The sequence below is a fragment of the Streptococcus cuniculi genome (genome assembly GCF_001921845.1).
Taxonomy (GTDB): domain Bacteria; phylum Bacillota; class Bacilli; order Lactobacillales; family Streptococcaceae; genus Streptococcus; species Streptococcus cuniculi.
Genome location: NZ_MSJM01000007.1, coordinates 1 through 113,162, shown reverse-complemented (window position 1 = coordinate 113,162; position 113,162 = coordinate 1). Strand labels below are relative to the sequence as shown.

Below are 113,162 nucleotides of genomic sequence, written 5' to 3'. Positions count from 1 at the left end.
ACCTTATTCTCTGGGTTGGCATCACCAGCTGCAATCGCGTTATAGGTCGGAAGAGAATGATCCGAGTCATCATCATAATAGGTTTTAGCATCTTGCTTACCTAACGGAACCGAAACTTCTACAGGTTTATAGCTAGATGTATACTCTCCATTTTGGTCTAGCTCCACCTCATGAGTACCAATCAAGGTAAATTTTGTTTCTTTTACCAAGGCTGGGACAGTTACCGCAAAAGAGTTGGCTGTCTGAATGTGATCGCTGGAGAGTACAGGCAGAAGCGATACCTGATAAGAATAAACAACTGTTCCATCAGACGATTCTGTCGCACCAAGAGGAGTCACATCCACAGATCCTTGCGTGCTGTCAACATTTGCTGCCGTCACGGCACCTACACTAGAAGAACTACACAAAAGCAACAAGGCTGCTCCGAGTACAATAAGTTTTTTCATATTTTGCTCCATTCGTAAAACTATGATATAAGAGCGTTAAAAATCGACAGAAAATTAGGGAGACGGACGAAGAAATCGTATTTCTAGGACGGCTCGTCTATTTTCCGAGATTTTAGCTCGCATTCAAATAACATGATATAAGAGCGTTAAAAAATCGACAGAAAATTAGGGAGACGGACGAAGAAATCGTATTTCTAGGACGGCTCGTCTATTTTCCGAGATTTTAGCTCGCATTCAAATAACATGATATAAGAGCGTTAAAAATCGACAGAAAATTAGGGAGACGGACGAAGAAATTGTATTTCTAGGACGGCTCGTCTATTTTCCGAGATTTTAGCTCGCATTCAAATAACATGATATAAGAGCGTTAAAAATCGACAGAAAATTAGGGAGACGGACGAAGAAATTGTATTTCTAGGACGGCTCGTCTATTTTCCGAGATTTTAGCTCGCATTCAAATAACATGATATAAGAGCGTTAAAAATCGACAGAAAATTAGGGAGACGGACGAAGAAATTGTATTTCTAGGACGGCTCGTCTATTTTCCGAGATTTTAGCTCGCATTCAAATAACATGATATAAGAGCGTTAAAAATCGACAGAAAATTAGGGAGACGGACGAAGAAATTGTATTTCTAGGACGGCTCGTCTATTTTCCGAGATTTTAGCTCGCATTCAAATAACATGATATAAGAGCGTTAAAAATCGACAGAAAATTAGGGAGACGGACGAAGAAATTGTATTTCTAGGACGGCTCGTCTATTTTCCGAGATTTTAGCTCGCATTCAAATAACATGATATAAGAGCGTTAAAAATCGACAGAAAATTAGGGAGACGGACGAAGAAATTGTATTTCTAGGACGGCTCGTCTATTTTCCGAGATTTTAGCTCGCATTCAAATAACTATAAAATAAATACGCTTTATTATACCCCACCCCTGTTCGTTTTTCAATGCTTTACCCCAAAACATAGACAATCCATACATTGCCCCGATGGAAACACAGCAAAACTGACCGAGAAGGCTTATTAGGATAGCACCATCTCCTCTATCACCTGTAAGACACCTGAAACATCATTGGACGGAGCCTGAAATTTCGCTGCCTGACAAACACTCTCAGGGCTACCTGCCATGGCGTAGGAATAGCCTGCGTAAGCTAACATCTCTAAATCATTGTCACTATCGCCAAAGGCCATGATTTCAGATGGTTCTATCTGCCAGCGCTTGGCTAGAAAATCCATGGCAACGCCTTTATTGACCGATGGATGCACAATATCGATAAAGTTAAACCCGCTCGACACCGCACGCGCGCTTCCCTTTCCTGTCGCATTGAGTTCCGCCACCAAGGCCTGAATATCTATCTCTGGCACATCCAGCGTCAAAATGGTAAAGCGATCATCTGGTAATTGCGTCAAATCTTCAATTTCCTGCCATTCATAATTGTGCTTGGTGATCAATTGCTTGAAATCTTCTGGCGCATTTCGGGCAAAATACAGGGCTTTCAAACCGCTGATGGAACAACGATGCAAGAGATTTTTTTGCGCCAATAAGGCAATCAAATCCGCCACAACGTCTGGCTCAAAGTGATACTCCGCAATCCGCTCCCCATTTTCCACAATAACCGAGCCCACTTCGGACACAATGGTCATCTGTTCATGAATATCGGGAAAAAAGGATCTGATTTGCTGGTACTGATTGCCAGAAATAGCTGCCACCCGAATCCCGCGTTTTTGCAATTGCTCCCAAATATCCGCAAAACGCTTGCGATCATAGTCATTCTGTGAATTCAAAAAGGTTCCATCCATATCAAATGCAATGAATTTAATCCTCGGCTGCATCATCTTCTCCTTCTACATATTCTTCTATCACCGTAAGAACTCCCTGCTCAACATTCGACGGAGCAAGGTTTTTAGCCACTGCCTTGACACGCTCACCTGCATTGTCCATGGCATAGGAATAGCCTGCATAGGCTAATAATTCCACATCATTGTCACTATCACCAAAGGCAAGCACCCTACTCGCCTCAAGCCCTAGCTGCTTCAAGATTTGGTCCAAGCCCCACGCCTTGTGTACTCCTTTAGGTAAAATGCTCACCGATCCGTAACCACTTGTTACAGCCTGCAATTGCTCTCCAAAGACTTGGTTGCATTCTGCGACAAGTGTATCCACCAATTCCTCTTTGACCCAAAATCCTGCATGGGTAATGGCTACCTCATCAGGCACATGACGCAAGTCCGCAAGGCGGACAATCTTGTCCCAAAAGGCCTGCAACTGCGCTTTTGTAATGGCTAAATCTGTCTCTGCAAAGGGCTGGGGAGCACGCTCATCGATGTAAATGGTCGTATCACTTGATAGCATCAAGCAATAGTCTGCTGCCCTCGTTTGATAATAAGCAAGGAGTTCATCGACCACCTCCCGACCCAAGGTCTTGCGAAAGAGTATCTTTCCCTTATGATAAAACAGACCACCATTTTCCGCTAAGAATAAGACCCTGTCCTCAAAGCCTGCAAAGAGGTCCAACAAACGTTCCAGGCTGTTGCCACTTGCTACAATAAAAGGGATTCCCCTTGCTTCTAACTGCACTAAGACCCGTTCAAACCGCTCGCGATCAAACCCACCACGATTATCCAAAAAAGTCCCGTCCATATCCGTTACGACTGCTTCTATCTTCATCATTGTTTCCTTTGTTTCTAACTGATTCTTGAGAGAGGACGAATGTGCTTTCTTCCAGTCTTCAAGGAATTCCTCACCAATTATAGTCAAATGAATGAACTTTCAGACAAGGAACTGAGACGCGGACAGTACTTGAGTACGACAAGTCGAAAGTGACGATGTATCAAAGTTCATTCAAAAGACTATAAGCCCATAAAGTCCTTCATTTCCCGATAAGCAAGGTCAATCCGCGCCTTGGTCTCCTCATCTAGCTGATGGCGGTGCGGACCGCCCTCAATGAAGTCCTCGAGGACAAAGGTTTGATAGGTAAATAAGTCTGTTCCCTCTTTCGGAACACGACTGACCCAGGTCGGATGCGCGGTAGCCGTCTGAATCCGTGTCTTGCCCTCTTTCTTTTCAACCGTGACATCCATCAAGACCCCACGCTCTGTCCATTGGGAGTTAGGAACTCCCTCCATGGTTTCAATCCGTTGGTTGGACAAGAAATTCCCCATCGAGTAGACAATGAGCTTGCGTTCTCCGTCTTTTTCAATAATTTCTGTTGGCTCCGCCACATGAGGATGACCTCCAAAGATGATATCTGCTCCCCATTCCACCATCTGACGATACAAAGCGACCTGTTCTTCTGTCGGCTCCAGTTGGTATTCAATTCCCATTTGTGGCATGACAATCGTGATGTCGGCTTCTGCTTCCGCACGCTCAATCTCTGACTTCATCCGCTCCAGATTCAAATCAGACAGGTAGTTGTCATATTCTTCCTGAGAGAGAGTTTCTTCCATCCCGTTAAAGCCGTAAGCGTAAGCTAACACCGCTATTTTAATTCCATTGACTTCCTTCACATAAATAGGGGCCGTTGCGCGATTGCCATCGCGGTAAACACCGACCGTGTCCACCCCAACCTGTCGAAAGGCATCAACCGTTGACACCAAACCAGACAAGTGAGAATCCAAGATATGATTGTGGGCCAAATCCACCACATCATACCCGGTCTGCTGAATGGCATTTGCGACCGATGCTGGAGCATTAAACATGGGATAGCCACCCAAGGGATATTCCGCTGAAATAGTCCCTTCAAAATCTGCTATCGCAAGGTCCGCCTGCTCAATCCAAGGCTTGACATAGGTAAAATTCTCCGTAAAATCATACTGACCGTCTGGCTGCTGGGCACTCCAGTAAATAATATCGTGGTAAAGCAAGTCCCCATGCGCCATGATGCGGGCTGTCTGTACTGTTTCTTCCTGCAACACAGGCTCTTTTTCCCCTGCTATATCTGTACTAGATGACGGTCTGGTTGATAATGATACAGATGAAAAGCGAGACCAAAGAACCGTCCCACCATAGACAAGCCCTGCCAATCCAGCCACCACTAGCGGCAATAAAAAGACATAACCAAGCCATTTCTTCCGCTGCTTACGTCTACGTTTGCCAATCCGGTCTCGTCTTCTTCTCATCATACCGTCCTCCTTGCTTCCAGTATACGCTATTCTTGCTGAAAAAGCTAGGCAATGCCTATGAAAAAAAGGTGAACCCCCCTTGATTTCACCTGTTCATTCTATTCTATATAGCGCAATTTCCCACGGAAATCGTCTAAAGTTTCATAGCCTTTTTCTGCCATAATGCTTTGCAATTCTGCTGTGATGCGTTCAAAAGCGGCAACTCCTTCTTTGTGGAGGGTTGTGCCGACCTGCACCATGCTCGCCCCGCAGAGAATATGCTCAAAAGCATCGCGCCCCGTCAAGACGCCACCTGTTCCGATAATCTGAATCTCTGGTTTTAAGCGTTGGTAAAAGGCATGGACATTGGCAAGGGCTGTGGGCTTGATATATTCACCACCGATGCCCCCAAATCCATTTTTAGGACGAATGACCTCTGACTCATCCTCAATGTAAAGGCCATTTCCAATCGAGTTGACACAGTTAACAAAGGCTAGGGGAAACTGATTAAAAATCGCTGCTGCTTGGTCAAAATGCACCATATCAAAATAAGGCGGCAACTTGATTCCTAAAGGCTTAGTAAAATAGCGAAAGACCTCTGTTAAAATCGCTTCTGTCGTTTCAAAGTCATAGGCAATCTGAGGTTTTCCTGGAACATTTGGACAGGACAAGTTCAGCTCGGTCACGCCCTTAAAGCCACTTTCTTCCACCTTTTTCAACAGCCTATGCGTCTCTTCTTGAGACATACCTACGAGTGATAGAAAGAAGGTGCGCTCTGGCTCTTTTTCCTGCAAGTCTAGGAGATAGTCCAGATAGTAGTCCAGACCCTGATTGGGCAAGCCCATGGAGTTGATGGAGCCAAGTGGCACGTCCTGATAGCGTGGCTCTGGATTTCCTGCGCGGGCTTCTAAAGTCGCGGTCTTGGTGACAAAGGTCCCTGCTTGTGAGTTTTTCACTTCCTCTAACTCTGCAATGGTCATGCAGGCAACTCCCGCCGCATTCATCAAACAGTTTTCAAAAGCAAAACCTGCAATCTGTGTCTTGGTTGATGGCATACTGTCCTCCAAAATATGTATTTCGTTCATTTTATCATAAAAAGTTCGGAAACAGTAGCTGAAACTGACCTCTTTTCTGACAAAAATTGTCAGAATCGTTTATTTTCCACTTTACATTTGTATCACTTGGTGCTATAATAGCAAACGGAAATATTAAATTGTCTGAAAATTTAATTTTTAGACCTATTCTATTAGAAAAGGTGACATTATCTTATGACAACTGCAAAAGACTATATCCAGCAATCATTTGAAGCTGTAAAAGCGCGCAATCCGCATGAAACAGAATTTCTGCAAGCTGTTGAAGAATTGTTCAACACGCTCGAACCTGTTATCGAAGCACATCCAGAGTACATCACTGAAAACATCTTGGCCCGCATCGTTGAGCCTGAACGGATTATTAGCTTCCGTGTTCCATGGACAGATAAGGACGGAAAGGTTCAAGTCAACCGTGGCTACCGCGTTCAATTCAACTCAGCAGTCGGCCCTTACAAAGGTGGACTTCGCTTCCACCCAACCGTTAACCAGTCTATCTTGAAATTCCTTGGTTTTGAGCAAATCTTCAAAAATGTCTTAACTGGTCTGCCAATCGGTGGCGGTAAAGGTGGTTCTGACTTTGATCCAAAAGGCAAGACAGACGCTGAAATCATGCGTTTCTGCCAAAGTTTCATGACCGAACTGCAAAAACACATCGGTCCATCGCTTGACGTACCAGCGGGCGACATCGGGGTCGGCGGTCGCGAGATTGGCTACATGTACGGTCAGTACAAACGTCTCCGTCAGTTTGATGCTGGTGTCTTGACTGGGAAACCTCTTGGCTTTGGTGGGAGCTTGATTCGCCCAGAAGCGACTGGTTACGGACTTGTCTACTTCACAGACAACATGCTTCAAGCAAACGGTAAATCCTTTAAAGACCAAACGGTTCTCATTTCTGGTTCTGGAAATGTGGCGCAATTCGCCGTTCAAAAAGCAACTGAACTCGGCGCGAAGGTCATTTCTGTGTCTGATTCAAATGGGTATATCATCGATGAGACTGGAATCGACTTTGACCTTCTTTGCGACATCAAAAATAACCGCCGCGCTCGTTTGACTGAATATGCTGCTGAAAAAGCAACCGCAACCTACCACGAAGGATCTGTTTGGACCTACGAAGGAAAAGCAGATATCGCCCTTCCATGTGCCACTCAAAATGAGATTGATGGTGCCGCTGCTGCTCGCCTCGTGAAAAACGGTGTTTACTGTGTCGCTGAAGGAGCAAATATGCCATCTAACTTGGATGCTATCCATACTTACCAAGAAAATGGTGTCTTGTACGGACTTGCAAAAGCAGCCAATGCTGGAGGAGTTGCCGTATCTGCCCTTGAAATGAGCCAAAACAGCCTCCGCCTTTCATGGACTGCTGAAGAAGTGGACAACCGTCTGAAAGACATTATGGCCAACATCTTCAACACCGCAAAAGAAACAGCCGAGAAATACAACCTCGGCAAGGACTACCTGGCAGGTGCCAACATCGCTGCCTTTGAACAAATCGCAGATGCCATGATTGCACAAGGCTTGGTATAATCCCTTTTCAGATAAAAAACTCCTTGGGAGTGGAAAAAACTCAAATTGTTCAAAACGAGTGCATTTTCCTACTCCCTTTTCTGTTGCCTCCAAAAACGAATTTGTGAAAATTGCACAATTCCTGTATAATAGAAGTATAAAGTATCATAAAGGAGGAATATTTATTGCAAAAAACGATTGAACAACAGTCACTAACGGTTAATTTTATCATTACCTTTATCGTATCGGTCGCTGGAATTATCGTCTACTTCATCACGGACATACAAGCGCTTCTGTTAGACGGTTTTTTCTCATTAATCAGCTTTTTATCCGCCATTATCGGCATTTACATCTCCCGTATCAGCCACAAAAAGACCATACGCTACCCACATGGTCTTCATTTTTTAGAGCCCCTCTATGCTATTTTCAAATCTATTTTGATCATACTACTGCTGATTCTCGCTTTTATCAATGCTTCTGAAACAGCCTTGCATTACTTTATCGCAGGAGAGGGAGACCCCCTCATCATCGGGCCCATCTTGCCCTACACTCTTTTTGTAGTCCTGCTCTGCTTGGCTCTCAGCTTTTACAACCACTATCAGAATAAAAAGATCAACTTTCTCAGTACCATTTTAAAGGCCGAAACCAAGGGCAGTCTCATCGACGGTCTCCAGTCTCTCGGAGCAGGGCTTGCCTTTTGTCTCCTCTATATTGTTGACATCAATGGTCCGTTCGGTTTCTTGCACTATACAGCAGATTTCTTTATTACCAGTATTTCAGTCATCTGCCTCCTACCAGAGCCAGCTAAAATGCTCCATGGAGCCTTTATCGAACTGTCTCAAGGTTTGACAACAGATCAAGAGATTACAGACCCGATTGATGATTTGATTTTACAACATTTTCATGTCGTTCTGCCCTATATCAATTACCAAATTATCAAAATCGGTATGGCCTTGCGGGTCAAAATTTATGTAGAAGACCATGATAAACAACTGCTTTCAAGTGTCCTAGCGCTGCATCCTGATTTTCTCGAAGCACTGCAGCAGCTTTACCCTCATGCAAAAGCAGCGATTATCTACCTCTAAGTGAAAGAAACGAGGCTGGACATGCGCCAGCCTCGTTTTCCTACTTTCTGATAAGGGATTACAATTTCTCTGCCTGTTGAAAATTCCACATATTTTCTTCGTAAATCAGGCGATAGTTAGGGGAATCATCCACCCCATAGAATAGGGTGTAGGTGACGGCTTCTTCTGGAGCGACCTTCTTTTTCAAGTTCGCATCATAGGTCAGATCGTCAAGCGGGTAGACACTATCAATCTCCTCGCTGTCACTATCTTGTGTCCCCAACACAATGCTACTTCGTTCGTCAAAATACAGGACTCGCTTGGTCGGATTTTTCACCTGAATTTTTACAACCAAGGCTGTATCATAGTAAGAATTAACCAATTCAGCCTTCTCGTCCAAGTCTATTGATTGCACCGTTAACTTCAAGCCATTTTCCAAGCTCACCTCTTGATCGATTTCTTTTTCGCTAAAGACATCTGATGTCCTATTATCATAACTTTCATCTACATAGCTGGAAAAATCCGAGGAACTCGCTATCCCTAGAATCGTTAAAAACAGTAAGACCCCCAAGATAAGGGACACAACTCCTCCTGCAATCGTTGTCCAAAACAGGGGTTGTTTGTAGAGTGGTTTTTTCCGATAGTAGACGTGACCGTCTTCCACGATAAATTCTTTTGGAAACATGCTTTCTCCTTTTCTTTTTCCTTAGGTGAGGTCAATGCCCGCTTCAAGCAAAGCCTCTTGATAGAGGGTATAAAACTGCTGATAGATACTCCCTTGCTGACCGCTGGTCACAAAAAATTGAACCCGAAAGACAAACTGACCATTTTCAAGCGTCTGTGGCCCCACCACTTTTGCACCCTTAATAGCAGTTAATCGGCTGAGTTCTTTCTGATTGACTGCTTCAATGACTTGTGCGACCTTGGCCAAATCAGCTCTTAGGCTCAGCGGAAGATCCACCTGAACGCGGATATCACCCCGCGACTGATTGCTGACGACAAGGATATTCCGATTGGGAATAAAATGGAGCGTGCCATCCGCATCGCGAACTTGCGTCGTCCGAATGCCCACGCTGACAACTGTTCCTTTGATTTTAATCGATCCGTTGGTCAAGCCGACCACATCGCCGACATCAAACTGCCGTTCCAAGAGGATGAAAAAGCCATTGACCAAGTCAGACAAGAAGCCTTGCGCACCCATTCCGATTGCGACCCCCGCAATTCCTGCTCCAGCTAAGAGACTAGAGACTGGCAAGCCTAAAATCGTCAAGACCGAGTAGAGCAAAAGAAAGTACAAGACGTAATTCAAGCCACTTTCCAAGAGGCGGGCAATCGTCTTTTGCCGCCCAATGTCCTGCGTTGATACCCGAATAGAGGGCAAGAAAATCTTCCGAATCGAAACAGCAACAATCTTTTTAATCGCATAAAAAACAAGGAATAAGAGAATAAGCGATAGAACCTTGCTCAACAAGTCCATCCCAATCGCTTCTATATCAAATCGAGCCATAAATTTTTCTAAAAATCGCACTGTAGCCCTCCTTTCCTAGTAGCACTATTATACCATAAGCAGGCTGATTTCATAAAAAGCAAGAGCCAGTCAGAATGTAGCCAAATCCAAAATCTATTTAAACAAGTGAAAAGCTCTGCTAACTGAACATCAATTGTTCGATTTTCGCGAGCGGAGCGAGCCTCATCAGATACTTTTCGCTGTGGTAAAAGTAGGGAGTGGGGCAAAAGCCCCTTACCTCTACGTTTCATAGACTTAACAGATTGACGCAGTGGTTGATTGATATCTTTGTTCGCTTTCAAGCTCCAAAGATAATCTAATCAACTGTGCGGGGTATTGACAGTCAGAGGAGTGACTGTCAATACCCGAGCCTAGAAATTAGAAAGCGAGGACTACAAAATCGAACTCTTACGAGTTATCGATTTCTGTCCCACTCCCTATTTGTCCTTAAAGTAACGTCTTGTTTCACGAATAATGATTGGGGAGAGGGCGAGGAGGGCAATCAGATTCGGTAGCGCCATCAGCCCATTGACAATATCGGCAATGACCCAGATGACATCCAGGTGCAGAAAACCTCCCAGAGCTACCATGGCAATAAATACCAAGCGATAGAGAAGGATAAAGCGTGTCCCAAAGAGAAATTCAAAACACCGCTCTCCGTAGTAGCTCCACCCCAAAATAGTCGTAAAGGCAAAGAGAACGAGGCTGAAAGTCAAGGCGAGAGCGCCTGGAGTACCAAACAAGCTCGCAAAGGCTGCCTGAGTCAGAGGTGCACCTTGTAGCCCCTCAACCGTCCATTGACCAGTCACCAAGATAGACAGACCTGTCAGACTACAGATGATAATGGTGTCGATAAAAGTGCCAATCATGGAAATCAAGCCCTGCTCAACAGGCTGGTTTGACTTGGCTGCCGCTGCCGCAATCGGTGCAGAACCAAGCCCCGATTCATTGGAGAAAACTCCACGCGCAATCCCGTTTTGAATAGCCGCACGGACGCTCGCACCTGCAAATCCCCCAAGAGCCGCAGTCGGAGTAAAGGCACTTTTCACCACTAAAACAAGGGTGGGCACCAGTTGCTCCACGTTTACAGCTAGTAAAGCAAGCGTAGCTGCAATATAAAGGAGCGCCATAAAAGGCACCACCTTGGTTGATACCTTTGAAATGGACTCAATTCCTCCAAAGATAATCAGCGCGACAATCACCGCTAAAATCATACTCACTATCTGCGGTGAAAATGCAAAGCTATTTTCCAAAGACGAAGTAATCGAGTTGACCTGCGCAAAGGTTCCAATTCCTAGAAAGGCGACCAAGACCCCTGAAATGGCAAAGAAGACGGCTAAAGGTTTCCATTTTTCGCCCATCCCCAGCGTGATATAGTGCATAGGACCTCCTGCTACCTGACCATTTGCATCCTTGGTACGGTATTTAATGGCTAAAAAACCTTCGGCATACTTGGTTGCCATACCAAAAAAGGCTGCGACCCACATCCAAAAGAGGGCGCCTGGTCCACCAGTCTTAATCGCTGTCGCCACCCCGACAATATTTCCCGTACCGACCGTTGCCGCAAGGGCCGTACAAAGGGCTGCAAAACTAGATACATCACCCTGACCGCTCGCATCATCTGACAAGACTAAGCGAAAAGCCCGCGGCAATTTTCTGACTTGAAATAGTCCCATACGAAATGTGAAATACACCCCTGTTCCCACCAAGAGCATCAGCAAGGGCGGTCCCCAAACCAGACTATTCACACGCTGCAACAGTTCTAACATTCCATCTCCTCCACATTCTACTGTCTCATGAAAACGAAAGAGCTTGACTGCGACCGTCAAACTCTGCTTTTACGTATAACCATAATGAGATAGGAGGTGGATAGTCTTCCACTAGCCTAGGGGAAATTCATGTCCAAATTCCTATGCTCTGTCCTTTTGCCTGAGAGTTTGAGTGATAGCCTTGCCTCACCTTGCCCCTTCGGCGCCATTACGGTCTCTCCAGAGTTCCGTCTTTCCCACAGTTGGACCTAAGTCCTCCTATGAGACGTCAACCGGTATTTCGTTACTTACTAGTATAGCGAAAAAATGAAAAAAGGCAAGAACATTTTTTGAAAAGTTTCATGAACGAAGTAAGTGGATTTTTCCAAAAACAGTTGGCTTAGATTCCTTCGCAAATGCTAGACAGCTAGCATTACCACTAGGAATGAACATCGTACCTTATCAAATGGTGAACTGAAGCGCCTCGAAATCGCACGTGCTCTCCTCTACCAAAAAGAAATCCTCTTCATTGATGAAGTGTTGTCTGGTTTGGATCAGACGAATGCAAATCATATCCTCCACTTGATTGCCAACTATCCCGGTACCGTGATTGACATTGAACATCATTTGCCGAGCCATATGGACGCATTTTATCATCAAAAAATACAATTATAGTTTTTTGAATGAACGTTGATACATCGTCACTTTCGACTTGCCGTACTCATACTCAATAAAAATCAAAGTCGTCGAACTCTTCCGTTCAACGACTTCTTCTTTCTTAGGGGATCTGGATGATTGTCGAAAACAGGCTTGATTTTCACAAAAATTCTGATATAATTGAATTATCTGAAAATTTAGACAAGGAGATTGAAGGTATGACGAAACATATCCATTGGGATGGACAACTATCGCAAGAAGGACTTAACATCATCAAAGGAGAGGGGGGCGTAATTGTCTGCCCTACCAAGGTTGGCTATATTATCATGACCGCTGACAAGGCTGGTTTGGAGCGGAAATTTGATGCTAAAGAGCGCAAGCGCAACAAGCCTGGGGTCGTGCTATGCGGTAGCATGGAAGAACTTCGGGAATTGGCGCAAATGACCCCAGAGATTGACGCCTTCTACCAAAAACATTGGGACGAAGATATTTTGCTCGGCTGTATTCTTCCATGGCGTGAGGAAGCCTATGCCAAGCTCAAAGCCTATGGCGATGGTCGTGAAGAATTGATGACGGACGTCCGTGGGACTTCTTGCTTTGTCATCAAGTTTGGCGTTGCTGGGGAGCAAATTGCCAAGGAAATGTGGGAAAAAGAGGGCCGTATGGTCTATGCTTCTTCTGCCAATCCGTCTGGAAAAGGAAACCGTGGTAAGGTTGAAGGGATTGGAGAGCGTATCGAATCAAAAGTGGACCTCGTCATCGAGGCAGACGATTATGTGGCATCTATCCAGCCTGATAAGACGGCCGAAACTCGCTACGAGCAAGGGGTCATGGTCTCTATGGTGGACGCTGACGGCAAACTCATTCCAGAGCAAGGCAAGGACAGCCGCTCTATCTCCCCATGCCCTGTTGTAATTCGTAAAGGTCTTGACATTGATAAAATCATGATGCACCTGTCAGACCACTTCAACTCATGGGACTACCGCCAAGGGGAATATTACTAATCTTTTGGATGAAAACAAACCAACCCAGCTCTAGAAATGAGCTGGGTTTTATTCTCTTATGGCAAGGTGATACTCATTATTGACCTCAATCGCAAGGACCTCTTCAGCAGAACGCCCTTTTACTGTATAAATGGAGCCATAGGTCCACAAATCCCGCTTCTCCTTTGAGTCTTGCCCCGTCCAATCCATCGCTCCCCAACGGCTTGACGGAATTCTTTGACCTGTGTCAGAAATAAATAAAACCTCCTCTGCTAATACTGTCACAAATTCATCTAGCTCTTCCTCGGACACTAGCGTATTTGTCACACGATAATGATGTCCGCCTCCATCAATCATGCGGGCATCTCGATGATTGACACGAAATGTCTCTCCAATCATCATTCCATCTTCACCAGAAACAGCTGGCTTCCAGCGCTCATCGCTTGCGACCAGTTCATCACTAGGTTTGACACGATAATAGTTATCCTGTATACCAATACACAAACCACCGTCACGGATTCGATAGAGATTTTGAACACTCAGGCTCGTCCCTTTATGGTGATTGTCCCCACCAATCACTTCCAAGTGTAAAAAGCGTAGCTCAAGTCGACCCAATTCACTAGCATCAACCTTCTGATTCAAAATAGTATAGTTTCGTTGTTGATAAGAAAAGGTTGTGAAGTTTTCCCGATTAAATACAATAGCTCTCTGACCTTGTTGACAGGCAATCAAGCAGGTAACACCCAGCAAAACCATCAGAAACAGAAACTTTTTCCATTTCATGAGACACCTCCTAAACTCGGTAACGTTTTACATGCATCAAACAGAGTGCTACACAAGTCATCCCTACTATCCAGCACCATAAGGTTAGCAAATAAGAACGATCCAAGGTCATGATAAAATTAGCGGGCAGAACAATAGGACACCAATAATGACCCAGAAATGTCCGATTACTTGCAAAAAGCACCAACAAACATTCAACAAACGCAACCGCAAAATTGACACCCTTTGCTAGAAATAAACTGAGCAAAAGATGAACATGATACACAAAAATCGTAAAACCCCAACTAGCAAGACCAATGACCAGATAAGGTATATCCTTGTAGACAAAGGTCGCAATAAACCACCATAACATCACGGTTGGCAAAAGGGACAAACCATCTACCAATACGAACTTTGCCCCCCACAAGCACCAGCTATGTGCTTCACTCCGAATGTATTGAAAATGATTCGCTTGACTTTCCTGCTCAACCAATAAGATAGAGATAATGGTATATACTAGACAATTTGCCAACATGGGAAAATAGATAGCAACTTCTAGCGCATATGAACTAGGAACAAAGGCTAGGTAAGCGGGTATCGTGACATATTCTAGTAAACTAAAGCCGACTAAAAACAAAACTGCATACGAATGACGAATCTTGAGCCATTCACTGTGTAAGATGGCCATCAGTCTGCTCCTTTCTCATCCAGATAACCGCTCCTAAGCTAGCAAGAGCCAGAGATAAAAGAATGGCCATCAGCAAAGACAGTATATCTATTGATGCTGCTGGTGCCATGGTATCTCCCGACGGTTTTATATGTAGTAAAATTGCCATCACCTTATAATGATAGGTGTAGGGAAACAGGTACCACCAATTCGTTTGGGCGATGAAAGGCGCCACTAAAAAACAAAGAAAACTATTGACCACTAAAACAAGGTAGGCATTAAAGCGCTCAAAACAGCTATACAAAAAAGGAATATTCCACAAGACTGTCAGTAGTACAAGAAACAAGGTCATCACATTGGTAAGCCAATGGAGGAGCATGGTCGGAAACAACAGCGAGACAAGATAGAGAAACAACAGAACAAAACCGCTCGCAATGACTAGCTGGTAAACCACAAGTAGCCACTTCACGAAATAGATGTTTGCAGTCAAAGTCCCTACTAGCACATTCTGAAACCGACCAGCCTGCTTTTCCGCCTGATGATCGTACAGACAAAGCAAACCAATCAGCACAAAGAGAAACAAAGCCTCCCACCAGTACATCGTAAAACTTTCCAAAATATCGGGACTGCCAATCAGAAAGGCAATGGCTAACGTTAAAAAAGGCAGTAACAGAGCAAGTTTTTTCTGTCCCGCTCCTTTCAACTTTAGGTACTCTGATTGAAGGATTGCTTTCATCTCACACCTCCATGTACAATACTAAAAAAGAGTTGCTCCAAATCATCCTCATGGCAATTTTGCTCATTATAGCAAATCTGCCCCTGATGTAGAATTAAAATCTGATCCGCTATTTGACTGACCTCATGTAATTGGTGACTAGAAACAAGGATTGTCATCTGCTGTTCTTTTAAAGACCGAATCAACTGAAGTAAATCCTTGATACCATCCGGGTCTAAGCCATTGGTCGGCTCATCCAAAATCAGAAATCGGGGCTCTGTTAGCATCGCCATTCCAATTCCTAGACGTTGCTTCATCCCTAGTGAAAATGCCTTGACTCGCTTCTTGCCAGTATCTGATAAACCAACCAGCCTAAGCACTTCCCAAATCCGCTCGTCTGAAATACCATATAGCAAGGCCCTCGTCTTTAGATTGTCAAAGGCAGATAAATTCTGATAAATAGCAGGACTTTCAATGAGGGCTCCTAATGTTCGACTTCTATCTCTATCGTTCTGTGAGCGTCCATCCATCAAAATCTGCCCCTTATCTGCTTTCTCAAGTCCAAACAAGATTTTCATGAGAGTTGATTTCCCTGCACCATTCACTCCTAAAAGACCACAAACAGTACCTGACTCAATCTCAAAAGAAAGATCCTGCAGAACCACCTTATCCTTAAATTCTTTCTGAAGATGCTCCACTTGAAGATGCATATGATTGTCCTCCTCTTGCTTTTATTGACCATATAGTGCATTGAATAAAGGTTAGGACATCGTTCAGTTGCTTTGATGAGCCAGTTCTATCTGCAGCTCCTTGCCTTGTCCTACTCCTTTCTCAACCCACTATAAGTATACACTCACTTGTTCAGAATTTGTTCAGACTCTTCCAACAAGAAAAAACTAGGAGTATCATTCTCCTAGTTTACAATTTCTTTATCCTCAATAGCGAATAGGACTTCTGCACCACTAGTTGGCGGATTATGCAATTGCAAGTAACCCTGATGCAGCTTGGCAACTCCTTGTGCAAAGGTCAGTCCAATCCCATAATGTTCACCACTTCTTCCACCATCTTCGGTAAAAAACAAGCTGGTTCCCTGCAGGAGCGCATCTGCTGAAAAAGGCGCACCATCATTCCACGTTTTAAATAAGAGGTAGGAATCGTAACGGCAAATGGTCAAATCAATCCGACCGCCATCTCTCCCATACTGGATAGCATTGACCAAGATATTCATCAAAGCACGGTGTAACAAAAGGGCATTTCCCCAAAAGACGACCGACCCCGCTTCATTTATCAGATGAAAATCGATACTCTTTCGATCCAGCATATCCTTCGTCTCGCTCCATACATCGTCCAAAAGCTCCTCTAAGACAATGCGTTCTCGGTAACTGTTATCCTCATATAAGAGGCGCGCGTAAGATAGCATAGACTGAAAATACGTTTCAAAGGTCGCAATGCTACGCTCCATAGAGCCGACAAAACTAACCTGTTGATTCGTCAATGCAGTCATACCCAGTAGTTCTAAGTTCCCTTTCAAGACCGTTAAAGGAGTCTTGACATCATGAGACAAGGCCGCCACTTGAAAGGATAGGTCCTTCTTTTCCTTTCGTTCTGCCTCCAGCAACTGTGCTAATTCTTGACTTTTTTCCTCGAGCGTTCCTAAAATTTCTTCAAATTCTAGTAGCCTTGATGGAACCAATCGTTTCGGTACATGTGGCTTGCCCATGCTCAAAGAAATACTTCGTACTGCTTGAAAATTCTGGGCAAATTCCTTCACCAATCGCAGAATAGACCAAGTAATCACCAGACATGCTCCTACGAAAAAAAGGATATAACTAAACAAATTCCACGAAATGAAGCGCAGAGCAGGATTGGTAAATTCGGGTATCAGAGGTTGGCGTACCACAAGGGAGAACCGGTGATTGGAGTAGGGAACATAGGCTGTCGCTCCATGCACATTTTCCCTTTGCCTCTCAAAAGCAGCTTGATAGTGCTTCCGTTCCATCTCCTGATAACGTCCTACAAGAAGCTCTCCCTTTGATTGGTCAAACAAAGCATAGTCATAAGGCAAGAGGTTCATCTGGTCGGTAAAGTCCTCAACTGTAGCACTCTCATCAATCGAAACAGATAACTGACCATTCGTAACTGCTACCTGCTGCGTTGTAATGAGTAAGTAAGATAGGGCAAGTATTCCGAATAACAGAGCAATTGTTCCAAGTGCAATTTCTCCTACACTACGCAAAACTCGTTGTTTAATGGAGTATTGTGTCATCTGCATATTGATACCCTATCCCTCTGATGGTTTTAATTGGATTGACACCATGTGGCGCACATTTTGTCCGAATCTGATAGATATATTCTGAAATCGAATGAAAAAGGACATCTGCCTCCTCATCATAGACATGTTCATATATTTCTTCTCTCGTAAAGACTTTTTGTGGGTAGCGGGAAAGCAACTCTAAAATAGCATACTCTCGGTGTGTTAAAGGTAAGGTCTGACCTCGGATGCTGACTTTTTTCCCCTCCAAGAAAAAACTGACTGGACCTAGCTCACGAACAACCTGTTCATACCTCTCTTGAGCCTGACGAGTCCGCACCTCTCTCCTAAGATGGGCTTCCACCTTGGCGCTCAGTTGCTTGACCCCAAAAGGCTTTATGATATAATCGTCCCCACCCAATTGCAGGCCTTTTACAATGTCTTCCTCACTATCTCTAGCGCTGACAAAAACAATCGGTGTCTGTATCTCTTGCCGAATCGCTCTACAAATTGTAAGCCCGTCTGTATGTGGTAGCATAACATCCAACAGAATCAAGTCAAATCCCTTAAACTCTTGCGGATCAATAGGAAATGTCACCTCCTGACGAGTTGTGACAGAAATATTTTTCATTTCTAAAATCGTACGAATCAATTTCAAAATTTCCTCGTCATCATCTACTACAAGAACCTGATACATCTGTCTCCCTCCCTTTTCTCTATTTATAGTCTTTTGACTATAGTTTACTATAGCACACTTTTTTCAGAATTCCTTCATACTAACGCAAAACTTCCTCAAATATGCTACAATAGAGTCAAACAAACAAGGAGGTACACGATGTCTGACACACTCCACTTAAAAGCCTTTACAGAAGCTGATCTCCAGCAGATTTGGGAAATCGGCTATAGAGAAGAGTGGCCCGAATGGAAAAACTATTCTGCGCCTTATTTTGATGATTACCAAGCCTTCGATAGCTTTGAAGCCTTTAAAGAATGCGATGACTATCATTTTCTACGGTTACCGAGCGTACAGGGGATTTTTATCGGCGAAAAACCGATTGGCATGGTCTCCTACTATTGGGAAAATGAAAAAACTAGATGGCTGGAAATGGGCATTATCATCTATGATGCTGCTTACTGGGGTGGCGGCTACGGCACTCAAGCCCTCACTCTTTGGACAGAGCATATCTTTGCTACGATACCAGAACTGGAACATATCGGTCTCACCACTTGGAGTGGCAATCAGCGCATGATGAAAGCTGCTGAAAAACTCGGCATGACCAAAGAAGCCCAAATCCGCAAAGTCCGCTACTGGCAAGGCGTCTATTACGATTCCGTTAAGTACGGTATCCTCCGAGAGGAATGGAAAGAACGGTGATTGTAAAAGGCTCGAACATATTCTATGTGTTCAAGCCTTTCATAGTCTCCCAAGAGTCAACTTTTCCGATATTCTTGTTGCCCCCTAAAGAGGAAGAAAATCCCAACCAAAAGAAAGAGCGCAGCTATCGGTTGCGTCAGTACATAATATGTGATTACAGTACCAAAACGTTCTATACTTGCAACCATTGGATTAGGAACATCTGTACGAACAACTACTAGGGGAGTAACTCGTACAAATCAGCATAGTAGCACTAATGAAAAATGTTGAAAATTTAATCAAGGATTGATACATAACTTCCCCTCCTTATCTATGGTATGCTTTCAAAAATAGTATACAACACTTTTAAAGAAAGCGCTACCTTTTTGTGGATTGATATATCTGTAGAGCACAAAACCAACCCTCGAGATGGAGGGTTGGTTTCTTGATTTTTAAGCAAGTGCTGCTTGAACCTGCTCTACAATTTTTTCTGCGGTCAGACCGTAGACATCCATGAGGTAGGCTTGTTGGCCCACTTGACCAAAGGATTCGTCCACACCAACACGATAGACTGGTGTGTTGGAACTTGTGCTGACTAGTTCGCAAATAGCGCTGCCTAGACCACCCACACGATTGTGGTTTTCTGCGGTAATAACTGGCTTGCCTGCTAGTAAATCTAGCACATCTTCATGAATCGGCTTGATTCTAAAGAGGTCAATGACTTGCACCGCAATTCCTGCTTCAGCCAAGCTATCTGCTGCTTTTAAGGCTTGCTCTACCATGATGCCGCTTGCGACAATGGTGGCATCTTCTCCTTCACGCAAGACACAATAGCCCTTGCTAAAGTCTTCATCGCCTTGGTAAATAGCTGTCGGCGCTTTGCGAATGGTGCGAATGTATTTCAATCCATCTTCTGCCAGAGTTTCCTCCAAGACGGCTCTAAACTGCACATCATCGCTGACTTCATAGATACGCGCCTTTGGAATCAAGCGCATCAAGCCAAGGTCTTCAAACGGCATATGGGTTCCACCGTTCATTTCAGCAGACACTCCAGCATCTGAACCAATCACGGTCGCATTCAACTGGGCATAACCCAAGGAGAGAAAGACCTGGTCAAAGACACGGCGGCTGGCAAATGGTCCAAAGGTGTGAAGATAGGGTTTGTAGCCCAAGATGGACAAGCCTGCTGCCACCCCAACCATTTCCTGCTCCATAATTCCTACGTTCACATAGCGCCCGCCAAGGATACTTGGCAATTTGCTCGTTGACATGGAACTGGATAAATCAGCTTCCAAAGCGGCAATTTCTTGGTTGACCTTGCCCATTTCAGCGAGGAAGTCGCTGTATACCAAACGCATCTCTTTTGTTTGTCTCATTCTGTGACCTCCAATTCTCTTGCTAGTGCTTGAGCTGTCGCTTCCAAATCATCGACCAATTGACCTGACAAGCGCAAATGGTGATTGCTTTCCATGGTCTCAAGGAAATCTACTCCCTGACCTTTCACCGTATCAAGCACGATACATTTCGGACGGGAAGAATCGCTGTCTTTCATGGCTTGAATGGCTGCTAGAATAGCTTCAATGCTAGAGCCATCTACACGAACCGCTTCCCAGCCAAAGGAGGCGAATTTTTCCACAAAGTCAAAAGTTTGGCAAATATCTGCGGTCCGTCCGTCCAATTGTTTTTTGTTATCATCGACAAAAAGGATGAGGTGAGACAACTGCTGGTGAGCCGCAAATTGAGCCGCTTCCCAACATTGCCCTTCGTTTAACTCCCCATCCCCAACTAGAGTGTAGGTGTAGTAAGGAGAGTTCGTAATCTGCTTCCCGTAGGCAATCCCTGTTGCCACACTCATTCCTTGTCCGAGCGAGCCAGTCGTCATGTCCACGCCTGGTGTCAAATTCCGGTCGGGGTGAGATGGCAAGCGAGTGCCATTACGATTGAGGGACCAGAGAAACTCTTTATCAAAGAACCCTTTCAAGTGCAAGGTGCTATACAAGGCTGGCCCTGCATGCCCTTTTGAGAGTACAAAGTGATCGCGCTCCTTAGAAGCGAAATTCTGGACGTTGACATCCAGAACCTCACCATATAGAGCGGCTAATACTTCAACAATTGACAAACTTCCACCGTAGTGACCAAACCCGAGCTGATTCAACGTCGTCAGGGTATGATAGCGAATTTCTTTCGCAAAGTGTGTCAATTCTTCTAGCCGTTTTGTCATAGTTTATCCTTCTTTCTGATCTTTCTTGATCACTGATAGACCAATCATCAATGCCAAGATTGCAAAGATACCGATTGAAACTGTCGTCACTCCACCGTGATCTGCTAGGAGTCCAAGGAAAATTCCTGACAAGCCAAAGTCCGCATCAGAGAATGTTGACCCTGCAAATCCAAGATTTCCTAAAACTGGAAGCAAGAAGACTGGGAGGAAGCTGATTAAGATACCGTGTACGAATGAACCAATCACCGCACCGCGAACACCACCTGAGGCATTTCCCATTACCCCTGCAGTCGCACCACAGAAGAAATGAGGCACCACACCTGGCAAGATGACAACGCCACCTGTCGCAATCAAGATGAACATGCTCACGATACCACCGATAAAGCTAGAGATAAAACCAATCAAGACCGCATTTGGAGCGTATGGGTAGACAATCGGACAATCCAAGGCTGGTTTTGAATTTGGTACCAATTTTTCTGAAATTCCTTTGAAAGCTGGAACAATTTCCGCCAAGATGAGACGAACACCTGATAGGATGACAAATACACCTGCCGCAAAGGTTCCGCCAAGAGTGAGGGCATACACCATGCTGTTTGTACCGCCGCTCAGATTTTCCTTGATGTAGTCACCGCCTGCAAAGAAGGCAACAATCATGTAAATCACAGACATAGAGATGGCGATACTTACGGTACTATCACGCAAGAAAGCCAATCCTTTAGGGAATTTGATGTCTTCTGTTGAGGTAGATTTATCGCCAACAAGACCGCCGATGAAACCGCTGAGCCAGTAACCAAGTGAACCGAAGTGACCGAGTGCCACTTTATCATTTCCAGTCAACTGTACCATGTATTTTTGAACAAAGGCTGGTGACAGGGTCATAATCAAGGCAAGGGCCAATCCACCCATGACAATCAAGCCAGCAGAAGTAAATCCTGCCACAGATAGAATCACCGCAATCATACAAGCCATGTAAAGGGTATGGTGACCTGTCAAGAAGATGTATTTAAAGCGCGTGAAGCGTGCAATCGCGATGTTGAAGACCATACCGAGCAACATGATCAAAGACGTTGCCGTTCCGTATTCTGTCAGTGCAACCGCTACGACCGCTTCGTTATTTGGAACAACCCCAGTCAAATGAAAGGCTTGTTCAAACATTTTACTAAATGGCTCTAGCGAGCTAATGATAATGTTGGCACCACCACCAACGACAATAAAGCCAACAAAGGTTTTCAAACCACCTTTAATCAAGTCAGCTGCTGGCTTCTTTTGCAAAGCCAACCCTAAAATCGCAATCAGAGCCACCAAAATCGCAGGTGTCTTTGCGATATCAATTAAAAAATCCAAAAACATATAAATACTCCTTATTCAAGATACGAGAGCTTTTAGCTCAAGTTCAATTAGAAAGATACGAGAGCCATTAAATCAAGCCTTTTTCCTGACAGATGGCTGTGACGAGTTCTTTTAGTTCATCCATATCAATGATACTGTTCAAGACACGGACATCTCCCAAATGAGTAGCAGAATCTGCCAAGTCACGAGCGACAATCCACACATCTGCTTCGCTTGGATTTGCACCACCCAAGTCATAGTGCTCAACGTTTACATCTGAAACGCCTAAGTCTTTCAAGACGGACTCAATATTCATTTGTACCATGAAACTTGACCCCAATCCTGAACCACATGCAGTACCGATTCGTAACATATTAGTTAACCTCCTTTATTAAGTCTGCGATATCATCAAAACAGTTTGCCTTGATGAGTTGTTGAATATGTTCTTCCTTTCGTAAAATGGTTGTTAAACCTGAAAGTGCCTTTAAGTGAGTCTGGTTATCAATTGCAGCAATGCAGATAAACAGACGAATTTCATGCGCCGGATCATCCAAAAGATAGACTGGATGTTCCAAGGCGAGCATGGACATGCCGATATGATTGACCCCATCTTCTGGACGCGCGTGCGGAATGGCTACGCCTTTTCCCAAATCAATAAAGGGACCAAATTCTGTCACCTTGCCAATCATGGCATCAATATACCCTTCTTCCACCGAACCGTTTGCGACTAGCGGCTGGGCTGCTAGGGCAATCGCTTCTTTCCAATCCAAGCTCTCGTTCGAGCGCTGGAAGGTCTCTTTCGTAATAAGTTCGCCTAACATAGGACTTCGTCTCCTTCGTTCATAGGATTGCTGGTTCATAAATTGCACCAACTCATATTTCAAGGACTGTTCACGATGAATCGTTGCATACTTGCTAATCACCGACAGTAACTGTTCAATTTCAATCGGGAAATACCCTGCATTGGGAAATTGCGCACTGACCAGCTGGAACAAATCTTTCTTTTGACTACTCGTCATCAACTGAGGCACCAAGAAGAAAGGCAAGGCTGTGTCTAGTTTAATCGTCGCAAATACCATGTCATACTCTTCGCTCGGACTCTCTTCAAATTCTTTCAGCGAATGCGTATCCGCAAAGGAAATATTTGGAAACAGTTGGCGCAGATTTTCTTTGACAATCAAGGATGAGCTGACCCCGTTAGGACAGACCACCAAGGCACGGTAGCGAAAAGAATGCTCTTTTTTGGCCTCAATGTAGCCACCAAAATGAATCACAAAGTAGGATACTTCGCTATCTGGAATGGCAAATCCGAGATGGGCTTCTAAAGGCGCTAAAGCCTTTTGCACCAACTGGAACAAGTCCTTGTGTTCTTCTTTAATCACATCCGTGTACGAGTTGACATTGACCAATTGCGAGGTCAAGCGATAGTAAGCAGGAATCAAGTGGCGCTGCAAGCCCTCAATCATCTCCAAACGATTGTCAAATTCAATCAGCGACAAGCGCTCCATCTCCTCAACAATCTCGACCGTCAACCGATAAAAGAGGCTATCTTTCTGCTCAAGGTTGCCCTCTAAACACCCCTGTAACAGCTGCGCCAGGTAAGCCTTCCAAGCGTCTGACAAGGGGTAACTCAACCCTTTCTTGGTCTGTAGGACACCCCATAGCTGCCCGACAAATTCTTCAATAAAAGCAAAGGTTGTCTCCGTCTCCCAGTTCATCTCAATCTGAACCCGTTCTGTCCGAACCGCCAGAAATTGTAAAAAGTAGAGATACTCGTCCAAACGATCTTCCAAGGCTGAAACTTGGTAGAATTGGCAAGCCTGCTGACTGGTCTTTTTCAAAAGATCAATCGCATTGTCTTCCTGCCAAGACCGAAGAACATAATCCAAGGCCCAAAGCCCAATTGAGGTCTGCAAGCAATCACTAATGGCATATAGAGCCAGACGATGCTTGTCTTTTTCAGACCCATTTAAGTGATACCCACGCGCCCGCGTATAATCAAAGGATACCCCGAACTGCAAGCACATCTCTTTCACATTTTTTATATCCGAAAGCGTCGTATTTCGACTGACACTCAAGAGTTCTTGATAATGAACATTGGAAATAAAATCCTTCCGAATAAAGGTGTAGAGATAGATGAGGACAAGCCGCTCTTGTTGGGACAGGTAGATTTGCTTATTGCGAAACAATTCAAAAATCTGATAACTTTCCTCCAGCAGAGCTTCTGGTACTTGGTAGACACCATCTCGCTCTTCAATCATCGCAAAAGCGTGTGCTTCCAATACCAGATTGACTTGATGCAAACTCGCCAACAACTGTTCTTTTTCAATTCCTGTCTGAATACTTAATTCATACAGGCTCATCTGTTGATTGGCAAACAATTCCATCAAGATTGCAATGGTTCGGTTATCAATCATGTCGTCCTCCTTGGTTTTATTGTAACCCTTTTCATTTTAAAATTCTAGCTTCTTTGAGCCCAATTTCAACCACCTCCCAAGCACTTGCCATTGGGCTGTTCTATTCACAAAAGAAAAAAAGTCTGAGACTGTTTGCGTCCCAAACTCTTTATCGTCCAAATAATCGTGCGAAGAAGCCCTTGGTTTTTTCTTGTGCATGCGCCTTTGCTTCTTCCAATTCCAACTTCAACACATCCTTGTCTGCCATGGCTTTCAAGGTCAGTTGTTGCTGCTGATCCAATTGCTTGTCTTTTTCAGAAATCTGAATATCCTTGACCCGCAACTGCTCATCTTTTTCAGCGATTTGCTTGTCTTTGACCTCAAGCTGCTTATACAAACGGCTGATTTCATCGTTTTTTTCATCCACCAAGATTTCCATCAGCTCGCGTTGCTTGACTTCTTCACTAATCGGCTCATCTTCAAAAATAGTTGTCTTGTAAATCTCTTCTAGCTTGACCAAGCCAGCCCGATTGACAACCGTCACGCCCTTTTCATTTTTTTCAACGAACTCTTCTGGAAGAGACTTGACGCGGTTGTTCATCGCTTGGCGACTAACTCCTAAAATCTCCGCTAATTCGCTGACTGTTTTTTCAATTCCCATAATATCCTCAGTTGCTTGATGTTTTCTTGTTTGTATCATTAAAATATTACCACAACCACCTATTCCTGTCAAATTTTCCTACCATTTCAGACTGGCTTTGCCCCCTTTTATGATACAATAAAAATAAACACGAACAATCCAGCACGATTTGAAAAAGGATACCTTATGACACATTTTGATACCATTATTATTGGGGCAGGACCTGCCGGCATGATGGCTGCCATCGCAGCGAGTTTCTACGGTCAATCAACCCTCCTCCTTGAAAAAAACAGACGCCTCGGCAAAAAATTAGCCGGCACAGGCGGTGGGCGTTGCAACGTGACCAACAACGGCACGCTGGAAGATTTGCTGGCAGGCATTCCCGGCAACGGACGTTTCCTATACAGTGTCTTTTCCCAGTTTGACAACCACGACATCATTCATTTCTTTGAAGACAATGGGGTCAAGCTAAAAGTCGAAGACCACGGACGGGTCTTTCCAACGACCGACCGTTCCCAGACCATCATCAAGGCGCTGGAGATGAAGATGCTAGACTTGGGTGTAGACATTCGCACAGGTACAGAGGTCCTTTCTGTCAAAAAAATCGACCAGACCTTTCAGATTAAGACAGCAGAGCAGACCTTTACCAGCCACAAGGTCATTGTCACCACAGGTGGTAAGGCCTATCCCTCAACTGGTTCAACAGGATTTGGACACGATATTGCCCGCCATTTCAAGCTCGCCGTGACGGATATTGAAGCTGCTGAAAGTCCGCTTCTGACCGACTTTCCCCACAAGGCTCTTCAAGGAATTTCCCTCGATGATGTGACCCTACACTACGACAAACACGTCATCACCCACGACCTCTTGTTCACGCATTTTGGACTCTCTGGCCCTGCCGCCCTTCGCCTGTCTAGCTTTGTCAAGGGTGGAGAAACGGCCTATCTCGATGTTCTACCGCAAGTGAGCCAAGAAGACCTCGCCATGCTCCTTGAAAAAGAGCGGGAAAAATCCCTCAAAAATGTCTTGAAAACTCTCGTTCCCGAACGCCTAGCAGAGTTTTTCGCAGACGGTTATCCGCTCAAGGTCAAACAGCTATCACCAAAAGAAAGCAAGCAGTTAATCGCGACCATCAAAGGGCTACCAATCCCAATCACTGGAAAAATGTCACTTGCTAAATCCTTTGTCACCAAGGGCGGCGTCGACCTCAAGGAAATCAATCCCAAAACCCTAGAAAGCAAGAAAGTTTCAGGACTGCACTTTGCGGGTGAGGTGCTGGACATCAACGCCCACACAGGAGGTTTCAACATCACCTACTGCCTCTGCACAGGCTGGGTTGCAGGCATACAGCCGATACCACTTTCATAAAATTCAAGGCACCCCTTGAATTTTTTTGTATTTTATTGTATGATAGATATAGAACAAAGACACAGAGAGAGGAGAAAATGTATGCGCTACAATCATTTTGGACAAGCAATCGGAGATGCCTTAGAGGGCTTTTACGAGGGAGTGGGACAGAAATCGGTAACTCGCAAGAGTTCGATTTCGTTGTCGCACCCCCGCAAGGTTGACTAGGTTTGTAGAATGTTGATTTATCAACGTTTTACAAACCAGACAACTACTGCGTCAAACTGTTAAAACTATAAAATTTAAGGACGCATGAGACTTTTATCCCAGCTTCATGGCCCTGCAAGCTCTGCTCAACATTGGACCTATTTATCCATCACCCCTTTTACCGAGCGGAACGATTTTCACCAGTACCTGGCAGACATGATGGCCTCTACCGACCCCTACTACCTGACCATTATCGACAAAGCATCTAATCGAGCTGTTGGGACTTTCGCCCTCATGCGCATCGACACCAAAAACCGAGTGATAGAGATGGGCTGGGTCATTTACTCTGACGAGTTGCAACAAACACGCCAAGCAACCGAAGCCCAATATCTCGTGATGAAATATGTCTTTGAAACGCTGAAATATCGCCGTTACGAATGGAAATGCGACCATCTCAACCAGCCTAGCAGACAGGCAGCTAAACGCTTGGGATTTACCTACGAAGGAACCTTTCGTCAAGCTGTCGTCTACAAAGGAAGAAACAGAGATACGGACTGGTTCTCTCTTCTAGATAAAGAATGGCCAGACAAAAAGCAGGCTCTCGAACAATGGCTTGCAGATAGCAATTTCGACGCTGACGGGCAGCAATTGACCCGCTTATCTCAACTTCATACCAATGCCAACCCCCTCTAACACTCTATCCTAAAAGGAGATCTTTCATGATGAAACTAACTCTCAATTCCATTTCAAAACAATTTGACCAAAAGGTCATCCTACAAGATGCCTCTTTCACCTTTGAACAAGGAAAGATTTATGGACTTCTCGGCAGAAATGGGGCAGGAAAAACCACCCTCTTTAACTGCATCGCCCGCAACCTCGTCCTTGAACAAGGCAGCATTCAGTTTGAAGAAGAGGGTCAACGACACGATTATGACTCGACCGATATCGGCTTTACCCAGACCTATCCGCAGCTGCCTGCCTTTATGACAGCTTTTGAATTTGTCCGTTTTTACATGGACATCCACAAGGACAAGCTCCGTCACCATCGCAACCCCGCAGAATGGCTGACACTCGTTGGCATTGACGAAGAAGACCAACACCGCCTGCTCAAGGATTTCTCCCACGGTATGCAAAACAAGGTCCAGCTCCTCCTTTCGCTCATCGTACAGCCACCGGTTCTCTTGCTCGATGAACCGCTCACCTCTTTTGACCCTGTTGCGGCTCATGAGTTCAAGCAGCTTATTCGCGAGGCTAAGAAAGATTCCGTCATCATCTTTTCTACCCATATCCTCCAATTAGCTCAAGACCTCTGCGACGAGATTGTCCTCTTGCACCATCATACATTACAGGCTGTCCCAAGCGAGCGCCTGCACGATGCTGATTTTGAGCAAGAGGTGGTCAACTTACTGGCAGATAAATAGGAGGTGGAACATGAAAGACATTTTACGTTACACCTGGTATCAGGAAAACTTCAACCTCAGCAAGCAGGTCAATGGTTTGCTCTACTACCTTCGAAAAATCCCCTTGGTAGGCTCATCCATTCCAGAAACAGTCTATCGCTCCTACTCATTCAAAAAAATTCTCTTTTACATTCTCACTCTTCTAGACATCCCTTTGCGGTTTTTGGCTAAGTTTATCTGGCTGACAATCTATGTGATCATTGCTAATGGTGCTATCAATATAGCCATGGGCGCTGACCCCGTACCTTTTCCACTTCGCCCAGAAGGCTACTTGCTTGGATTTGCCATCTGGTTTGGCATAACAGGACTGATGTATCGCTTCTCGCAAGGTTTTGAACCATTCATTTCCAAGGAAAATCGAGCATTTATGGTGAATTTCAAACTCTCCCAAAGACTCTTTTTACAAAGTCAATTGTTGGTGGAGCCTATTCTTCATAGTCTGGCCTATATTCCTGCCTTGATAGTCTTGAGCGGTCTAGCACATCAGTGGCTGATTCTCCCAGTTGGTATCTTCACTCTTCCTACTGCCCAATTAGCCGGCTTTGCTTGTAATTTCTGGTTCTTTAAACGCCATAGCTTAGTGAAACGTTCGTCTTGGAAAAGTTGGGCGCTTGTCATCCCAGGCTTTGCCTTTGCACTTCTTGCCTTTTTCAAACGAGATGCACTCAATGCCTACTGGCTACTAGCTTTACTGCTTGTCCAAATTCCCCTGCTCATCATCAGCTTGCGCTCTATTCTCGCCTTTGACAAGATAGCTGAATTCCTCAACTTCCGCATGGAAGAATCCCTTGCGCTAGATAAGCAAATCTTCCAGATGACCCAAGGCAATGAGTATACCCGTCAGGGGCTCAAAATGCAGGAAAAATTGAGCTTGGACAAGCAAAAAGATCTGTCTCATCTGACAGGTATGACCTACCTCAATGCCCTTTTGTTCCAGCGCTATCATCGTATTCTTACAAAAGGATTGAAAAAACGGCTAGCTTTCTTACTCATCATTCCTACTCTATTTGCCACGATTACATTCTTTGCACACGAACCTATCCAACTACCGGAGGAGGGATTGATAGCACTCTTGCCATTTACGCTCATGATCATGTATGCAGGCTCTCTCGGTAAGACAATCACCCAAATGGTCTTTGTCAACTGCGACATCTCCATGCTCCATTATCCATTTTATCGGGAGACTAAAACGATTTTGGCTGGCTTTAACTATCGCTTTATCCAAACACTCAAATTCAATAGCATCTTTGCTGCAGCTCTCTTTCTCATCATCATGCTCATAGGGCATTTCCAGTATTCGTGGCAACTGACTCTTCTGACCGCCTACCTCATGCTCAGTATCACCTTCCTCTTTTCCTTCCACGACCTCTTTATCTACTACATTCTCCAGCCTTTCACCAAGGATATGGACATTGTCAACCCTCTCTATCGCATTCTCAGCGGAGCCTTATACTGGCTCGCCTATCTCAATACCCAACTAAAAATCGAAAGTCCACTCTATATTCTGGGCCTTTCCATCGGGATTAGCCTTTATGTCGGCATCGGCTATCTGATCCTCCTCAAAAAAGCACCCAAGACCTTCCGTTTGAAATAACATAAAAGTTCGAGATGTTTCCCTCGAACTTTTTCGTATGTTAGAACCCTGAAAGGAAGCGTAAACCCGCTGTAACTGCTACCCCAACTACCACAGCAAGCAAGATATTCTTTGTTTTTAAAACGACAAAGAAAGTAGGGAATAAGGCGAGGGTTTCAATCGGCAGAAACCTTGGAAAGTTCCCCACCCGCTCATCAACGACGCTGGATAAGGTCAGCGCAAAGATGATGGAAAGCGGCAGAAAACGTAAGAATTTAAGAGCAAGGGGTGGCAGGGATTTTCCTTTGGTCAAGACGAAGGGCAAGACCCTAGGCACCCAGGTTACGACTAGCGCAATGAGAATAGCCAAGAACACGTACCTATCAATCATCTACCATCACCCCCACAAAACAGCCGACCAAGGTTGCAATAAGAACCGCAATGTAGCTTGATACCACCATTCCTAGCCCCATATAGGCCACAAATACACTCAACAAAATCAAGCCAATCTTCTTCAAAGGCAGTTGCCTAGCCATGGCTTCCAGTTGTCCAGCAAAAATCCCTGCAAACATGGCAACCAAAGCAAAATCAAGCCCCAACTGTTCAGGATTCGGAATCAGACTGCCCACGAGATTTCCCAAAACGGTAAACATCACCCATGAAGCATAACTTGCCAGATTGTTGCCATACATCCAGTCGGGAGACACCTTCGGATGCTCCAAATGCTTGCGCAACAAGACGCCATAGGATTCATCTGTCAAAAAAGACCCGATAAAAAGGTTAGAACCCAAGGAATTCTCCTGAAACATGGTGGCTGTATGCAGGCTCAATAGAAAGTGACGCAGATTAACAAAAAAGATGGTCACCGCAATCGACATCAAAGGCGCACCCGCTAAAATCATGGCACACATGACAAATTGCGCACTTCCTGCATAGACCAACAGGCTCATCAAGCCCATTTCCAAGGGCGAAATGCCTGAATTGACCGAGACAATCCCACAAGCGAGCCCTATACTCGCATAGCCCAAAACCGTTGGAATCGCATCGATCGCTCCTTCTTTCACCAATGATGTTTGCATCGCTTTCTCCTTTCTCAACTCCTGTATCTATTTTTCTAGTATAAGCTAGAAAAGCCCTATCGTCAACCTTTTCAAGATAGTTTCAGAAAATCATGATTTCTATATATAGTCGAATGAACTTTGACCCTTCATTAAGCGATGAAGAAAAGAGCCTGTCGGCTCTCCGATTGAAAAAAAGTATCTGATGAGGCTCGCTCCGCTCGCGAAAATCGAAAAATCGAATGTTGAGTTAGCAGAGCTTTTTAACCTATTTGAATAGAAATTTGGGTTTGTCTACGTTCTGAGAGCCTGTCGGCTCTATAGTCTCTCCAATCAATCCTCCAGCATTTCAAATGCCAGACTCGGTTTGGCGTTTAAGTCTAGGGAGGCCAAATTCTCCTTGTTCCACTCACTCACAGCCGCTAGGGCAATCATGCCCGCATTATCGCCACAGAGGCGTAAAGGCGGAATCAGAACCTCCACATCACTGATTTCTTGCGCCAAGCGCTCACGCAAGCCTTGATTGGCAGCCACACCGCCTGCGACCACCAAGGTCTTAACAGGATATTTTTCAAGGGCCTTTTTGGTTTTGGCGAGTAAAATATCCAAGACACAGGCCTGAAAAGAAGCGGACAGATCCTCATTGGACAGATGTTCTCCTCGCTGCTCGGCATTGTGATAGAGATTGATAAAGGCTGATTTTAAACCTGAGAAAGAAAACTCCAGATTATCCTCTTTCATCATGGCACGCGGAAAATCATAGATATCTTCTCCCTTGTGCGCCAATTCATCAATGACACGACCAGCTGGATAAGGCAGCCCCATGACACGACCGACCTTATCATAGGCCTCTCCCACCGCATCATCTCGTGTTTCTCCGACAATTTTATACTCGCCAGGCGCTGGCACATAGACCAGCTCTGTGTGACCACCAGAGACTAGTAAGGCTAGCAAGGGGTATTCTAATTCCTTGATACTGCGCGCCGCCATCAAATGCCCTGCCATGTGGTTGACAGGAATCAACGGCAAATCATTTGCCCACGCAAAGGCTTTTGCCGCGGATAAGCCGACTAGAAGCGCTCCGACCAAGCCTGGTCCATAAGTCACCGCAACCGCCGTCAAATCCCTAGCCTTTATCCCAGCCTCCTGCAAGGCTTCTTCAATGCAGACCGTTATCACTTCGACATGGTGACGGCTGGCTACTTCAGGAACCACTCCGCCGAAACGCTTGTGGCTCTCTATTTGACTCGCAATCACATTGGACAACAAGTCCGCATCATTTTTTAATACCGCAACCGAGGTCTCATCACAAGAGGTCTCAATCGCAAGGATATATCTATCGTTCATCTTTCTCTCTTTTCATCACAATGGCATCTTCTACCGGACCATGGTAATAGCCCTTGCGTCTGCCAATTTCTTCAAATCCATAGCGCTCATATAAGCCTTTCGCACGCTGATTGGAAGCCCTGACCTCTAAAAATACCGCACCCGCAAAAGACTCAATACAACCTAGCAAGCGCCCCGCAATTCCCTGACCTTGAGCGTCTTTTTTCACGGCAATCTGCAAGATTTCCAACTCATCTGCCAACTGCTGGACAGCTAGAAAGCCAAGAATGTCACCGTCCTGTTTTGCCAAATAATAGACCGTCTCTGGCTGCACCAAGTCTCTTTCCATCTGCTCGACCGTCCAAGGAGAGGTGGTATAGACATCTGCCAAGATTTCATAGAGGGCTGGTGCTAGTTCTTCCTGACCCCGATATTCTTCAACTTCTATCATACGCGCTGGATATAGCTTTCTTTATTTTGTTCCTCGTGCTCTTTGAGCCAATTTTCCTCTGCTTCGACCCGCTTGAGATAGCGCGGTTCAAAAGACATGACCTCGCTTGTTGGAGCAGCTGCTCCGTCCAAGGCGAGTTGATAGGCAGACGGCAAGGTCGCTTGATAGTGAGCTTGCGGCAAGACTTCTTTTATCTGTTCAATAAAAGCCTCTACTTCGCCTACAAAAGTCACATGTTCATAGCCTTTGACCTCTTCTAGCAAGTCTTCAAAAGAAAGATAGGTATCGGTTTTGACCGACTGATCATCTTTATAAAAACCAGCGTAGACATGATTTCTGCGCGCATCAATGACTGGCACGACTAGACCACCCACACCTTTTGGCACCAAGGCCTGCAAGCTCGAAATCCCCACCAAGTCAATCCCCAAGGTATAGGCCAAGGTTTTAGCTGTCGCAACCCCAATCCGCAATCCCGTGTAAGACCCTGGTCCCTGCGCTACTACAATGCGCTCCACATCAGATGGCTGCCAACCTACGGACTGCATCAAAAAGTCGATTGTCGGCATCAAACTGATACTATGATTTTTCTTGACTGCAAGGGTCATTTCTGTCTGCAAACGTCCATCTTCCACCAAGGCCACCGCCAAGGCTTGATTGGACGTATCAAGCGCTAATACTTTCATTCTTTACTCTCTTTACATGATTTTCGTCCCTTCTATTGTAAGCTATCTTGCCCTTTTTTTCAATTCTGGACAATCTCTCTTCTTGAAAACGTTTTGAAAGACCCTTGATTTTTCATTTTCCTGCCAATTCCTTTTACCAAAAGCCTCTTTTATGATATAATAGTAGAAAAATCACAACTAAAAATGACAACTCTAGAAAATTACATACAAATTGACAAGACTATCTTCGTGGTAGCCTAGTCTGTTCGGACGGCATTAAAAACAGCCTACACCTTACAAAAAAACTCGGAGTTTGAGCAGTTCGCTTACACTCTTACTTTTTTATAGTCCGAACCATTTGCCATAGACTTGTCATCAATGAAAGGAACGATATGATTTATAAAGTATTTTACCAAGAAGCAAAAGATTCTACCCCACGCCGCGAGCAAACACGCGCCCTCTATCTTGATATCGACGCACAAACAGAATTAGAAGGCCGTATCATCGCCCGCCAATTGGTGGAAGAGCATACTGCTTACAACATCGAATTTATCGAATTATTGTCTGAAAACCACCTTGAGTATGAAAAAACTCACGCCGATTTTAGTATTACGGAGTTTTAATCCATGTCAGTTCATCTAAAATCTCAAGAAGTTGGCGTATTCGCCATTGGTGGTTTGGGAGAAATCGGTAAAAATACCTACGGAATCGAGTACCAAGACGAGATTATCATCGTTGATGCAGGGATTAAATTCCCAGAAGACGATTTGCTCGGTATCGATTACGTGATTCCCGACTACTCTTACATCGTCGATAACATTGACCGCGTCAAAGGTCTGGTCATCACCCACGGTCACGAAGACCACATCGGAGGTATTCCATTCCTCCTCAAGCAAGCCAATATCCCAATTTATGCTGGACCACTTGCCCTTGCCCTTATTCGTGGGAAACTGGAAGAACATGGCCTCTTGCGTGATGCCACCCTCCACGAAATCAACCACAACACCGAGTTGACCTTTAAACAGCTCAAAGTCAGCTTCTTCCGTACAACCCACTCGATTCCAGAACCGCTTGGCATCGTCATCGATACCCCTCAAGGGAAAATTGTCTGTACCGGAGACTTCAAGTTTGACTTTACACCTGTAGGGGAGCCTGCCGATTTGCACCGCATGGCTGCTCTTGGAGAAGAAGGAGTCCTCTGCTTACTGTCTGACTCGACCAATGCCGAAGTACCAACCTTTACCAATTCAGAAAAAGTGGTCGGCCAATCCATTATGAAATTGATTGAAGGCATTCATGGACGGATTATTTTCGCGTCTTTCGCCTCAAACATCTTCCGTCTGCAACAAGCTGCTGATGCTGCTGTCAAGACAGGTCGTAAGATTGCCGTATTCGGTCGTTCCATGGAAAAAGCCATCGCAAATGGGATTGAACTAGGCTATATCAAGGTTCCGAAAAATACCTTTATCGAGCCAAATGAAATTAAAGAATATCCTGCTAGCGAGATTATGATTCTCTGTACGGGAAGTCAAGGAGAGCCAATGGCGGCCCTTTCTCGCATCGCACACGGCACCCACCGCCAAGTTCAATTACAACCTGGCGACACGGTTATCTTCTCATCTAGCCCTATCCCAGGAAACACAACTGGCGTTAACAAGCTCATTAACATCTTAATCGAAGCTGGTGTAGAGGTTATCCACGGTAAGATTAACAATATCCATACTTCTGGACACGGTGGTCAACAGGAGCAAAAACTCATGCTCCGCCTGATTAAGCCAAAATTCTTCATGCCTGTCCACGGTGAATACCGCATGCAAAAAATCCACGCCCAACTCGCTATGGATACCGGTATTCCTAAAGATAACATTTTCATCATGGAAAATGGAGACGTCCTTGCCCTCACAAAAGATAGCGCCCGTCTGGCAGGTCATTTCAATGCTCAAGATATTTATGTTGACGGAAACCGTATCGGAGAAATTGGAGCTGCTGTCCTCAAAGACCGTAGAGACCTATCCGAAGACGGTGTCGTCCTTGCGGTTGCAACCGTTGATTTCCAATCACAGATGATCCTTGCAGGACCAGATATCCTCAGTCGAGGCTTCATCTATATGCGGGAATCAGGCGACCTCATTCGTGAAAGCCAACGTATCTTGTTCAACGCAATCCGCATTGCGCTCAAAAACAAAGATGCCAATATCCAGTCGGTCAACGGAGCCATCGTCAATGCGCTCCGACCATTCCTATATGAAAAGACAGAGCGTGAACCGATTATCATTCCGATGATTCTCACACCTGATAAATAAGATACGCAAACGTATGGAACAATCCATACGTTTTTAGTGTACTCAAAAAGGATACCTTTTGGCATCCTTCCCTTGATTGTATTTGTCAAAAATCAAACGCTAACCTTGTGAACTCACGGTGATGAACTCTAGTTCTATCTGCGATTTCGTTGCCTCGTTAAATCTTTATAGAGTATTAATACAAGTCTAGGTAGTGTTCAATCTCCCACTGCGAAACGTAAGTCGCATAGCTTGCCCACTCGATTTTCTTAGCCTCGACAAAGTTGGTAAAAATGTGGTCTCCCAAGGCAGCTTTCACAACATCATCTTTTTGCAAGGCCTTAATCGCATTGTGAAGCGTAGATGGTAAATCTACGATACCTGCCCGCTGGCGTTCTGACTCTGTCATAGCATAGATATTGGATTCTACTGGTGCTGGCGCTTCAATTTTATTTTCCACACCGTCAAGACCAGATTCTAATAGCACCGCCATCGCCAAATAAGGATTGGCAGTCGGATCCACCGAACGCAACTCCAAGCGAGTTCCCATGCCACGAGATGCAGGGACGCGAATCAATGGCGAACGATTTTGTCCAGCCCAGGCAATATACACAGGCGCTTCAAAGCCTGGTACCAAACGCTTGTATGAATTTACCGTTGGGTTCATAATCGCAGTATAGCTATAAGCATGCTTCATCAAACCACCCAAGAAGTGATAGGCAGTTTCTGACAGTTGCATACCACGAGGGTCTGCTGGATCATAAAAGGCATTGTTTCCTTGACCGTCAAAGAGCGACATATTGCAGTGCATCCCTGAACCCGCAATCCCAAATTTTGGTTTGGCCATAAAGGTCGCATATAAACCGTGCTTACGAGCAATGGTCTTGACCACTAGTTTAAAAATCTGAATATTGTCACAGGCCTTCAAGACATCAGCGTATTTGAAGTCGATTTCGTGCTGCCCTACCGCCACCTCATGGTGGCTAGCCTCCACTTCAAAGCCCATTTGCGTCAAGACATTGACAATCTCACGGCGGGTATTATCCGCCAAATCCGTTGGCGCAAGGTCAAAATAACCACCCTTGTCATTGACTTCAAGCGTTGGATTGCCATTTTCATCCATCTTAAAGAGGAAAAATTCTGGCTCTGGCCCCAAGTTAAAGGACGTGAATCCCATTCTTTCCATGTGGCGCAGTGCTTTTTTCAAGTTCCCACGAGGATCTCCTGAAAACGGCTCCCCTTCTGTCGTATAAATGTCGCAAATCAACCCTGCAACACGACCGTTTTCATCCCCCCAAGGGAAAATAGTCCAGGTGTTCAAATCTGGATACAGATACATATCCGATTCATTGATGCGGACAAATCCTTCAATCGAAGAACCATCAAACATGGCCTTATTCGATAGCACCTTATCTACTTGTTCATCAGTGGCTGGAATCTCAACATTTTTCATAATTCCTAAGATATCTGTAAACATCAAGCGAATGAAGGTCACGTTCTTCTCTTGAATATCCCGTTTGATATCCGCTACTGTAATTGACATAAATGGTCTCCTTTAATTCCTCAAATTAAGATTCCTATCCATACTGGACGGCTAACGAAAGATACTGGTAGGGTTAGAAAAGCGCCCTTGGTTGCGGAGTTCATCACGGAGAATACGACGTACATCTTCATCCGTCAAGGTTTCCGGCTCTTTCTGAGGCTTGGCCTGACGATTGGCATACTCTTTCTTAATCGCCGCGATATTGAGCCCCTCATTGAGAAAATCCTTGATTTCCAATAATTGGTCCATATCATTGAGCGAATAGAGTCTACGATTGCCTTCATTGCGGTATGGATGAAGCAAGCCCTGCTCTTCATAATAGCGAATCTGACGAGCGGTTAAATCGGTCAATTTCATCACACTACCAATCGGAAAAACCGCTAAGGATCTACGAAATTCTTTCTCTCTCATGATAAGCTCCTTTCTGCCTACCATTATAGGAGAAATTCGCCCATTCGTCAATATTTTATGTCACATTTTCTAACATCATTCGTTTTGTAATCGCTTTTTTATTTTATCAATATCGGAATTTACTAAAATCGCCACAAAGACACCTACAAATGTCTCAAAGACACGAACAAAGACATACTGAATGGCATTCCCAGATGGAATGGATAAGGTGATAATTAGCAGAGCTGCTACCCCTCCGATAATCCCTGGCTTATTATTCATGGCTACATTTGTCATAATCGTTAACATGACACAAATCGGAACGACAAGCAGCGTGACCAAAGGATGCTCATGGAAGAATTGGTCTAAGATGAAAAAGAGCAGGGCATAGAAGCCGCCGATTGAATTTCCAAGGATACGCGATGCTCCAAAATGAATACTCTTATCAAAATCCTCCCGCAGGCTAAACACAGCTGTCAAGGCCGCAATCTGAGCCCCCTGACGACTAAAAAAGCCAAAGAGCAAAATCACTAAAAAAACAGCCACTCCTGACTTCAAGGTCCGCATGCCTAACTTAAAATCCTTGAGATTAAACCGATATTTTTGAAACATATTTCAACTTCCTCTCCTCATCTAACATCCACTTACCTACTATTATACCACTAATCTTCCAGCCTGCCTCCCTCAAATCGATTTCGATAACACAACATTCTAATGCCCCACTAGGTTCCACTATCCTCATCATCAAAAAAGGGCGGACTAAGCCACCCTTTTGCTATTATTTCGATTTCATTCCTTTTTATGTTTAGCAGAAACGAACGGAGGAATCGATTATTTTTCAGTCAATGCTGCGAGCCCTGGCAATACTTTATACCTTACTAGATTTTCTAGTTCGCTAAGCCTCACAGAAACTCTACGCGATGCACAGAAAAGGTGCCTATCGACACCTTTTCTAGCCTTCAATCATGAGAAGATTATTTTTCAGTCAGAGCTGCGAGCCCTGGCAATACCTTACCTTCTAGGAGTTCCATTGATGCTCCACCACCTGTAGAGATCCATGAGAATTTATCTGCACGGCCAAGGTTGATGGCTGCTGCTGCTGAATCACCACCACCGATGATCGATTTCACTTCTGGTTGTTTCACAATCGCATCCATCACACCGATTGTACCTGCTTGGAAGTCAGGGTTTTCAAAGACACCCATAGGACCGTTCCAAACAACTGTTTTTGCTCCTGTAAGAGCTTCGTCAAATTTCGCAATTGATTTTGGACCGATATCAAGACCAAGGAATCCTGGGTCAACAGCTTCGCCTTCAGTATCTTTTACTTCTGTGTAGTCTGCAAAAGCATTCGCTTCTTTTGAGTCCACTGGCAAGATCAATTTACCATTTGCTTTTTCAAGAAGGGCTTTGGCTACATCGAGTTTGTCTTCTTCCACAAGTGAGTTTCCGATTTCGATGCCTTGTGCTTTGTAGAAAGTGTAAGTCATTCCACCACCGATAAGGACTTTATCCGCTTTTTCAAGAAGGTTTTCGATGACACCAATCTTATCAGAAACTTTTGAACCACCAAGGATTGCAACAAATGGACGAACTGGATTTTCAACTGCTTCTTGGATATAAGCAATCTCATTTTCAAGAAGGAAACCAGCAACAGCTTTTTCAACATTTGCTGAAATTCCTACGTTTGAAGCGTGCGCACGGTGAGCTGTACCAAAGGCATCATTGACAAAGATACCGTCTCCAAGAGATGCCCAGTATTGACCAAGCTCTGCATCGTTTTTAGATTCTTTCTTGCCGTCCACATCTTCAAAACGAGTGTTTTCAACCAAAAGAACTTGTCCGTCTTCAAGCGCATTGATTGCTGCTTCAAGTTCAGCTCCACGAGTTGCCCCTGGAATGAAGACAACATCTTGACCTAATTTTTCTGCCAAGTTAGCAGCAACTGGTGCAAGTGATTTTCCTTCTTTGTCAGCTTCTTCTTTGACACGACCAAGGTGAGAGAAGAGTACCGCACGTCCACCTTGCTCAAGGATGTACTTGATGGTAGGAAGGGCAGCTGAAATACGGTTATCATTGGTAATCACGCCATCTTTCAAAGGAACGTTAAAGTCAACACGAACAAGGACTTTCTTGCCTTTCAAGTCAACGTCTTTTACAGTAAGTTTTGCCATTTTACAAAAACTCCTATTCTTTATTTTATACTCCCTCATTATACCATATTTTGGAAATTATGGGAAAGATTTCACAAAAATTCTCAACAGAACACGAACGTTTCCACACCAAAAAAGAGAAGTCAAACGACCTCTCCTTTTAATGAATTATTTTGCGATTTTTGCAAAGTACTCAAGAGTACGAACAAGTTGTGAAGTGTAAGACATTTCGTTGTCATACCAAGAAACAACTTTCACCAATTGTTTGCCGTCAACGTCAAGAACTTTTGTTTGAGTTGCGTCGAACAATGAACCAAATGAGATACCTACGATGTCTGAAGAAACGATTGCATCTTCAGTGTAGCCGTAAGACTCGTTTGAAGCAGCTTTCATTGCAGCATTTACTTCATCAGCAGTAACGTTCTTATCAAGAACTGCTACCAATTCAGTAACTGATCCAGTTGGAACAGGAACACGTTGTGCAGCTCCGTCCAATTTACCGTTCAATTCTGGAATTACAAGACCGATTGCTTTAGCAGCACCAGTTGAGTTAGGAACGATGTTTGCTGCAGCAGCACGAGCACGACGAAGGTCACCACCACGGTGTGGTCCGTCAAGAACCATTTGGTCACCAGTGTAACCGTGGATAGTTGTCATCAAACCTTCAACGATACCGAAGTTGTCGTGAAGAGCTTTTGCCATTGGAGCCAAACAGTTTGTAGTACATGAAGCACCAGAGATAACTGTTTCAGTACCATCAAGAATATCGTGGTTTGTGTTGAACACGATTGTTTTCACATCGTTTCCACCAGGTGCAGTGATAACAACTTTCTTAGCACCGTTTGCGTGGATGTGTTGTTCAGCTTTTTCTTTAGAAGTGAAGAATCCTGTAGCTTCAAGAACGATTTCTACACCGTCAGCTGCCCAGTCAATGTTTCCTGGTTCGCGTTCTGCAGAAACTTTAACGAATTTACCGTTTACTTCGAATCCACCATCTTTTACTTCAACAGTACCGTCGAAACGACCTTGAGTTGTGTCATATTTCAACAAGTGTGCAAGCATTGCTGGATCTGTAAGGTCGTTGATACGAGTAACTTCAACACCTTCTACATTTTGGATACGACGGAATGCAAGACGTCCGATACGACCGAAACCGTTAATACCAACTTTAACTACCATGAATGATTTCCTCCTTATGAAAATCGAGTTCTTTTATTTTAAAAGGGTATCCTTTTAATCCTTTTGTGAAAATCTTAACTTGCAAATATACAAGTCATCTTTCAACATTTTCATTATATACCTATTTCGCGAAAAATGCAAGGATTTGCTTACCTAGAATCAGAAGAAAAATCCTGATGTCAACGTCTCGCTTGTTCTCGCTCTCCACTTGACAAGATACTCAACCGTCACTCCCTTGCCAGTTGATGAGGCTATCTTTGGCGTTTAGCATATCTTGTGATTAGCTCCTATCAATACCGATAATCTGGATCATAATGAATGAAGACATTCTGTTGACTGTCATGTTCAAACGATAAGCGCCACCTGTTTATCACCCGTAAGGTTTGGTGTTCTGGTATCCAACGTAATATTGCAACCACAGCATAATCTTCCTTATCATTATAAATGATGAACTCCGTTTCATTGTTACCGATAAAGACCGTCAGCGCTGGATGAACATGGATGATATAACCCCTAAAGTGATAGTGATTCACTACTCTACCTCCTCATCGTTATACCAGATATGGACTACTTTGCCACAAATGTCATACACAATGCCCCAGTAAGTGGCGAGTTGAAGATTGCCATCCTGCGACACTGTCACACTGCAACAAATAGACGTATGCTCAGGATAGATAATCAATAACTGATCCTGACCATCATAGACGGGGTGCAAGCGTTGGGAAACATAGATGTCATAGTCTCCTAATTGATACTGTTTCATTCTAACTCCTAATCTTATTGCTGAAAATGCGGTACAGCTTTATGGTCGCAGATAGTAACCATCTTTATTATAAGTCCCTATCCTCCCTCCACTTCTACTGTGTAATTTCCAGTAACTACCTCCGTGCGTCCCACTACCAGAATTGACTGCACGATCTCTGACAATATATGTACCTCCCGGTCCATAGTAGGTACCACTTTTTCCTGAAACTGCCGACCTACCATATTTTATTTGTGTAAGAGGCTAAATTTATATAGGATTGTGGTCCGCCACCGTCACGATTGATATCATGACGTCCTCTCGTTTCAATACGCTGTTCAGCTTGTACAACTGTTAATGCTGGACTTGCTATTGAGAATAGGGGCAGCACAACAACAAAGATACGCGATAATTTTTTCAACATATTCTTTTTCATAAGGAAATACCTCCTTATTTTGATACATTGTATTTTATCAAAATAAGTAAATACTGTCAACAGAATTTTCTGATTTTTCAGATATTTCGGCTATCAAGATTGCTTGAGAATGCATCTACTATTTTATGAATTACTATCCTTTTTAAAGAGAAAAAAGCACCCGAAGGTGCTTTAGCTATTAAGCGTTACCGCCGTTTTTCTTGATAATTTCGTCTTGTACTGACTTCGGTACATCTTCGTAGTGGTCAAATACCATCATGAAGGTACCGCGTCCTTGTGTTGCTGAACGAAGAACAGTTGCGTAACCGAACATTTCAGCAAGTGGTACATAAGCACGAACGATTTGTGTGTTACCACGAGCTTCCATACCGTCTACACGTCCACGACGAGCTGTTACGTGCCCCATAACGTCACCAAGGTTATCTTCTGGTGCAGTAATGGTTACAAGCATCATTGGCTCAAGAATCACTGGTTGTGCAGATTTTGCTGCTTCTTTAAGGGCAAGAGATGCCGCAACTTTAAAGGCAGTTTCAGATGAGTCGACATCGTGGTATGAACCATCATAAAGTTTTGCTTTGACGTCAACGATTGGGTATCCAGCAAGGACACCGTTTGCCATAGACTCAACCAATCCTTTTTCAACCGCTGGGATAAATTCACGTGGAACCACACCACCGACGATTGCATTTTCAAACTCGAATCCTTTTCCTTCTTCATTTGGAGTAAATTCAATCCATACATCACCGAACTGACCTTTACCACCTGATTGACGTTTGAAGAATCCACGAGCTTGAGTTGAAGCACGGAAGGTTTCACGGTAAGATACTTGAGGAGCACCTACGTTTGCTTCAACCTTGAATTCACGACGCATACGGTCAACAAGGACATCCAAGTGAAGCTCACCCATACCGGAGATAACTGTTTCACCAGTTTCAACGTTTGTTTCAACGCGGAATGTTGGATCTTCTTCAGCCAATTTAGAAAGGGCAACACCCATCTTGTCTTGGTCTGCTTTAGATTTTGGCTCAACCATCAATTGGATAACTGGTTCTGGAACATTGATAGACTCAAGGATAACTTTTGCTTTCTCATCCGTCAATGAGTCACCAGTTGTTGTATCTTTCAAACCAACGGCAGCAGCGATATCTCCAGAGTATACTGTTTCGATTTCTTGACGGCTGTTGGCGTGCATTTGAAGAATACGTCCGATACGCTCGCGTTTGCCTTTAGAAGTATTCATCACGTATGAACCTGAGTTAAGGACACCTGAGTACACACGGAAGAAGGTCAAACGACCTACGAATGGGTCTGTCATGATCTTGAAGGCAAGGGCTGCAAATGGCTCTTCATCTGAAGCTGGACGCTCTTCTTCAGCATCTGTATCTGGGTTAATCCCTTTGATTGCTGGAATATCAACTGGGCTTGGAAGGTAGTCGATAACCGCATCAAGCATCAATTGAACACCTTTGTTTTTGAAGGCAGAGCCACACAATACTGGGAAGAATTCAACGTTGATGGTTGCTTTACGGATTGCAGCTTTCAACTCTTCGTTTGTGATTTCTTCACCTTCAAGGTATTTCATCATCAAGTCTTCATCAGTTTCCGCAACTGCTTCTACCAATTTTTCACGGTATTCTTGTGCTTGGTCAAGGTATTCAGCTGGAATATCTTCTTCAAGAATATCTGTACCAAGGTCGTTTGTGTAGATTTCAGCTTTCATCTTGATCAAGTCAATGATTCCACGGAAATCATCTTCTGCACCGATTGGCAATTGGATTGGGTGAGCATTTGCTTGCAAGCGCTCATGAAGTGTGCTTACTGAGTAAAGGAAGTCTGCACCGATTTTGTCCATTTTGTTGGCAAATACGATACGAGGAACCCCGTACTCAGTTGCTTGACGCCAAACTGTTTCTGTCTGTGGCTCAACCCCTGATTGTGAGTCAAGAACAGTTACCGCACCGTCCAATACACGAAGAGAACGTTGTACTTCAATTGTGAAGTCCACGTGTCCTGGTGTGTCGATGATGTTTACGCGGTGGTTGTTCCATTGCGCAGTTGTCGCAGCAGATGTGATGGTGATACCACGTTCTTGCTCTTGCTCCATCCAGTCCATTTGTGAAGCACCTTCGTGTGTTTCACCGATTTTGTGGATTTTACCAGTGTAGTAAAGAATACGCTCAGTTGTTGTTGTTTTACCAGCATCGACGTGGGCCATGATACCGATATTACGAGTTTTTTCTAATGAAAATTCGCGTGCCATTATGTTCTCCTATATTTGTTAAATTTATTTACATCTCATTATAGCATATTTTAGAAAAAAACGGATAGGCAGGACCTACCCGTTATAAGATGTTTTTAGTTTGTAAGCTGGTTAAGAAAGATACTGTTCTCAATGAGATTGAGTGAGGTTAAAAGTTTGGGAAATAGATAATCTTTTTGAACATCTAAGCATTCTACAAAGATTTTCTATTTTGTCCTTGCTCTCTGCGTTTCCGTATCTTAATTGAACTCGGGCTAAACGCTGGGTGAAAAAGATGAAGTTCCTTATGTCCAACAGACATTTCGTCACTTCCCTATTTTCACTGTGCGTTTTTAACGCCCTTAGTATCTTATGTAATCGAGCACGGGTTGTGCACGACCAGTGAAAAAAGATAAATTTACTTATGCGCAAGCGCATATCATAAATTTCCTATTTTTCACTTGTGCCCAAACCCTCTGCATCTTAATTTTACCATCTGAAGTGTGCAAACGCGCGGTTCGCTTCTGCCATACGGTGAGTATCTTCACGTTTCTTAACAGCTGCACCTGTGTTGTTTGCTGCATCCATGATTTCTTTTGCAAGGCGGTCAACCATTGTGTGCTCACCACGGTTACGAGCGATTGTTACCAACCAACGAAGTCCAAGGGTTGTACGACGTTCTGGACGAACTTCAACTGGGACTTGGTAGTTAGAACCACCGACACGGCGTGCACGTACTTCAAGTACAGGCATGATGTTTTCCATTGCTGTTTCAAATACTTCAAGTGCATCGTTTCCAGTAGCTTCTTTGATTTGATCAAAGGCACCGTATACGATAGAAGCCGCTGTACCACGTTTCCCGTCAAGCATAACGCGGTTAATCAAACGTGTTACTAATTTTGAATTGTAAAGCGGATCTGGCAATACTTCGCGCTTAGGCGCTTGGTTTTTACGACTCATTTATCTTTATCCCCTTTCTTACCCTTTTGGACGTTTTGTACCGTATTTAGAACGGCCTTGTTTACGATCAGTTACACCTGCTGTATCAAGCGCACCACGAACGATATGGTAACGTACCCCTGGAAGGTCTTTTACACGTCCACCACGAAGAAGCACCACGCTGTGCTCTTGCAAGTTGTGTCCGATACCTGGGATATAAGCAGTTACTTCGATCAAGTTGCTCAAACGTACACGAGCGAATTTACGAAGGGCAGAGTTAGGTTTTTTAGGTGTCATTGTTCCGACACGAGTTGCAACACCACGTTTTTGTGGTGAAGAAACGTTTGTTTGAACTTTTTTACGGCTGTTGTAACCAACGTTCAAAGCTGGTGATTTAGATTTTTCTACTTTAGACTTACGTGGTTTACGTACCAACTGGTTAATTGTAGGCATCTACATACTCCTGTATCATTTTTTATTTTTGGTTGATAGAGCACTTGGTGACAGCCCCTATCTGTGTGTACTTTGCAACTATTTGTCAGCACGTCTCTGTACACTTTTGAGAGACCAAAAGTAAAAAGTACTGTCTATCATCATACCATAAACGGCACCTTGTGTCAACTATCTTTGCTGAAACTTTTCTTGTTTAACAGCTACTTTCCTTTAGCGGCAAAATAGGCCCGAACCCGTGGTGCAACTTTCTCTCCGTAGAGACGAATGGCTTTCAGCGTATCTTCATGTGGCATAGAGCCTACCGGAAGATGAAGCATGAAACTATCGAGACCTAACTCTTCAATCACCCGAATCATTTTATCCGCTACCGCATCAGGATCTCCGACAAACATTGCCCCGTCGTCACCGATATTTTTTAAGTAAGCATCATAGGTCAATTCTTTCCAGAACGGTCTGTCCTTACTAATCGCATCCACCAACTGCTTGGTCGGATAGAAATAGTCTTTCTCGGCCTGTTCCTTGTCCTCAGCAATCCAGCCCCAAGAATGCGCACCAACGGTCATCTTGGCTTCGTCATGCCCCTTCAAACGTCCTATTTTCCGATACATATCAACTAGACCCTTAAAATAACGAGGATTACCACCAATGATGGCGTAGACAATCGGCAAGCCTAAAGCTGCAATTTTCTGCGTAGATTCAGGACTGCCTCCTGTTGCAATTTTGATGGGAAAATCTTCTTGCACCGCTCTTGGATAAACAGGCCTATTCTCCACACTTTGGGTATGTTGTCCCTGCCAATTCAGATGAATGTTATTTTTGATGGCCAGAAGCATTTCTAACTTTTCATCAAACAAATCTTCGTAGTCCTTCAAATCATAGCCAAATAAAGGAAAGGATTCGATAAAAGAACCACGTCCTGCCATGATTTCTGCTCGGCCATTTGACAAGGCATCAATCGTCGCATATTGTTGATAGACCCGAACAGGGTCGATTGAGGACAAGACCGTCACAGCACTAGACAAACGAATATGCTTGGTGTTAACCGCACCCGCAGCCAGCACAATCTCCGGTGCCGAGACCGCAAAATCCTCCCTGTGGTGTTCACCAATGGCGTACACATCCAGTCCAACTTGATCTGCTAGCTCAATCTCCTCCACCAAGTTCCGAATCCGTTCGGCGTGACTGACTGCCTGTCCTGTCTTTTCAAGCGGAGTTGTCTCTCCAAATGTAGAAATACCTAATTCAACCATCTTGTGTCTCCTTTTCTGTTGTTAAGAAGATTTTATCGCTAATTAGTGAATATTAAAAATAATTTGTTTCTGGTCATCTTTTCGAAATATAGTGGATTGAGAAAGGAACAGGACAAGACAAGGGGCTACAGATAGAACTGACGTTCATCAAAGCGACTGAACGATGCCTAACCTTTATTCAGTTCACTATACCAAGAAGCACTTTAACATATGTAGTCCAATGAATGAACTTTCAGACAAGGAACCGAAAGACGCGGACAGTACTTGATACTCTTCGAAAATCAACAGCAGACCTTGTTGACTTGATTTAATGAACTTCAGTTTTATCTGCATCAGCGTCGCCTAGTCTGCTTTGGATTTTCATTGACTATGAGTACGGCAAGTCGAAAGCGACGATGTATCAAAGTTCATTCAAAAGACTATATAAAAAGAGCTAGGTAAAGTGCGCTTTTAGCAGGTCAAGCGTTGAACATGACATTCAAAAAGACTTAAAACCATTCTTTGTTAAGAGAATGATTTTAAGCCCTTTGCTCGTTCAGAGAATTTTTGCTCGGTCTCTTCTTTTAGCTTTATTACATCATGCCACCCATCATGCTTGGATCCATTGCTGGAGCTGGAGCAGCTGGTTCTGGTTTGTTTGCGACAATGGCTTCTGTTGTCAAGATGAGACTTGCAACGCTGGCTGCGTTTTGTAGGGCAGAGCGGGTGACTTTCACAGGATCAATAATTCCTGCTTCAATCATGTTGACCCACTCGCCTGTTGCAGCGTTAAAGCCTGTTCCAGCTTCTGAATTTTTCAAGCGGTCAATCACGATAGAGCCCTCAAAGCCTGCGTTAAGAGCGATTTGACGAACTGGCTCTTCCAAAGCACGAAGGACAATGTTGCGTCCTGTTGCTTCATCGCCTTCCGCCTCAATGCTTGCAACGGCGTCCATAACATTGACAAAGGCTGTTCCACCACCTGCGACAATACCTTCCTCAACAGCGGCACGAGTGGCATTGAGAGCATCTTCGATGCGGAGCTTCATTTCTTTCAACTCTGTTTCTGTCGCTGCTCCGACCTTAATCACTGCGACACCACCTGACAATTTCGCCAAGCGTTCTTGCAATTTCTCACGATCAAATTCTGATGTTGTTGTTTCAATTTGCGCTTTAATGACACCGATGCGATGAGCAATCGCTGCTACATCACCCGCACCTTCGACAATGACAGTTGTATCCTTATTAACACTAACTTTAGACGCTTGACCAAGTGCTTCAATCGTTGCATCTTTCAATTCAAGACCGAGATCGTCTGTAATCACCGTACCACCTGTCAAGATAGCGATGTCTTCCAGCATCGCTTTACGGCGATCCCCAAATCCTGGTGCTTTGACAGCTACAACGTTGAAAGTTCCACGAATCTTGTTCAAGACAAGGGTTGGAAGTGCTTCACCGTCTACATCATCAGCGATAATCAAGAGCGGACGGTTACTTTGGAGAATGCTTTCTAATAATGGCAAGATTTCTTGGATATTTGAAATCTTTTTATCCGTAATCAAGATGTATGGATTGTCAAGCTCTGCTACCATTTTCTCGTTGTCTGTTACCATGTATTGAGAAAGATAGCCACGGTCAAACTGCATCCCTTCTACGACATCTAACTCAGTCTCCATCCCTTTTGACTCTTCAATTGTAATCACACCATCTTTGCCGACTTTTTCCATGGCTTCACTGATGTATTCACCAACTTTTTCGCTGCGTGAAGATACAGCCGCTACTTGGGCAATAGCTTCTTTATTGGCAACAGGCACAGAATTTGCCTTAAGCGCCTCTACAGCAGCACGAACCGCCGCTTCAATTCCACGACGAATGCCGATTGGATTTGCTCCTGCTGTTACGTTTTTAATTCCTTCACGGACAATAGCTTGAGTCAAAACAGTTGCTGTTGTTGTTCCGTCACCTGCGATGTCATTGGTCTTAGAAGCAACTTCTGACACCAACTTGGCACCCATATTTTCAAAATGGTCTTCCAATTCAATTTCTTTAGCAATCGTCACACCATCATTGGTAATCAAAGGTGATCCAAAAGCTTTTTCAAGCACGACATTACGTCCTTTAGGTCCCAAGGTAACCTTTACTGTATCTGCTAAGATGTCAACTCCTCGCACCATGCTACTACGGGCATCTGATGAAAATTTAATCTCTTTTACCATTTTCTCACTTCCTTTACTCTACAATTGCTAAGATTTCTGATTCACGAACCAGTAATTGTTTTTCGTCACCATCTTTTACTTCAATACCTGCATGGTGTTCAAGTAGAACTTTATCACCAACTTTTACACTAGAAGGCACTAATTCGCCTGTCAATGTGCGGATTCCTTCACCAACAGCAAGCACTTGTGCTGTTTTAGTTGTTTCATGCGCATGTCCAGCAAGAACAAATCCGCCGACTGTCTGTTCTTCTTGTTCTTCTACTTTCACGACCACTCGGTCACTTAATGGCTTTAGCATATTATACCTCCAAAAATACATTCTGTTTTAGCACTCTACATATGCGAGTGCTAATCTCTGTTTTTATTATATCATTTGGTCAAAAATAGTCAAGGGGATTTCCTTACCTTTTCAGAAATCAGACCCGAGACCGATAGGTAAACAAGGAACGGGTATTTTAGCACAATACACCTCTCTAGAACGGTAGCTCTTCTTCATCTTCTAAGGCCAAATCTGCCAAGTTTTCTCCTATGTTATTCTCTCGCATGGCACGTTGGGCACGGCTTTCTAGCAATTGAAAAGACTGACCAAGAACTTCTATCACGTATTGATTTTGACCATTTTTTTCGTATTTCCGCGTACGCAACTCGCCGTCAATGGAAATCAAACTTCCTTTTCCACCATAGGATGCTAAGGTCTCCGCTAATTTTCCCCAAAAGACAGCTGTAATGAAATCAGCTTCACGGTCACCATTTTCAGTTTTAAATCGCCGATTGACGGCTACCGTGATGCGGGTGACATGTTTTCCACTTGTTGTCTGGTTGACTTCCGGTTTGGCCGTCAAACGACCAATTAGAATTATCTTTACTTAATACTGTAATTATCCCTTCTATTAAAAATCGGTTATTATTCTCTGATGTTGTTCGGCCAACACCTCTAAATGTAACATGGATAAACTCAATACATCCGCATACTGACTCTTAAACTCACTAAACTCATAGTAGCCCAATTTGTCGCATGGCAACTCATCTAACCAGCGATAAACAATCTCTAACGCCCCAATGCTAGTGAGCAGGTCAGATGTCAACATTTCATAACTATACAATATATCTTTTTTCATTTTATATCCTCCTACTTCTTTATTCGCAAAAATTTTGTCTATCCCCAATTTTCCCTATTTTTTTCTCGGAACACAAAAGTCCGTTATAACGGCAATTGTCGAAAATGGCTGTTATAACGGCAACAAAAAAAACACCAGTCTTTCGACTGGTGCAAATCAAAATGTATCAAAGTCGTCCGACATCGCAAGCATCACTAAGCGCTCTACCTCCTCGTCCATCGCCGCAGCTATTGCTGCGCGTTCTGCTTCGTCTGTCACTTTAAGTTCATCTGACAGCCCAAAATCAGACGCAAGTCTTTGAGCATCGAAGCGATCCACAAAAGCGCGTTTAAAATCTTCTTCGAAGACTAGGTCAGAGCGTTTTACAGGTTTTCCTAAAGAAAGCATTATTTCGATAGATTTTTCGATAGCCTTATCAGAAAGGTTTCGGCTATCGATTTGACCTCCTACGGCATCTCCATAAACTCCGTAAAAGTGCCCGTTATCATCATCAAGGCCGTAAATATCCATAATGTTGTGTGTCCCTAGATTGCAATACACCTCATTGTTTTCATTTACGATTGCATATCGAACATTGCTATTTTTAATTTCTTCTAATATTTTTTTTGCTTCCATTTTAAGACTTCTTTCGTTTTTCTAACTATGTTAAATCAAACTATTCACAACTTTTTCAAATTCAGGAACAAGGTCCGGCAAAATAGCTTCTTTTAATTTCGGATTGCTATACGCCCAATTCATGATGTTCATCGCAGCTTGTTCTTGCACTTCGTGAATACCCTCGCTATAACCTGCTTCGAGTTCTCGAGTGAATTTGCGGTATTTCATATACATGATAATTACATCCGCAGGAACCACAACCACTTCATCATTAAATTTAATTGTTTTCATTTTGATGTCTCCTTTTTTTGTTTTATTTATCTTACAAGACTATTATATGCCATTTGTCATACAATGTCAAGCGTTTTTACGAACTTTTTGCGATTTTTTCTAATTTCTCTGCATAAGCCGTCAACTTAGCCCCGACAGCTATTGTCAGATTTTCGATTTTCCTTTCTCCACTTTGAAGCCTTGAAATAGTTGATTGTGAAATTTCAGTCTCTTTAGAAATTCGATATTGAGTCTCACTCTCTAATAACTTTTCTATTTTCTCTGTGTCTACTTTCATTTTTGCCTTTCTTTTGATATACTATACATGTGCAGTTATCTTTTCTGCGCATTTATCTTACAATCGAGAGCTGGAATTTTTCTGGCTCTTTTTTATTGTATTATCCAATTTCCATGTGAAGTTTGACAGCTTTGATAGCAGTTGCCCAAACATTCGCGTTCCACATTTCTTTATACATATTTCGAACGTTACGTTCTTTTTCTGCATCAGTCAAGTTTAATGCAACGCCCAACTTTTTCTCGGCCCAGTTCCAAGCCTTCACTTCTTCGTTTTCAGTGTCTGCAATAAATTTAGCTAATTTGCGTTGTTGAGCAGCTTTGATAGCCTCGCGATTCAAGTAGCGTTTATATTGAAACCAAGCGTTTTGCAAACACTCTGAGAATGCAATGTCTTTATTTGCTTTAAAGATTTTCCAAGCGAATTTAAACAACTCTGATTTGTTAGTAACAACGAATTGCATTTTGATGTCTCCTTTTTTTGTTTTATTTATCTTACAAGACTATTATATGCCATTTGTCATACGATGTCAAGCGTTTTTGCAAATATTTTTTAAAATTTTTTAGACAACAAAAAAATCCCCGCTCGATTGAGCGGGGTTGCTTGCTTTATACCGGCTTTTTATTCAACGTATACTTTACACCATTTATAGACACTTCAACGCCATCAAGCGTGACATCTATTTTGTCAGGCTGTAAATTATTTGGGCTGTCAGGTATGAGGTCATACTTAGTCAAACTACCGTTTTCGGATTCGATGGCTTTCAGGCGACTAGAGGCACCTACAATATAATTATCGAATCCACTTGCTGCATAGTCATATTTTGCTCCACCGACTCTAAACATACCCTTGACTGCCTCGCTAAAGGTCTTAGCTCCTGATACCTTATAAGACCCTCCTGCTCGCAAGAGATAGAACCAATCCGTCAAAAAGTCGTCTACAGAGGCATAGTGCATATAGTAGCCACCCTCATTAGATGGACGAGCCAGACCTCGGATGACTGTTATTTCACTTGGTCGAATAATCCGTTCATCATTTGATGTCATAGTCATACCGCCCCAGTTGTTGTCTGTTCGACCAACTGCTGACGTACCCCAAAGGCCTTCAAAATGAAGGATAGTTAGAGCGTAGCTTGGTAAGATGTTGTGCTTTTTGCAGTTGTTTAAAATCTTATCCAGTACCGCTTTTTTTAAGATAGCTCCGTTAAAGGACAAGTCGCCAGCTTCCTTTGTCTGTTTCGGAGCGGGTGACGGTGTAGAACCTTGTAAAATTTCAGTTACACGCCTTTGCACTGCATCATAATCAGAACCGAGGGATTTTTTACGGTCTTCACCGTTGCCATGTTTCCCCTGGATCACTTCTTGAGCCAGTTGCTCAATCGTCTTTTTAGGTGTCGCAGTCTTGCCATTAATAATTGCCATGACAGCCTCATATTGATTGCCAAGAGCCGCTTTACGGACGTCTCCATTTCCGTACTTACCTGCAAGAGTTTCCTGCACAAGGGTATCGAGGCTTTTTCCGCTGGTTGAATTTGTACTGCTACCGCCTAGACGATATACATAACAATGCATCCAGCCGCTAGCTGCTGCTACTGTGTCATAATTATCAACGCTAATCCCTCTTTTGCCCCAATTACAATGGATAATGTTGTCTGCGTCTATAAAGATACCCGTATGGCCTCCAGCACCTGAACTCTGTCCACGTTTGCCCCAAATGAAAATATCACCACGTTGAGAGTTCCAGTCCTGATTTTCCGCAACGAGTTTATACCCATTCTTAATAAGCCAATCATGCTCATATTCAGTGTTAACTGCCCAACCAGCAGAAATAGCCCCTGCCGACATCAAAGCATAGTAGACAGAACTTGAGCAATCATAGCTATTCGGACCATCACGATAGTCCATGGAGTAACTTACTTTGCCCTTTCTAGCCTCAAACCAAGAAATAGCTGTATCAGTATTTATTGCCATCTGATTCCTCCTTATGAAATAATTCTAAAAACGGGCTAAGCAAAAAAGCGACATAGCCCGTTGGCAACAACATCATCATTAACAATAAGCGTTTTATCGCTCTCATGCTCTCTCCCCTACTCTTGATTTTCTTGCTGATAGTTCTTGCTAGAGATACCAAGAACCGTACCTGCGAATGTCGCAAAGAGAGCAATTGTTCCTGTAATAGCTGTTGTGTCAAATTTATACAGCGCACCAAGTCCAGTGATCAACGTGATTCCTGCTGGTACAACAACCGTAACTACTTTTTTCGCGATATCATACTGTTTATTTGTTAATTTCATGTTATTTCTCCTTTATTTCTAGTTCAATGTAACGACTATAGAGCTTGTCAATATAGCCGTTGCCACCGAGCGATTTGTAATTTTGGTACATCCGATTGATAAACTCGAAATCTTTTGGACATGTATAGCCCGCTTTCAGAGCTGTATTGATTTTCTCCTCCAAGCGTCCGTACATCGTGACAAGATGACTTTCGTTGTGATTTGCGATAGTTTGTTTAACATCTGCTAAACTTTGATTATTCGCATCAACACTTGACTTGATGTCTGATAGTTCCGTTTTGATTGTATTGACCTGTTCTTTATTGACGTGCTGGGCTTTTACGCCCAAGTAACCAAAAAACGCAGGCATTCCGTACATGATCAATGGAGGAAAGACTTTCTCAAAATACTCAATCATACGCCCTCCTAATTTTCGATTTCTGTATCATGTTCTTCGTCTTCAATAGTGACGACTGGGCGGTCGCTGAGATAATCTTTCTCCGGGAGCGAAATCTCCTTCTCGCTGACGGAACGTTCGAAAACGCGGTACTTAACATCCAGATTATTTAAAGCTGAATACCAGTTCTTGAATTCTGCGACCTTGACCGCATCTGCTTCCATCAGAAATTCATGCGGACCGCTTTTTGAATCCAAAAAAACCGCGTTTTCTGGATTCGAAAGGGCAACGCAACCAATCTCTGAATCACGTTTAAACTTTTTAATATAATACACACTTCCCATGCACATCTCTCCTCTCATTACATCATAATCAATATTTGACCTTTATAGACAGCCCCTTTGACACTATCCGCCACCCGTAAAGCACCATTTGCTTTGATGATTAAATGGGAATTAGCGCTCGCAGAGTTCGCATATTGCTGTACTAAAAATACATACTCTTGTGGCGGTCTCCACAAATTTGAAGGAATAGTCCCGATATCAATCGTTCCACCTGTCCCTGTGAACTCATAGCGAATGCCAATCAAATCCCCTGTACGCTTATACTGAACACCATTAAAGCCCGCTGACTTCCATCCAGTATTGATAAGATTGACATTACTTGGATCAATCGGCGTAATATCAGTCCATGGATCCCAAACTGTGTTCGCCGGAAAGCTGTTAGCTGCACGGCGAAAGACCTTCCAACCTCCCTGCCAGCTCGTCGCAATCTGTAACATTCCTGTCGCTACGCGAATTGTCTCGACAAAACCATAATTATTTGGGAAAGGTGAATTTCTACATCTTTGATTTATCCAGCGCACCCCTGTTGTGGTATGGTCATTAAGGTCGGTGTCATATCCATATAACACCACTCCGTCCTTTTGTGTAAGTTCATGTAGCTGCGCAGGTTTCTTCACGCTATTACTTGACACAAAACGCACGACTGAAGATGTGCTCGTCTCAATCGTTCCGAGGTTGAACGTATAAATCAGTCCGCCCTGGAATAGGTCCTGTTGTGTCAAGTTTGTCACAAAACGAACTGAAATCTGATTATTTTGAACCTCATAGTTAGATTCCCCAGGTACTCCCGTGGCGGTATTCTCTGCGGACAGGTCAATGTAGAGGACAAGGTAGCCCCGACTGTTCGCAGGGATTTCCACGGTTTCTTGTGATGTGACTTCAATCATGCGTCCGCACACAATCGCTGCGCCAGTATCAACCGTGGCAGACAAGCCGTCGATCGTTACGGACATTTCAGAGCCAATGCCGTCCAGAATAAAATTTTGCTTATTGGCCAGCCAATGGTACAAGATGGAATCATGTAGCGCAGTCACCTTTGCTTTATCAAACTGATAACCTGTAATTGTCATTTCTTCTTTCCTTTCACGATACTTTTTAAAGTTGAGCGGACATTTCCAAATTTCAATGAAATATAATCACTCTTTGACGATAACGAATACCCTGTTAAAATAGACGGATACTGTTGCTTGTCGTAGTAGATAGTACAGTCTATCCCTAAGCGTAAATCAGACAACTGACAGATGTCACTGTCGTAGGGAATATCAAAGCTGATTTCATGCGAATAGCTAGAGGCAGATAGCTCGCTTCTTGCCACATCGTCATACGATGGTTTGTCCTCTTGCTCTGTATCATAGACGTGGACCTTTGTCTGAAAGAGCTTGTGAGAACGCACCGCACTTCTATCTTGAGAGATTGTTCCGTCATCACCCAAAAAATATTGGGCGAGCATAATGGGCTGTTCGCTGTTTCTGGTCTTCTTATCCACAATCAAAAGGTGATTGCTTCCCTCTTCGTTTGCGGGGGTCACATAGACAGACCAGTTCATAAAGTGAGAAACGTTGTTCTTAAATCGCAAACGGCCTTTCGGCTTTTCAATGCGTGTCTCTAGCAACAATCGGCCATCTGAACGCCGTCTCAACTCCTTAACAGTCCATGAAACACCATACTTCTTAAAGATGTTAATAGCGTACTCCATTAGGTTTGTGGGGGTCGGTGGATCGCTAGGCTGGTAGAGATGTGGAATACCCGCACCACTGTCATCGATGGAGATAGGTGGTAGTTGAGAGTTTAAATACTGCATAAGATAGAGACGAATCAACGCATTCAAGTGTCTCTGTACATTGTTTCCGCTCTTGTAAGTAGCTGGAAATTCAACATCACCAAGTAGCTTCAAAATATCGTACGCATTGATTTTTGTTGTCCCTGTCCGCTCCTGTTTACCTTCGGACGAACCTATCACTCCTAAAAATAGCGGTATCATTCGCCCCTTATTATTCCAGCTCGAAAACTCCCCACTTTCAAATTTCGCGAGGATAAAGTCGCCTTCTTTGATGTCAAAATCACCGTTCAGCTCAAAATGTGTCTGACTATTATCGACATAGTCGTGTCGGATTTCCCAAATCACACACCGTTTCGAGAGCTTTGTCTCTAGTGTCAATCTGTCTAAAATCGTAACGTTTACTGTTCGCATTAAATGAGTACCCACTCCTTTCTAATTCGACAAGACACATCCGCACCCATCACATTGTTAAACAGCAGGATAGACTTGCCTATCGGCGCTTTGACAAAGTTTGAGGTTGTCACATCTTGACTTTGATAGACATTGATTTGCGTCCCGTCTGGTGCGTAAAGCACCGTTTTGGGCTTGTGCGGGTCACTAGAAACCACTAACTTACCACCTTGCGGAATCGTGATCAGGTACCTATCATTTTGTAAAATCTTATTCTCTCGCTGAATCTGCCACGACGGATTCTCAATAGCGCCTAGTGTCGCTTCAATGGTGATTTCAAGCGGTGAGTATTCCCCTTGCGACATATACAGCGAATCGTTTTCAATCACAAAGAACTGACTTTCCTTATCAACATCGTCCTGATAGATGAAATCATAGCTATGATGTCCCTCGTTGTTTGCGAGATTGGTATTTTGATAAATCTTCCCTGTGCCTGAAATCAGCTGATTCGGGACTTTACGCCCCTCCTCCCAACGATACCAAGGCGTTAGAAAGTCCAATGTAAAGCCCTCTGTCAGCGCATTAAAACTCCCGATTTCAGACTTGGTCAACTCTGCAACTTGACAATCGCGATAGTAAGTATCCAGCCCTTTGGCGGTGTAGGATAAGGTCAACGGTTGATCATTCAAAAAACGAGCAAACTCAAAGAATTGCTCGTAACTGTCACTCGTTTGGAGCCCAAACAACATCTGAAGTTTCAATTTTCCTTGATTGAGCTTGCGTTCAATAGGGATGTAGTTTGACTGGTTTTCTTCGTAGGTATTTGAAAAGGCAATCCCAAGCCCCTCTGGCCTGTAGCCAAAGTGGGCTTTATCCATCAGGTCCATTACCTGGCCCTTTGAATTGATGAGTTTTAACAATCGAATCATACCATTGCCTCCCGAACCATGAACTGCTCAATCTGACGAGCTAGCTTCTCAACCAGCTCGTCTGGATTATCCACATTGCCATTCACTGTAATGTTAAAGTTGAAGGTATTTCCTGCGTTACCTGCCGCTTCTGCCTGCGCTCGTCCAATAGCACCCAAGGTCTTCTCATTCAGAGGCAAGATTGCTTCTGCGCCAGCCTCGCCACCGACCATGGCGCGGTTCCCGTTGAACCCAAACAGCGTCGGCTTGGTCATGATACCGCCTTTTGCGAACCACGAAATATCAATCCTTGGCAACGAACCTTTACCCATGAATCCCCACGGCGCTTCACCCCCGCTTATGTTAAAGCGCGGTAGTTTAGGACGTGGAATACTCCAACTAAAGTTCATGAACCCCTTAATTGCTCCAATCGCACTTGAAACCGCATTTTTTGCGCTGTTAATGGCATTTGAGATAGTATTGTGGATTCCGTTCCAAACTCCTGAAACAGTTCCAGAAATACCACTCATCACACCACGAATCGTTCCTGCAATTCGATTCCAAACAGAAGATACAGCTCCACTAATTGAACTAAGCGCACCACTTATAATCCCTTTCACACCATTCCAAGTGTTTGAGATAATCCGTGAAATCGCCTGTAGAATAATCGAAAGAGTATTCTTCATCCCATTCCAAATCGCAGCAAAAGCATTCTTGATACTTTGCCAAGCGCCCGACCAGTCGCCTTTAATAATCTGCATTACCGCCTTGATAATATTCAAAACAACTGTCATTACAGTCTGCACATTGTTCTTGATTAAATCCCAAATCGTAGAGATGGCAACTTGGATATTCTGCCAAGCACCTTGCAAGAAGGGCCCCAGTACACTCATGACCGTTTGAACCACTGTCTGAATCGCACCCCAAACCTTCTCCGCAGAACTACGAATCAACTCCTGATTTTGAGTCCACCAGTTCGTCAACGCCCCCCAAAGACTCATCACAAAACTAGATACTTTCTGAACAACCGATACAATTATCGTCTGAACTGCATTCCAAACATTCAAGACACTTTCTCTAAATGCTGCGTTCTTTTCCCACAGTTTCTTGATACCTACGATAAACAAGACGATAGCTGCAATTACTCCAGCTATGATTCCTATCAAGGGCAGAAAAGAAACAGATAGTCCAGCGATTCCTGCCATAAAGAATTGAACCCCCGCAACTATCGATAGTATGATGGGCAGCAGCGTTCCTAGTACAACGACAAACATACCTACAATAGCTATGATTCGTTTTACGCTTGGCGATAAGTTTTTGAACCATTCTGTAACTTTTTTGACAACAGAAGCTAGCTCTTGAAAGACTGGAATTAACATCTCAAGAATCGGCTCACCGATAGCAGCTAAAGCATTCGTACCAGATTGTTTCAGGTTTCCCATGACATTTTCGAGCCCATCTGATTCTCTAGCTGCCTGACCTAATGCTCCCGAAAGTTTGTTACCATCTTCAACCATTTGAAGCAACGTCAACTGTTTCTGCGCCTCGCTCAACTCATTGAACGATTTCCCATACAATTTATTAGCAGCTGCATTTCTTGTGGTCTCAGTTGCAGAAATCCCCAAGGCCGCATCGTTTGCGTAGTTTCCTTTTAGGAATGATTGAAGATTTTCGGTTACGCTTTCAATCGACTTATCATAAAAGGCGGCGCTATCGGCAGCTGCCCTTGTTGCACGGCTAGTCAAATCTAAAGCGTCTGATGTGTCTAATCCAGAGGTTTTAGCGAAGGAAGCCATTTGAGTAAAGGAACCTTGCAAGCGCTCAGGGACTATGTCCATATCGTCACCGATTGCATTCAGAGCTTCTCTAGCTTGTGCCTCCATATCGCCAAATACCGTACTAAACTGTGCATTGCTTGCCTGAACTTGAGCGGCTGCCTCGAGGGAGTCGGTGCCGACATCAATCAACTTGTCCGAGATAGCACTCAGCTTCTCGCTTACTTGTTGTAGGGCTTCAGCTTTCGCAACTTTTGTTACTGTACCTAAACCATCTTGAGCGTTGTCGGCTGACGCCTTCGTCTCGTTCAGCTCATCGTTGAGATGATTCAATGTTATCTTTGCCTGGTTTAACTCAGCTTCCATTTTGTTAGCTTCTGTAGAGTTCTCCCCATACTCTTTTTTTGTCAACTCAAGCTGTTTTTCAAGATTAGAGATTTGTTTTCCTACAATCTCAGATTGAGCGCCTATTTTTTTCTGTGCAAGGGCATTCCGTTCAGCTTCGCTAGCATTTGAATCTAGTGCACTTTCTTGCAATTCAAAAGAGCTAGTGACTTTGCTCATTTCAGAAGCTAGTTGGCTTTGTTCATGCTGCAAGTCATTGATTTGACTAATGTTATTTTCGGTAGCTTGTCCGTTTGTAGCTAAAACCTGATTAACATTCTCAAGTTTCCTCTCGTAGCCTTTTAAGACATTTTCAGTCTGTACGACCTCACGTTGAAACGCTCGGTACTGTTCAGCGCCAATCTCACCACTTTTAAACTGCGCTTCAACTTGTGACTGCGCACCTTTTAAAATCTCGAGTTTTTCTTTGGTTGTCTGAACCTGTTTCCCGAGTAACTCTTGCTTTTGCGTTAACAGAGTGACATTTCCTGTATCAAATTTTAAAGATTTATCAATATCTTTAATCTCGCGACTAGCTTTTGAAGCGGAAGAATCAACAGCTTTTAGAGCCTTTTGAAGCGGCTGCGTATTCCCCTCGATTTCAATCGTAATCCCTTTAATATTCTTTCCTGCCATTTCTCCTCCGTTCATTTAGAATAGAAAAGACGCGTTATCAAAACGCGTCTATATCTGCTTGTGTAGCTCGTCTTGTACTTCCTTCTTCGTCATTCATACGAAGGTTGACATAGTCTGTTTGAAAGTCCAAGGCCATCCCAAGAGTGATATGTTTCAGATCATCAATTGACAAGCCTGTTTCTTTACAGCAGGAAAGATAACTCTCTACTGTAAAGACTTCATCGCTTGCATTTGAGCTGTCATCGACTTTTTTTTAGTCTGCATACCCTCTTTCAGCATATCCATCAAAGGTTTTGCGACAACATCAAGCGGAAATGTCTCCATTGATGAAAATACTTCCTCAAATGTTCCGATTCTTGGATCTGCGGATTTTGCGAAGATATAGAATAAACGGTGGAAGAATGTCATATCGAAATCAGCAATCATCTCGATACTGATATTGCTTTCTTCGAATGTCTCGTTTTCGGCCATCATCAAAATATCCTGCAACTGTCCATGGTTCTTGAACATGCCGATGATTTCTTGAAAGTAATCTTTTCCAAATTCGGCCTTATAGGCGATTGGAGTATAGGCATTATAGCCCAATCTCCAATCCTTCTCATCAATCGTTACTGTACGTTCCATATGTCCTCCTAGTCAGATACTACTTCTGGCTCGTATGGTTTTTCGAACCACTTATCGTACACATCTTTTGGTGTTTCTTCCGTTGTGCGTCGTTTGACGACTTTATCAACTGGCCGTGGTGAAGCGTCAAAACTCAATTCAGGAGTGTTGACATTCCCGCCATCTTTCGTGCCTGAACCAACAGGCGGACGTTGAATCGCAACATTGTACAATACATGGCGGATGGCTTTCACATCTCCTTCAATTTGGAACATCAACGCAATATTCTTCTTAATTGCATTTGATACCTCTGTCATGACTTTCGTAGTCGGGTCCAGTTTCTCACCCAAAACAATCTCACAAAATTCATTTTTCAAATTCGCAATCTTGAGCTTACCGCTGTAGCCGTCATTGCTTTCTGAGATATAGTAATTGATGTTGTCCGCTTTCAGAGGGTTTGAATCCCCTGACGGGTCAATCGTGAGTTCGATTGCTCCTGGAAGCCGTTTAACTTTTGTTGCATATTTCGGCAAGCCGTTCACATCTTCGCTTTCAATCTCTACCCAGTGGACATTTTCAAGTCCAAAAGTAACTTTATTTTCAACCATGGTTTTCTCCTTTTTAATATAAATAGACTAAGTAACTCTTCACGAAGAGCTCCTCTGTTTCAATGTGACTTTCGTCTTCGATTTCATAAAAGAGTTTGTTTTCATCGAACAAACTCTCTAAGATTCGTTCTAAATCTAAATCTTTCAAATCAGTCACTAATTCGACTAATACAGTATCGATTTGATAGTATCGTTCATTGTCACCTCTCACCGTTTCAGGCTTAATCGCCGTATAGACGATATATGGAGGATTGGGGGCATCGCCTTTTTTAAACGAATGATACTGTACCAGCAAATCAGTCTGCGTAAGCAAACTAGCAAACTCGTGAAGTTCCATCAACGAATCACCCTTTCTATGCCTTCTGTCATTGCCTTGATGACCATTTCTTCTACTGGTGCAATGTGAGGTTGCGCCCTGCTGCGCCCGCCATTTCGCAATAGATGACTATTCTCAAGCAAATGTGTAAGTCTATAAGTTTGTGGAGCATTATGGACAACATAATTTCCTTTCTTATTTTTGGTAACCTTCCAGTGCCTTGCGTACTTTGATGTTTTACGCGGACTTGTCGTCTTCAACGTGCTGACTGCTTTGTCTGCTGTCGCTTTCGCAAGCTCATCTGTCGCATTGTCAACCTCTTCTGAATATTCCGCAAGTGCTTTGGCCAGTTCACGAGATAGATCACTTGTACTTACCATCACAGCACCTCTTCAAGCGTCAACTCGATTGTCTCGAAGTCTATGCTATAAGTCTTCAATACTTTGTGTCGTTTGCCGTTGACAAGGGCGATTGGTTGATTGTCATACTCGTATTTGTGCATTTCAATCACAAGGCTCGGACGATTATCAGTCTTTGACGCTTGATAAAATTCCGAGCGGCTAACAGAACGGATATTACATAAAGCAAATGTTTCCCATTCGCTAAAAATAGGCTGTCTCAGCGAATCAAGTCCTGTCTCTATCCGCTCAATAAGAACAACTGCATCATTCCACATGTTCGTCCTCCTTTGCTTCAAGTGCTAGATTGTGCATTCTCCATTGCAAATGACGAGGAATCGACGCACTCTCTCGATTCGTGTAACGATGATACGCATAGTCAACGATGAAATGAGTGTGATCCGTTCTGTTGTTGTCAAGCGTTATTCCCAAAACGTTTTCGATTTCAGACTCAACCGCTGATAACAAACTTTTCAGAAATTTATCACGTAAATCCGTTGAGATTCCAAGTTTTAGTTTTAGAAGCTCTAGTAGCTTGTAATTGTCCATACTACTCACCTACTTCATCTTTTTTCTTGCGACTCCTTGTCTTTTTTTCAATTTTGGGCGTCTCTTGCGCCGCTTCTTGAACGTCGATTGGTGGTTCTTCATCATACGCAATAAAGATAGACCCTGTTGTATTCCTTCCGTTCAACAATGATTGTAAAAAATCTTCACTCGGCTCATAACCGCTACGGGGATATACGTCCCCGACAGAATAAAGAAAGCCGTTTGGATAGTCGGCTCCCTTGTCTGTTCCATCGGCGAATGAGCGAATAACTTTATAGCTCATATATCCACCTCCGATTATTCAGCAACATCAGTATATGTCACAAAGTAACCAGCTTTCTCATCGGTCTTCTGAGTATCGAAGCGAACATAGATTCCTATAAGTTGACCATAAATTTCACTATCAATCCATTTCAAAGTAAGCTGTAAGCGATCAAACAATGTCACAAACTCTTTGACATCGCCAACAAACGCCTTCATATCCCCTTCCTCTCCGAAAACTGTATCTTCTACAGTGTAGATATGACGACCGCCAAATGAATATCCTGTTGGCGAAGTAACATCTGGTTGCAAACTGTACTTGCCGATTTTGTCTTTGACTTTATCCATTGCTGCAAACATGCTATCGGTCACGACAAGACTGACATTGTAAACAGATTTGATGCTATTGATAACATCTTTCAATCCGTCAAATCCTGCGGCAGATTTCGCAGTTGCTGTCTTCAAGATTGTTGCAATCTCGTATTCTTTCGTGTTTTCCGCTTGATCCTGGGCATCTTCGAGGACAAGGTCCATGATGTCGTAGTCAGCATCATCTAGTAACTCTTGGGAAATCGGAATGCTTCCACGGTACGTCTCAATATCGTATGAAACGTTTTTGATTTTTGGTTTTGCAAGCTCGGGATTTTTCGCAAGTTCTGCAACGCTGTTCATCTTCTTGCCAGACTTACTAAGAACTGGATATTTACCTGAACCTGAAGTAACTTTTACAACATTAACTAGGGACAACAAGCTCTTTTCTTTTGCTGGTTCTTTCTGCGGGGCCAAAAGTTCATTGGGAATCAGCGCGCCTCCGTCAACCGTCTTCAAACCTTCTTTTTCGGTTCCTTCCGAACGGATAAATGCGTTCAGTTTGCTACGTACTTCGATGTTTTTGCCCATTTTTCTTTCTCCTTTTTCAGTTTGTTTTGGGGTCTTATCTTTCAACTCTTCAAGTTCCGCTTTAATGCTTGCGATTTCCTCTTCGAGTTTTGCTTTTTCGGATTGCTTTTCATCAAGTTCACTTTGAAGCTCTTCAAGCGTTTTATCCGCTTCATCAAGCTCAACTTCCGTTTGCGCTTCATCAACCGCACGAAGTGCCGCTGCTGTCCGCTCTTGAATATCATCAAGTGCGACTTGTATATCTGCAAGTGATTGCTCGCGTAAGTGAAGTTTAGCGCCTAAAATTACATTTTTATTCATCGTTGATATTTCTCCTTTAGTTCATTTTTCCTGCGATTCAGCAGTTCCATTTTCGAAGCCTCGTAATCTTTATTACGAGCTGCAATTTCCGTTTTAGGGTATGCTGGGAATGTGCATGGACTAACCTCAAGCAATTCCATTTTTAAAATGCGGTCAATCACAGACCCATCTTCTCGCTGTTGAGTATCAATTTTTGTTGGAATAAAGCCAAAACTGCACCCAACCACATCTCCCCGCTTAACGCGAGCGTATGCGCCAATTGCGTCAGGGTCATCTTGATTGATGACAATGTCGCCTCGTAAACCGATTTCATCAACTTCAGGAATAAATGTTCCGTTACCAGTTCGCCCAAGAACAAGTGATGTATCGTGATTGAATAAGGCTCGAATATCTGAATTTTCAAGCACACCATCAAGCGACTGCTTGTCAATCACTTCAAAATATCCCGGAAAAATCTCTGTCTCTTCCTCAAACTTGATAAAGTAGCCAGATAAAACCTTTTCAGCCGTCTCAGAATCTTCCCTTGTTTGAAAATCAGCGCTACGATAACATTCACGCTTCTGATGTTTCATCTATATCATCAACTCCTTTCAATTTCTTTTGATCACCTAATTTTTCAGCAGGCAGGTAGTTTTCAAGTACCAACAACTGCTCCATTTCATCGTCTGGCGGAAGGTCTATCCACCCACGAAGCTCGTTTCGTCTCATTGCATTTCTATCAATCATCTGTACCCCTACACTCACAATCTCCGATAAATTGTAGGCATATAGAGAGCGAGAATTGAACTTGAAATACAAATTTGGACTCACCAGCAAATCCCGCGTTAGTGTCTGTGCAATGTTTTGCGCAAGAGACATAATGCGATTTGTAATAAAGTTGTTGTATTCATCTTTGTCAAACGAACCAACTCCCAAAATAAAAGCAGGAACTCCAAAAATTCCCGCAACAGTCTTTTTATCAATCTCTACAGATTCGTTGATGGCGATGTCTTTTAGCGTGAGCGGTTTGACCTGCTCAATGTCGAACATTTCCTCGGAGACAAGCAGTGGCTCGCCTGCTTTACTCGCTTTAAAATAGCGGTCTAGTAGCTCTTCACGCCCTTCAGCGTTCTGTAGTTTTTCGCTAAAGGCATCTACTTTTATAATCAGATTTGGCAAACTTCTGCTGCGCATGAAGTCACTTTTAGTTTTTGTTGCCTGATTAAGATTGGCAACAATTTCCCTCAATTGTGGGCGATATCCACGCCCCAAGAAATAATTTTCTGGATCAGGATTGATAGCGAAATGTAACACCTCATCTGACTTGTACTCTTGATTATCGTAGAGAATCGTGTACGAATCATTGTTCGTATAACGATACGATACCTGGTTCATCGGAAATGGCGTTAAATTCTTGATATAGCCGTCGCTTGTCATACTCACATGAACAATAGAATTTCCGTCGCCATTCAACAAAAGGTCCTGAACGATTTTAAATATCCAGTTTTTCCGTGTCATATTTTGACATGGTTCAATATCAATCTTACGAGACAGCTCATTGACGACCCGTCTGTCCCCTTTTTCTGTGTTCTCCATCAGATATATTGTCATGTTTGACACTAAATCCGCAATGCGATTCACGCAGATTTGAACATCTGGATTGCGATCAAGAGGAATATACGTATCACTAACCAGCGCCGAAAAATCCCTGTTGTCCACCAGTTTTATCGTTGGCGTTTTATTTCGCCGAAAAATTTTGTCAATCAAATTCATTTTTTACCTCAACTCTTCCAAACATTGACACGCAGCAAATACCGCCGCGTCAAACAAATCAATACGCTGTTTTCCGCCGTCGCCGTCCAATTTTTCATATTGGATCATGTCGTCAGTCTTTTCAATGGCTCTAACATTTGCGACGCAATACTCAAAGGCTTCACTATGACAGTAGTAAAACTCCTTGTTCTTGACTTTCATCTCGATGCGACGAAAACCTTCTGACTTCCTCCAAAAGTATTGAGGCATGTCCACGACCTTGATACCTGCCTTTCGCATTTTCAGGTAAAACTCGCGACCAAATTTACGGTCAAAACCGATTTTAGGAATCGTAAAGCCCATTTTGCGCATCTTCAAAAACCAGTTGACAATGTCGTCATACAAAACCGTCGGCGTATTGCTCATAGTTAACCAGCCATCATCTTTCCAGCCGAACAACGGAATTCCATCATCGTTTGCCTTCTTGTGTGCATTCACGATTGGAAAGAAAGCATGCGTAATACAAATATCAATCTCTCGCCCATCTTTAACATAGCGACCATATAGAGCCGCAGCTGTCAAATCGTGTAACTTTGACAAGTCCGCCCCGCCATACCAACGGATTGGCAACTTGGCCAGTTCTTCAAGAGACCAATCATACTCATCATCGCTTGCGATAAACTCGTCAACGTTAAAGTATGCGTTCATGCTATTTGTGAACACATTCAACGTCTTGTTCAAGAACTCATTGCGTGTCTGAGGGTCGTTCATGGCCTGCATTGCTTCTTCTTTCAAATCCTGAAGCGATACTGTCACACCCCAGGAAGGATTTGCCATCTTTAATACATCTTCATTCGTATAGTCAACGACATCCCCCTCTTTATTTTGATCAGCTTTGCAGATGAACATAAAAAGGGATTCGTCTTCCACGATTCCCTCAAGTACCTTTTTACAATATTTCAGACGATTTGCCAGAAATCCTGTCGGAATATCTCCCGCAGTTGAAATCACGAATAGAATTTTATTCGTATACGCACTTTGCGTTTTTTTCATCAAGCCATATTTTTTCGAATTCTTCATCGTGTGCGCTTCATCAATGATAATCACATTACCATTCAATGAATCAAGGCGACTTTCATCATTCGCAAGAGCATTGATATAAAAAGAGCCCTCGACACCATAATCACCAGCAATCGAATGCTCTGCGTTATTATCCTTGATTTTGATATGGCTATCTTTCCAGCGTTTGACATTGTACTGAATAAAACTGAACGCCTCCATCGCCTGCTTGATACTATTTGCGACTACATAAGCCTTTGAACCACTTAAACGGTCCATCAGCGAGAAAGTTATCGTAAGCGCAGCAGTAAATGCCGTTTTCCCGTTCTTCCGCGCAAGCATAATCAGTGCTTCTTTGAAACGACGGATACCAGTCCCTGCATGATAAAAACCAAACAAATTCAAAACAACGAATTGCTGCCAATCCTGCAAGACTAACGGCTTATCACGAATAGAGATCCCGAACTTATCATCGCCTTGTTGATGAACAATCGCATTTTCGATAAAATCAACCGCAAAATCAACCATATCCAAATCTAATTCGTAAGCTGGATTTTTCAAGTCTTTAAAAAATCGCTTCGCAGCTAAGATAGTTTCCTTGCAGGCTACAATGTCACCGCTGATGACACGTTCAGCATATTTTTTCGCTCTTGTTAGATTATCCATGAGGACCACCTCGTTTTGGTTGTCGTGCAAAGACAGCCTTTAAAGGTGATTCCTTGTCGTCTTTTTCAAACGATTCACCAAGCGCTTTCGGGTTCAGCATTAGCTGATTTGAGTAAGACAAGATGTCTTTTCTTAATGTTTCCATTACTGAAATAATCGGAACTTTCCGCTCGTTCTCAGCTCCTGCGTTATTCACATAGATTTCTGTGACTGGGTAGCCAGCTTCGGCATGTTGCTTTTCGTATTCTTGATACTGAAACAACATACCTGAATAAACTTCGATGACCTGGTCAAATTCCTTGCGATAGGTCCCGAGTTCATTCATTGTTTTTTTGACCTTTGACACGATTGATTTCTTTGTGATAGGTCTAGCCAAAATCTCACCCCTTTCTAAAGAACATGCGAGTTTTTACCCCTTTTCATTTTAAAAAGCCCCCGATTTGGAAAAAGTCCCCTTCCTCGGTACCCCAAATCCATTTTGAAAAAATTTTTAAGTGGGGGGGATAAAATTTTTCTCTTGATAAAATTTCTGAAATTGTCGTTTAAATCGTTTTTGCCAAATTTTTCCGTTGCCGACAATAGAATCATTTTTTCTGTCATGGAACGTGTTGTGCTTCTGATTTGTCAATGAAATACAGTTCCATTTGACGAACTCTAGTTCAGGATACTCGCTAACGGGATAGATATGATGAACCATTTCAGCTTGAACTCTTTCTCCAAATCGCAAACTCTCCTGACAGAGATAGTTATCTCTTTTCAAAATCCTTTCGCGGAACTTACTCCACTTTTTCGATTTCAAAGTCTTTCTGACTTGTTTATATACCATGTTGCATATTTCCTATAAACTATATATACCAATTTTACTGTCGAACTTGTCATATCTTATATTCTGTATATTTCGCCACTTTATCAAACCTATTGATTTAATTGGTTTTTCAAGAGCTTATTTTTTTGAATTTACTCCAACCTCGTTATGTCAAATTGATATGTTGAAAATAAAAAAACTATAGCGAGAACTTCGCCATACTTAAGTCAAGTTGTTCTTGTCGCTTCCCGATATACCGCAATGTAATAGCAGGGCTTGCATGATTGAACATCTCCATCAGCGACGCAACATCTTTGTATTTCTCATAGTAGTGATAGCCAAATGTCTTGCGCATCGTATGTGTACCGACATTCTCTATTCCCAAATCTTCCGCAGCCGTTTTGATAATGAGATATGCAGCCTGTCTTGTGATTGGCTGATTCTTGCCTTTGCGACTTTGGAAGAGGTAGTGATGAAGTGGTTTGCCTTCTGTATATCTCGCCAACTCATTCTTTAAAGGTCTAGGCATTTTCCGTCTGATAATCTTGCCAGTTTTCTGCTCTTTGATTTTGAAGTGCCAGCCCTGAACGTCCTTAACCTTTAGTTTTACAATGTCGCTAATTCTAAATCCTGAATTGATTCCAACCATAAATAGCATATAGTTCCTATCGTTCCATTCTTTCAAATAATCCTTCATTGCCTGAATGTCATCTTTGTCTCGAATAGGTTCTACCAAATTCATCCACTCTACCTCCTTTCTTTTTTGGGAATGCAAAAAGCAGAACAATTCGTCCTGCTTTTTCTTTACTCGATTTTCATAATATCATAATAAATCATTTTTAGTGAGAATACAAGTACCCTAAATTCTCATTTTTTAATTTCCTTTTAGGTCATCATATTTCTCTAATATCCTATCTCGCTTTCTATAAATTGTTGGTATGCTAACATGGATCATTTGTGCAATGTCCTTCCAGCTGTAATCGGCCTTTATCCAGCGTAGTTCAAAAATTTCTCTTTGTTCTTCTGTCAAGTTTTCATACAACTTCTCAACTGTTTCTTTATACAGCTCAAGATTCTTCAGTCGAATATCAGAAGCGAAACGAACTGTTAGCGTTTCTGGAACTTTTGATATATGTCCCGATTTACTACCTCCGATATTCGTATCAGTAGAGTTATTGCTAGATAGCTCCTCGCGTCTGATTCTAATTGCTCTGTCAACATCCTTGTAACCAAAAAGCTCATCATCAAGTGCAGTTAACTGCTTTGAAGTAATAATCTTTCGTCTCAAGCAATCACCTCCTTTTCTTTTGATAACTATACCACGGAAAAATCAGTACAATCTTCCCGCGTTCAGACAACACTTCGCCTACCACCTTTTGCTTCGGTATTGGCTTCGGCTTCAGCTGCTCTCTATCCCACTGCAATCTGCGAGCTTGATTGTAGAGTTGTTCGATTTTGTCAATATACTTATCTCTGACAACTCGACCACGCTTCCACTTTGAAATTGTAGTCTGTTTTACACCGATTTTATCCGCTAGTTGCTGTTGTGTCCAATACGTGACTTGTAAAATATACTCGATTTTCTCAGCTATGGTCATCTTCACCCTCCTTAAATTGTCGCCTATTCATTCTAACCTCCTGCTTTATTAAGCAATTCAAGAATCAGATTCAAATTTGGATACAATAACGGTGATAGGCTGATAAACAAAAGTGATGCAAGATAAAGAGGTATAAATATTTTAGACACTCCAATAGCATGCTTTTTGTATCGCTGTAAGTTGTCTTTGTTAGGATAAACCTTGTCAGCTTCTATGTAGTAGTTTGCGCCTATCAGCAAATAATAGGCAATTCCTATGATTGATAACACAATTGTCACTATTCTAAAATTATCCGCAACTGACTTAATTGCCATTTCGTGAACAAGAGTTTGATACACTTCTTGATAATTTGAACCTACTGAATTGACAGCCTTTTCCAAAGCGTCCGTTCCAACACCCAATAATTTCGATAATTGTTCTAAAACTTTATCCATTTTTATTCTCCTATTCTTTCAATTCTCGTGCTAACCCCCACTCTTACCCTCCCGGATACCTTACATACTTATTCATCTCTTGCAATTGCTGCGTGATGATTTCGTTGCGCTGTCGTATGCCGTCAATCTGGTCTTGTAGCAGGTCGATACTGCGAGCGAGAAATAGCACACTTGCGACTAAAAATGCAATACAGACGATTAAAGACAGTTTGAATTTGTCAGTCATTTGATACCTCCTCATATAAGATATCAAATATGAACGGTTTACAAATTTCGATTCTATCATCTTCGAATACAATAAAATCTCCAAATTCCACATTTTGCTCTTCTTCAAACATATAGTCGTACACAACCAATTGACCATCTCGCATATATAGTTTGTCTTTACAATCAGAAGATAACTCTTTCATTTTTTTGTATGTCTCGGTCGAACCCGTCCACTCAAAAGCATCTAATTTTTCAGGCGTTCTTATTACTTTCATCATTCCACCTCTTCCCAAAACGGAAATAGTAGGTATATTGCCATTTCTTGGTGTGAGAATGTCATTTCTCTTCCGATTCCTTTCTCCCATTCTTCGAACGCCTTTGATTTTGGCAGCCAATCCTTAGTAGCTCCAAAATCATAATGTTCCGGCTTTTCATCGCTAAAGATAAAATCTAAACAACCTAGAAATGTTAGACCATCTTCCATCATTTCTGCGAAATAGTCAGCGCGTTCTTTTACTGCTTTTGGAAATGTATGTGTTGGAGGTACTACTCTGCCATCTTTGACAGACCATCCATATATGCCATTACATTTCTGTTTAAAATTATCAATCATCACTCAACCTCCTCTAACCTTTTATATTTTTTCAAACACTTTTTACAGAAATCCCTATCTTTTCCTGTGTATTTTATTTCTGATGCGTAGTAAGGCTTTTGCCAATATTTTTTGCAATATGACATACCTGTCTCTGAATTAAAAAGATGAGACTTTGCATTTCCGTGTATATATCCTGTGCTGTTTGCCTCTTCAGATGTTAAAGGTAACTCCCATCTATGAGCCATGGTCTACCTCCTCCACTTCAAACATATCATTATCAAACACACCGCCAAAGCCTGCTTGTTCGAGTTCATTTTTGGTGTGGTATCGTGAATCTCTTTGATGCCTCAAACCATCATTAAAATCAGATTTGAAATACCAAACATCTTCCTCAAATGAGTGATGTAAGACTTGTTCATCTTTGTACAAACCAACCATTTTAACTTTGTACAACTTCTCCTGCTCGACCTCATAGCCGTCAAGCCAAGCCCGAACAAGTATTTCCTCATTGTTGTTCATATTTAGCCAATCTATGATAGCCTCATTATTATCACCAAATAGAGCATCAAATAATTTTTTCCCACGCTGTTTTTGTTGTTCTAAATATTCCGCAACAAACTGCGGGATTTTGACTTTCGGGCGCTCGTCGAGTAGTTTCACCAACTCCACTACACTACTTTTATCAACTGCTACCCTATTGCCAATTAGATTTGACGGTAGCTCATCAATTCTATTTAATAGTTCCTGTTTATTCATCTGTTTTCTCCTCGTTTTTATATCGGCAATTCATCACGCTGATTGTAAACATCAATCACCATATTTAGCCATTCTGGATCAATAATTAAAAATTGATTCATGGTCAAATAATAGCGCTGCTGCTCAGACCAATATTTAAAATCATCAACATCATCAATCGATTTATTCGTTGTAACAATCCGCTCAATATAACCCGATTTCAATCTATAGCCGTTTGCGCACACCTTTTCAACTGTAATCTTCATCTTGCACGCCACTTCCTTCCCAGCTTCCGTCTATTCATACTGGACCGCTTAGACTCGCTATATGAATCAATGACAATCTGCGTCAGATAGAGATTGCTACGCTTCAAGCGCTCAATCGTTTCCTCGTCTTTCTTCATGTCAAGATAACAACGACGCTTCTCATCTTCAAGAAAATCATTTTGTTCACGTAATTCCTTGTTTTTATCTTCTAAAAAGCGAATGTAATTCAATGTACTTTCTAACGCTCGTACACCGCTCATATCAATCACCACATCAGCAGAATCTGCTGAACTTGTACGTTTCAATCCTGTAAAAATTCCTTCTGTCATATTTTCCTCCTAAAATGGCAAGTCATCATCTGAAACATCCATTGGCGTTGTCGGTCCAAAGTATGGCGCATGTTGTGCCATCGAAGCCTGATTTGCTGCCTGATTTTCTTTTGCTCTACTTTCTAACAATTGGAAGCTATCCGCGATGACTTCTGTCACATAGACACGTTTCCCTTGCTGATTTTCATAATGTCGTGTCTGAATCCGACCGGTCACGCCAATCAAAGCACCTTTTTTAGCCCAGTTGGCCAAGTTTTCAGCCTGCTGCCGCCAAATGACCACGTTAATAAAATCCGCTTCCCGCTCACCATTCTGATTTTTAAAATTACGGTTCACCGCAAGCGTAAACGTCGCAACTGCTTGATTAGACGGAGTGTATTTCAATTCCGCATCTCTCGTCATGCGACCAACTAATACTACATTGTTAATCATCAGTTTTATCCTTTCTTGCGCTACGCTCACCGACTAAATAACCGAGCATAATCCAAATCAAAGCCATTCCAACTTCTTTTGCAAATTCAATTAACGTGTCCATTTACATACCTACTTTCTTTTATTTCTTTAGTCATTCTATCCAACTCGTCTTTAAATTCTTGATCAGACAAAGACATCAGCCTGACTTTCTCCGACATTCTCAAATGGCAATCGTTGGCCCACGACCACGATTGCATCGCAAACAATCTATCAAGTCTGTTCAAGTTTTTCCTCCTCAATCTCCATATTGCCAATTTTGACAATCCACAACATGCGAGCCACTAGCAATGCTACCGCGTATGATACAAAATGAATTGCCACACGATCAACACCGTACGTTATATCAACACCAGTAGGACCAATCTGCACCGCCCGAATATAGTTCTTGTCAGCCTTATTTATATTTTTGATGAGGTACATATCAATCTTTATCCTTCCAATAATTCATCGCCTCTTTGAAATCCTCCGAAACCGGCACATTTTTTGGCAAATGAGTATTCTCTCGCTCTCTACGCTTAGCTTCAATCAGTTCAACGGTGTTCAGATTGTCATTCTTCCAGTTTCTCAATATCCCTTGAATGTATTTCAAGTTTGGTTTGCCTTTGAAAACAGCTTCTTTCACTGCTTCCATAATCACTTCTGGACTATGCGCATCATCTGACACCCATTTTTGAATTTCTTCGATTTCAAGAGGCGATAATAGCCGCCCAAACTCTTCTTCAAATTTTCGGATGAGTTCTTTATTATTTATACAACTACTACTAGATAATTCTTTCTCTTGCTCTATATCTTTATCTAGCTCTAACTCTATATCTATCTCTTTCTCTATCTCTATTGGACGAGTGTTGGACAACTTTTGGACATTGTCCAATAGAGCCTGTTTATCACGCTGATTTCTCTTATATCTTGCCCAATCAGTTTCTTGAGCAATGAGAGCAGGAACCTGCAACATAGAAATATCATTATCAACTTGAAGTAGACCTGCCTTCTCAAAATAGCTGACAGTCATCGCTACATTTTCCTCGGTCTCTTCTAGCTTTGTAGCTGTTTCTTCTATGATGTTGTTTAACGTTCCTTCGTAATACAAGATGCCATCTGTGCTCAATGAAGCTAACATCATTCTCTGATAGAGCAGAATCATATCTTTCCCGCCGGGGAGCTTCATGGCTTTTTTAATCGCTAGATTTTCAAAGAAATTATTATCGAGTTTGAGCCAAAAATAAACCTTTGTTTTAGCCATCAACTCCTCCTATCCAAAATCAATCTTCTGCAGTTATTGAGCGATTGACGCATTCTTTCTCGCTCATTTGATTGGTAAGCAGCAAGAACAGCTAACGCGTACTCCTCTTTCTCACGCTGCAACCGCAATTCTCGTTTATGCCTCTTTCGTGCTCTCTCCTCTCGTATCATATCTTTGAGAGCTTCTAGCATACAAAGCACCAGAATCAGCGATACAACACAAATTCCGCCTAACAACTCACTTAACATCCGCTCCCGCCTTTCTCATCTCTTCCATCGTTTGAATCATCTTACGCAAACGATGATTTTCACACATCGCTTCATTGTAAAGTTCCTGATACAAGATAGCTTCTTCATACTTCTCTTGCGCAATCCGCTTCCACTCCTTGACATCCGTCAAGACAATATCCGACTGCTCTTCTTCGAATGTATCCAGTTCGAAATACTTTTTTAGTTTCTCAATAAATTTCATGCTGTTTTCTCCGTTTTATTCTTACTTAGCATTATCAACGTTTGATAAACTGAATGTTCTTTAGGTATTACTATATCTGCTGGATTGACCTCGGTCCCGTCAGGTAGAAAGCACCGAACTGTAAGTACCTGTTGTGTTTTTTCTTTTTTCATGATAGAATAACCTCGTAAATATTTTTTATTGAGCCTGATTGCCGTCAGGCTTTTTCTATTTGTTTCCTTGCGTTTCCTAGTGCAAGTATCGTCTCCCACGCTGTCAAACCGACCAAGCTGTCGATAAAGACATTGCTGAGACGATGATATTTCTTTTGCCAGTTATTAACTAGCAAGCGCTGTTTGTGGTCTAGTTCAGCCATAATCACTCCTATTGTTTGTTGTTCTCCTGTGCTATAATGAAATTATCAAGACAGAAAGGAGGCGCCGTATGAAACAATTTATTATTGATTCATTAGATGACGAGACGTGTACAATCACTATTTCCTTTACAAATGGTGATAAAGTGACATTCTTTCAAATCTACGAAAAATATACTGAACACGACAATTTTATGGATTTGGTAGAAATGAACACCGATTATAGACATCTTGTCAATTTGGAACAAGTCGCACATATCCGATTAAATGTGTAGATGTTCTGAACCTAGTCTTTTAGGCTAGGTTTTATTGTTTGATTCAATGAGCGTTTCCGAATATTGTCTCGGATAATTCTTTCTAACGCCCCTATTTCTTTGATATTAGCATGTGTATCCCATACACTTGACAAGGCTTCTTGATAAGTTTTGGAATGAGCTAGAATATCTTCAATTAACTGTTCAAAATGTTTTTCGATAATCTCTGCTATCGCTTTTTGTTTATCTTTCATCTTTTTATCCCCTCCTACACCACTGCCACACCTTGGCTCAAGAACTTATCACTAAAATATATCTGACCCTTACCAGTCATTTTAGTTGTCTTACTGATACGAATGCTGCCGTTAGGCTCATGGTGAACACGTTCCTTGACCTCAAATAGTTTCATGTCCATGCTTCGTTTGGTGGGCATATTGTAGCTTTCGCCCCGCTTCCGAATAAGAAAGCCATTCTCACGCAACCAAGCAAATAGCCGATTTTGTCCAATGTCATATCCCTTTTGTCGTAAGATTTTTGCAAAATCTCCAATCAGAATAGAGGTTGAACTTGCTTCTACTGCTTCAGCAAACAGTACTTTTGGTCTATCTGCTTCAATCTGTGCCTCTAGCTGATGGACTTTTTTATCTGCCATAAGTAAGGCTCTTGCCATGATTTTCTCTGGACTATTGAAATCCTTTTCTACTTGAATGAAATACTGTCGAACCTGCTTACCTTTTTCGGTGCGTTGGATCATGGCGATTTCTTTAGCCATATCTAGTTTGATGATGTGGTCAACGGCTCGCCGACCGCCTGTACTTTCGCTCAAATTTGAGCAAAAGTCCTCAAACTCTGTAAAGCCGTATTCTACCATTCGAGGGAACCAGTCTTTATAGGCTGTTTTCACTCCTAACGCTTGATGCAACTGGCGACCAGATACAACTGGCTCTTGTCGCTCGTTTAAGTTAATGTTTATTAGTTCCTGCATATTGCTCCTTTCTACGACTGTCGCATTTTCGCGACTTTTTTGTTAAAAAAAATAGATAACGCTTCTTCGTCGGATAACCCTAAAGACAAAACAATATCATTAGCTTCTTTAACCGAGAAAGTCCCACCTTGCTTCATTTTACGATAAAATGTGCTCCTATTGATGCCGATTTCATCCGCTAAAACTTCTTGAGTTGTGTTTTTCTCAACAATCTTGCCTTTTAATTTTGAAATATCAACCATGTAGCTCTCCTTTCAAGTCGCATTGTTGCGACTTGTTGATTAAAGTATAAACCATAAAGAATGAAATGTCAACAACAAAATCTCTTTTTTGCGATTTTAATTGTTGCAAATTTGCGACATAGGGTGTATAATCTATTTATAAAACAATAAAGAGGTGTGAGATGAATGTAGGAAAAAGAATAAAAGCCCGTCGAACTGAACTAGGTTTTAACGCAGATTGGCTGGCTAAAAAAATAGGAGTATCTCGCTCTACCATATTTAGGTATGAAAAAGGGGATATTGAAAAAATGCCAACTGAGACTTTAGAAAGGATAGCCTCTGCTCTCAATACTAGTCCTGCTTATTTTATGGGTTGGAGCAAAACTGATACTGAATCCCATACCCCAATCATCTCAATCTACAATAGACTCGAAGAACCACGGCAAGAAAAAGTCCTTGACTTTGCCAAAGAACAATTAGAGGAACAATCTCAAAATAAAGTTGTTTCTATGTTCGATGGCGAAGATGACTTATACGAAGTTCAAGGTGTGACCTATGCAGCAGCCGCAAGTGGTTTTGGTCGTGGATATGAAGCAGATGACTACGATACATACACCGTCTATACTGACGAAGAACCGCCTCACTACGATTACGCAATCGGAGTTCGTGGAGATAGTATGTTGCCAAAGTATGAACCAGGTGACATGCTCTATATTGTAGATAGAGGTATGTCAACTTATAGCGGTCAACTCTGTATTGTGGTCCACAACGGACAGACCTACTTCAAGAAAGTATATACAGAAGACGATGGACTTCGTCTGGTATCACTCAATAAGAAATACAGCGATATTTTTATCGACTACCCGCCGGCAGAAGATACCTATATTAAAATTTATGATGTGATTGGTAGTTTTACGCCGATTGAAATTTAATAAGGAGGATAAATTTTATGTGCAATTACGAAATGGAAGTAATACACCATAATTTAGACTGCAAATGCCACCGCAGAAGAGAGTGGATTGAGGTGAACGGAGAAATGACCCCTATTGAATTTTCGGTTGATGATCCAAGTAAACTTCCGATGTCCGAAGAGGACAAGGCTAGAATAGCAATGGTTCTTGAGCAGCACCTCAAGAATAAAAAGAAATAAAAAAGCCCTACGCTCTCAAAGTTTGGCGACTCCGAGCGTAGAGCGATAATACAAGAAAGATTTTCAAAAGATACTATTTTTGAACTCTTTTCTTGTACCTATTTTATCATTTTTTTATAAATTTTGAAAGAGGTACTACTATGATTGCAACGAATAAAGTAGCTATTTACGTGCGGGTTTCAACCATTTCTCAGGCGGAAGAAGGCTACTCAATAGATGAACAAATCAATAAATTAAAAGCGTACTGCGATATAAAAGATTGGTCTATCTATGATGTTTATAGTGACGGTGGTTTTTCTGGTGCTAGCACGAATAGACCAGCGCTAGAAAGACTGATAAACGATGCAATGAAGAAAGAATTTGATACTGTCATAGTTTACAAGTTAGACCGACTAAGCCGTAGTCAAAAAGATACTCTTTACCTAATTGAGGAAATATTCAATAAGTATGATATAGCATTTTATAGCTTAGCTGAAAACTTCGATACTTCTACAGCTTTTGGAAAGGCAATGGTAGGTATTCTTAGCGTATTCGCTCAACTTGAAAGAGAGCAAATCAAGGAGCGCATGCTACTCGGCAAACTGGGACGAGCTAAGGCAGGTCATTCGATGATGTGGACAAACCCGCCATTCGGCTATCGGATATCAAAAGGAGATAAAGTTGTCAGCATCAACCCTGTACAATCTGTCATTGTAAAACGGATATTTTCTGAATATATAGCTGGAAAACCCATATCAAAAATCTTAACAGATTTGGATACAGAGGGGCATGTCGGACGCTCAAAGCCATGGAGCTTAACGACAATTAAGGATATATTGAAAAATCCTACTTACTGGGGTAAAATCCGCTATCAGGGAGAATTATATGACGGTTTACATGAACCGATTATATCCGAAGAGGAATTTAAACTTGCACAAGTAGAATTGAGGCGGAGACAAGATGAGACTTTCTCTCGAACGAATAATCCACGACCTTTTCAATCTAAATATATGCTATCGGGTTTATTAAAATGCGGATATTGCGGTTCTACTTTGAGAATATATGTTGCACATAAGCGAAAAGACGGAACATATCCTCCATTAAAATATCAATGCGCAAATAGATTTTCTAAAGACACTAAAAAACGCTGTAATTCAAGGCAGTATGATAAATCAGAATTGGAAGCTACAATCATTTCTAAATTGAATCAACTAAGACTTAATAACGATATAGAGGTTGTGACAAAGCCAAATATAAATAAAGATGAGTTAAAACAGGAAATTCAAGCTATAGCAACCAAATTAAATAGATTAACCGATTTATATGTTGACGGAATTATAAACAGAGATGACTTACAAAAAAGAAGGCTCGCATTAGAAAATCAAAAAAGCATACTTGAATCAGAATTAGCGATTGATCATGACGAACTTCTTACTAGAAGGAAACAAACGATATTAGAGGAGTTAGGCAGGCTCAACTTAATAGAGGGTAGCTATGTAGAGCAAACTACAATTGTCCGAAAGGTTGTCAAAGAGATTCTGGTAAAAACCGGCAGCATAGATTTAATGCTAGATATATAGCGGTATTGTATCAAGTTAATCAGAATGACTTTATTATACATTTTTTATCCTCCTACTTCTCTATTCGAAAAAAATATAAAAAAAGCTGGCCGAACCAACTTTTTTCATTTTTTATGATACTTGCCAATGTTTTGCAGGATCAAAAGGTGTTCCAGCCACCTCACTTGAATCCAACTCAATAATACCGCGTTTCTGTGGCGCATTTGGCAGCTGCAACTCACGAGGACTACACATCATACCAAAACTCTTTTCGCCACGTAACTCGCCTGGGAAAATCAAGCTACCGTTTGGCATCATGGCTTCTGGAAGTGCAACAATGGTCTTCAAACCCAAAGCCGCATTTGGCGCACCTGCAACGATTTGAACAATCTTGTCTTCTGCTACTTTAACCTGGCAGATATGCAAGTGGTCACTGTCTGGATGAGCAACTAGCTCGACAATTTCTCCAACGACAAATTTCGGCTCATAATCGTTAACCAAACTTTCTGCAAAGCCTTCTTTTTGCAATTCTTGATTAAGGACTGCCACTTCTTCGTCTCTTAAGAAGACCTGACCGCGTCCTGCAATATCAATCAGGCTAGACACTTGAAAAATATTCCATGCAACGGTTTCTTGATTGTCTAGCTGAAAGACACGGGCTACATTACCCTTGCGCTCAACATCTAGCTTTTTATCCTTGCTATCTGAAACAATCACCATGAGGACATCGCCAACATGTTCCTTATTATATGTAAAAATCATCCTTTATCCTCTCACACTTGCTAAAAAGTCATTGATTTCTTGCTTGGTCTTGCGATCACGATTGACAAAGCGACCGATTTCCTTGCCTTTTTCAAGCACGACTAGACTTGGAATTCCAAATACATTCCACTCCTGAGCCACTTCCAGATACTCATCACGATCTACCAAGACAAATTGAAAATCCTGATTATCCGCTTCAATTTCTGGCAAAAATGGCTTGATAAAACGGCAATCTCCGCACCATTCTGCTGAAAAGAAAAAGACTTGTTTTCCTTCTTGTTCTGCTAAATTGGCTAATTCTTCAAGATTCTTTGGAATAATCATGCTAACTCCTCCTCATACCAAATAACACCAGCTTCATTTTCAAACAAATAGACCCGCTCGTCCTCCATGACAACACCGCCAACGAGACGATCCTTGCTTGATTCCATTTCATTGATAAAGACTGTCGCAATCTCTCCGTATTCCGCAAAAAACGCCCGCACTTGCTGAAGGGCCTTGGCTTTTTTTCGCTCCTCATATACTGTCATCACAAATCGCGCACTAGCTGCGAGGACACCCGCTCCAACTACACCTGCTAGCAAGGCTGCTTTTTTCTTCTTCATAACCAACATTTTACCATAATTCATGTTAAAATAGTAGCTAGGAGGATCAATTATGTCACATTCGAATTTATTTAAAAAAATCAAAGAAGTTACCGAACTACAAGGTATTGCAGGCTTCGAACACGATGTCCGCGACCATATTCGCCGTAAAATCACTCCACATGTGGATCGGATTGAAACCGATGGCCTGGGAGGAATCTTCGGTATCAAGGATACTAGCCAAGAAAATGCACCTCGCATCATGGTTGCTTCCCACATGGATGAAGTCGGCTTTATGATTAGCCAAATTAAGGCAGATGGAACTTTCCGAGTGGTAGGAATCGGGGGCTGGAATCCCCTTGTCGTATCTAGTCAAGCCTTCACACTCCACTTGCAAGACGGTCGTCAAATCCCTGCCATTTCAGGATCTATGCCTCCTCACCTCTCTCGTGGTAGCAATGGAAACGCTGGACTTCCTGCTATCGGTGATGTGATTTTTGATGCTGGATTTGCTTCCAAAGAAGAAGCTGAAGCCTTCGGTGTTCGTCCCGGTGATATCCTCGTTCCGAAAAACGAAACCATCCTGACTGCAAACGGTCAAAATGTGATTTCAAAGGCTTGGGACAATCGCTTTGGAGTTCTCATGGTGACTGAATTACTTGAAAATCTATCAAGTACATCACTACCAAATCAACTGATTGCAGGAGCCAACGTCCAAGAAGAAGTCGGTTTGCGCGGTGCGCACGCTTCTACGACCAAGTTCAATCCAGATATTTTCCTTGCAGTGGATTGCTCACCAGCAGGTGATATCTTCGGAGAACAAGGCAATATCGGAGACGGTACGCTCTTACGCTTTTACGATCCAGGCCATATCATGTTGAAAAATATGAAAGATTTCTTGCTGACAACCGCAGAAGAAGCTGGCATCAAATTCCAATACTACTGCGCAAAAGGCGGAACCGATGCAGGGGCTGCGCACATGAAAAATCATGGTATCCCATCTACTACAATCGGAGTTTGTGCGCGTTACATCCATTCACACCAAACACTCTACAATATGGATGATTTCTTACAAGCACAAGCCTTCTTACAGGCTATTGTGAAAAAGCTGGACCGTTCGACTGTTGACTTGATCAAGCATTATTAGGTCCATATACCAACAAAAAAGCAACAATGGGATGAATTGTTGCTTTTTCTCATTTTTTAATCCCCATTAGCTTACGGATCTCTGGGATTCTATGAAGCTGTGGCAAGAAAATCATTGTCACAACTACTCTAAATGGAATTTCTAGAATTTTAAAAATACGCCCTTGAGCAAAGAATTGAACCGAAATAGGGACATGTTGGTAAATCTGGTTGAGAAGCGGGGTCAAAAAGAAGGTCCCTATTCCCATAATCACTGATGTAGCCGATAATACATACAGCCAGTCTTTTTTACTGTGGATATCTAATTTTTTCCCATAGTAAAAATAACCATATAAAAATCCTTGAACTGCCTCTAGCAGGGTAAACCAAATAATAAACGGATACCCGGAGTTTAAAGCCGTCAACACGTCATTCACCACGAACACAATCATCGCAAGCCATGGTCCTGCCAACATTCCGATAAGCGTATTGGCAATAAACGACAGGCTGACTTTTAGCATCTGAGGAATAATCCAAAATGAAAAGTAGTGCCCCAAGATATAACGAATAGCGATTAACATCGCTAAGACAACCAGTAACTGAACCCCAAGTTTAGGGGATTTCTTTGAAAACATACTATGCTCCTTTTATCAATTGGAGCTGTCGGTTCATCGACAGCGGATGCAATGGTTTACCGCGCTTTCGCTTCGTTGTATGGCAACATCCCATCCATACACACTTAACGCAAACCACCTACTCTGTGCAAATCAACTTTGCTTTTTTATTCTACCACATCTACATGAATTTGACTAGAGCATTTCCAAGCAAATAACCACTATAATTTAGTGGTACATCAGATGTGAGATTCGCGAATAATCTCATTGTTAGAAACTCCGGTCTACTATACTAGAAAAACACGATTTGTATGGAGATGGAGGCAGATTAACTTTTACCTCCATTTAGTTTGTTCGGTTATTAACTTATTACCTAGGATTAAATGGTTATTTAATTGGTAGAGATGATGAGACTTGAAAAAATGGATTCCCAACCAATAGGAACCCACTTTCTTATTTCTAATCTTATTTTTTCAAGCGTTCTACATCACGCGCAATCACAAGCTCTTCGTCAGTTGGAATAACCAGGACTTTGACCTTAGAGTCAGGTGTTGAAATGTCCCCCTCTGCTCCAAAGACATTCTTTTCAGGTTCTAATTCCATACCAAACCAAGACAAGCCTTTCACCACCGCTTCACGGACTGCTACAGAATTTTCACCGATACCAGCTGTAAAGACAAGGGCATCTGCACCATTCAATACCGCAAAGTATTGTCCGATGAATTTTTGAAGGCGATTGATTAACATATCAAAAGCAAGGGTACATTTGGCATCGCCAGCTTCACGACCAGCTTCTACCTCACGCATATCACTTGAGACTTCTGCAATTCCCAAGATACCAGACTGCTTGTTCAAAACATTCACAACATCCGCAGCGTCTTTCAAGTCTGCAACATTTTCGATAAGGTAAGGGATAATCGCAGGATCAATATCTCCAGAACGAGTTCCCATCATTGGACCAGCTAGCGGAGTGAAGCCCATTGAAGTATCAACTGATTTTCCACCATCAACAGCGGTGATAGAAATACCATTTCCGATATGAGCAGTGATTAATTTCAATTCTTCAACTGGTTTCCCTAGGGCTTTTGCTGCCTCACGGGACACATAATAATGAGAAGTACCATGTGCTCCATACTTGCGGACTTGATTTTCTTCGTAATACTTAGTTGCAATTGGATAACGGTACGCTACTTCTGGCATAGTGGTATGGAATGCTGTATCAAAAACCGCCACGCTGGTAATATCTGGCAAGATGTTTTTAAAAGCACGAATACCAGCCGCATTTGCTGGATTATGAAGAGGTGCTAATGCTGACAATTCCTCAATTTTAGCAAGTGCTTCATCGTCAATCAAGACTGAATCTTTGAAAAATTCACCACCAGCTACCACGCGGTGCCCAACACCTGTGATTTCTGAAAAGTCCTCGATAATGTGGTGTGCCAACAAATCATCTAATAAAATTTTTACAGCTTGCACATGATCAGCAATATCGAGTGTCTGGCTGGCAGCTTGACCATCAAATTTAACAGTTGAAATCGAATCTTTTAACCCAATTCGCTCAATCAACCCTTTCGCCAATACTTTTTCTTCTGGCATTTGATAGAGTTGCCATTTCAAACTAGAACTACCTGCGTTAATCGCAATTGTTTTTGACATAAGATTCCCCTTTTTAAGCGTTTTCCTAACTAGTATATCAAATTTTCACTTAAATTGCATTATCTTGTTTCCATTTTTTAAAATTCTCTGTAAAAGCCTGTAATTCCTCAGGACTTTGCAGATTAGTTAAGGGATAAACAAAAGTCTCTACTGGAACATCCGTTTGTTTCTGCAACACAAAAATCGTTTTCGCCATAGACTGGGCTCCAAATAAGGTTGCAGGTAGGGTCATCACCGCTACCACGCTTGCATGTTCTTTCAACCAGTTTTTTAGCAGAGGGCTTTGAGGACTGGTCAACAAATCATTTGGCGCAAGTAAGATAGCATAGCCATCCTGTTTCAAGTATTTCAGGGACTGCTCCATCAACAAATGGTGGGCATAGGTGTGTTCATTTGGACTAGCCACTTGATAGCGTTGAGCAATCCGGTCATCAGGATAATAACCAATTGGCAAATCACCAATAATGACTTGGCTCTCTTTTAAAATTTGCGGGCGAACAGCATCTCCTTGAGCAAAGTGAACGCTACTATCCATCACATCTGCAATGCTGGCCGATAAATCAATCAGCAAATCACCCACTTCAATTCCTAAATAGTCAATCTCTTTCTGACTGTGATTTAAAATCGTTTGTGCCAAATTACCTGTTCCCGAGCCAATCTCTAAGACCGTTACCTGTTCTTCAGTCACGAGTTGCTCCAGTAAAAATGTCAGGATAAATCCGATACTGTCTGGTGTAAATTGGTGATTGTACTGCATCGGTTCTGTCTGATTGGCCTTGATAAAAAGAAATTGGTAGGCACGGCGCCACTCCTCAGCTGTCAGCTGTAATTGCTTCAAGCTAGCAATGTTCGTAGCAACCACTTCATTCTCATGACTTCCCGCCAAATAATCAGCATTTTGCTCAATCAAGGCATCATAAAAGTTCGTTCCTAGAAGGTTCTGGATTGTTTGGACATTTTCTAATAGCAGGTCATAAGCCTGTTCAATCTTTTCAAAATTCATATTCCTATCATATCAAAAAAGACTATTTTTCGCTAGATAAAGGAAATGAATAAGAGAAATCATGGCCAGCTGTCGTCGTAACTGTCACAAGGAGCAGATTGTTCTCTGAGCGATAGCGCGATCGTCCTTTAGAAAAGCGGATATCGCCCTGCACACTCATACTCCTTTTACCTTCTTCATCTTTTACTTCCGTTGCTTTCAGCTCTGACTGCTGTTTGTCATCTCCCTCCACTCCTCTTGCCATCTTTGGAAATTCCTTGGAGTCCACTAAGTCATGCAGCTTTTCCTTTATTTCCTCCCGCGCAATATCAGCTGTCCATTCAGCCATCAAATAGGCCTCGGTACTTTCGTAATTAGCCGAAGTAACTCGTGCTTCTGACAATTGAGCATGTAAATAAAACTGCAGCAATAAACTGAAAATAGCGACCATAAGCAAGGCATATAACATCATTCCTCCCCTACACTTTTTCTTCAAAACGATATACAAAACTTCTCTCCCAACCATTTTCAAAGGTAATATCTATCTGAACCACTGTTTGCTCTTGGTGAATCTTGGCCGACGCAACCTGATATAGCATAGGCTGATAGCCTTGACCCTTGTCACTCGTCTTACGAAAATCATCCGCCTTTGATTTACCAAAAGACAGTTGTTGACCAGATTTGTCGACATACAGATGGTCATTTTCTACTTTAACTAGACGCACGTCGGCTAATTCATATCGCAATTGGTCCGCAAAGACCAGCCACTTCTTTTCCAAGCTGGTATCCTGATAAGTGATTTCATGATGAACGAGCTTGGCCAAGCCATCAAATACGAGTAGACCGCCTGAGATAACTAGCAAGGCTAAAAGGCACTCCAAGAGCGTAAAAGCCGCCACCTTACTCTTTTTCAATATTTAAAACCTCCTCACCTTGATAGTAGACACGAATATAACGACTATTTCGCTGAACTGTTATGATACTGCCATTCAGAGCAAGGCGTTCTTGTCTTGACTGGATAGCCATCTTGGCTAACAACAAGACCTCTTGTTTTTGCCACTGTTTTTCTTGCCACCTTCTGCTATGAAGCACTCCTGTCAGGAGCAGGCTTGTAATCATTGCAAAGACAGCTAATGCGACCAAACTTTCTAATAAAATATAGGCTTTATTTTTCTGTTTTTTTATAGCTCCCACTCCCTAAATATAATTGATAGCTGATTTTCTTCTCTTTTGTTAAAAATTCAATTTTTACTAAAGAGGAGTTTCCGCCATGATGGTCAAGCAGGATTTGTTGTTCCTGCTGAAGCTGCACGGTAGATGGTAATTTCAATCGATCATACTCATTTGAAATCGTAGATACTGTACAATCAAGAACCACTGGCCTATGAGAAAATATAGCTAGCTGTTGGCTCGTCTTATACATCCTTTCAAATTCAAGAAAAAATACTTGCTCTTCTACACCTGTAAATATCCTATGAACCGAGCTAGATAGTAGAATTGTCACAAAACTAATCATAAACAAGGTTAGCAAGCTTTCCAACAAGGTATAGGCTTTAAGGCTTGACTGTACGAGACTGGTTTGTATTTTTCGCATAATATTCATTATAGGCTTGCGCCTGCGCTTCCGTAATTGCTCCCGTCTCCACCAACCGAGACAGACTGGCTTCTCCTTCGTTTTGTAATTCATACAATTCAGCTTGTCCTTCAACAACCTTCACAACTACTGCATTTCCTGTCTGCTTAGCATTTTCTTTTTGCTTGCTTAAATTTGGGACAAACAAGAGCAAAAGAATACTGATGATGAGTAAGACAACGAGCATTTCTATTAATGTAAAACCTTTTACTTTTATCTTCTTCAATTTTTTCATTTTAAACCTCCAGATTTTGATAAATTGGCAATAGCATGGCTACATAAATTAAGACGACGATGACAGCTACAAACAGAAATACCATCGGTTGAATCAACTGCATGGCAGCATTTAGCTTGGCAAAAAACTCCTCCCAACACTCGTTCGCATACAACCGTAGTTCATGCCCCAGCTTGTCTTTTACTTGACCGTATTCAATCATGAGACTCAACTCCTTCTTGAAAAAAGGATAGTGTTTTATATGTTCTTCAAAGGCAACACCCCTTTCTAAAGCCAGACCCAACTCCCTTCCAATCCTGCGAAACAAATCTGACTGCTGATGTTGCATCAAGTCAACAATCTGAGTCATTTCAAGACCTTGACCGATGAGATTACCCCATTCACGCGCATAATAGGCAGTCAGATACAACTGAAGCAATCTCCCTAAGAAGGGCAAACGCACCAATAAACTGACCGTCTTTATCTTCTCAGACCTCCGATACCAATAGCTCAAAAAAACTGCTAAAGCAAGGCCAATAACAGCCGACACTAAAAAGACAAGCGGAAGAAAACCAATCATTGTTGTGGCTCCGTTTCCCTCTTCTAATTGGGGCAAGAGATAACCTTTTAGGCCTAGCATGATTACAAGCAAAAATAGCAGCAAGATAACCGGATAGGTCGCTACCTCCACCAGCTTCTTCCGCACTTTTACAAGATTTCCCAAATAATCTTGAATATGGGTCAAACTCAGCTCCAGATTACCATGCACTTCTGCCAAGGCTATCTGGGTTACGACTGCATCTGAAAATTGTAAGTCTGAAAGAAGAACTGCAAAAGACTTCCCTGCCAACAAGCCCTGATATAAAAGACTAGTATAACTATCTGCCAACAATTGGCTTCTTTTTAGAAAATCAACAATTTCTACTAGATGAAAGCCGCTTGTTAGCAGGTTGGTAAATAATTCAATCATTTTACGTTGACGAACCAAGGACAATTTTTTCGGCCTGCGCCTGACGAGCACTGATATGTCCTGTCGCAAAAAGTTGGTCAATCTGCTCATTCCACCGCGCTGGCGAATAGGTTTGGTATGCTTTCGTTGCCACATCTACAATTCCTCCTCCTCCGATTAAACGTTGATACATAATACCCTGCAAGGCATGATGCAGTTCATCAGGACTCACTCCCAGCTCCAACATGCGGGCATAGACACCTGAAATACTCTTGCCATGAACGGTTGAAAAAATCGTTACCCCTGTCAAGCTAGCGCGAATGACCGCCCGCGCTGTTTCTGTATCCCTGATTTCTCCAATAATCAGCAAGTCTGGCCGATGCCGTAAAGACAGCTTGATTAGATTGTCATAGGTCAAGCCAATGGCTTCATTGAGCTGTAATTGTAGCATTTCATCTCGCTTAATTTCTACTGGATCTTCAATGGTGACAATCTGCTGGTCGGCAAATTTTAGCCCTGCCAAATGATACATCAGAGTGGTCTTGCCAGAACCAACCGGACCCGAAAACAAATACAAACCTCGCCCTTTTATCGCTTCCTGCACATGCTCCAGAGCATCAAACCAGAAATGGAGTTTCTCTTCTTGACCATACAAAAGACGAATCACCAGACTTTCTTTCCCACGGTAATCCCCAACTGTCGACAACCTTAATGACACAGTTCCATCGCTATAGTCATAATCACAGGCTCCTTGCTGGCTACGCCGCTTTTCACCAACGTTCATGCCTGCCACAAATTTAAAATGACTAATCACTGCCGAATAGGTCGCCTCATCCAACTCGCTGACCAGCTTCCTAGCATCTAAGATGCGCTCATAGACTTGGCAAGTGACTTCTTTAGGCAGTAAATAAAGGTCGCTGACCCGCTTTTCTACCGCTTCTCGAATCATTTCTTGTGCTATTTTTTGAACCATATCTCCTCCTCACTTTCTTTATTCGTAAATGATGTTCTTTTTTTCATATTTCTAAAAAATTTTTTGAATAAAGAAAAAAGCTCGACGCACAAACATCGAACTTTCTCTTAAACTTTATTTTTCATTTTGCAAAAACGTGGTCTTTTCCCTGTATCTTTACGCTGTAAACCTGTTGGTAAATTTTCTTTGGCTTCGAACAAGATTAAGGAGTGGTAGTTCTGCAAATATTCATCGCATTCATCGCACCAATATTGATCTTCTGGATCCCAGAAGGCCGTCATCAATCCGTCCCGACTTTTCTTCATCGGAAATCGCTCGGACAAGCAGACCCATTGTCGTTGGTAGGATCGCAGAGCTTCTTCATAATTATCATAGGTTTCATTGCTAATAATATTTTCTTCCCAGCCGTCTAAGAACCACCAGGGTTCAAAATCCCCATACATTCGAATCACTTGATACATCTCTCATACTCCTCTATGTCCATATTATAGCGGATTTTCAAACAGGAGAAAAAGATTTAGCTTGTGAAATTTGTTCGTAAAAAAGCATACCTCTTTTGAGATATGCTTTCTGTTCTTATTCTGTTACCATTTCTTCTGCTAATTCTTCAGCAACGGTATCTTCAATGATTTCAACTTCATTAACAGCTTGTGGTTCAATATTACGGTAACGTGCCATACCAGTACCTGCTGGAATGATTTTACCGATGATAACATTTTCCTTCAAGCCGAGAAGGTTATCACGTTTACCACGAATGGCTGCATCTGTAAGGACACGAGTGGTTTCTTGGAAGGAAGCCGCAGACAAGAAACTGTTGGTTTCAAGAGAGGCTTTGGTAATTCCCATAAGGACTGGACGAGCTGTCGCTGGGATTCCACCTGCAATGACCACATCGGCATTGGCATCTGTAAAGTCTGTAATATCCATGAGGGTACCCATGAGCAAATCAGTATCTCCTGGATCCATGACACGGACTTTACGCAACATTTGACGAACCATTACCTCGATGTGTTTGTCTCCGATTTCTACCCCTTGGCTACGGTATACTTTTTGTACTTCAGAAAGGAGGTAGGTCTCAACAGACAAGACATCGCGGACTTCAAGCAAACGTTTTGGTTGGATTGAACCCTCTGTAAGGGCATCCCCACGCGCCACTTGAGAGCCGACTTCTACACGCATACGGGCAGTAAATGGTACCACGTACTCGCCTTCGCCAGTCTTACCTTTGACAAAGACTTTCTTAGTACGGGTAGCCGCATCTTCATCGATTGCTGTTACCTCACCCTTGATTTCTGTAATGACCGCTTCCCCTTTTGGATTGCGGGCTTCAAAGATTTCTTGGACACGAGGCAAACCTTGCGTGATATCTGAATTAGAGGCTACACCACCCGTGTGGAAGGTACGCATGGTCAACTGTGTACCAGGCTCACCGATAGATTGAGCGGCGATTGTACCAACTGCTTCACCCACTTCAACCGCATCACCTGTTGCCAAGTTGATACCGTAACAGTGACGGCAGACACCATGGCGAGTGTTACATGTAAAGACAGAACGGATAGTGACTTGTTCGACACCAGCATTGACAATTTCACGGGCAATATCTTCGGTAATCAATTCATTTGGACCGATGATTACCGCACCTGTCTCAGGGTGTTTAACCGTTTTCTTGGTGTAACGACCTTGCAAGCGTTCTTCAAGCGGCTCGATCATTTCCTTGCCGTCGGTGATGGAACGGATATCCAAACCACGGTCTGTTCCACAATCGTCCTCACGGATAATCACATCTTGGGCAACGTCAACGAGACGGCGAGTCAAGTAACCTGAATCGGCTGTCTTCAAGGCCGTATCCGTCATACCCTTACGGGCACCGTGAGTTGAGAAGAACATTTCAAGAACCGATAGTCCTTCACGGAAGTTGGACAAGATTGGCAATTCCATGATACGTCCATTCGGTGCTGACATCAATCCACGCATTCCGGCAAGCTGCGAGAAGTTTGAGATGTTACCACGGGCTCCAGAATCCATCATCATAACGATTGGGTTCTTCGGATCCTGTGATTCTGTCAAGCGTTTCTCTAGTTTTTCTTTGGCTGAACGCCATTCATCGGTAACCGCTGCGTAGCGCTCATCGTCGGTAATCATACCACGACGGAATTGTTTCTTGATTTGTTCCACACGTTCGTGCGATTCTTCAATGATTTCTGCCTTGTTGTCAATAACTGGGATATCTGCGATTCCCACTGTCAAACCTGCAAGGGTTGAATGGTAGTAACCGAGGTCTTTCAAGCGGTCAAGTAGGGCAGAAGTTTCCGTTGTGCGGAAGCGTTTAAAGATTTCAGCGATGATATTTCCAAGATTTTTCTTCTTGAATGGAGGATTGATTGGAAGCTCTGCAATCGCAGCTTTGATATCAGATCCTGGTTCCAAGAAATACTTGTCCGGTGTACCTTCTGTCAAGTTGGCATTGGTTGGTTCTTGGAGATACGGCAAGCCTGCTGGCATAATCGCGTTAAACAAAATCTTACCAACAGTCGTCATCATGATCTTGTGTTTTTGTGATTCTGCCCAAGGCTTATCAAGGCTGTCTGTCGCAATACCGACACGGGTATGCAAGTGAACATAGCCATTGCGGTAAGCCATCACCGCTTCATCCATATCTTTGAAGACCATACCTTCGCCTTCACGACCAGCATCTTCCATGGTCAAGTAGTAGTTCCCCAAGACCATATCCTGAGACGGTGTTACAACTGGTTTTCCGTCTTTCGGGTTCAAGATGTGTTCTGCCGCAAGCATAAGGATACGTGCTTCTGCTTGTGCTTCTTCTGACAATGGTACGTGAATCGCCATTTGGTCCCCGTCAAAGTCGGCATTGTAGGCCTCACACACGAGCGGGTGCAAGCGAAGGGCTTTTCCGTCAATCAAGACTGGCTCAAAGGCCTGGATACCAAGTCGGTGAAGGGTCGGTGCACGGTTCAAGAGCACTGGGTGTTCTTTAATAACTTCTTCAAGAATATCCCAAATGCGATCATCTCCGCGTTCAATCAAGCGTTTAGCTGCTTTTACGTTTCCTGCAATTTCACGGGCAACGATTTCGCGCATGACAAACGGCTTGAAGAGCTCAATCGCCATTTCGCGCGGCACACCACATTGGTACATTTTTAAAGTTGGACCAACGGCGATAACAGAACGCCCTGAGAAGTCAACCCGTTTTCCGAGCAAGTTTTGGCGGAAGCGCCCTTGTTTTCCTTTCAGCATGTGGCTGAGAGATTTGAGCGGACGGCTACCTGGTCCTGTAATCGGACGACCACGGCGACCATTGTCAATAAGAGCATCCACCGCTTCTTGGAGCATGCGTTTTTCATTTTGAACGATGATTCCTGGTGCGTTCAGCTCAAGCAGGCGAGCCAAACGATTGTTCCGGTTAATGACACGGCGGTACAATTCGTTCAAGTCAGAAGCCGCAAAGCGTCCACCGTCCAATTGAACCATTGGACGCAAATCTGGTGGAATAACAGGCAAGATGTTTAAAATCATCCATTCTGGCTTGTTTCCAGATTTGTAAAAGGCATCTAGCACATCCAAACGACGAACCGCCTTAATGCGTTTTTGACCAGAAGCGGTTTTTAATTCTTCTTTCAAGGCCGCAATTTCAGTTGGCAAGTCTACTTGTTTGAGCAGGTCTTGAATCGCCTCTGCACCCATTTTCGCTACGAATGAACCGTGTCCATACTCACGCAATTTTTCACGGTACTCGCGCTCTGTCATGATGGATTTATGCTCAAGTGGTGTATCTTTTGGATCAATCACCACATAGGCCGCAAAGTAGATGACTTCTTCAAGCGCACGCGGGCTCATATCAAGGGTCAAGCCCATACGGCTTGGAATGCCTTTAAAATACCAGATGTGAGAAATCGGTGCTTTCAACTCGATGTGTCCCATACGCTCACGGCGTACTTTGGCACGAGTAACCTCTACACCACAACGGTCACAAACGATTCCCTTGTAACGGATGCGCTTGTATTTTCCACAGGAACATTCCCAGTCTTTTGTCGGACCAAAGATGACTTCATCAAAGAGTCCGTCACGCTCTGGTTTGAGCGTACGATAGTTGATTGTTTCAGGTTTTTTAACTTCACCATAAGACCATGAACGGACCTTGTTGGGAGAAGCTAAAGTGATTTGCATACTTTTAAATCGATTTACGTCAACCACTAATAATCCCTTTCTTCATTTCTAACAAGAGGAGTCAGCAGAAACAGGCGCATGCTCTGCTTCTGCTCATCCTTATTCTTCTGATTCGGCTGCAAATGCGGCTGCGGCATCAGCTGCGGCCTTTGCACGTGCTTTTTCTAAATCATCTACGTGGATGATGTCATCATCTTCGCCTTCATCGAGGTCACGAAGTTCGACTTCTTGATCGTCTTCATCAAGGACACGCATGTCAAGACCAAGTGATTGCAATTCTTTGACCAATACGCGGAATGATTCTGGTACACCTGGTTTTGGAATTGGTTTTCCTTTAGTAATTGCTTCATAGGCTTTCAAACGACCATTGACATCATCTGACTTGTAGGTCAAGATTTCTTGAAGAACGTTTGATGCACCGTAGGCTTCCAGTGCCCAAACCTCCATCTCACCAAAACGTTGTCCACCAAACTGAGCCTTACCTCCAAGAGGTTGTTGGGTAACGAGTGAGTATGGTCCTACTGAACGTGCATGAAGTTTATCATCAACCATGTGGTGGAGTTTGATCATGTACATGACCCCAACAGACACACGGTTATCAAATGGCTCACCGGTACGGCCGTCATAAAGAATGGTTTTAGCATCGCTATCCATACCAGCTTCTTTAACCGTTGACCATAGGTCTTCTGAACTTGCCCCGTCAAATACTGGTGTTGCAATGTGAATGCCCAAATTGCGAGCAGCCATTCCAAGGTGAAGCTCCATAACCTGTCCAATATTCATACGAGAAGGTACCCCGAGCGGATTCAACATGATATCAACCGGTGTTCCGTCTGGAAGGTATGGCATATCTTCTACTGGTACGATACGAGAGACAACCCCTTTATTTCCGTGGCGTCCCGCCATCTTATCTCCGACCTTAATCTTCCGTTTTTGAGCGATGTAGACACGCACCAGCATGTTGACACCAGATTGCAATTCATCACCATTTGCACGGGTAAAAATTTTGACATCACGAACGACACCGTCAGCACCGTGAGGCACACGAAGAGAAGTATCACGGACTTCACGAGATTTATCACCAAAGATAGCGTGGAGGAGACGTTCTTCTGCTGACAAGTCTTTCTCACCTTTCGGAGTGACTTTACCAACCAGGATATCGCCTTCTTTTACTTCAGCACCAATGCGGATAATTCCCATTTCGTCCAAGTCTTTCAGCGCATCTTCACCCACGTTTGGAATTTCACGAGTAATTTCTTCAGGTCCTAACTTGGTATCACGGGTTTCTGATTCGTATTCTTCCAAGTGAACAGAGGTATAGACATCGTCTTTTACCAGGCGCTCACTCATGATAACCGCATCCTCGAAGTTGTAGCCTTCCCAGGTCATGTAGGCAACGATTGGGTTTTGTCCAAGCGCCATTTCCCCATTTTCCATAGAAGGTCCATCTGCGATAAAGTCGCCTTTTTCAACGATGTCCCCTACTTTAACGAGTGTCCGTTGGTTGTAGGCTGTACCTGAGTTGGAACGACGGAATTTTTGGATGTGGTAAATATCTAGCGAACCGTCTTCACGGCGTACTTCAACCTTGTCGGCATCTGCATAAGTAACTTTTCCGTCATGCTGGGCAATAACTGCTGCTCCTGAATCGTGGGCAGCTTGATATTCCATACCAGTTCCTACATAAGGAGCTTTTGGATCAATCAACGGAACAGCCTGACGCTGCATGTTGGCACCCATGAGGGCACGGTTGGAGTCGTCATTTTCAAGGAACGGAATACATGCTGTCGCAACGGCAACTACCTGCTTAGGAGACACATCCATGAAATCCGCAGAGTCCGCTGGGAACTCTTGGTTATTCCCTTGGTGACGTCCCATAACAATCTTGTCTACAAAACGGTTGTTTTCATCGAGTGGAGAAGTTGATTGTGCTACGATGTAGGCATCTTCTTCATCGGCCGTCAACCAGACGATTTCATTGGTAACTGTACCTGTTGTACGATCAATCTTGCGGTATGGTGTTTGGATGAAACCGTACTTGTTCAAGTGTCCATAAGAAGACAAGTTGTTGATCAAACCGATGTTTGGTCCCTCAGGCGTTTCAATCGGACACATGCGGCCGTAGTGAGTGTAATGCACGTCACGAACTTCGTAGCCGGCGCGGTCACGTGTCAAACCACCAGGTCCTAAGGCAGACAAACGGCGTTTGTGAGACAACTCTGACAATGGATTGTGTTGGTCCATGAACTGTGACAACTGTGATGAACCAAAGAATTCTTTAATCGCTGCCGTTACAGGACGAATATTGATGATTTGTTGCGGAGTCAAGACTTCATTGTCTTGTACACTCATGCGCTCACGGAGATTGCGTTCCATACGGGTCAATCCAATACGCACTTGGTTGGCAAGCAATTCACCCACGGCACGAATCCGACGATTTCCAAGGTGGTCAATATCATCAACGCGGCCAAGACCTTCTGCAAGGTTGAGGAAGTAGCTCATTTCAGCTAGGATATCCGCTGGAGTAATAGTACGTACATTTTCTGCTGGATTCGCATTTCCGATAACTGTCACGACACGGTCTGGGTCAGTCGGTGCGACAATCTTGAATTTTTGGAGCAAGACTGGATCTACCAAAACTGCTGCATCGTTTGGAATGTATTCCACCAAGTTCAATTCATCGAATTGATTTTCGATTGACTCAAGCACATCACGGTTTAAGACAGTTCCTGCTTCAAGGACGATTTCACCTGTTTCACCATTAATCACGTGTTCAGCCAAGGTTTGGTTGAGCAGGCGAGTACGGAGGCTCAATTTCTTGTTAATCTTGTAACGACCAACAGGCGCCAAGTCGTAACGACGTGGGTCAAAGAAACGTGCTGTCAATAAGCTACGTGAGCTTTCTGCTGTCTTAGGCTCACCTGGACGAAGGCGTTCATAGATTTCTTTGAGAGCTTCGTCGGTACGTGAATCAGCTGGATTTTTATGAATATCTTTTTCAATAGTATTGCGGACCAATTCACTATCACCAAAGATATCAAAGATTTCATCGTCACCAGAGAAACCTAGCGCACGTACAAGGGTTGTAAATGGAATTTTACGAGTACGGTCAATCCGTGTGTAGGCGATATCTTTTGAGTCTGTCTCAAGCTCTAACCAAGCACCACGGTTTGGGATAACGGTTGAACCATAACCAACCTTACCGTTCTTGTCAACCTTATCATTGAAATAAACACCTGGCGAACGCACGAGCTGACTAACGATAATCCGCTCACCACCATTGATGATAAAGGTTCCCATTTCAGTCATGATTGGAAACTCACCAAAGAAGACTTCTTGTGTCTTGATTTCGCCTGTTTCTTTGTTAATCAAGCGGAAGGTCACAAAGATTGGCGCTGAGTAACTCGCATCATGAATACGCGCTTCTTCTAGGGTATACTTTGGTTCTTTCAATTCATAACCAACGAATTCCAATTCCATTGTATCTGTAAAGTTGGATACTGGAAGTACATCTTCAAAAACTTCTTTGAGACCGTGATCCAAGAATTCTTTGAATGAGTCGGTTTGAATTTCAATCAAATTTGGTAAATCAAGAACTTCTTTGATTCTTGAAAAACTACGACGAGTACGGTGCTTGCCGTACTGAACTTCATGTCCTGCCAAGTTTTTAGCTCCTTCTTTTTTCTCTAGGTCTGATTCTCCAGACCACACACTGTCGCTTTGTCAGAATTTTTAGAATCTTTAAGAATTGGTAACAATTCCTAAAAAATACTAAAAATGAGCACAAAAAGAGCAGCTAAATCTTCCTTAACCAAGTGTGATTTAACTGCTGTAAGCCTTGTCTGGACAATATTTCAAACAAGACGCACGACAAATAATATAGAGTTATTATACACTATTTCCCTTGATTTTTCAAGCCTTTTCCCTTCTTTTTCAGTTAGGTCGTCGTTGGTTTTTGAGATAGCACTTGACAAGAAGTCACAGGCAGAATTTGGGTTGGACAACCAAACGACCATAGAAACAAAGAAGCTAGCGACTAGCTAACTCCTTTGTTTCTATTTTAATATTAGTGCTTGGATTCACTGCTTGAAGACGGCTTAGTGTCTGATGACGACGAAGTTTTGCTTGAGGATGATTTTGGTTTTGGTTTAGGTGGCGCAGGAGGAGCAAAGGTACTCCACGCTTTGGCATAGTCGCCATCTGTCCCACCAATCATAAACTTGTAGTCGGTAATTGGGGCACCATTCTTAGCCCAATAGCTGGTTGTCATCGCTCCGCCTGGCGTAATTGGCACACCGTTGACCTGAACGGTAGCTGGTCGCGTTCCAGTAGAAGCTAGGACACTTGATGCAATCACGCTGTCATCCAACTCGAATCGTCCCTCGAATAACTCTGGACTCGCCTCATAGATGGCACTCGTTAGATAAGCCACATAGGCAGAATTATTGTGATAGCCCGCCAAGAACTCCATACCTGTGTTGTCATCATGACCAGCCCATGTCCCCAAAGTAATCCGCGGTGTCGCTAACATGAGCCAGACATCTACTGTATCGTTACTAGTCCCCGTCTTCCCAACCAAATCACTGGCTGAAGCCTGTGGATTAATCCCAGCTAAGCGACTAGAAAATGTAGAGGTTTCTCCTGAGGCCAAGGCAGCTCTCAACAACATCATCATGATACTGGATGTCGCCTTGGAGTAAACTTGGACAGGTTTTGCCTCATGTTGATAGATTACCGTTCCATCATGAGCAGTAATTTTCTCGACAATATAATTCTCATTGTAGACACCACCATTTGCAAGAGCCTGATAGGCATTTGTGTTAGCGGCAACTGTTGTTTCAACTCCACCCCCTAATGGCAGACTTTCAATATCGTACAAATCAATATCATAGTTCATCTTATCCATGTAGGATTTGACATCAACGCCCGCATTTCGCAGCATTTTGTAAGTCCAAAAGGCTGGGATATTGGCTGACACATTCAAGGCATTTTGTAACGTCATCATCCCTGTCCCCCTACTATTTACGTGCATAATAGGCGTTCCATCAGAGAAGGTCGTTGGATAATTGGATAGGACACTAGCTGAACCCATTAGCCCTTGGTCAATCGCCACCCCATACGCTAGAAAAGGCTTAATGGTAGATCCTGGGGAACGCTTGGTATTCAGGGCATGGTTATTCTGGTTTGAGCTGTAATCTCGACCTCCTACAAATCCTAAAATAGCACCTGTTCGATTGTCTAGGAGGACACTTCCTGTCTCCACCAAGCCACCACCGCTATCGAGTACCCCGCCATAGTTAGCTACAACAGACTGCATAGCCCCGTAAATATTTTTATTAACCGTACTCGTCACCGTATAGCCACCTTGGCTCAAGGCTTGTTTTGCTAAATCTTTGTAAGCCTTCACCGTCTCGTCATTCTTCAAATCCTGACTAGATACCTGATCTCTCTTAATCAAGTAACGATACATGATGTCCTCCGCCTCTGACAAGACCGCATAATACAAGTAATCCTTTGTATCTTTTAAAATCGGCGCTGGCGCGATAAAATCCTTCTTAATGTCATAGGCAAGATAGGTCTCGTAATCTTCTTTATTGATATAGCCTGAGCGATACATATTAAACAAAACATCTTTTGAGCGCTCAATCCCATAGGCCATATCCTCTTCGGATTTAAAACCACCGCTAGCAGTATAAGGCGAATACACAATTGGACTCTGTGGTAATCCTGCAATAAAAGCTGCTTGCGGAATAGTTAAGTCTTTAGCAGACTTCCCAAAAATACCACGCGCCGCCTCCTCAATGCCTGCAATGTTGCGTCCTTGATTGTTGCGCCCAAACGGTGAAACATTGAGATAGGTTGTTAAAATTTCTTCCTTACTCATGACACGTTCAAGAGCAAGAGCCGAGATGATTTCATTTGCTTTCCGGCTAAATGTTGGCGCATCTCCCACAATTTGTTGCTTGATTAGCTGTTGGGTCAAGGTTGAACCACCACTTGATGAGCCGACGCCAGCTGATCCGAGCGCCGCGCGCAAAACCGCTTTCGGTACGACACCAGTATGACTTTCAAAAGTTGCATCTTCCGTTGCAATGACCGCGTGTTTGACATTATCAGAAATCGCATCACCATTTACTGGAGCCCGCAACAAATCGGAACTAATTTCTGAAACCAGACTACCATCTGAATAAACAACTTTCGAAATACGGCTGACTTCTGTCACTTGCTGCACTAATTTTGTAGAATCAGGCATCGTTACACTATCAAAAAGACTAGCAACATACCCCAATCCAAGGCCTGCTCCTAGCACTCCCAACAAGAACACTACTATAGCTCCAAAATCTACTAATAGTTTTAAGGTTCTTAAAGCAATACCGGCTATATCACTGATTGTCAAAGGAACGATCTCTTTCGTTTCTTTCTTTTCTTTGGGTAATTTAGTCGTCATACATAACTCCTTATCTTCCCTATTTTACCATATTTTTTATCTTTTGACGAAAATTTCCTACGCGATTTATCTTAAAATATGGTACAATGGAAGCTAATGAAAAAACTTAAAAAGGAGAAGAGACATGCACATTTTTGATGAGCTAAAAGAGCGTGGTTTGGTCTTTCAAACTACAGATGAAGATGCTTTGCGAAAAGCCTTAGAAGAAGGTCAAGTCTCTTATTATTCAGGCTACGATCCGACCGCTGATAGCCTGCACTTAGGACATTTGGTGCCAATCCTAGTCTGCCGTCACTTGCAACTAGCTGGACACAAGCCTTATCCACTCGTGGGAGGCGCAACTGGCTTGATTGGCGATCCGTCATTTAAAGACGCAGAACGTAGCCTACAAACCAAAGACACGGTTGATGGCTGGGTGAAAAGTATTCAGGCCCAATTGGAACGTTTCCTTGATTTTGAAACTGGCGATAACAAGGCCGTTATGACCAACAACTATGATTGGTTCGGCAGCATCAGCTTTATTGATTTCTTGCGCGATGTCGGAAAATACTTCACTGTCAACTACATGATGAGCAAGGAGTCTGTCAAAAAACGGATTGAAACAGGGATTTCCTACACGGAATTTGCCTACCAAATCATGCAAGGATTTGACTTCTACGAGCTCAATCGCTTGCACAACGTGACCCTTCAAATAGGAGGAAGTGACCAATGGGGCAATATGACTGCCGGAACAGAATTGCTCCGTCGCAAGGCAGATAAGACTGGACATGTCATCACCGTCCCTCTCATCACAGATGCAACTGGTAAAAAATTCGGAAAATCAGAAGGCAACGCTGTTTGGCTCAACGCTGACAAGACTTCTCCCTACGAAATGTACCAATTCTGGATGAATGTCATGGACGCAGATGCTGTTCGTTTCTTGAAGATTTTCACCTTCTTACCACTTGATGAAATCGACGAAATCCGCCAACAATTCGAGGCAGCACCACATGAGCGCCTAGCGCAGAAAATCCTTGCCCGTGAAGTCGTGACCTTGGTGCATGGTGAAGCAGCCTACAAAGAAGCGCTGAACATCACCGAGCAACTCTTTGCAGGCAATATCAAAAATCTTTCTGTCAAAGAACTCAAACAAGGACTTCGTGGCGTACCAAATTACACGGTGACAGCAGAAGATAACCTCAATATCGTGGAACTTCTTGTCACAGCAGGCGTGGTGAACTCAAAACGCCAAGCCCGCGAAGATGTCCAAAACGGCGCTATCTACATCAATGGTGACCGCGTACAAGACCTTGATTACATGCTAACAGACGCAGATAAACTGGAAAACGAATTGACCGTTATCCGCCGCGGGAAGAAAAAATACTTCGTCATGACATACTAAAAAGCTGGGACTTGCTCCCAGTTTTTCATATCTAAACATTCAGAAAGGATGATACGCTATGCACTGTATCTTTTGTCACGATATTTTAGAAGAACAGATTATCTATCAGACCGAGCATTTCAAGGTTGTTTGGGATATTGATCCGATTCAGACAGGACATCTACTAATCATCAGTAAGAGGCATTTTACTAGCCTTGCTGAATTACCGCTCCCTGACCTTCACGAACTAGCCGAGCTGGAGCAAAAAATCATACGAATGATGGAAGAAACTCTTCCGATTGACGGTGTGACCCTTGTTCGTAACGACAAGGACTTGATGGATACGGGCACGCATTTTCATTCACATCTCATTCCACGGACCAAAGACGATGGTTTTTGGTCTGGCATTGACCTCATCTCGCCTACTCTCTTCGCACTTTAGAACAATCCATGAGGTCTCTCTAATGTCTTCAAAGTTTTTACGTTTTGCACAAGCTACCAGCCATTTTATCTGCCCACTTTGTCAGGGGCAGTTGAATTTTAAGGAGCAGAGCTTGATGTGCCCCAAAGGGCACTGCTTTGACATCAGCAAATTTGGCTATGTCAATCTCGCTCCCCACATCAGGCAATCAAAAACCTACGATAAGGAAAATTTCCAGCAACGGCAACAGGTCCTAGAAGCAGGCTACTACCAGCATATTCTACAGACCTTGAGCGATTTACTAAAGGACTCACCAGAGCACAGTCACATTCTTGATGTCGGTTGTGGCGAGGGCTATTACACGCGACACCTAAAAGAAACATTTCCTGAAAAAGAGTTCTACGCCTTTGATTTGTCCAAACATTCGGTCCAACTCGCTGCTAAAAGCGAGCAAGGTCAAGCCATCAACTGGTTTGTCGCAGATTTAGCGCAACTGCCAATAAAGGATAGGAGCATGGACATTTTGCTCGATATTTTCTCGCCTGCCCACTATCAAGAGTTCAGACGCGTCCTCACTCCGAAAGGCAGGGTGTTTAAGGCCATTCCGACCTCACATCACCTCAAAGAAATCCGTGAGAAGGTGCAAAAAGCCGATTACAGCAATCACGATATTGTGGCTCATTTTAAGGAACAATTTGAGATAGAAGATTGTATCTCTGCAACGAAGACCTATCACTTGACCGAATCAAGCAAGGCTGCACTCCTTGCCATGACACCGCTCCTCTTTCATGTGGAGAAAGAATCCATCGACTGGTCAGACTTGACAGAGATTACCATATCAGCTGATATTTTAGTTGGAAAAGCAAAGACGAGAGGCTGGGACAAAAGTCCCTTACCTCGTTACGTTTCATAGTTTTAACAGTTTGGCGCAGTAGTTGTCTGGTTTGTAAAACGTTGATAAATCAACATTCTACAAACCTAGTCAACCTTGCGGGGGTGGGACTACAAAATCGATTTCTTCGAAATCACGATTTTTGTCCCACTCCCTCGTTCCATTTTATCGTTTGACAGCGCCTAACTGTTCTACCCAAGCCCTACGACTTCATACACCGTATCAGCCAGGCTGGCTTGGTAATCAGCCAAGGAATGATGAATACTTGTCTCAACGCTTGCTACTTGGTGCTCCAAATCAATCGTCACTTCCTCTACACCCGGCATAGCCTTGAAATGCTCCGTGACGTGTTTGACACAATGTTGACAGGATAGATTTTTTAGTTTAACTTCTTGCATGCTGTTTGCTCCCTTCATGATGGTGACAGGTACATTGACCTGCCAAGCAATGACATTCTAGACTTTCTGGTGCCGTCGGTAGCTGATGCTCTATTTGCTCGCGCAAGTCCTCTAAATCAGCACGCGAAAAACTGCCCATATCAAGCAACTGACCAACCAAGGCTCCATTCTTGGTCGAACACATGGCATCTAGCAAGATTTGCAGTTGTAGCTGCACGTGTTCCTTTTCCTCCACCAGAGGATAATAGTGATACTGACGACCTTCCTTTTTCATTTCCAGATAGGCTTTTTGGCGCAAGCGTCCCAAAAGTGTCTTAATCGTTGTGGCCTGCCAATCAAACCCTTCCTGTAAGGCCGCAATAATCTGGCTAGAGGTAGAAGCTGGATGCGCCCAAATCACCCGCATCACTTGCCACTCCGCAGCCGACATCATCTGTTCCATAGCGACACCTCCTTCATCTAAAGTTTACACTTGTAGTCAAATTTTGTCAACTATTCCTACTCAAAGAAGACTAGAAAAGACTGAACCTTATCGTCCAGTCTTTTTCTCTACTCTTTTAATGTGCCAACATTTCTTGACCAATTTCAAGCCCTGTCATTCCATCAGGATAATAGGTTGGCCAATTATCAAGCTCTTCGAGCAATTTCTCTTGGCTATCTCCACCAAAGAAGATATGGAAATGACCTGTTTTGGTTGGGGCAATGTTATGGTCACTAAATTGCACATACTTGAAACGTCCTGCATCGGCATCTGTTGCTTCAAACAAGAAGCGCACCCCACGATTGCCTTTCTTGTAGGTCAAAATTTGATAACCGACATACTTGTAACTATGCTTTTCAGCTTGTCCCTTGACCACAAATTCCATGGTATCATCGGTAATACGAATCTGCTCCACATCGGTCTTGTAGCCCTTATCATAGTATGTTTTGTATTCTTCTGCCGTCATTTGACCGCTCAACTTCGCCTTGTAATCAAAGACTTGATTTAAGGTGCCATCTAGCAAGTAGGGATAAACAGATTGCCATTCTCCCGCGTAATCAGACAAGGTACGGTCTTTGACAGCACTATCTTCAAAATAGCCAGCATAGATAGTCTTTTCTGTTTCTGCTCCCTCTTCTGGTAAAATCTCAGCTCCAGCCTGGTTCGTTGTCTTTTCCAAGGCTTTCAGATTTTCTTCCATAACAGAAATGTAATCCGCTCCATTTTCCACATCTTCATCTGTCAGACTTTCCAATGGATTTAAAACTGCCAATTCCACACCTGTTTCTTTTGACAGGGTTTCTGCTACTGCCTTTGAAGCATTTTCTTCAAAGTAAATATATTTGATTCCATATTGTTTGATATACTTGGTTAATTCAGCCAAGCGAGATGGGGTCGGCTCTTGATCAGCTGACACACCTGTAATCGATACCTGCTCCAAGCCATAGTCCAAGGCCAAATAAGCAAAGGCAGTATGCTGGGTCACAAAGTATTTCTGCTTAGCAGCCGATAAGCTCTCTTGGTAGCTTGCGTGTAGCGTTTCCAACTTTGCAATGTAGGCCGCCGCATTCTTTTCGAACACTTCTTTTTTCTCTGGATACTTGGCAACCAAGCTGTCTCGGATAGTTGTTACCAAGCGGATGGCCCGCTCTGGAGAGAGCCAGACATGAGGGTCATAATCGTGGTGATGGCCTTCTTCATCATGTTCATGCTCCTCTTCTTCCTCACCACCAGGCAAGAGAAGCATGCCTTCTGTCGCCTTAATGACCTTGACCTTCTGGTCGTCAATCGACTCCAAAACATCTGGCACCCAAGTTTCCATATTTTCATTTTCATAGACAAAGACATCAGCTTCTTGGATTTCTGCGATATTTTTCGCCGAAGGCTCAAAATCATGGGGCTCTGTCCCTGCTTTTACGAGAAGCGAGACATCAGCTTCTTCCCCTACCACTTGCTTGGTAAATTCATAGACTGGATAAAAGGTCGTTACCACCTGAATATCCTTATTTTTTGATGTGCTTTCTGAACCACAAGCCACCAAGAACAAGGCTAATAAGCCCGCAAGACATGCTAAAACTTTTTTCATTTTTTCTCCTATTTTTTAAATTTATTGACCACATTCACCAGCAAAAAGATACTGATAAAAATCAAGGTAATACTTGCACTAGCCGGTGTTTCCGCATAATACGACATGAATAGACCAGAAAGCATGCCGACAAATCCAATCACCATCCCAATAACAATCACCATTTTAAAGCTCTTCCCTAAGCGAAGTGCAATAGAGGCTGGCAAGACCATAATCGTAGACACCAGCAAGGCTCCTGCTGCCGGAATCATCAGCGCAATCGCTACCCCTGTCACCACATTAAAAGCAATGGACATGGCACGAACTGGCAGGCCGTCTACAAAAGCCGTATCCTCATCAAAGGTCAAAATATACATGGGACGTAAAAAGAGCAAGGTCAAAATCAGCACTACCGCTGCAATCGCAAACAGAGCAATCACCTGCTCCTGGCTAATCGTCACAATGGAGCCAAATAAATACTGCTCTAAACTCAGGCTACTCTTACCACCTGAACGGCTCATGACAATCAAGGACACCGCTAAACCCGTGGACATGAGAATCGCCGTCCCAATCTCCATAAAGCTCTTATATAAGGTCCGCAAGTATTCCAAAAAGATGGCCGCTACAATGACCACCAGCATGGTGGAAATCGTCGGTGAAATGCCTAAAACAATTCCAAAAGCCACCCCTGCTAGCGACACGTGACTGAGCGTATCGCTCATCAAACTCTGACGCCGTAAAATGAGAAAAATTCCCAAGATTGGAGAAAACAAACTCATGGCCATAATCGCCAAGAAGGCCCGCTGCATAAATTCATAATGGAAGATTGAAAAATCAAGCACACTAACCATGCGTCACCTCCTCATCCTTGTCATGAACATTGAAACAACGCCAAGGAGACGCTTGATCTCGAACCAGATAAATGTTTCGGTCTGCATAGTCACGCAATTCATCTGCATCATGCGTAATCATTAAAATGGACTTGCCATGCTTTTTCGCACTGTGGTGCATCAATTCATAAAAGGCTGCTTTAGTCCCACTATCCATTCCCGTTGTCGGCTCATCCAAGATAAAAATATCTGGATCTGAAGCAAACATCCGAGCAATCACCGCCCGTTGCTTCTGACCACCGCTCAAGGAACCAAGTCGCTTATCCTTATGCTCCCACATCCCAACAGATTCTAGGCTCGTCCGAATGTGTTCCTCATCATGACTGGTCAACCTGCGAAACCAACCCTGCCGCGGATAGCGCCCAGATTTTACAAATTCATAGACTGTACTTGGAAAACCAGCATTGAAACTCGCAATCTGTTGAGGTAGATAAGCCATTCTCAACTTTTTCCCACTGATACTCGTCTCTGCAATCGTCACCTTTCCCCGTTTGGGCTTTAAAATACCCAACGTCGCCTTAATCAAGGTCGTCTTTGCCGCTCCATTTTCACCTGTCAAGGTTACAAACTCTCCACTGTCCAGATAATAATGAATATGCTCCAAGACCGGTTCCTGATCATAGACAAATGATAAATCTTCTACTGTAATATATCTCATACTTCCTTCCGAATCTTCTTTACTAAATCTGTCAAAAAATGACTGATAATCGCCTGCTCCTCTTCTGAATACTGTCCCACCAAGTCCTCATAAGAAGCAAGCGTATGGGCATGGTGATGAGCATGCTCCTCAGCAATCGGTTTTGCTAATTCTGTCAAGCTATACCGAACAATCCGCGCATCACGACTATCACGAACCGCCACCAGTAAATCCTGCGCTATCAAGGCCTTAATCGCTTTTGTAATCGCCGCCTGACTCACATTTAGCTGCCTTGCAATCTCCTTATTCGTAAAAGCATTGTTTTCAATCAACATCAAAATATGTTCTTGAGTGTTGGTCAAGCGCATCTCACTCTGACAGTTCCCCACCAAAATCTCTAACTGATTCTCTGAACTCAGTATAATCTCATGTAAACTCCGATCAATCTGATGAGCTAATTGTTCCATCACCTATACCAATCCTTAATCATTTAATTAACTAGTTAATTTTATCATAAAAATAAAAAAAATCAAGTATTTTTCACTTTATTTTCCTTAAATTTGCATTCGGACCGTTTGGACTAAAAAAGGAGACAAGGCTTAGAAACCTTGTCTATTTTATTATTAATCTATATTAAAAATCTGGACTTTACTTACCATTTTTTCTACGTCTAGTCCCTAATAGAAGGAGTAAACTTACTGACCCTAGTAACAAGCCTACATATACTAAGAGATTTGCTCTATCTCCCGTTTTGGGAAGATTGTTTTTGGGAGCTGGTGGTGTGTCCTTCGTATTTGTGATGACAAATCCTCTCTTCGCATCCCCTGTTATTACACTAGAGTAACCGGATAGTTTTTCCTCTTCAATTGTATAGGAAATTTCTTTACCATTATGATATTGCTCAAGGTTTGTGAAGGTATACTGCCAGTTATTCCGTTTCGATAATGTTTGACTAGCCACCTTTTTTCCATCTGCATATAGGTTCACAATAATGCCATCTGTTGGATCACCAACCCATTTCTTAGTTACTGGTATCGACACCTTTCCTGCAATCGTATTGGTAATCGTAAAGCCGTCTTTTGCGGTCCCTGAGATTCCTGTTGTATAGCCGTCTACCTTCACTTCTTCTATGGTGTAGACAATCTCATGACCATCTTGTTCATCGTATTTTGGTAAGTCATTGAAGGTATGCTTCCAGTCTGTTGCGGCAGTTAAGGTTGCACTTGCTTTTTCAACTCCATCTGCCAGAAGTTTAACTTCTACTTGGTCAGTTGGTGTTCCAACCCACTGTTTCACGACTGGGACAGAAACCTTTTCGATATTGGTATTCTTCACTCTAAATCCGGAAGCCATATCGCCAGTGACTTCAGACTTGTAATTTTCAATAGGCTCTTCCTTGATGGTGTATTGAATCTCTTTTCCATCTTGTTCATCATATTTTGGTAAGTCATTGAAGGTATGCTTCCAGTCTGTTGCGGCAGTTAAGGTTGCGCTTGCTTTTTCAACTCCATCTGCCAGAAGTTTAACTTCTACTTGGTCAGTTGGTGTTCCAACCCACTGTTTCACGACTGGGACAGAGACCTTTTCGATATTGATATTCTTCACTCTAAATCCGGAAGTCATATCGCCAGTGACTTCAGACTTGTAATTTTCAATAGGCTCTTCCTTGATGGTGTATTGAATCTCCTTTCCATCTTTATACTTCTCAAAATCTGTAAAGGTGTGTTGCCAATGATTGTCTTGGTTGAGAACAACAGAACTGACCTCCTCGCCATCTGCATAAAGATGAATCTTAGCAGAAGCTCCCTCTTTTCCTACCCATGTTTTTGTGACAGGAATAGACACCTTTCCTGTAATCGTATTGGTAATCGTAAAGCCGTCTTTTGCGGTCCCTGAGATTCCTGTTGTATAGCCGTCTACCTTCACTTCTTCTATGGTGTAGACAATCTCATGACCATCTTGTTCATCGTATTTTGGTAAGTCATTGAAGGTATGCTTCCAGTCTGTTGCGGCAGTTAAGGTTGCACTTGCTTTTTCAACTCCATCTGCCAGAAGTTTAACTTCTACTTGGTCAGTTGGTGTTCCAACCCACTGTTTCACGACTGGGACAGAGACCTTTTCGATATTGGTATTCTTCACTCTAAATCCGGAAGCCATATCGCCAGTGACTTCCGACTTGTAATTCTCAATAGGCTCTTCCTTGATGGTGTATTGAATCTCTTTTCCATCTTTATACTTCTCAAAATCTGTAAAGGTGTGTTGCCAATGATTGTTTTGGTTGAGAACAACAGAACTGACCTCCTCGCCATCTGCATAAAGATGAAGCTTAGCAGAAGCTCCCTCTTTTCCTACCCATGTTTTTGTGACAGGAATAGAGACCTTTCCTGTAATCGTATTGGTAATCGTAAAGCCGTTTTCAACATTTCCACTAATCACACTAGTATAGCCATCAATCTTGACTTCTTCGATAGTATAGTCTATTTCATGACCATCCGTTGCATCATACTTCAGAAGTTCAGTAAAGTTCCCTTGCCACCGATTTTCCTCAGTTAAGGTCAGCGTTTGTCCAGTATCTTTCTTGTCAGCGAGAAGTTTGACTGTAACAGAACCTGCTTTCTCTCCAACCCATGCCTTAGTCACAGGAATCGAAATCTTCTCTACATTGGTATTGGTAATGATATACCCGCCCGCTTGTGATCCGGTCACTTTGTCTTCATAGCCTGCAGGAACATCTTCTTTCACAGTATATTTGATTTCTGTACCATCTGCTTTAAATTTACGCAAATGATCAAAGGTAGCTTTCCAGCCATTCGCGGCATTCAGAGAAGTTGTTTTCCCTGTATCCTCATCATCTGCATAAAGACGTACCGTAACCGAATCCTGTAGCGGTCCAATCCATTTCTTTTCTACAGATACAGAAGTTCGAATTGGCTCATTTTTAATGGTTTGAATAACTGCCACCCCATCAGAAACCGTTACGGTTGTCTCTTCAGAGTTTAACTCAAAGCCGTTTGGAGCTGACAATTCTTTGATCTTATAATCACCCGCAATCAGTTTTTCTGTAACAGCTTCTCCTTCAGCATTGGTCGTGATTTCATACTCTTGTCCATCAGACACTCTAGTAATTTTAAACTTAGCATTCGCAAGTTTTGTTTCTGCGTTGTCTGCATCCACCTTAATAATCTTAATCTTATTGGCTAAATCCCCTGCGCCATTTCCACCGGACTCCGCAGACTGATAAGATGCAACAAAACTCGCTTCTCTTTCAGTGGATATTAAACTTATTTTATTGTTTAGTTTTGTACCCGGAGTATACGTAGAAGTATAACCAATAATGTATTGTTCTCCATTTATATTACCGAGCTGAATAGTAAAGGTTTGATTATCATCAGACATCTTCAATTTACCAGATAAATCTACCGTCTCCAGTTCCCTTTGGACTTTCCCCTTCGAATCCATAACCACTTTTTTAAGTACAATGGATTCAGGAATAAATTTTTCTTTCGTACCTACAAGAGTATCTGAGATAATAGCATTAGAAACCGTCGCTTTCATATGGTTAATGCGACCTTCCCAATTAGCCTGATAATGATTACTAGTATTTTTCCAGCCCCACTTTGTCACGAATTCATCCTGCAAATCTGTGGTTCCTGTAACCTCAACACCTACCGTTTGGCTTGTAACACCTCCATTTACGGCTACTGTAAATATATTTCTTTTTCCTTGTGTGATTTTGTCTTCATTAAAGGAGGCTGCAAGCATCATGCTTCCTTTGACATTGTATTTATTTTCGACCCAGTTTGTAAACGTAACTTTTACCGTTCCACCACCATTTGCATGAGGGGTCACATGTGCAGTAGCCATTATACTTGTTCCATCGGGAGCATAAAGGTTAAAATCTACCGCGGAAGAATCAGATGGAAACTTCATCTGATCTGGTAATGTAGCCGTGAAGTAGTCTCCTTGTTTCAAATCCGCTCCATTTCCACTGGCGTCCCAATCCATGCTTAAGTAGAAATTATCCGAATGGAATATACTGTCGGTTTCCTCTTTATTTAAATTTAATATTTTTAGATTGGTTATGGTGGTGGTTACTTGTTTTTCTGTTCCCTCTGCAAAAACAGTATTACTTAGTCCTTGAAACAGGGTACTAAGCACCATTAGTAATGATAGCAATAGCCCCGCCCATCTTTTTTTCATGATTGTTATTTCCTTTCAAAGTGTGTTTAGTAAAGATAGGAGTGTCACAAACATTCAACCGTATTCACCCCTATACTGGTACAATCGACTTTCACTATTTCTAATATCTTTTATTTTCAAAATCAAACATCATTTTGGTTATTTTCATCTCCGTAGCCTATATCTTTCATTATTTTCTCTACTGATTTTTTATCCAAAGTAGGATCATCGTACATTTTCATTCTTTCAAAAGCATCCCACATTTTTTCAACAGCAGAAGAGGCTTCCTTTTCTATCTTTTCTTATTCATTTCATGTTTCATCACATGGCTTCTTTTTTCGTAGGTAGGAATGTCTCCAGTACCGTCGACTACAAATGCGACTACAAAATACTGTTCGTTTATCGAGAACACCTGCTGTCGTCACCACACGGCACCCACATTTTTTGCAGGTAAAGGTACGACTTTCATAAAAATCAATTCGTTTTTCCACGACTACCTTCCCTCTCTTTCACGGATATTTCCTTTTTGAAAAATCTAGATTTGAATTCCTCCTTTCACCTACTGCTATCTTTCTTGAGTCCTCATGCTTATCATGACACCATCTCAAAATCTACGCATTTTGAGACCTTTTTTGTTCTACTTTTTTTGTAATGTAAGAACTAGTAAACGATTTTCAAAATCAGAAATAATTGACTAAATTAAGGAATTTACACTGTATACTACCACATAAAATCCTTCCTCAAATTATACCATATGAGTTTCAAAAATCGTAGCTTTTGAGACCTTTTTAATTGTAAATTTTTTGTATGTTTTTCACTATGTTACCTATTTTCCTTTATTTTTTAACCAGCGATAGAGCGTTGCCCTTGAGATATGGAGTTGATGAGCCACTTCTTGGGCTGTCATCTCTCGACGTCTCCAGCGTTCTATGATTTCAGGAAACTCTTTCGGACAGGTCTTATTAGGTCTACCAAACTTCACCCCTTTCTTTTTTGCCTCCACAATCCCTTCCAGCTGTCTTTGCTTAATATTTTCCCTTTCCACTTGAGCCACATAGGATAGAACCTGTAAACAGATATCCGAAATAAACTTTCCTGTAATTGTATCAATCTTCAGATTAGTATTGAGTAAGGGAAAGTCTAGAACCGCAATATCAACTCCTTTCTCCTTGACGAGATAATTCCATTGCTTGATGATTTCATCGTAATTGCGCCCTAGGCGGTCAATCGATTTAATGACCAACTCATCTCCTGGCATGAGCAGCTCCACCAGCCTCCTATAGGCTACACGATTGAAATTCTTCCCCGAAGACCTATCAATGTATAAGTACCTCTCCTCTATTCCTTCTGACAGCATGGCAGACAATTGCCGTTCAATGTTTTGTTCCCGAGTAGAAACTCGGATATAGCCGTATTTCATCATAATTCCTCCTATTTTTCTAATACTATCTTAAAATAAAAACAGGATAACTAGAACAAAATATTCTCGTTTTGTTAATATTGTTCCCTCTATTTATAAACATACTGTTACGGAAGAAAAACAAATGACTACAACTGTTTATTGAAGTCTACGGACACACACTATATAATTTGGGAGAAATTTTGGGAGAGAAAATGAAAAGAACAGCGAAAAAGCCCTATACAATAGGACTTTCTACTATATTATGCTATACCGGCGGCCGGGGTCGAACCGGCACGTCCTTGCGGACACTGGATTTTGAGTCCAGCGCGTCTGCCAATTCCGCCACGCCGGCTAATATAGAGTAACTGGGGTAGCTGGATTCGAACCAACGCATGAGGGAGTCAAAGTCCCTTGCCTTACCGCTTGGCTATACCCCAATAATAAAATAGGCGAGTGATGGGAATCGAACCCACGAATGTCAGAGCCACAATCTGATGTGTTAACCACTTCACCACACCCGCCATCATATAAACACGGGCAGTAGGAATTGAACCCACACTGAAGGTTTTGGAGACCTTAGTTCTACCTTTAAACTATGCCCGTAAAGGTATGGAAGGGGAGGGATTCGAACCCCCGAACCCGAAGGAGCGGATTTACAGTCCGCCGCGTTTAGCCTCTTCGCTACCCTTCCAAGTTATTAAAATAATGGCGCGAGACGGAATCGAACCGCCGACACATGGAGCTTCAATCCATTGCTCTACCAACTGAGCTACCGAGCCATATCCACAATCAAATTGCGGGAGCAGGATTTGAACCTACGACCTTCGGGTTATGAGCCCGACGAGCTACCTAGCTGCTCCATCCCGCGTTATTATTAGTAAAGGAGGATGTGGGATTCGAACCCACGCACGCTTTTACACGCCTGACGGTTTTCAAGACCGTTCCCTTCAGCCGGACTTGGGTAATCCTCCAACTTATAGTCCGTACGGGATTCGAACCCGTGTTACCGCCGTGAAAAGGCGGTGTCTTAACCCCTTGACCAACGGACCATAATAAATTAAAGATTTCTCTTTACTCCGCCAGTAGGACTCGAACCTACGACATCATGATTAACAGTCATGCGCTACTACCAACTGAGCTATGGCGGATTCTAGCTAAGCGACTACCATATCTCACAGGGGGCAACCCCCAACTACTTCCGGCGTTCTAGGGCTTAACTGCTGTGTTCGGCATGGGTACAGGTGTATCTCCTAGGCTATCGTCACTTAACTATGTTGAGT

Annotated in this window: 131 protein-coding genes, 10 tRNA genes, 1 rRNA gene, 1 pseudogene and 2 riboswitches (1 of these 145 running past the window's edge); of the genes and pseudogenes, 21 read left to right on the top strand and 122 right to left on the bottom strand. The window is 42.9% G+C overall.

The features are described from left to right. The 5 genes from BU202_RS08560 to BU202_RS08540 all read right to left on the bottom strand — a co-directional run. A protein-coding gene (locus BU202_RS08560; RefSeq protein WP_075105363.1) for an LPXTG cell wall anchor domain-containing protein crosses the window boundary here: on the bottom strand, positions 1-446 show its beginning. Its footprint begins 907 nt before the window's first position; only the first 446 of its 1,353 coding nucleotides appear in the window; its start codon is at positions 444-446; the stop codon falls past the left edge of the window. A gap of 1,025 nt (positions 447-1,471) precedes the next feature. Beyond that, entirely contained in the window at positions 1,472-2,281 is an 810-nt protein-coding gene (locus tag BU202_RS08555; RefSeq protein ID WP_075105362.1) for a Cof-type HAD-IIB family hydrolase, read from the bottom strand. Further along, the gene (locus BU202_RS08550) at positions 2,265-3,116 is read right to left on the bottom strand and encodes a Cof-type HAD-IIB family hydrolase (protein ID WP_075105361.1); all 852 of its coding nucleotides are present in this window, start codon (positions 3,114-3,116) and stop codon (positions 2,265-2,267) included. The genes BU202_RS08555 and BU202_RS08550 overlap by 17 nt, the downstream gene beginning before the upstream one ends. Before the next feature lie 182 nt (positions 3,117-3,298). Beyond that, entirely contained in the window at positions 3,299-4,567 is a 1,269-nt protein-coding gene (locus tag BU202_RS08545) for a CapA family protein (RefSeq protein WP_075105388.1), read from the bottom strand. A gap of 101 nt (positions 4,568-4,668) precedes the next feature. Continuing rightward, entirely contained in the window at positions 4,669-5,604 is a 936-nt protein-coding gene (locus BU202_RS08540) for a dihydroorotate oxidase (protein WP_075105360.1), read from the bottom strand. Between the two features lie 213 nt (positions 5,605-5,817). Between BU202_RS08540 and gdhA the strand changes: the two genes are divergently transcribed. Beyond that, complete coding sequence (gdhA, locus tag BU202_RS08535; protein WP_075105359.1) at positions 5,818-7,164, top strand: NADP-specific glutamate dehydrogenase; 1,347 nt, start codon at positions 5,818-5,820, stop codon at positions 7,162-7,164. A gap of 164 nt (positions 7,165-7,328) precedes the next feature. Then, positions 7,329-8,228, top strand: a complete 900-nt coding sequence (locus tag BU202_RS08530) for a cation transporter (RefSeq protein ID WP_167364751.1) — start codon at positions 7,329-7,331, stop codon at positions 8,226-8,228. A 58-nt stretch (positions 8,229-8,286) separates the two neighbouring features. Here BU202_RS08530 and BU202_RS08525 read toward each other — a convergent pair whose 3' ends face one another. From BU202_RS08525 to BU202_RS08515, 3 genes are all read right to left on the bottom strand, one after another. Beyond that, positions 8,287-8,892 (bottom strand): hypothetical protein, encoded by a 606-nt coding sequence (locus BU202_RS08525; RefSeq protein WP_075105357.1) that lies wholly within the window; start codon positions 8,890-8,892, stop codon positions 8,287-8,289. A 21-nt stretch (positions 8,893-8,913) separates the two neighbouring features. Continuing rightward, positions 8,914-9,714, bottom strand: coding sequence for a mechanosensitive ion channel family protein (locus tag BU202_RS08520; protein WP_075105387.1), 801 nt, complete (start codon positions 9,712-9,714; stop codon positions 8,914-8,916). 437 nt (positions 9,715-10,151) lie between these two features. Then, on the bottom strand, positions 10,152-11,483 hold the full coding sequence (locus BU202_RS08515) for an alanine/glycine:cation symporter family protein (protein ID WP_075105356.1): 1,332 nt from the start codon (positions 11,481-11,483) through the stop codon (positions 10,152-10,154). Between the two features lie 138 nt (positions 11,484-11,621). Beyond that, positions 11,622-11,716, bottom strand: a riboswitch (glycine riboswitch). 178 nt (positions 11,717-11,894) lie between these two features. On the opposite strand from BU202_RS08515, the pseudogene BU202_RS10785 reads away from it, so the two are divergent. From BU202_RS10785 to BU202_RS08505, 3 genes and pseudogenes are all read left to right on the top strand, one after another. Beyond that, positions 11,895-11,990, top strand: a pseudogene (locus tag BU202_RS10785) (hypothetical protein); the annotation flags it as partial. Between the two features lie 21 nt (positions 11,991-12,011). Next, positions 12,012-12,137 (top strand): hypothetical protein, encoded by a 126-nt coding sequence (locus BU202_RS10710; RefSeq protein ID WP_279626020.1) that lies wholly within the window; start codon positions 12,012-12,014, stop codon positions 12,135-12,137. 200 nt (positions 12,138-12,337) lie between these two features. Continuing rightward, complete coding sequence (locus tag BU202_RS08505; protein ID WP_075105386.1) at positions 12,338-13,123, top strand: L-threonylcarbamoyladenylate synthase; 786 nt, start codon at positions 12,338-12,340, stop codon at positions 13,121-13,123. A 48-nt stretch (positions 13,124-13,171) separates the two neighbouring features. Here BU202_RS08505 and BU202_RS08500 read toward each other — a convergent pair whose 3' ends face one another. The 6 genes from BU202_RS08500 to BU202_RS08475 all read right to left on the bottom strand — a co-directional run bounded on the left by BU202_RS08500 (position 13,172) and on the right by BU202_RS08475 (position 18,194). After that, entirely contained in the window at positions 13,172-13,885 is a 714-nt protein-coding gene (locus BU202_RS08500; protein ID WP_075105355.1) for a NisI/SpaI family lantibiotic immunity lipoprotein, read from the bottom strand. Positions 13,886-13,895: 10 nt separating this feature from the next. Next, positions 13,896-14,552 carry an ABC-2 family transporter permease gene (locus BU202_RS08495; RefSeq protein WP_083605781.1) on the bottom strand — a complete coding sequence of 219 codons (657 nt, stop codon included), beginning with the start codon at positions 14,550-14,552 and terminating at the stop codon, positions 13,896-13,898. Then, a complete protein-coding gene (locus BU202_RS08490; RefSeq protein ID WP_075105353.1) occupies positions 14,533-15,267 on the bottom strand; it encodes a lantibiotic immunity ABC transporter MutE/EpiE family permease subunit in 735 nt (244 codons plus the stop codon). Before BU202_RS08490 ends, BU202_RS08495 begins: the two co-directional genes overlap by 20 nt. Next, positions 15,264-15,956: an ABC transporter ATP-binding protein gene (locus tag BU202_RS08485; RefSeq protein ID WP_075105352.1), complete on the bottom strand. Its 693-nt coding sequence runs from the start codon at positions 15,954-15,956 to the stop codon at positions 15,264-15,266. Before BU202_RS08485 ends, BU202_RS08490 begins: the two co-directional genes overlap by 4 nt. Positions 15,957-16,159: 203 nt before the next feature. Next, on the bottom strand, positions 16,160-17,518 hold the full coding sequence (locus tag BU202_RS08480) for a sensor histidine kinase (RefSeq protein WP_083605780.1): 1,359 nt from the start codon (positions 17,516-17,518) through the stop codon (positions 16,160-16,162). After that, entirely contained in the window at positions 17,493-18,194 is a 702-nt protein-coding gene (locus tag BU202_RS08475; protein ID WP_075105351.1) for a response regulator transcription factor, read from the bottom strand. The genes BU202_RS08480 and BU202_RS08475 overlap by 26 nt, the downstream gene beginning before the upstream one ends. A 138-nt stretch (positions 18,195-18,332) precedes the next feature. On the opposite strand from BU202_RS08475, the gene BU202_RS08470 reads away from it, so the two are divergent. Then, positions 18,333-18,872: a GNAT family N-acetyltransferase gene (locus tag BU202_RS08470; protein ID WP_075105350.1), complete on the top strand. Its 540-nt coding sequence runs from the start codon at positions 18,333-18,335 to the stop codon at positions 18,870-18,872. Positions 18,873-19,303: 431 nt separating this feature from the next. Here BU202_RS08470 and BU202_RS08465 read toward each other — a convergent pair whose 3' ends face one another. From BU202_RS08465 to BU202_RS08440, 6 genes are all read right to left on the bottom strand, one after another. Beyond that, a complete protein-coding gene (locus BU202_RS08465) occupies positions 19,304-20,227 on the bottom strand; it encodes a transketolase family protein (protein ID WP_075105349.1) in 924 nt (307 codons plus the stop codon). Beyond that, positions 20,224-21,072 (bottom strand): transketolase, encoded by an 849-nt coding sequence (locus tag BU202_RS08460; protein ID WP_075105348.1) that lies wholly within the window; start codon positions 21,070-21,072, stop codon positions 20,224-20,226. Before BU202_RS08460 ends, BU202_RS08465 begins: the two co-directional genes overlap by 4 nt. 3 nt (positions 21,073-21,075) lie before the next feature. After that, positions 21,076-22,422: a PTS ascorbate transporter subunit IIC gene (locus tag BU202_RS08455; protein WP_075105347.1), complete on the bottom strand. Its 1,347-nt coding sequence runs from the start codon at positions 22,420-22,422 to the stop codon at positions 21,076-21,078. Between the two features lie 67 nt (positions 22,423-22,489). Continuing rightward, positions 22,490-22,774, bottom strand: a complete 285-nt coding sequence (locus tag BU202_RS08450) for a PTS sugar transporter subunit IIB (RefSeq protein ID WP_075105346.1) — start codon at positions 22,772-22,774, stop codon at positions 22,490-22,492. Between the two features lies 1 nt (position 22,775). Beyond that, a complete protein-coding gene (locus BU202_RS08445) occupies positions 22,776-24,818 on the bottom strand; it encodes a BglG family transcription antiterminator (RefSeq protein WP_075105345.1) in 2,043 nt (680 codons plus the stop codon). Positions 24,819-24,966: 148 nt separating this feature from the next. Beyond that, complete coding sequence (locus BU202_RS08440) at positions 24,967-25,458, bottom strand: DUF536 domain-containing protein (protein WP_075105344.1); 492 nt, start codon at positions 25,456-25,458, stop codon at positions 24,967-24,969. Between the two features lie 165 nt (positions 25,459-25,623). Between BU202_RS08440 and aao the strand changes: the two genes are divergently transcribed. The 5 genes from aao (at position 25,624) to BU202_RS08415 (ending at position 30,045) form a co-directional block, all read left to right on the top strand. Beyond that, positions 25,624-26,805 (top strand): aminoacetone oxidase, encoded by a 1,182-nt coding sequence (aao, locus tag BU202_RS08435; protein WP_075105343.1) that lies wholly within the window; start codon positions 25,624-25,626, stop codon positions 26,803-26,805. Positions 26,806-26,886: 81 nt separating this feature from the next. Next, positions 26,887-27,012, top strand: a complete 126-nt coding sequence (locus BU202_RS10705) for a hypothetical protein (RefSeq protein ID WP_279626021.1) — start codon at positions 26,887-26,889, stop codon at positions 27,010-27,012. Between the two features lie 84 nt (positions 27,013-27,096). Then, positions 27,097-27,684 carry a GNAT family N-acetyltransferase gene (locus BU202_RS08425; protein WP_075105342.1) on the top strand — a complete coding sequence of 196 codons (588 nt, stop codon included), beginning with the start codon at positions 27,097-27,099 and terminating at the stop codon, positions 27,682-27,684. Positions 27,685-27,713: 29 nt separating this feature from the next. Continuing rightward, positions 27,714-28,412 (top strand): ABC transporter ATP-binding protein, encoded by a 699-nt coding sequence (locus BU202_RS08420; protein WP_075105384.1) that lies wholly within the window; start codon positions 27,714-27,716, stop codon positions 28,410-28,412. A 10-nt stretch (positions 28,413-28,422) separates the two neighbouring features. Next, a complete protein-coding gene (locus BU202_RS08415; RefSeq protein ID WP_075105341.1) occupies positions 28,423-30,045 on the top strand; it encodes a hypothetical protein in 1,623 nt (540 codons plus the stop codon). A 40-nt stretch (positions 30,046-30,085) separates the two neighbouring features. Here the strand turns inward: BU202_RS08415 and BU202_RS08410 are convergent, their stop codons facing one another. From BU202_RS08410 to tsaB, 5 genes are all read right to left on the bottom strand, one after another. Continuing rightward, positions 30,086-30,415 (bottom strand): AzlD domain-containing protein, encoded by a 330-nt coding sequence (locus BU202_RS08410; protein ID WP_075105340.1) that lies wholly within the window; start codon positions 30,413-30,415, stop codon positions 30,086-30,088. After that, positions 30,408-31,103 carry an AzlC family ABC transporter permease gene (locus BU202_RS08405; RefSeq protein ID WP_075105339.1) on the bottom strand — a complete coding sequence of 232 codons (696 nt, stop codon included), beginning with the start codon at positions 31,101-31,103 and terminating at the stop codon, positions 30,408-30,410. Before BU202_RS08405 ends, BU202_RS08410 begins: the two co-directional genes overlap by 8 nt. 312 nt (positions 31,104-31,415) lie before the next feature. Continuing rightward, entirely contained in the window at positions 31,416-32,429 is a 1,014-nt protein-coding gene (gene tsaD / locus BU202_RS08400) for a tRNA (adenosine(37)-N6)-threonylcarbamoyltransferase complex transferase subunit TsaD (protein ID WP_075105338.1), read from the bottom strand. Continuing rightward, complete coding sequence (rimI, locus tag BU202_RS08395) at positions 32,419-32,859, bottom strand: ribosomal protein S18-alanine N-acetyltransferase (RefSeq protein ID WP_075105337.1); 441 nt, start codon at positions 32,857-32,859, stop codon at positions 32,419-32,421. The genes tsaD and rimI overlap by 11 nt, the downstream gene beginning before the upstream one ends. After that, a complete protein-coding gene (gene tsaB, locus BU202_RS08390; RefSeq protein WP_075105336.1) occupies positions 32,856-33,542 on the bottom strand; it encodes a tRNA (adenosine(37)-N6)-threonylcarbamoyltransferase complex dimerization subunit type 1 TsaB in 687 nt (228 codons plus the stop codon). Before tsaB ends, rimI begins: the two co-directional genes overlap by 4 nt. Positions 33,543-33,913: 371 nt before the next feature. Here tsaB and BU202_RS08385 point away from each other — a divergent pair, with 371 nt between their 5' ends. Both BU202_RS08385 and rnjA read left to right on the top strand, forming a co-directional pair. Then, the gene (locus BU202_RS08385; RefSeq protein ID WP_075105335.1) at positions 33,914-34,144 is read left to right on the top strand and encodes a DNA-dependent RNA polymerase subunit epsilon; all 231 of its coding nucleotides are present in this window, start codon (positions 33,914-33,916) and stop codon (positions 34,142-34,144) included. A 3-nt stretch (positions 34,145-34,147) separates the two neighbouring features. Further along, positions 34,148-35,824 carry a ribonuclease J1 gene (rnjA, locus tag BU202_RS08380; protein WP_075105334.1) on the top strand — a complete coding sequence of 559 codons (1,677 nt, stop codon included), beginning with the start codon at positions 34,148-34,150 and terminating at the stop codon, positions 35,822-35,824. A 175-nt stretch (positions 35,825-35,999) separates the two neighbouring features. Here the strand turns inward: rnjA and glnA are convergent, their stop codons facing one another. From glnA to BU202_RS10565, 58 genes are all read right to left on the bottom strand, one after another. After that, positions 36,000-37,346, bottom strand: a complete 1,347-nt coding sequence (glnA, locus tag BU202_RS08375; protein WP_075105333.1) for a type I glutamate--ammonia ligase — start codon at positions 37,344-37,346, stop codon at positions 36,000-36,002. A gap of 51 nt (positions 37,347-37,397) precedes the next feature. After that, the gene (locus tag BU202_RS08370) at positions 37,398-37,757 is read right to left on the bottom strand and encodes a MerR family transcriptional regulator (RefSeq protein ID WP_075105332.1); all 360 of its coding nucleotides are present in this window, start codon (positions 37,755-37,757) and stop codon (positions 37,398-37,400) included. 75 nt (positions 37,758-37,832) lie between these two features. Next, on the bottom strand, positions 37,833-38,348 hold the full coding sequence (locus BU202_RS08365) for an FUSC family protein (protein WP_075105331.1): 516 nt from the start codon (positions 38,346-38,348) through the stop codon (positions 37,833-37,835). 362 nt (positions 38,349-38,710) lie between these two features. Beyond that, positions 38,711-39,910 (bottom strand): phosphoglycerate kinase, encoded by a 1,200-nt coding sequence (locus BU202_RS08360; RefSeq protein WP_075105330.1) that lies wholly within the window; start codon positions 39,908-39,910, stop codon positions 38,711-38,713. Positions 39,911-40,057: 147 nt separating this feature from the next. Then, the gene (gene gap / locus BU202_RS08355) at positions 40,058-41,068 is read right to left on the bottom strand and encodes a type I glyceraldehyde-3-phosphate dehydrogenase (RefSeq protein ID WP_075105329.1); all 1,011 of its coding nucleotides are present in this window, start codon (positions 41,066-41,068) and stop codon (positions 40,058-40,060) included. A gap of 532 nt (positions 41,069-41,600) precedes the next feature. Then, entirely contained in the window at positions 41,601-41,831 is a 231-nt protein-coding gene (locus BU202_RS08345) for a hypothetical protein (protein ID WP_075105327.1), read from the bottom strand. A gap of 217 nt (positions 41,832-42,048) precedes the next feature. Beyond that, positions 42,049-42,246, bottom strand: a complete 198-nt coding sequence (locus BU202_RS10675) for a hypothetical protein (protein ID WP_244149040.1) — start codon at positions 42,244-42,246, stop codon at positions 42,049-42,051. 178 nt (positions 42,247-42,424) lie between these two features. Beyond that, on the bottom strand, positions 42,425-44,506 hold the full coding sequence (gene fusA, locus BU202_RS08335) for an elongation factor G (RefSeq protein ID WP_075105326.1): 2,082 nt from the start codon (positions 44,504-44,506) through the stop codon (positions 42,425-42,427). A gap of 468 nt (positions 44,507-44,974) precedes the next feature. After that, a complete protein-coding gene (gene rpsG / locus BU202_RS08330; protein WP_067087676.1) occupies positions 44,975-45,445 on the bottom strand; it encodes a 30S ribosomal protein S7 in 471 nt (156 codons plus the stop codon). Positions 45,446-45,463: 18 nt separating this feature from the next. After that, a complete protein-coding gene (gene rpsL, locus BU202_RS08325; protein ID WP_018379166.1) occupies positions 45,464-45,877 on the bottom strand; it encodes a 30S ribosomal protein S12 in 414 nt (137 codons plus the stop codon). A 200-nt stretch (positions 45,878-46,077) separates the two neighbouring features. Continuing rightward, the gene (locus BU202_RS08320) at positions 46,078-47,127 is read right to left on the bottom strand and encodes an LLM class flavin-dependent oxidoreductase (RefSeq protein WP_075105325.1); all 1,050 of its coding nucleotides are present in this window, start codon (positions 47,125-47,127) and stop codon (positions 46,078-46,080) included. 572 nt (positions 47,128-47,699) lie between these two features. Beyond that, entirely contained in the window at positions 47,700-49,322 is a 1,623-nt protein-coding gene (gene groL / locus BU202_RS08315) for a chaperonin GroEL (protein ID WP_075105324.1), read from the bottom strand. Between the two features lie 13 nt (positions 49,323-49,335). Then, on the bottom strand, positions 49,336-49,620 hold the full coding sequence (gene groES, locus BU202_RS08310) for a co-chaperone GroES (RefSeq protein WP_075105323.1): 285 nt from the start codon (positions 49,618-49,620) through the stop codon (positions 49,336-49,338). Between the two features lie 175 nt (positions 49,621-49,795). After that, positions 49,796-50,182: a single-stranded DNA-binding protein gene (locus tag BU202_RS08305; RefSeq protein ID WP_075105322.1), complete on the bottom strand. Its 387-nt coding sequence runs from the start codon at positions 50,180-50,182 to the stop codon at positions 49,796-49,798. A gap of 30 nt (positions 50,183-50,212) precedes the next feature. After that, a complete protein-coding gene (locus BU202_RS08300) occupies positions 50,213-50,440 on the bottom strand; it encodes a hypothetical protein (RefSeq protein WP_075105321.1) in 228 nt (75 codons plus the stop codon). A 156-nt stretch (positions 50,441-50,596) separates the two neighbouring features. Next, complete coding sequence (locus tag BU202_RS08295) at positions 50,597-51,055, bottom strand: hypothetical protein (protein WP_075105320.1); 459 nt, start codon at positions 51,053-51,055, stop codon at positions 50,597-50,599. Positions 51,056-51,085: 30 nt separating this feature from the next. Then, positions 51,086-51,328 carry a hypothetical protein gene (locus tag BU202_RS08290; protein WP_075105319.1) on the bottom strand — a complete coding sequence of 81 codons (243 nt, stop codon included), beginning with the start codon at positions 51,326-51,328 and terminating at the stop codon, positions 51,086-51,088. A 76-nt stretch (positions 51,329-51,404) separates the two neighbouring features. Next, complete coding sequence (locus BU202_RS08285) at positions 51,405-51,605, bottom strand: DNA-binding protein (protein WP_075105318.1); 201 nt, start codon at positions 51,603-51,605, stop codon at positions 51,405-51,407. A 100-nt stretch (positions 51,606-51,705) separates the two neighbouring features. Beyond that, positions 51,706-52,065: an anti-CRISPR protein AcrIIA3 gene (gene acrIIA3 / locus BU202_RS08280; RefSeq protein ID WP_075105317.1), complete on the bottom strand. Its 360-nt coding sequence runs from the start codon at positions 52,063-52,065 to the stop codon at positions 51,706-51,708. 145 nt (positions 52,066-52,210) lie between these two features. After that, positions 52,211-53,572, bottom strand: a complete 1,362-nt coding sequence (locus BU202_RS08275; protein WP_075105316.1) for a peptidoglycan amidohydrolase family protein — start codon at positions 53,570-53,572, stop codon at positions 52,211-52,213. Beyond that, positions 53,556-53,678 carry a hypothetical protein gene (locus BU202_RS10700; protein WP_279626019.1) on the bottom strand — a complete coding sequence of 41 codons (123 nt, stop codon included), beginning with the start codon at positions 53,676-53,678 and terminating at the stop codon, positions 53,556-53,558. Before BU202_RS10700 ends, BU202_RS08275 begins: the two co-directional genes overlap by 17 nt. A 10-nt stretch (positions 53,679-53,688) precedes the next feature. Then, positions 53,689-53,895, bottom strand: a complete 207-nt coding sequence (locus tag BU202_RS08270) for a phage holin (protein WP_075105315.1) — start codon at positions 53,893-53,895, stop codon at positions 53,689-53,691. A gap of 1 nt (position 53,896) precedes the next feature. Next, entirely contained in the window at positions 53,897-54,292 is a 396-nt protein-coding gene (locus BU202_RS08265; RefSeq protein WP_075105314.1) for a hypothetical protein, read from the bottom strand. A gap of 8 nt (positions 54,293-54,300) precedes the next feature. Further along, entirely contained in the window at positions 54,301-54,615 is a 315-nt protein-coding gene (locus tag BU202_RS08260) for a hypothetical protein (RefSeq protein WP_075105313.1), read from the bottom strand. Between the two features lie 17 nt (positions 54,616-54,632). Next, on the bottom strand, positions 54,633-55,685 hold the full coding sequence (locus BU202_RS08255) for a pyocin knob domain-containing protein (RefSeq protein WP_075105312.1): 1,053 nt from the start codon (positions 55,683-55,685) through the stop codon (positions 54,633-54,635). Further along, the gene (locus tag BU202_RS08250; RefSeq protein WP_075105311.1) at positions 55,682-56,806 is read right to left on the bottom strand and encodes a hypothetical protein; all 1,125 of its coding nucleotides are present in this window, start codon (positions 56,804-56,806) and stop codon (positions 55,682-55,684) included. The genes BU202_RS08255 and BU202_RS08250 overlap by 4 nt, the downstream gene beginning before the upstream one ends. After that, a complete protein-coding gene (locus BU202_RS08245; RefSeq protein WP_075105310.1) occupies positions 56,806-57,714 on the bottom strand; it encodes a phage distal tail protein domain-containing protein in 909 nt (302 codons plus the stop codon). The genes BU202_RS08250 and BU202_RS08245 overlap by 1 nt, the downstream gene beginning before the upstream one ends. After that, positions 57,711-60,488 carry a phage tail tape measure protein gene (locus BU202_RS08240; protein WP_075105309.1) on the bottom strand — a complete coding sequence of 926 codons (2,778 nt, stop codon included), beginning with the start codon at positions 60,486-60,488 and terminating at the stop codon, positions 57,711-57,713. Before BU202_RS08240 ends, BU202_RS08245 begins: the two co-directional genes overlap by 4 nt. Positions 60,489-60,692: 204 nt before the next feature. Beyond that, positions 60,693-61,112, bottom strand: coding sequence for a hypothetical protein (locus BU202_RS08235; RefSeq protein ID WP_075105308.1), 420 nt, complete (start codon positions 61,110-61,112; stop codon positions 60,693-60,695). An 8-nt stretch (positions 61,113-61,120) separates the two neighbouring features. Then, complete coding sequence (locus BU202_RS08230; RefSeq protein ID WP_075105307.1) at positions 61,121-61,699, bottom strand: major tail protein; 579 nt, start codon at positions 61,697-61,699, stop codon at positions 61,121-61,123. Positions 61,700-61,712: 13 nt separating this feature from the next. Beyond that, a complete protein-coding gene (locus BU202_RS08225) occupies positions 61,713-62,036 on the bottom strand; it encodes a hypothetical protein (protein ID WP_075105306.1) in 324 nt (107 codons plus the stop codon). Continuing rightward, positions 62,036-62,395, bottom strand: coding sequence for an HK97 gp10 family phage protein (locus tag BU202_RS08220; RefSeq protein ID WP_075105305.1), 360 nt, complete (start codon positions 62,393-62,395; stop codon positions 62,036-62,038). The genes BU202_RS08225 and BU202_RS08220 overlap by 1 nt, the downstream gene beginning before the upstream one ends. Then, on the bottom strand, positions 62,395-62,691 hold the full coding sequence (locus tag BU202_RS08215) for a phage head-tail adapter protein (RefSeq protein WP_075105304.1): 297 nt from the start codon (positions 62,689-62,691) through the stop codon (positions 62,395-62,397). The genes BU202_RS08220 and BU202_RS08215 overlap by 1 nt, the downstream gene beginning before the upstream one ends. After that, a complete protein-coding gene (locus BU202_RS08210; protein ID WP_075105303.1) occupies positions 62,681-62,962 on the bottom strand; it encodes a head-tail connector protein in 282 nt (93 codons plus the stop codon). Before BU202_RS08210 ends, BU202_RS08215 begins: the two co-directional genes overlap by 11 nt. A 1-nt stretch (position 62,963) precedes the next feature. Next, entirely contained in the window at positions 62,964-63,245 is a 282-nt protein-coding gene (locus tag BU202_RS08205; protein ID WP_075105302.1) for a hypothetical protein, read from the bottom strand. A 14-nt stretch (positions 63,246-63,259) separates the two neighbouring features. Then, entirely contained in the window at positions 63,260-64,423 is a 1,164-nt protein-coding gene (locus BU202_RS08200; protein WP_075105301.1) for a phage major capsid protein, read from the bottom strand. Beyond that, a complete protein-coding gene (locus BU202_RS08195) occupies positions 64,420-64,995 on the bottom strand; it encodes an HK97 family phage prohead protease (protein ID WP_075105300.1) in 576 nt (191 codons plus the stop codon). The genes BU202_RS08200 and BU202_RS08195 overlap by 4 nt, the downstream gene beginning before the upstream one ends. Then, entirely contained in the window at positions 64,976-66,175 is a 1,200-nt protein-coding gene (locus BU202_RS08190) for a phage portal protein (RefSeq protein ID WP_075105299.1), read from the bottom strand. Before BU202_RS08190 ends, BU202_RS08195 begins: the two co-directional genes overlap by 20 nt. Positions 66,176-66,178: 3 nt before the next feature. Next, a complete protein-coding gene (locus tag BU202_RS08185) occupies positions 66,179-67,879 on the bottom strand; it encodes a terminase large subunit (protein ID WP_075105298.1) in 1,701 nt (566 codons plus the stop codon). Further along, positions 67,872-68,225: a P27 family phage terminase small subunit gene (locus BU202_RS08180; protein ID WP_244149039.1), complete on the bottom strand. Its 354-nt coding sequence runs from the start codon at positions 68,223-68,225 to the stop codon at positions 67,872-67,874. The genes BU202_RS08185 and BU202_RS08180 overlap by 8 nt, the downstream gene beginning before the upstream one ends. Before the next feature lie 144 nt (positions 68,226-68,369). Continuing rightward, the gene (locus BU202_RS08175; protein WP_075105296.1) at positions 68,370-68,705 is read right to left on the bottom strand and encodes an HNH endonuclease; all 336 of its coding nucleotides are present in this window, start codon (positions 68,703-68,705) and stop codon (positions 68,370-68,372) included. A gap of 178 nt (positions 68,706-68,883) precedes the next feature. Next, complete coding sequence (locus BU202_RS08170) at positions 68,884-69,426, bottom strand: site-specific integrase (protein WP_075105295.1); 543 nt, start codon at positions 69,424-69,426, stop codon at positions 68,884-68,886. A 132-nt stretch (positions 69,427-69,558) separates the two neighbouring features. Continuing rightward, positions 69,559-69,972: a DUF722 domain-containing protein gene (locus BU202_RS08165; RefSeq protein WP_075105294.1), complete on the bottom strand. Its 414-nt coding sequence runs from the start codon at positions 69,970-69,972 to the stop codon at positions 69,559-69,561. Positions 69,973-69,976: 4 nt separating this feature from the next. After that, a complete protein-coding gene (locus tag BU202_RS08160) occupies positions 69,977-70,282 on the bottom strand; it encodes a helix-turn-helix domain-containing protein (RefSeq protein ID WP_075105293.1) in 306 nt (101 codons plus the stop codon). 32 nt (positions 70,283-70,314) lie between these two features. Further along, positions 70,315-70,716, bottom strand: coding sequence for a hypothetical protein (locus BU202_RS08155; protein ID WP_075105292.1), 402 nt, complete (start codon positions 70,714-70,716; stop codon positions 70,315-70,317). A 43-nt stretch (positions 70,717-70,759) separates the two neighbouring features. Then, on the bottom strand, positions 70,760-70,942 hold the full coding sequence (locus tag BU202_RS08150; protein WP_075105291.1) for a hypothetical protein: 183 nt from the start codon (positions 70,940-70,942) through the stop codon (positions 70,760-70,762). After that, on the bottom strand, positions 70,935-71,201 hold the full coding sequence (locus tag BU202_RS08145; protein ID WP_075105290.1) for a hypothetical protein: 267 nt from the start codon (positions 71,199-71,201) through the stop codon (positions 70,935-70,937). The genes BU202_RS08150 and BU202_RS08145 overlap by 8 nt, the downstream gene beginning before the upstream one ends. After that, entirely contained in the window at positions 71,198-71,536 is a 339-nt protein-coding gene (locus BU202_RS08140; protein ID WP_075105289.1) for a hypothetical protein, read from the bottom strand. Before BU202_RS08140 ends, BU202_RS08145 begins: the two co-directional genes overlap by 4 nt. Next, positions 71,536-71,763: a hypothetical protein gene (locus BU202_RS08135; RefSeq protein WP_075105288.1), complete on the bottom strand. Its 228-nt coding sequence runs from the start codon at positions 71,761-71,763 to the stop codon at positions 71,536-71,538. Before BU202_RS08135 ends, BU202_RS08140 begins: the two co-directional genes overlap by 1 nt. After that, a complete protein-coding gene (locus BU202_RS08130) occupies positions 71,753-72,274 on the bottom strand; it encodes a DUF1642 domain-containing protein (protein WP_075105287.1) in 522 nt (173 codons plus the stop codon). The genes BU202_RS08135 and BU202_RS08130 overlap by 11 nt, the downstream gene beginning before the upstream one ends. Positions 72,275-72,291: 17 nt before the next feature. Further along, on the bottom strand, positions 72,292-72,531 hold the full coding sequence (locus BU202_RS08125) for a hypothetical protein (RefSeq protein ID WP_142354774.1): 240 nt from the start codon (positions 72,529-72,531) through the stop codon (positions 72,292-72,294). Next, positions 72,516-72,848: an FtsB/FtsL family cell division protein gene (locus BU202_RS08120; protein WP_244149038.1), complete on the bottom strand. Its 333-nt coding sequence runs from the start codon at positions 72,846-72,848 to the stop codon at positions 72,516-72,518. The genes BU202_RS08125 and BU202_RS08120 overlap by 16 nt, the downstream gene beginning before the upstream one ends. A gap of 9 nt (positions 72,849-72,857) precedes the next feature. After that, the gene (ssb, locus tag BU202_RS08115) at positions 72,858-73,280 is read right to left on the bottom strand and encodes a single-stranded DNA-binding protein (RefSeq protein ID WP_075105285.1); all 423 of its coding nucleotides are present in this window, start codon (positions 73,278-73,280) and stop codon (positions 72,858-72,860) included. 252 nt (positions 73,281-73,532) lie between these two features. Continuing rightward, positions 73,533-73,742: a hypothetical protein gene (locus BU202_RS08105; protein WP_075105283.1), complete on the bottom strand. Its 210-nt coding sequence runs from the start codon at positions 73,740-73,742 to the stop codon at positions 73,533-73,535. Between the two features lies 1 nt (position 73,743). After that, positions 73,744-74,562 (bottom strand): DnaD domain protein, encoded by an 819-nt coding sequence (locus tag BU202_RS08100; protein ID WP_075105282.1) that lies wholly within the window; start codon positions 74,560-74,562, stop codon positions 73,744-73,746. A 237-nt stretch (positions 74,563-74,799) separates the two neighbouring features. Beyond that, the gene (locus BU202_RS08090; protein ID WP_075105280.1) at positions 74,800-75,033 is read right to left on the bottom strand and encodes a hypothetical protein; all 234 of its coding nucleotides are present in this window, start codon (positions 75,031-75,033) and stop codon (positions 74,800-74,802) included. Beyond that, positions 75,030-75,185, bottom strand: a complete 156-nt coding sequence (locus BU202_RS10780; protein WP_425274624.1) for a BOW99_gp33 family protein — start codon at positions 75,183-75,185, stop codon at positions 75,030-75,032. Before BU202_RS10780 ends, BU202_RS08090 begins: the two co-directional genes overlap by 4 nt. Before the next feature lie 44 nt (positions 75,186-75,229). Continuing rightward, the gene (locus BU202_RS10565) at positions 75,230-75,388 is read right to left on the bottom strand and encodes a hypothetical protein (protein WP_167364750.1); all 159 of its coding nucleotides are present in this window, start codon (positions 75,386-75,388) and stop codon (positions 75,230-75,232) included. A 68-nt stretch (positions 75,389-75,456) separates the two neighbouring features. On the opposite strand from BU202_RS10565, the gene BU202_RS08085 reads away from it, so the two are divergent. Further along, positions 75,457-75,660 carry a hypothetical protein gene (locus BU202_RS08085; protein WP_075105279.1) on the top strand — a complete coding sequence of 68 codons (204 nt, stop codon included), beginning with the start codon at positions 75,457-75,459 and terminating at the stop codon, positions 75,658-75,660. A gap of 11 nt (positions 75,661-75,671) precedes the next feature. Here the strand turns inward: BU202_RS08085 and BU202_RS08080 are convergent, their stop codons facing one another. From BU202_RS08080 to BU202_RS08070, 3 genes are read right to left on the bottom strand one after another with little or no spacing between them, the layout of a single operon-like run. Continuing rightward, complete coding sequence (locus BU202_RS08080) at positions 75,672-75,893, bottom strand: hypothetical protein (protein ID WP_075105278.1); 222 nt, start codon at positions 75,891-75,893, stop codon at positions 75,672-75,674. 14 nt (positions 75,894-75,907) lie between these two features. Further along, positions 75,908-76,624: a phage antirepressor KilAC domain-containing protein gene (locus tag BU202_RS08075; RefSeq protein WP_075105277.1), complete on the bottom strand. Its 717-nt coding sequence runs from the start codon at positions 76,622-76,624 to the stop codon at positions 75,908-75,910. An 11-nt stretch (positions 76,625-76,635) separates the two neighbouring features. Then, complete coding sequence (locus BU202_RS08070) at positions 76,636-76,866, bottom strand: phage repressor protein (RefSeq protein WP_075105276.1); 231 nt, start codon at positions 76,864-76,866, stop codon at positions 76,636-76,638. A gap of 161 nt (positions 76,867-77,027) precedes the next feature. Here BU202_RS08070 and BU202_RS08065 point away from each other — a divergent pair, with 161 nt between their 5' ends. The 3 genes from BU202_RS08065 to BU202_RS08055 all read left to right on the top strand — a co-directional run bounded on the left by BU202_RS08065 (position 77,028) and on the right by BU202_RS08055 (position 79,554). After that, on the top strand, positions 77,028-77,777 hold the full coding sequence (locus BU202_RS08065) for an XRE family transcriptional regulator (protein WP_075105275.1): 750 nt from the start codon (positions 77,028-77,030) through the stop codon (positions 77,775-77,777). 17 nt (positions 77,778-77,794) lie between these two features. Further along, positions 77,795-77,995 carry a hypothetical protein gene (locus tag BU202_RS08060; protein ID WP_075105274.1) on the top strand — a complete coding sequence of 67 codons (201 nt, stop codon included), beginning with the start codon at positions 77,795-77,797 and terminating at the stop codon, positions 77,993-77,995. Between the two features lie 140 nt (positions 77,996-78,135). Continuing rightward, the gene (locus tag BU202_RS08055) at positions 78,136-79,554 is read left to right on the top strand and encodes a recombinase family protein (RefSeq protein WP_075105273.1); all 1,419 of its coding nucleotides are present in this window, start codon (positions 78,136-78,138) and stop codon (positions 79,552-79,554) included. Between the two features lie 111 nt (positions 79,555-79,665). Here BU202_RS08055 and ytpR read toward each other — a convergent pair whose 3' ends face one another. From ytpR to BU202_RS08040, 3 genes are read right to left on the bottom strand one after another with little or no spacing between them, the layout of a single operon-like run. Then, on the bottom strand, positions 79,666-80,295 hold the full coding sequence (ytpR, locus tag BU202_RS08050) for a YtpR family tRNA-binding protein (RefSeq protein WP_075105272.1): 630 nt from the start codon (positions 80,293-80,295) through the stop codon (positions 79,666-79,668). Positions 80,296-80,298: 3 nt separating this feature from the next. Next, positions 80,299-80,619 (bottom strand): thioredoxin family protein, encoded by a 321-nt coding sequence (locus BU202_RS08045; protein WP_075105271.1) that lies wholly within the window; start codon positions 80,617-80,619, stop codon positions 80,299-80,301. Further along, the gene (locus tag BU202_RS08040; protein WP_075105382.1) at positions 80,616-80,900 is read right to left on the bottom strand and encodes a DUF4651 domain-containing protein; all 285 of its coding nucleotides are present in this window, start codon (positions 80,898-80,900) and stop codon (positions 80,616-80,618) included. The genes BU202_RS08045 and BU202_RS08040 overlap by 4 nt, the downstream gene beginning before the upstream one ends. A 52-nt stretch (positions 80,901-80,952) precedes the next feature. Here BU202_RS08040 and pepA point away from each other — a divergent pair, with 52 nt between their 5' ends. Then, positions 80,953-82,026 carry a glutamyl aminopeptidase gene (gene pepA / locus BU202_RS08035; protein ID WP_075105270.1) on the top strand — a complete coding sequence of 358 codons (1,074 nt, stop codon included), beginning with the start codon at positions 80,953-80,955 and terminating at the stop codon, positions 82,024-82,026. 49 nt (positions 82,027-82,075) lie between these two features. Here the strand turns inward: pepA and BU202_RS08030 are convergent, their stop codons facing one another. The 14 genes from BU202_RS08030 to pbp1b form a co-directional block, all read right to left on the bottom strand. After that, positions 82,076-82,639 carry a folate family ECF transporter S component gene (locus BU202_RS08030; protein ID WP_075105269.1) on the bottom strand — a complete coding sequence of 188 codons (564 nt, stop codon included), beginning with the start codon at positions 82,637-82,639 and terminating at the stop codon, positions 82,076-82,078. A 38-nt stretch (positions 82,640-82,677) separates the two neighbouring features. Next, positions 82,678-82,767, bottom strand: a riboswitch (THF riboswitch). 316 nt (positions 82,768-83,083) lie between these two features. Then, positions 83,084-84,274, bottom strand: coding sequence for an acetate kinase (locus tag BU202_RS08025; protein ID WP_075105268.1), 1,191 nt, complete (start codon positions 84,272-84,274; stop codon positions 83,084-83,086). Between the two features lie 49 nt (positions 84,275-84,323). Further along, a complete protein-coding gene (locus tag BU202_RS08020) occupies positions 84,324-85,277 on the bottom strand; it encodes a class I SAM-dependent methyltransferase (protein ID WP_075105267.1) in 954 nt (317 codons plus the stop codon). Positions 85,278-85,299: 22 nt separating this feature from the next. Continuing rightward, the gene (gene comGG, locus BU202_RS08015) at positions 85,300-85,728 is read right to left on the bottom strand and encodes a competence type IV pilus minor pilin ComGG (protein WP_142354773.1); all 429 of its coding nucleotides are present in this window, start codon (positions 85,726-85,728) and stop codon (positions 85,300-85,302) included. Between the two features lie 7 nt (positions 85,729-85,735). Continuing rightward, positions 85,736-86,170: a competence type IV pilus minor pilin ComGF gene (gene comGF / locus BU202_RS08010; protein ID WP_083605778.1), complete on the bottom strand. Its 435-nt coding sequence runs from the start codon at positions 86,168-86,170 to the stop codon at positions 85,736-85,738. Then, positions 86,157-86,450, bottom strand: a complete 294-nt coding sequence (comGE, locus tag BU202_RS08005) for a competence type IV pilus minor pilin ComGE (RefSeq protein ID WP_075105264.1) — start codon at positions 86,448-86,450, stop codon at positions 86,157-86,159. Before comGE ends, comGF begins: the two co-directional genes overlap by 14 nt. After that, positions 86,422-86,760, bottom strand: a complete 339-nt coding sequence (comGD, locus tag BU202_RS08000; RefSeq protein WP_244149036.1) for a competence type IV pilus minor pilin ComGD — start codon at positions 86,758-86,760, stop codon at positions 86,422-86,424. Before comGD ends, comGE begins: the two co-directional genes overlap by 29 nt. Positions 86,761-86,809: 49 nt before the next feature. Continuing rightward, on the bottom strand, positions 86,810-87,124 hold the full coding sequence (gene comGC / locus BU202_RS07995; protein ID WP_075105262.1) for a competence type IV pilus major pilin ComGC: 315 nt from the start codon (positions 87,122-87,124) through the stop codon (positions 86,810-86,812). A 1-nt stretch (position 87,125) separates the two neighbouring features. After that, positions 87,126-88,163, bottom strand: a complete 1,038-nt coding sequence (gene comGB / locus BU202_RS07990) for a competence type IV pilus assembly protein ComGB (protein WP_083605776.1) — start codon at positions 88,161-88,163, stop codon at positions 87,126-87,128. Then, positions 88,075-89,025: a competence type IV pilus ATPase ComGA gene (gene comGA, locus BU202_RS07985; RefSeq protein WP_075105261.1), complete on the bottom strand. Its 951-nt coding sequence runs from the start codon at positions 89,023-89,025 to the stop codon at positions 88,075-88,077. Before comGA ends, comGB begins: the two co-directional genes overlap by 89 nt. A 107-nt stretch (positions 89,026-89,132) precedes the next feature. Further along, positions 89,133-89,486, bottom strand: coding sequence for a DUF1033 family protein (locus BU202_RS07980; protein ID WP_075105260.1), 354 nt, complete (start codon positions 89,484-89,486; stop codon positions 89,133-89,135). Between the two features lie 115 nt (positions 89,487-89,601). Continuing rightward, positions 89,602-93,237, bottom strand: a complete 3,636-nt coding sequence (rpoC, locus tag BU202_RS07975; protein WP_075105259.1) for a DNA-directed RNA polymerase subunit beta' — start codon at positions 93,235-93,237, stop codon at positions 89,602-89,604. A 72-nt stretch (positions 93,238-93,309) separates the two neighbouring features. Next, the gene (rpoB, locus tag BU202_RS07970; RefSeq protein ID WP_075105258.1) at positions 93,310-96,873 is read right to left on the bottom strand and encodes a DNA-directed RNA polymerase subunit beta; all 3,564 of its coding nucleotides are present in this window, start codon (positions 96,871-96,873) and stop codon (positions 93,310-93,312) included. Positions 96,874-97,276: 403 nt separating this feature from the next. Then, on the bottom strand, positions 97,277-99,658 hold the full coding sequence (gene pbp1b, locus BU202_RS07965; protein WP_075105257.1) for a penicillin-binding protein PBP1B: 2,382 nt from the start codon (positions 99,656-99,658) through the stop codon (positions 97,277-97,279). A gap of 124 nt (positions 99,659-99,782) precedes the next feature. On the opposite strand from pbp1b, the gene tyrS reads away from it, so the two are divergent. From tyrS to BU202_RS07950, 3 genes are read left to right on the top strand one after another with little or no spacing between them, the layout of a single operon-like run. Beyond that, positions 99,783-101,039, top strand: a complete 1,257-nt coding sequence (tyrS, locus tag BU202_RS07960; RefSeq protein WP_075105256.1) for a tyrosine--tRNA ligase — start codon at positions 99,783-99,785, stop codon at positions 101,037-101,039. A 58-nt stretch (positions 101,040-101,097) separates the two neighbouring features. Continuing rightward, a complete protein-coding gene (locus BU202_RS07955; protein ID WP_075105255.1) occupies positions 101,098-101,460 on the top strand; it encodes an HIT family protein in 363 nt (120 codons plus the stop codon). A 22-nt stretch (positions 101,461-101,482) separates the two neighbouring features. Then, on the top strand, positions 101,483-102,352 hold the full coding sequence (locus BU202_RS07950) for a methyltransferase domain-containing protein (RefSeq protein WP_075105254.1): 870 nt from the start codon (positions 101,483-101,485) through the stop codon (positions 102,350-102,352). Positions 102,353-102,522: 170 nt separating this feature from the next. Here BU202_RS07950 and BU202_RS07945 read toward each other — a convergent pair whose 3' ends face one another. From BU202_RS07945 to rrf, 19 genes are all read right to left on the bottom strand, one after another. Then, positions 102,523-102,729: a heavy-metal-associated domain-containing protein gene (locus BU202_RS07945; protein WP_075105253.1), complete on the bottom strand. Its 207-nt coding sequence runs from the start codon at positions 102,727-102,729 to the stop codon at positions 102,523-102,525. Beyond that, a complete protein-coding gene (locus BU202_RS07940) occupies positions 102,716-103,171 on the bottom strand; it encodes a CopY/TcrY family copper transport repressor (protein WP_075105252.1) in 456 nt (151 codons plus the stop codon). Before BU202_RS07940 ends, BU202_RS07945 begins: the two co-directional genes overlap by 14 nt. A 115-nt stretch (positions 103,172-103,286) precedes the next feature. Then, a complete protein-coding gene (locus BU202_RS07935; RefSeq protein WP_075105251.1) occupies positions 103,287-104,795 on the bottom strand; it encodes a zinc ABC transporter substrate-binding protein AdcA in 1,509 nt (502 codons plus the stop codon). A gap of 8 nt (positions 104,796-104,803) precedes the next feature. Next, positions 104,804-105,625 (bottom strand): metal ABC transporter permease, encoded by an 822-nt coding sequence (locus BU202_RS07930; RefSeq protein WP_075105250.1) that lies wholly within the window; start codon positions 105,623-105,625, stop codon positions 104,804-104,806. Beyond that, on the bottom strand, positions 105,618-106,322 hold the full coding sequence (locus tag BU202_RS07925) for a metal ABC transporter ATP-binding protein (protein WP_075105249.1): 705 nt from the start codon (positions 106,320-106,322) through the stop codon (positions 105,618-105,620). Before BU202_RS07925 ends, BU202_RS07930 begins: the two co-directional genes overlap by 8 nt. Further along, the gene (locus BU202_RS07920) at positions 106,319-106,768 is read right to left on the bottom strand and encodes a zinc-dependent MarR family transcriptional regulator (RefSeq protein WP_075105248.1); all 450 of its coding nucleotides are present in this window, start codon (positions 106,766-106,768) and stop codon (positions 106,319-106,321) included. Before BU202_RS07920 ends, BU202_RS07925 begins: the two co-directional genes overlap by 4 nt. A 181-nt stretch (positions 106,769-106,949) precedes the next feature. Then, positions 106,950-110,501 carry a Cna B-type domain-containing protein gene (locus BU202_RS07915; protein ID WP_075105247.1) on the bottom strand — a complete coding sequence of 1,184 codons (3,552 nt, stop codon included), beginning with the start codon at positions 110,499-110,501 and terminating at the stop codon, positions 106,950-106,952. A gap of 805 nt (positions 110,502-111,306) precedes the next feature. Then, complete coding sequence (locus BU202_RS07910; RefSeq protein WP_083605787.1) at positions 111,307-111,900, bottom strand: recombinase family protein; 594 nt, start codon at positions 111,898-111,900, stop codon at positions 111,307-111,309. 250 nt (positions 111,901-112,150) lie between these two features. Continuing rightward, positions 112,151-112,234, bottom strand: a tRNA-Leu gene (locus tag BU202_RS07905). A gap of 13 nt (positions 112,235-112,247) precedes the next feature. Continuing rightward, positions 112,248-112,319: transfer RNA gene (locus BU202_RS07900), tRNA-Gln, on the bottom strand. An 11-nt stretch (positions 112,320-112,330) separates the two neighbouring features. Then, positions 112,331-112,403 (bottom strand) — tRNA-His (locus BU202_RS07895). Positions 112,404-112,414: 11 nt separating this feature from the next. Further along, a tRNA-Trp gene (locus BU202_RS07890) sits at positions 112,415-112,485 on the bottom strand. Positions 112,486-112,492: 7 nt separating this feature from the next. Beyond that, positions 112,493-112,573: transfer RNA gene (locus BU202_RS07885), tRNA-Tyr, on the bottom strand. A 15-nt stretch (positions 112,574-112,588) separates the two neighbouring features. Beyond that, positions 112,589-112,661, bottom strand: a tRNA-Phe gene (locus BU202_RS07880). Between the two features lie 15 nt (positions 112,662-112,676). Next, positions 112,677-112,750: transfer RNA gene (locus BU202_RS07875), tRNA-Met, on the bottom strand. A 13-nt stretch (positions 112,751-112,763) separates the two neighbouring features. Next, a tRNA-Ser gene (locus BU202_RS07870) sits at positions 112,764-112,853 on the bottom strand. A 6-nt stretch (positions 112,854-112,859) separates the two neighbouring features. Beyond that, positions 112,860-112,931 (bottom strand) — tRNA-Glu (locus BU202_RS07865). A gap of 25 nt (positions 112,932-112,956) precedes the next feature. Beyond that, positions 112,957-113,030, bottom strand: a tRNA-Asn gene (locus BU202_RS07860). 5 nt (positions 113,031-113,035) lie between these two features. Continuing rightward, positions 113,036-113,151: ribosomal RNA gene (gene rrf / locus BU202_RS07855) — 5S ribosomal RNA — on the bottom strand. Between the last annotated feature and the right edge of the window lie 11 nt (positions 113,152-113,162).

Coding starts and splice junctions, on each gene's coding strand:
- comGC (WP_075105262.1), bottom strand. CDS start 87,124: ATGAAAAAATTGAAGAAGATAAAAGTAAAAGGTTTTACATTAATAGAA.
- BU202_RS08255 (WP_075105312.1), bottom strand. CDS start 55,685: ATGACAATTACAGGTTATCAGTTTGATAAAGCAAAGGTGACTGCGCTA.
- BU202_RS07915 (WP_075105247.1), bottom strand. CDS start 110,501: ATGAAAAAAAGATGGGCGGGGCTATTGCTATCATTACTAATGGTGCTT.
- BU202_RS08360 (WP_075105330.1), bottom strand. CDS start 39,910: ATGGCAAAACTTACTGTAAAAGACGTTGACTTGAAAGGCAAGAAAGTC.
- BU202_RS08185 (WP_075105298.1), bottom strand. CDS start 67,879: ATGGATAATCTAACAAGAGCGAAAAAATATGCTGAACGTGTCATCAGC.
- BU202_RS08175 (WP_075105296.1), bottom strand. CDS start 68,705: ATGGTATATAAACAAGTCAGAAAGACTTTGAAATCGAAAAAGTGGAGT.
- BU202_RS08385 (WP_075105335.1), top strand. CDS start 33,914: ATGATTTATAAAGTATTTTACCAAGAAGCAAAAGATTCTACCCCACGC.
- BU202_RS07920 (WP_075105248.1), bottom strand. CDS start 106,768: ATGGAACAATTAGCTCATCAGATTGATCGGAGTTTACATGAGATTATA.
- BU202_RS08415 (WP_075105341.1), top strand. CDS start 28,423: ATGAAAGACATTTTACGTTACACCTGGTATCAGGAAAACTTCAACCTC.
- BU202_RS08170 (WP_075105295.1), bottom strand. CDS start 69,426: ATGAATTTGGTAGAACCTATTCGAGACAAAGATGACATTCAGGCAATG.
- BU202_RS08555 (WP_075105362.1), bottom strand. CDS start 2,281: ATGCAGCCGAGGATTAAATTCATTGCATTTGATATGGATGGAACCTTT.
- pbp1b (WP_075105257.1), bottom strand. CDS start 99,658: ATGACGACTAAATTACCCAAAGAAAAGAAAGAAACGAAAGAGATCGTT.
- BU202_RS08455 (WP_075105347.1), bottom strand. CDS start 22,422: ATGTTTTTGGATTTTTTAATTGATATCGCAAAGACACCTGCGATTTTG.
- BU202_RS08410 (WP_075105340.1), bottom strand. CDS start 30,415: ATGATTGATAGGTACGTGTTCTTGGCTATTCTCATTGCGCTAGTCGTA.
- BU202_RS08495 (WP_083605781.1), bottom strand. CDS start 14,552: ATGGCCATCTTACACAGTGAATGGCTCAAGATTCGTCATTCGTATGCA.
- BU202_RS08440 (WP_075105344.1), bottom strand. CDS start 25,458: ATGGGAATTGAAAAAACAGTCAGCGAATTAGCGGAGATTTTAGGAGTT.
- rnjA (WP_075105334.1), top strand. CDS start 34,148: ATGTCAGTTCATCTAAAATCTCAAGAAGTTGGCGTATTCGCCATTGGT.
- BU202_RS08265 (WP_075105314.1), bottom strand. CDS start 54,292: ATGATTGAGTATTTTGAGAAAGTCTTTCCTCCATTGATCATGTACGGA.
- BU202_RS08195 (WP_075105300.1), bottom strand. CDS start 64,995: ATGAAACATCAGAAGCGTGAATGTTATCGTAGCGCTGATTTTCAAACA.
- BU202_RS08080 (WP_075105278.1), bottom strand. CDS start 75,893: ATGAAAGATAAACAAAAAGCGATAGCAGAGATTATCGAAAAACATTTT.
- BU202_RS08160 (WP_075105293.1), bottom strand. CDS start 70,282: ATGACCATAGCTGAGAAAATCGAGTATATTTTACAAGTCACGTATTGG.
- BU202_RS08200 (WP_075105301.1), bottom strand. CDS start 64,423: ATGAATAAAAATGTAATTTTAGGCGCTAAACTTCACTTACGCGAGCAA.
- BU202_RS08120 (WP_244149038.1), bottom strand. CDS start 72,848: ATGACAGAAGGAATTTTTACAGGATTGAAACGTACAAGTTCAGCAGAT.
- gdhA (WP_075105359.1), top strand. CDS start 5,818: ATGACAACTGCAAAAGACTATATCCAGCAATCATTTGAAGCTGTAAAA.
- BU202_RS07910 (WP_083605787.1), bottom strand. CDS start 111,900: ATGAAATACGGCTATATCCGAGTTTCTACTCGGGAACAAAACATTGAA.
- rpsG (WP_067087676.1), bottom strand. CDS start 45,445: ATGAGTCGTAAAAACCAAGCGCCTAAGCGCGAAGTATTGCCAGATCCG.
- BU202_RS07980 (WP_075105260.1), bottom strand. CDS start 89,486: ATGTATCAAGTGATTCGAATGTATGGGGATTTTGAACCCTGGTGGTTC.
- BU202_RS08525 (WP_075105357.1), bottom strand. CDS start 8,892: ATGTTTCCAAAAGAATTTATCGTGGAAGACGGTCACGTCTACTATCGG.
- BU202_RS08090 (WP_075105280.1), bottom strand. CDS start 75,033: ATGAAATTTATTGAGAAACTAAAAAAGTATTTCGAACTGGATACATTC.
- BU202_RS08500 (WP_075105355.1), bottom strand. CDS start 13,885: ATGAAATGGAAAAAGTTTCTGTTTCTGATGGTTTTGCTGGGTGTTACC.
- BU202_RS08190 (WP_075105299.1), bottom strand. CDS start 66,175: ATGAATTTGATTGACAAAATTTTTCGGCGAAATAAAACGCCAACGATA.
- BU202_RS08130 (WP_075105287.1), bottom strand. CDS start 72,274: ATGAATAAACAGGAACTATTAAATAGAATTGATGAGCTACCGTCAAAT.
- BU202_RS08370 (WP_075105332.1), bottom strand. CDS start 37,757: ATGAGAGAGAAAGAATTTCGTAGATCCTTAGCGGTTTTTCCGATTGGT.
- BU202_RS10675 (WP_244149040.1), bottom strand. CDS start 42,246: ATGAAAAAGAATATGTTGAAAAAATTATCGCGTATCTTTGTTGTTGTG.
- tsaB (WP_075105336.1), bottom strand. CDS start 33,542: ATGAAAGTATTAGCGCTTGATACGTCCAATCAAGCCTTGGCGGTGGCC.
- groES (WP_075105323.1), bottom strand. CDS start 49,620: ATGCTAAAGCCATTAAGTGACCGAGTGGTCGTGAAAGTAGAAGAACAA.
- BU202_RS08505 (WP_075105386.1), top strand. CDS start 12,338: ATGACGAAACATATCCATTGGGATGGACAACTATCGCAAGAAGGACTT.
- BU202_RS08070 (WP_075105276.1), bottom strand. CDS start 76,866: ATGGTTGATATTTCAAAATTAAAAGGCAAGATTGTTGAGAAAAACACA.
- BU202_RS08085 (WP_075105279.1), top strand. CDS start 75,457: ATGAAACAATTTATTATTGATTCATTAGATGACGAGACGTGTACAATC.
- BU202_RS07945 (WP_075105253.1), bottom strand. CDS start 102,729: ATGCAAGAAGTTAAACTAAAAAATCTATCCTGTCAACATTGTGTCAAA.
- tsaD (WP_075105338.1), bottom strand. CDS start 32,429: ATGAACGATAGATATATCCTTGCGATTGAGACCTCTTGTGATGAGACC.
- BU202_RS07950 (WP_075105254.1), top strand. CDS start 101,483: ATGTCTTCAAAGTTTTTACGTTTTGCACAAGCTACCAGCCATTTTATC.
- BU202_RS08490 (WP_075105353.1), bottom strand. CDS start 15,267: ATGAAAGCAATCCTTCAATCAGAGTACCTAAAGTTGAAAGGAGCGGGA.
- BU202_RS08365 (WP_075105331.1), bottom strand. CDS start 38,348: ATGTTTCAAAAATATCGGTTTAATCTCAAGGATTTTAAGTTAGGCATG.
- BU202_RS08055 (WP_075105273.1), top strand. CDS start 78,136: ATGATTGCAACGAATAAAGTAGCTATTTACGTGCGGGTTTCAACCATT.
- comGG (WP_142354773.1), bottom strand. CDS start 85,728: ATGATGTTATATGCCTTGCTTATGGTCGCTATTTTCAGTTTATTGCTG.
- BU202_RS08100 (WP_075105282.1), bottom strand. CDS start 74,562: ATGGCTAAAACAAAGGTTTATTTTTGGCTCAAACTCGATAATAATTTC.
- BU202_RS08285 (WP_075105318.1), bottom strand. CDS start 51,605: ATGAAAGTAGACACAGAGAAAATAGAAAAGTTATTAGAGAGTGAGACT.
- gap (WP_075105329.1), bottom strand. CDS start 41,068: ATGGTAGTTAAAGTTGGTATTAACGGTTTCGGTCGTATCGGACGTCTT.
- BU202_RS10700 (WP_279626019.1), bottom strand. CDS start 53,678: ATGAGAGCGATAAAACGCTTATTGTTAATGATGATGTTGTTGCCAACG.
- BU202_RS08320 (WP_075105325.1), bottom strand. CDS start 47,127: ATGGTTGAATTAGGTATTTCTACATTTGGAGAGACAACTCCGCTTGAA.
- BU202_RS08060 (WP_075105274.1), top strand. CDS start 77,795: ATGTGCAATTACGAAATGGAAGTAATACACCATAATTTAGACTGCAAA.
- fusA (WP_075105326.1), bottom strand. CDS start 44,506: ATGGCACGCGAATTTTCATTAGAAAAAACTCGTAATATCGGTATCATG.
- BU202_RS08345 (WP_075105327.1), bottom strand. CDS start 41,831: ATGAAACAGTATCAATTAGGAGACTATGACATCTATGTTTCCCAACGC.
- BU202_RS08225 (WP_075105306.1), bottom strand. CDS start 62,036: ATGGAACTTCACGAGTTTGCTAGTTTGCTTACGCAGACTGATTTGCTG.
- BU202_RS08105 (WP_075105283.1), bottom strand. CDS start 73,742: ATGTACCTCATCAAAAATATAAATAAGGCTGACAAGAACTATATTCGG.
- BU202_RS08550 (WP_075105361.1), bottom strand. CDS start 3,116: ATGAAGATAGAAGCAGTCGTAACGGATATGGACGGGACTTTTTTGGAT.
- rimI (WP_075105337.1), bottom strand. CDS start 32,859: ATGATAGAAGTTGAAGAATATCGGGGTCAGGAAGAACTAGCACCAGCC.
- aao (WP_075105343.1), top strand. CDS start 25,624: ATGACACATTTTGATACCATTATTATTGGGGCAGGACCTGCCGGCATG.
- BU202_RS07955 (WP_075105255.1), top strand. CDS start 101,098: ATGCACTGTATCTTTTGTCACGATATTTTAGAAGAACAGATTATCTAT.
- BU202_RS08540 (WP_075105360.1), bottom strand. CDS start 5,604: ATGCCATCAACCAAGACACAGATTGCAGGTTTTGCTTTTGAAAACTGT.
- BU202_RS08465 (WP_075105349.1), bottom strand. CDS start 20,227: ATGAGACAAACAAAAGAGATGCGTTTGGTATACAGCGACTTCCTCGCT.
- tyrS (WP_075105256.1), top strand. CDS start 99,783: ATGCACATTTTTGATGAGCTAAAAGAGCGTGGTTTGGTCTTTCAAACT.
- BU202_RS07935 (WP_075105251.1), bottom strand. CDS start 104,795: ATGAAAAAAGTTTTAGCATGTCTTGCGGGCTTATTAGCCTTGTTCTTG.
- BU202_RS08075 (WP_075105277.1), bottom strand. CDS start 76,624: ATGCAGGAACTAATAAACATTAACTTAAACGAGCGACAAGAGCCAGTT.
- BU202_RS08260 (WP_075105313.1), bottom strand. CDS start 54,615: ATGGGAAGTGTGTATTATATTAAAAAGTTTAAACGTGATTCAGAGATT.
- BU202_RS08470 (WP_075105350.1), top strand. CDS start 18,333: ATGTCTGACACACTCCACTTAAAAGCCTTTACAGAAGCTGATCTCCAG.
- BU202_RS08270 (WP_075105315.1), bottom strand. CDS start 53,895: ATGAAATTAACAAATAAACAGTATGATATCGCGAAAAAAGTAGTTACG.
- BU202_RS08420 (WP_075105384.1), top strand. CDS start 27,714: ATGAAACTAACTCTCAATTCCATTTCAAAACAATTTGACCAAAAGGTC.
- BU202_RS10705 (WP_279626021.1), top strand. CDS start 26,887: ATGCGCTACAATCATTTTGGACAAGCAATCGGAGATGCCTTAGAGGGC.
- BU202_RS08520 (WP_075105387.1), bottom strand. CDS start 9,714: ATGGCTCGATTTGATATAGAAGCGATTGGGATGGACTTGTTGAGCAAG.
- BU202_RS08210 (WP_075105303.1), bottom strand. CDS start 62,962: ATGGACAATTACAAGCTACTAGAGCTTCTAAAACTAAAACTTGGAATC.
- BU202_RS08205 (WP_075105302.1), bottom strand. CDS start 63,245: ATGAGCTATAAAGTTATTCGCTCATTCGCCGATGGAACAGACAAGGGA.
- BU202_RS08475 (WP_075105351.1), bottom strand. CDS start 18,194: ATGTATCAGGTTCTTGTAGTAGATGATGACGAGGAAATTTTGAAATTG.
- BU202_RS08025 (WP_075105268.1), bottom strand. CDS start 84,274: ATGTCAAAAACAATTGCGATTAACGCAGGTAGTTCTAGTTTGAAATGG.
- glnA (WP_075105333.1), bottom strand. CDS start 37,346: ATGTCAATTACAGTAGCGGATATCAAACGGGATATTCAAGAGAAGAAC.
- ssb (WP_075105285.1), bottom strand. CDS start 73,280: ATGATTAACAATGTAGTATTAGTTGGTCGCATGACGAGAGATGCGGAA.
- BU202_RS07930 (WP_075105250.1), bottom strand. CDS start 105,625: ATGGTTAGTGTGCTTGATTTTTCAATCTTCCATTATGAATTTATGCAG.
- BU202_RS10780 (WP_425274624.1), bottom strand. CDS start 75,185: ATGAAAAAAGAAAAAACACAACAGGTACTTACAGTTCGGTGCTTTCTA.
- BU202_RS08245 (WP_075105310.1), bottom strand. CDS start 57,714: ATGATTCGATTGTTAAAACTCATCAATTCAAAGGGCCAGGTAATGGAC.
- BU202_RS07925 (WP_075105249.1), bottom strand. CDS start 106,322: ATGAGATATATTACAGTAGAAGATTTATCATTTGTCTATGATCAGGAA.
- BU202_RS07940 (WP_075105252.1), bottom strand. CDS start 103,171: ATGGAACAGATGATGTCGGCTGCGGAGTGGCAAGTGATGCGGGTGATT.
- pepA (WP_075105270.1), top strand. CDS start 80,953: ATGTCACATTCGAATTTATTTAAAAAAATCAAAGAAGTTACCGAACTA.
- BU202_RS08150 (WP_075105291.1), bottom strand. CDS start 70,942: ATGACTGACAAATTCAAACTGTCTTTAATCGTCTGTATTGCATTTTTA.
- acrIIA3 (WP_075105317.1), bottom strand. CDS start 52,065: ATGCAATTCGTTGTTACTAACAAATCAGAGTTGTTTAAATTCGCTTGG.
- BU202_RS08240 (WP_075105309.1), bottom strand. CDS start 60,488: ATGGCAGGAAAGAATATTAAAGGGATTACGATTGAAATCGAGGGGAAT.
- BU202_RS08220 (WP_075105305.1), bottom strand. CDS start 62,395: ATGGTAAGTACAAGTGATCTATCTCGTGAACTGGCCAAAGCACTTGCG.
- BU202_RS08445 (WP_075105345.1), bottom strand. CDS start 24,818: ATGATTGATAACCGAACCATTGCAATCTTGATGGAATTGTTTGCCAAT.
- BU202_RS08295 (WP_075105320.1), bottom strand. CDS start 51,055: ATGGAAGCAAAAAAAATATTAGAAGAAATTAAAAATAGCAATGTTCGA.
- BU202_RS08485 (WP_075105352.1), bottom strand. CDS start 15,956: ATGCATCTTCAAGTGGAGCATCTTCAGAAAGAATTTAAGGATAAGGTG.
- BU202_RS08515 (WP_075105356.1), bottom strand. CDS start 11,483: ATGTTAGAACTGTTGCAGCGTGTGAATAGTCTGGTTTGGGGACCGCCC.
- BU202_RS08405 (WP_075105339.1), bottom strand. CDS start 31,103: ATGCAAACATCATTGGTGAAAGAAGGAGCGATCGATGCGATTCCAACG.
- BU202_RS08145 (WP_075105290.1), bottom strand. CDS start 71,201: ATGATGAAAGTAATAAGAACGCCTGAAAAATTAGATGCTTTTGAGTGG.
- comGA (WP_075105261.1), bottom strand. CDS start 89,025: ATGGTTCAAAAAATAGCACAAGAAATGATTCGAGAAGCGGTAGAAAAG.
- BU202_RS08040 (WP_075105382.1), bottom strand. CDS start 80,900: ATGAAGAAGAAAAAAGCAGCCTTGCTAGCAGGTGTAGTTGGAGCGGGT.
- BU202_RS08290 (WP_075105319.1), bottom strand. CDS start 51,328: ATGAAAACAATTAAATTTAATGATGAAGTGGTTGTGGTTCCTGCGGAT.
- BU202_RS08065 (WP_075105275.1), top strand. CDS start 77,028: ATGAATGTAGGAAAAAGAATAAAAGCCCGTCGAACTGAACTAGGTTTT.
- BU202_RS08275 (WP_075105316.1), bottom strand. CDS start 53,572: ATGGCAATAAATACTGATACAGCTATTTCTTGGTTTGAGGCTAGAAAG.
- BU202_RS08230 (WP_075105307.1), bottom strand. CDS start 61,699: ATGGTTGAAAATAAAGTTACTTTTGGACTTGAAAATGTCCACTGGGTA.
- BU202_RS08250 (WP_075105311.1), bottom strand. CDS start 56,806: ATGCGAACAGTAAACGTTACGATTTTAGACAGATTGACACTAGAGACA.
- BU202_RS08300 (WP_075105321.1), bottom strand. CDS start 50,440: ATGAAAAAAGATATATTGTATAGTTATGAAATGTTGACATCTGACCTG.
- BU202_RS08450 (WP_075105346.1), bottom strand. CDS start 22,774: ATGTTACGAATCGGTACTGCATGTGGTTCAGGATTGGGGTCAAGTTTC.
- BU202_RS08155 (WP_075105292.1), bottom strand. CDS start 70,716: ATGGATAAAGTTTTAGAACAATTATCGAAATTATTGGGTGTTGGAACG.
- BU202_RS08215 (WP_075105304.1), bottom strand. CDS start 62,691: ATGTGGAATGATGCAGTTGTTCTTATTGAGCGGATAGAGACAGGACTT.
- BU202_RS08045 (WP_075105271.1), bottom strand. CDS start 80,619: ATGATTATTCCAAAGAATCTTGAAGAATTAGCCAATTTAGCAGAACAA.
- BU202_RS08140 (WP_075105289.1), bottom strand. CDS start 71,536: ATGATTGATAATTTTAAACAGAAATGTAATGGCATATATGGATGGTCT.
- ytpR (WP_075105272.1), bottom strand. CDS start 80,295: ATGATTTTTACATATAATAAGGAACATGTTGGCGATGTCCTCATGGTG.
- comGB (WP_083605776.1), bottom strand. CDS start 88,163: ATGAGCAGATTGACCAACTTTTTGCGACAGGACATATCAGTGCTCGTC.
- BU202_RS08020 (WP_075105267.1), bottom strand. CDS start 85,277: ATGAATTTTGAAAAGATTGAACAGGCTTATGACCTGCTATTAGAAAAT.
- BU202_RS08030 (WP_075105269.1), bottom strand. CDS start 82,639: ATGTTTTCAAAGAAATCCCCTAAACTTGGGGTTCAGTTACTGGTTGTC.
- BU202_RS10565 (WP_167364750.1), bottom strand. CDS start 75,388: ATGGCTGAACTAGACCACAAACAGCGCTTGCTAGTTAATAACTGGCAA.
- BU202_RS08480 (WP_083605780.1), bottom strand. CDS start 17,518: ATGCAGATGACACAATACTCCATTAAACAACGAGTTTTGCGTAGTGTA.
- groL (WP_075105324.1), bottom strand. CDS start 49,322: ATGGTAAAAGAGATTAAATTTTCATCAGATGCCCGTAGTAGCATGGTG.
- BU202_RS08460 (WP_075105348.1), bottom strand. CDS start 21,072: ATGACAAAACGGCTAGAAGAATTGACACACTTTGCGAAAGAAATTCGC.
- BU202_RS08425 (WP_075105342.1), top strand. CDS start 27,097: ATGAGACTTTTATCCCAGCTTCATGGCCCTGCAAGCTCTGCTCAACAT.
- BU202_RS08235 (WP_075105308.1), bottom strand. CDS start 61,112: ATGGAACGTACAGTAACGATTGATGAGAAGGATTGGAGATTGGGCTAT.
- BU202_RS08545 (WP_075105388.1), bottom strand. CDS start 4,567: ATGAGAAGAAGACGAGACCGGATTGGCAAACGTAGACGTAAGCAGCGG.
- rpsL (WP_018379166.1), bottom strand. CDS start 45,877: ATGCCTACAATTAACCAGTTGGTACGTAAACCACGTAAGTCTAAAGTA.
- BU202_RS08135 (WP_075105288.1), bottom strand. CDS start 71,763: ATGGCTCATAGATGGGAGTTACCTTTAACATCTGAAGAGGCAAACAGC.